We start from the raw sequence: 111,946 nt of genomic DNA, 5'->3' as shown, positions 1-111,946 counted from the left end.
GCCAATTGGAAGACCGCCTTGAACGGCGCAACGGCATGGGCAGCCTTCAAAAAGACCACATGACCATGCCCCTGGTGTAAGAAACACCGGCATCCAGCGACCAAAGGCCAGTCGCGGCCCCGCACCCATTCGGATGCGGCGTCCGCGCCCAACGCCTCTGGAGACGCCATGCCAACTCGTTCATACCCCGCCATCGCGGGGATTGTTTTCGCCACCCTTCTCTGTCTGAGCAACGCGTTCGCAGCCCAAAACGCCTGCACAGCAACGTCGGGACCGGCCGTTACGCCGGTCATCGAGCTCTACACCTCCGAAGGCTGCAGTTCGTGCCCGCCGGCCGACAGGTGGGTATCGACGCTCAAGGGCTCCGGCATGGTGGTGCAGGCCTTTCATGTCGGCTATTGGGACTACATCGGCTGGGTCGACCGCTTCGCCGCGCCGGCCTATACCCGGCGCCAGCATGAGGTGGCCGCGCGCAACAGCCTGCGCAGCGTCTACACCCCGCAGGCCGTGCTCAACGGCAAGGACTTGCCCGCCTGGGGCCCCCGGCCGCCCGGCGGCAAGGAGCCGGCGCGCGCGGCCATCGTGCTGACACAACTGGGCACCGACCAGTTTGAGGCTTTGGTAACACCGGTGGCCGAGCGGCAGCTGTCGCCTTCGTGGGCGGCCTACTGGACCGTCACCGAACACGGCCACAACTCCAAGGTGCAGGCCGGCGAAAACGCCGGCGCCTTCCTCAAGCACGATTTTGTGGTGCGCCAGTACACCCAGGCGGGTGAATACCCAAACCAGGGCACCGCGCCGCAAAAGCTGGCTTTTCGCAGCATCGCCGCTACTCCCGGCCATGAGCGCCAGGTCAACCTCGTGGTGTTCGACCCCAAAACCGGCAAGACCCTGCAGGCCGTGAGCCTGCAATGCCCGGTTTAGGAAAATTGGGGCTTGCCGCACAATGGCGGAATGGATCCCCGGCCCGCGCCCTCGCCCTATTCACTGCCACCCGGCCTGCGCGCGCCTGAGGCCGCCGATTACCTGGCACTGGGCGGCTGGGTCCGGGACGCCGACACCTGCCTGCGCTGGGCCGGACCCAAGCTGAAGTATCCGTTCAGGCCGGCACGGCTCTCGAAGTTGCTGGCCGAACCCGGCGCCAACAGCTTTGTGATGAGCCGCGGCCCGGCGGCACCGGCCCTGGGTTTCGGGCAGTTCTGGGTGCGCGATCCCGGCGTGGCCCACCTGGCCCGCATCGTCCTCGCGCCCACGGCACGTGGCCAGGGCCTGGGCACCACGCTGTGCGAACTGCTGATGGCCGAGGCCGCGCGCGCCGTCGGCGCCAACGCCTTCACGCTGCGCGTCTACCGCGACAACGACCCGGCACTGGCCATTTACGAGCGCCTGGGTTTTGCCGTGGTGGCGGACCTGTCGGACGCACGGGTTTTTGCCATGCGCAAGCAGGCCTGAAGCCCGGCCCCAGGCCTTCGCTAAACTCTGCCGCATGCTTTCCAGCCGCCGCGCGCGCCTTTCTTTCGCATGATCTCCCTGTTCCTCAAATGCCTGCTGGGCGCGGTGGCCGTGCTGCTGATCGCCCTGCTGTCCCGCTCACGCAACTTTGTCATCGCCGGCCTGGTGCCGCTGTTTCCCACCTTCGCGCTGATCGCGCACTACATGGTGGGCAGCGAACGCAGCGCCGCCGACTTGCGCGCCACCGCGCTGTTCGGCCTGTGGTCGTTGATTCCTTATGCGACTTACCTGCTTGCGGTGTACTGGCTCAGCATCCGCGCCTCGCTCACGGTGACGCTCGCCGCCGCTACCCTGGCCTGGGCCGTGGCGGCGGGCGCCCTGCTGCTGGGCTGGAGCCGCGCTTACCCCACGTCTTTCTGAACTGAGGCCCGCGTGAACAAACTCAAAAAAATCCTGCGAAGCCTGCTGCTGGCCCCCGTGGCCCTGTTCCTGCTGTTCGAGGAATGGGGCTGGGAGCCGCTGGCCGCCGCCTTCGCAGCGCTGGGTCGGCTGCCCTGGTGGGGCCGGCTTGAGCGTTTCATCACCGGCCTGCCGCCCTGGGCCGCGCTGCTGGCCTTCGGCGTGCCCGTGCTTGCGCTGATCCCCATCAAGCTGCTGGCGCTGTACCTCTTCAGCCAGGGCCATCTCACCATGGGGTTGGGCTTGATTCTTGCTGCGAAGATCGCGGGAACGGCGATGGCGGCGCGCCTGTTCCAGCTGACGCACCCGGCGCTGATGCGCATGGCCTGGTTCGCGCGGCTCTACACGCCCTGGAAGGCCTGGAAAGACAAGCTCATCGCGCAGGCAAGGGCCTCCTGGGCCTGGCGTGTGGCACGCCGCCTGAAGACGCGGGTCAAGCTGGCGGGCGCCAGGTTGCTGGCGGCCCTCAAAGCCGCCCTGTCGTGATGAAGCTTCAATGCCACTGAACTTTTCGCACCATGTTCGACATCCTCAAACCGCCTCTCTACATACGCCTCTCGCCTTTTCGCTTGACGGTGCGCAACGTCAAGACGGGTGAGTTCATCTCCGAAGTGCCCGAAGTCGCCATCTCGCGCGGACCCAAGGAAAAAATCCTGGGCGTAGGCGACGAAGCAGCCCTGCACAAGTCAAGCAAATCAGCGCATGTCGTCAACCCGTTTGCCCACCCGCGCTCCATGATGTCCGACTTCACTGCGGGCCAGGCGGTCGTCAAAGCCTTGATACGCAAGCTGCACAAGAGTGGGCTGTTTGCGCCGGCGCCTCGTATGGTGTTCCACCCCCAGGGAGACCCGGCCGGCGGTTTCACTCAGGTGGAAATCCGGGCGTTCCGCGAAATGGCACTTGGTGCCGGCGCCTCGGAAGTCATCGTCTGGCAAGGACAGGACTTGACGGATGAACAGGTGCTGTCGCGTCGCTATCCACCTACTGGCCAGATACTCGATGAAACCTGAGCAGGGAGGCCTGCGCGCGCTGACCCGGGAGTTCCCGCATGCGGGCCGGCTGGAGCGGATTTTCCTCAGGCCCGCCCGGCGCGTTCCGGTGCTGGCCGTGCAGAGCACCCTGGCGATCGCGGGCCGAGGCCTTGAAGGCGACCGCAGCGCACTGGGCGCGCAGGACGGCAAACGCCAGGTCACCCTGGTGCAGGCCGAACACCTGCCCGTGCTGGCTTCCCTGGCCCGGCGGGAGACGGTGGACGCCGCGGACCTTCGCCGCAACCTCGTGGTGGGCGGCCTGAATCTGCTGGCGGCCAGATCGCTGTTCAAGGACCAGCGCATGGTGCTGCGCATAGGCTCAGTGGTGCTGGAGATCACCGGTCCCTGCGAACCCTGCTCGCGCATGGACGAAGTGCTGGGCGCCGGCGGCTACAACGCGATGCGCGGCCATGGCGGGCTGACGGCGCGCGTGCTGCAGGGCGGCCCGCTGCGGGTGGGCGATGCGGTGATTTGCGAGCCGGCCTGAACGCGCCACCCTAACCTGACCGGTCCAAACCGTGGGCCGGTATGGGTATTGGGCATGCGTCATACTGGCCTGCCAATTACTTCATACTCGCCCGCCTCCATGACTAAAACCTCGGTCGACAAGCAAAAAATCAAATTCCTGCTGCTGGAGGGCATACACCCCTCCGCCGTGGAAGTTCTCAAGGCCGCGGGTTATTCCAATATTGAAAGCCTGTCCGGCGCCCTGCCCGACGATGAACTCAAGGCCAAAATTGCCGACGTGCATTTTGTCGGCATACGCTCGCGCACCCAGCTCACGGCCGAGGTATTCGCCCAGGCCGGCAAGCTCGCGGCTGTCGGCTGCTTTTGCATAGGCACCAACCAGGTTGACCTGGTCGCGGCCCGCGAGCGCGGCATCGCGGTGTTTAACGCGCCTTACTCCAATACCCGCTCGGTGGCCGAGCTGGTGCTGGCCGAGGCGATTTTGCTGCTGCGCGGCGTGCCCGAAAAAAGCGCGGTGGCGCATCGCGGCGGCTGGCTCAAGTCGGCCGAGAACGCTTATGAAATTCGCGGCAAGACTTTGGGCATCGTCGGCTACGGCTCCATAGGCACGCAGCTCTCGGTTCTGGCCGAGGCGCTGGGCATGCACGTCGTGTTCTTCGACGTGGTCACCAAGCTGCCGCTGGGCAATGCGCGGCAGGTGCCGCAGCTCAAGGATTTGCTGGCCCAGTCCGACGTGGTGAGCCTGCACGTGCCCGAAACCCAGGCCACGCAATGGATGATGGGCGCGGTCGAAATCGCCGCCATCAAGCCCGGCGGCGTGCTGATCAATGCCTCGCGCGGCACGGTGGTCGAGATTGAGCCACTGGCCCAGGCACTCAAGAGCAAAAAACTGCTGGGCGCTGCGATCGACGTCTTCCCGGTGGAGCCGCGCAGCAACAAGGATGTTTTCGAGTCACCCTTGCGCGGCCTCGACAACGTGATCCTGACACCGCACGTGGGCGGCTCGACCATGGAAGCCCAAGAGAACATCGGCATCGAAGTCGCCGAAAAACTTGTGAAGTACAGCGACAACGGCACTTCGACCTCTTCGGTCAACTTTCCCGAAGTCGCGCTGCCGGCCCACCCCGGCAAACACCGCCTGCTGCACATCCACCGCAATGTGCCGGGCGTGCTGTCCGAAATCAACAAGGTGTTTGCCGCCAACGGCATCAACATTGCGTCGCAATACCTGCAGACCAACGAAGCAGTCGGCTATGTGGTGATCGACATTGATGCAGCACATTCTGACGTCGCGTTGGCCAAGCTGGCCGAGGTGCCGGGCACGATTCGCAGCCGCGTTTTGTTCTAAGACTTATTGCGCAGGCGGTTGCAATCCCAGCAGGTTCGCCAGCGCGGCCGTCGGCAAGGCACCTTCCTGCGACACCACCGCGCCGGTCTGGGCATGGGTGCCGACGATGCTGGGGATGCCGCTGAAACCCATGCGGGTCATGAGGGCGGTGTTTTTGGCGACGGCGTCTTTTTGCGGGTCTATGCTGCTGGCCGCGCTGATACCGCCGCGCCCTGCTTTCATCGAGGCCTCATGCTCATCCATGGCGGCCACCGGGTCGCCCGACGCCAGCAGGGTCGCGCCCTGGGAGGTGCTGGCGGCGTTCAGGATGCCGACGGGGATCCAGACAAACTTGGCCTGCGATTTCAGCGGTTTGGCGGCTTCCCACAGCACGGCGCAATGCGGGCACTGCGCATCAAAAAACACATAGACGGTGCGCTTGCTCATCTGCGAACCGGCGATAAAACCCTTGGCTTCGGCCGCGATGGCGTCCACCGAAAGGGCTGGAGCCGCCGCGGGTTTGGATGCGGATGCCTCGGGGGCGTCGTTGCAGCCGGCCAGCAGCAGGCTGGCAGCCATCAGCGCGGTGGCGAAAAGTGAGGTCAGGGGTTTGGGCATGGTGGCGTCCATCGGTGAACAAGAAGGCAAGAATAGCCGAGCGCACCTATTTCGACAGCGTTTCCACCAATTCCCCCGCGAGCATCAAGAATTCCGGCGAGCGCAGCACCGACACATGGGTAGCGTTCATCGCGTAGGTCACGCGGGTCTTGAGGCCGCGGGCCTGCAGGGCCCTGGCGTAGCTTTCGCTGAATAGCGGCAAGGTGTTTTCGTCCTTGTTGCCAACCACCAGGCTGATCAAGGTGCCGGGCGGCATCTTCTCCGCCTCGGCCAGCGGCGACAGGCTGGTCCAGGCTCCCTTCTTGCCGGCCGCGCTGTTTCGCCATTGGCGCCATGCCGGCACATCGCAGGGGCAAGCGGCCAGCAGATAGGCGTCGGCGCTGCCGGGAAAACGGCCTGCGAGCAAGGCCACCATGGCGGCACCGCCCGAATGTCCGACCAGCAGGACTTTTTTGCCTGGATTCAGCTTTCGCAGGTTGTTGAGCGCCGCGGCGAGGATCTCGATGTTCTGCGGGGTGTAGTCGTCGTCGCCCGGGCCGGACCGGCCGTCTGAGGTCCCCAGCTCGCTGCTATAGCCTGGCCTTTGCAGCGCCACCGTGACCGTCTGGAGTTTTTCCGCGAGCATGGCGGCCGCGCCGCTGTCGGCTTTCAGTTCGGTGCGCCCGCCGTTGTCGCCATGCAGGAAGACGACCAGCACCTTGGGCGTGATGCGGGCCGAAGCTTGCGCCGGCGACAGCGTGCGGATGACCAGGCAATGCCGGCTGTCCCCTGCCCGCTCCATACCGTCAGCCTTTTTGCCGTCGGGGCATGTGGCCTGCTGGGCCAGAGCGGCCCAAGGCAAACCGGCCAGCAGCAGGCCGGCAACAGCCAGGCGAAGGCGGCGCATCAGGCGCCGCGCAAGGCGGCTTTCAACTGCTGCCCGATCTCGGGCTTGTCGGCGAAGGGGTCGGTCGGGTTGCGCGCCTGCAGCACGTCTTCCAGCCGGGTCTGCACCGAGTTGATGGCTTTGGGATGGCTGTAGATATAGAACTGGTTCTTCGCGATGGCGTCAAACACCAGCTGCGCCACGTCGGCCGCGGTGACCTTGCCGGAACCCACGGCCTTGCCGGTCATGGCCTGCTGGATCATCTGGCTTTTGGTGGGCTTGCCGGCGGCGAGATCGGCCGGGCGGTTGCGGTGGCTCATGCCTATGCCGGTGGCCACAAAGAAGGGGCACAGCACCGAGGCGCCGACCTGGTCGGTCACCAGGCCCAGGTCCTGGTACAGGGTTTCACTGAGCGCCACGACCGCATGCTTGCTGACGTTGTAGACGCCCATGTTCGGCGGGTTCAGCAGGCCGGCCATGCTGGCGGTATTGACGATGTGGCCTTGCCAGGACGGGTCTTTGGCGGCGGCCTCCAGCATCATGGGCGTGAAGATGCGCACGCCGTGCACCACGCCCATGACGTTGACGCCCATCACCCATTCCCAGTCCTTGAGGCTGTTTTCCCAGATCAGGCCGCCCGCGCCCACGCCGGCGTTGTTGAAGACAAAGTGCGGCGCGCCGAAGCGCTCGAACACAGCCTGGCCCATGGCTTCCATCTGCTCGGCGCTGGAAACGTCGAGCTTGAAGGACAGCACCTGGGCGCCAGCGGCTTTCACCTCTTCACTGGCCTTGTCCAGCGCATCCTGCTGCACATCGGCCAGCACCAGGTTCATGCCCAGTTTGGCGCCCAGGCGCGCGCATTCCAGGCCGAAGCCCGAGCCTGCGCCGGTCAGCACTGCTGTCTTGCCTTTGAAGTCCGTGATCATGGTTGTTTCCTTGAAGGTGAATATGCGGGTGTCTTGGAGAATTCTGAAAATTGTCCCTGAGGCCTTCGCCGGCGCATGTCACGCAGGCAACTCTGGCAACTGGGCAACTTCGGCGATTCAGGAACTTCAGGCAGGCCGCAGCATTTCAATGTGCGGTATGCCGTCTTCGATATAAGGCTCGCCGTCCTGCACAAAGCCATGCTGGTTGTAGAACTTTTCAAGCCGCGCCTGGGCGCCTATGCGTATGGCTTGCGGGCCCCAATGCCGCTGGAGCTGCTCCACCGCCTCTTTCATCAGCACATGGCCGATTCCGCCGCCGCGCGCCGAGGAATGGGTAACGACACGGCCTATGCTGGCCTCGGCGAATTTCACGCCGGCGGCAAAGCAGCGCGCATAGGCGGCCAGGCGGCCGTCCCGCACACCCAGCAAATGCATGGCCTCGGCGTCGGCGCCATCCATGTCCTGGAAAACGCAGGCCTGTTCCACGACAAAAACCTCGCTGCGCAATTGCAGCAGTTCATAAAGTTCCAGCGTGCTTAACGCGCTGAACGGCACAAAACGCCAGGTGAGGAGGTCATGGCCGCTCATGCCGGGGTGGCGGCTTTCAGCGAATAGCCTATGCGCGGGAAATGCACGTGCACGGTGCCCGCGCGCGGATCAGTGCGCCGCAGTGTGTAGTGCATGCGGGTGGCGGCGATGAGCTCGCCTTCGGTAGGCTCAGGGCCAAAACTCTCACCGCTCACCAACACCTGGCTGCCCAGCGGGATGCCGTGCTCATCCTGGAAAAGATCGTCATGCAGCGGCGCGGGCGTGGATGCGGCGGCCACGGCGATGGCGTCGGCGGAACTGAGCTTTTCAGAACTGCCATGACCTATGGCGGCCATGCGGTCCATCCATTCGAGCACAGCCGGCGTGAGCTTGAGGATGCCTGCAAGCACCGAGGTCTGCACGCGCGTGAACCACAGCGGGTGGTACATCGCGAAGTCGGCGATGCAAGGCACCTCCCCGAGCAAAAAGGGCCTGTCGTCCAGCATGTCGGAGATGCGCCGCAGGTAAGACTTGTAGGCCGCCGCGGCATCGCTGGCGCGCAGGCGCGGCATGCCGCCGCTCATGGCTTTTCGGTCTTCGCCGAAAGCGCGTGCGGCTTCGGGCGGCGCTTTCTCAAAAATCTGCGCCACGCCCTTGGGCTGGGTGTTGTAGGCCATGGAGGTCCAGAACAGCGTGTTGTCGGCCCAGTGCGCGAGTGTGCGCGCCAGTCCCTTGCTGGGCTCGGGGTACACCGAGGGCGTGGGCTGCAAGTGCTCGAGCACGTCGCTGATCAGCGCGGTGTCGCAATAGATGTCGGCGCCTATCTGCAGGATGGGCGTCTTGCGGTAGCCGCCCGTGAGCGCCACCACGTCGGGCTTGGGCATGATCATCGGGATGATGACGGACTTCCAGGGCAGGTTTTTGTAGCCCAGCATCAGCCGCGTTTTTTCGGCAAAGGGCGATGTGGGGTAGTGATGAAGGATGAGTTCGCTCATGGATGTCTCCGTATTCTTGGGTAATTCAATTCAGCGGGGCATGGCCCGGGCGATGATGGCATCGAAATCGACGCCGGCGCCCAGCGTGCCGAAGGACTGGCCCCAGTTGCCGGCCAGGCGTGAATCACAAAACGCGCTAAAGACGGCAGCGGGTGCCGTCTGCAGCAGCAGCGCAGCCTGCACCGCAAGCGCCACATCCTGCGCCAGCCGGCGCGCTTCGACTTCGGTTGCCATCTCTTCGATGCGCGTGGGCAAGGCGGTGGCCAGCTTGTCCAGCGCCGGGTGCGCGCCCTTGGCCGCGGAAAGTTCCTGCGCCAACGCGGCCACGGCGTCGGCCTTGCGCAGGGCGCGCAGCAAATCCAGCGCCATGATGTTGCCCGCGCCCTCCCAGATCGAGTTGAGCGGCATTTCGCGGTAGACGCGGGCCATGATGCCTTCGCCGCCCTCCTCCACATAGCCGTTGCCGCCCAGGCATTCCATGGCCTCCTGCGCGAAGTGGCTGCCGCGCTTGCAGATCCAGAACTTGGCGACCGGCGTCAGCAGGCGCGCCATGGCGGCCTCGTGGGCATCGCCCGGACGGTCGAAGGCCCGTGCCAGGCGCAGGGCCAACGCCGTGGCGGCTTCGGATTCGAGCGCCAGGTCGGCCAGCACGTTGCGCATCAGCGGTTGGTCCACCAGCAGCTTGCCGAAGGCCTTACGTTGAGAGGTGTGGTTCAGCGCCAAGGACAGCGCCTGCCGCATCAGGCCGCTGGTGCCCAGTGCGCAGTCCAGCCGCGTCATGCTGCCCATCTCGAGGATTTGAGGAATGCCGCGACCCTCCTCGCCGACCAGCCAGGCCTGGGCGCCTTCAAATTCCACTTCGGAGCTGGCATTGGCCTTGTTGCCGAGTTTGTCCTTCAGGCGCTGGATGCGGATGGGGTTGAGGCCGCCATCGGGCAACACCCGCGGCAGGAAGAAGCAGCTCAAGCCGCTCTTCGTCTGGGCCAGCACCAGGAAGGCGTCGCACATGGGTGCCGAGAAAAACCATTTGTGGCCGGTGATGGCATACCGCTCGCCCCAGCCGTCGCGGCCCGAGGGCTCGGCCCGCGTGGTGTTGGCCCGCACATCGGAGCCGCCCTGCTTTTCGGTCATGCCCATGCCCATGGTGAGGCCGGCCTTGGCCTGCCAGGGCTTGAGTTCGGGGTCGTAGGCGCGGCTGGCCAGCTTGGGGCCCCAGTCTGCATACACCGCCGTGTTGCCGCGCAGCGCGGGCGTGGCCGCATAAGTCATGGAGATGGGGCAGAGGATGGAGGGCTCCAGCTCGGTGAACAGCATGAAGCCCGCGGCGCGCCGCACATGCGGGGATGCTTCGTCATCGGACCACGGCGTGCCATGCAGGCCCGCACCGGTCGCGAGCTTCATGAGTTCGTGGTAGCTCGGATGGAACTCCACCTGGTCCACCCGCCGCCCGAAGCGGTCATGGCTGTGCAGCACCGGCCCATGCACATTGGCCAGGCGCGCATGGGTCTGCATGGCGCTGCTGCCCAGCGCGGCGCCCAGCTGGCCCAGTTCCGCGGTGTCCAACGCAGGCGCATTGAATTTCAGCGCATCCCGCAACGGCCGGTTGGTGGCCAGCAGGTTGTAGTCCGCCAGCGGCGCGGGCTGGTTGAAGACTTCATGGGTGGGGTTCATGGCAAACCTCCTGCGGGGTTTGGCTTAAATGAGCTTGACCAGCTGTTTGCCGAAATTTTTTCCCTTGAGCAATCCGAGGAAGGCTTCGGGTGCCGACTCAATGCCTTGCGCCACGCTTTCACGCGGGCGGAGCTTGCCGGTACCGACCAGGGTGCCGAGTTCCTTGAGCGCTTCGGGCCAGACTTCCATGTGCTCGGCCACGATAAAACCTTCGAGCTTGAGGCGGCTGGTCAAAATCAGCGCCGGGTGGGCCAGCGGCAAGGGCCGGCCGTCGTAACCGGCGATCACGCCGCACAGCGCGATGCGGCCGAAGGCGTTCATGCGCGGCAGCACGGCGTCCAGCACCATGCCGCCCACGTTTTCGAAATAACCGTCTATGCCGTCGGGACAGGCATCGCGCAAGGCCTTGGACAGCGAAGCCGCGTCGGCATGCAGCTTGTAGTCGATGCAGGCGTCAAAGCCGAGTTCATCGACCGCGTATTTGCATTTGTCGGGCCCACCCGCGATACCGACCGTGCGGCAGCCGCGCGCCTTGGACAAGGCCGCAAAGGCGCTGCCGACAGCCCCCGTCGCAGCGCTGACCACCATGGTCTGGCCGGCCTTGGGTTCGATGATTTTGACCAGGCCGTACCAGGCGGTGACGCCGGGCATGCCGACCGCGCCCAAGTAGTGCGACAGCGGCACATGGGTGGTGTCCACCTTGCGCAGCGCGCCGGGCTGGTCGGCGCTGACCACGCTGTATTCCTGCCAGCCGCCCATGCCGACGACCTTGTCGCCGGGCTGGAATTTGGGCGAGCGGCTTTCAACCACTTCGCCGGCCGTGCCGCCAATCATGACCTGGCCCAGCGGCTGGGGCGCTGCATAACTTTTGGAGTCGTTCATGCGGCCGCGCATGTAAGGGTCCAGGCTCAGGTAGTGGTGGCGCACCAGCACCTGGCCGTCCTGCAGGGGCGGTGTGTCGCTGGAGACCAGCAGGAAGTTGCTCGCGCTGGCTTCGCCGGTGGGCCGGTTGTCGAGAAGGATTTGCTGGTTGACGGGCATGGTGGGCTCCTGTGAATGTTGTGCCGCGGTTGAGGTCGCGGCGGGGAGGTCAATCTGTCGAAATCGCGCCTGAGACGTCCGGTTTGCCTCCGGCGGGCTTGCGTTTGACGTATTTGAAAGTACCGGTCGAATGTGCGCAGGCCTGGCCCAGTACATCGTAAAGCGTGGCTTCGGTAAACGCCATGGTGGCAGTGCGGTGCATAAGCCTTCCCTTGGCCGTGAGCCGGCCGCCGTCGCCGGGCGCCGGCCGCATAAAGCTGGTTTTCATTTCGATGGTGACCACGCCCATGTCTTTTTGCACGCTGCGCGCGGCCGTGGCCATGGTCACGTCCAGCAGCGTCATGATGGCGCCGCCGTGCGTCACGGCAAAAGAGTTGAGGTGCTCGGGTTTAGGCGTATAGCCTATGGCCGAGGCGCCGCCCGTGAACAGCTCCAGCTCAAAGCCCAGATGCCTGACGAAGGGGATGTCGGCACCGAAGTCCATGACCTCTTCCCAGCCCTTCACTTGATTAGCCGCCTGTTACCACTGATACACCACCGTCGACAGCCAGCCACTGGCCGGTGATGTGCTTGCCGGCATCCGAGGCGTAAAGCACGCACAGGCCTTTGAGGTCCTCGTCATCACCCAGGCGGCCCAGGGGTGCGTGCGAAGCGAGCTTTTCTTCGCCCAGTGCTTTCAGTGTGCCCACGGTCATCTTGCTCGGGAAAAAGCCCGGGCAGATGGCGTTGACGGTGATGTTGTACTTGCCCCATTCGCAGCCCAGCGCGCGCGTGAAATTGACGACGGCGCCCTTGGAGGTGTTGTAGGCCACGGTGGTCATCTCGCGCGGGTTGCCGCCCAGGCCGGCGATGGAAGCCACGTTGATGATGCGGCCGGATTTGCGCGCGATCATGCTGTGCTTGGCGATGTGCTGGCTCAGGATGAAGTAGCCGCGAATGTTGAGGTTCATGACCTTGTCCCAGGCCTCGACCGGGTGGTCTTCGGCCGGCGCGCCCCAGGCGGCGCCGGCGTTGTTGACCAGGATGTCGACATGGCCCAGGCGCTYGATGGCCTCGTCGGCCAGCGCGCGTATGTCTTCTTCTTTCGAGCAGTCGGCGGCAATCCAGTCGACGTCGATGCCGGCGGCCTTGAGTTCGGCGGCGGACTCGATGAGGTCTTCGGCCTTGCGCGAGCTCAGGATGACCTTGGCGCCGGCCTCGCCCAACGCCTGCGCCAGTTGCAGGCCCAGGCCGCGCGAGCCGCCGGTCACGAGGGCGGTCTTGCCTTTGAGGTCAAACAGTTGCTGGATGGTACGGTTCATGGAAGTCTCCTTGAGTTTTGTTTATGGCTCTCCGTGGGGCCGCGCGAACGGATTCACGGGGATGATGGATGAGAAATGAGCTTGATGGATGGGTGCTTGCCCGGCAGCCGCGGCCGCGGTGTTTCACTTGCGTTGAACCTCGCCATGTTGGCACAACCTCGGGCGTGTTGCAGTGCCCTGCTGTCGTGGTGGCGACTTCGATCCCGGGCCGTTCACGACCCCACATTGATGCGGGAGCGCACATAGATCAGCGCAAAGCCCACCGCCGCGACGACACCGCCCACAACCACCAGGGACCAGCCTATGGCGTCGTCCGTACGCTGGACCGACAGGCCCAGCACCAGGGTCAGCAGCCCGCCGTAAATCAGTATCCAGATCAGGGCCTGAAGGCGCGCCACGTTCTTGTTGGAAACAGGGTCGGCGGACGGTTTGAAAAATGCCATTAAAAAGCCTCCTCGGGCAGCTCGGCGCAGGTCAGGTCGCGGCTTTCAACCACTTTGAGCCAGGCGTCGATCTTGGGTAACTCGTAATGATAAAAGTAGCGCATGGCCCCCATTCGTCCCGCATGCGGCGCATCCGGGGTTAATGAAAGGCTGGCAAGCGCCACATCCAGCCAGAGCCACGCCAATACGGTGTGGCCGAAGGCCTGCATATAGGGTACCGCATTGGCCAAAGCCTCGCCCGGCTCGCCCGTGGCCCAGGCCGCCTTGGTGGCGCTGCCCACATGCTGCAGCGCCTTGCCCAGCGCGTTGGCGTGCACCGCCAGTTCGGGCCGTTGTATGGCTTTTTCAATCGTGGCGTTGATGCGGGCGGCCAGCAACTGCAGTCCCCTGCCCCCTTCCATCAGCACCTTGCGGCCCAGCAGGTCCATGGCCTGGATGCCGTGCGTGCCTTCGTGGATCATGTTCAGGCGGTTGTCGCGCCAGTACTGTTCCACCGGGAAGTCGCGGGTGTAACCGTAGCCGCCGTGCACCTGGATGGCCAGGGAATTGGCCTCCAGGCACCATTCGCTGGGCCAGCTCTTGGCAATCGGTGTCAGTACCTCGAGCAGCAGGCGCGCGTCGTCGGCGGCCTGCGCCTCGGCGGTGTGGTTCTCATCGACCAGGCGCGCGCAATACAGCTCCAGCGCCAGCGCGCCTTCGCAGTACGCTTTTTGCGCCAACAGCATGCGCTTGACGTCGGCGTGCTCGATGATGCGGATCTGCGGCTGGGAGGCGTCTTTACCGCCCACGCCCACCGGCCGGCCCTGCGGCCGGTTCTTGGCGTAGTCGAGGCTGGCGTAATAACCCGCCATGCCCAGCATGGTGGCGGCCGTGCCCACGCCTATGCGCGCCTCGTTCATCATGTGGAACATGCAGCGCAGGCCCTCATGCGGCTTGCCGACCAGGTAGCCGATGGCGCCCGAAGCCGGCTGTCCTGAGCCTGTCGAAGGGACGGGGTACTTTCCTTCACCAAAGTTGAGCAAGGTGTTGGTGGTGCCGCGCCAGCCCAGCTTGTGGTTGAGGCCCGCCAGCGCCACGTCGTTGCGCACGCCGGTGAGCTCGCCCTTGGTATTGACCATCTTCTTGGGCACGATGAACAGCGAGATGCCGCGCGTGCCGGGGATCAGCTTGCCGTCAGGCCCCGGTATCTTGGCCAGCACCAGGTGGATGATGTTGTCGGTCAGCTCATGCTCGCCGGCCGAGATCCACATCTTGTTGCCCTTGAGGCGATAACGAGCGCCCAGCGGGTCTGCCTCAAAGCCTTCGCCGTCGGGCACGGCGCGCGTGATCACGTCGCTCAGCGAGGAGCCGGCCTGCGGCTCGGACAAGCACATGGTGCCCGAGAAGCGGCCAGAAAACTCGTTCTTCGCGAAGACTTCTTTTTGCAGCTCGGTGCCGTGCACCATCAGCAGGTTGGCATTGCCGGTGGTCAAAAGGCCCGAGCCTATGCTGACCGAGGCCATGGCAAAAAAGGCGTTGGCCGCGGCCTCGACGGTATAGGGCAGCTGCATGCCGCCGACTTCATAGTCCTGCGCGGCGCTGAGCATGCCGGAGGCCGCATAGGCTTTCTGCGCCTCGTGCGTGGCCTGCGGAAGAATCACTTTTTCGCCGTCGAAATGCGGCTCCTGGGTGTCCACCGTGCGGTTGAACGGCGCGTATTTCTCGCGCGCAATGCGCTCGCAGGTGTCGAAGACCGCGTCAAAGGTTTCGCGCGAATGGTCGGCGAAACGGTCTCGCTGATTCAGCGATTCGGCGTCAAGCCAGTGGTACAGCAGGAAGTCGAGGGTGGGCCTGAGGCTCATTGTGGAAGCTCCCGAAACGTTGGTAGCGCCAGGCGATAGGCGTGGCCTTTATGGACAGCCAGCCTCCGGCATCTGTTTAACTAAGCGGCGCGCGCCTTGCATCAACTGATCAGTTTCCATGAGTTCAGCCAACTTGGCGCGGTAGTCCAAAAGCGCCGGATACAAGGGACTGTCCGCGCCACAGTTGCGAAACTCCATCTTGGTGCAAAAGTCCTGTGGCGTGATAGTGCCGCGGCGCGGCGGCATCATTGGGATGGGGGCCTTTATCAACGCGAACTCCATGAGGGACGAGGCGATTCTCGGCCAACGGGCGTAGACCTCATTGGCCTGCAAGTGACGATAGGCGGCCAAATCCTCTGGCGAAAGGCGGCTAAAAAAAGCTTGGTTCAACGCTTCGGTGGAAGCGGAAAGCCGGTCCAGCACCTGATCGTCACCCTGGGTCACGCCGGGCACCTCGCTGGCGCTGGCAAACGCATTCCTTCCGCCGGGAATCACATCGTCCAGCGCCTGGTCTAGTGGCGAGCGCAACTTCAGCTCATCGGCCAGACGTCGCACCTTTGCCAGGGGCCAATTCCATGTCCTGCCGCTGTTGACGTCGGTGAGGGAGACGGCCATTAGATCCAGGCCGTTGGCGACAGCGACCACCGCCAAGCCGCGCTGGCCTTGCGCAGAGCTTTGAAGCGCATTCCATGTCTGGATCTGGGCCGGGCTGAAAGCGCCCTGTACGGCCAGACGGCTGACCCGCACCGTCACCGCTTCGGTGGTGTCACCCTGAACGCCGTGGCGATCCAGACCACTCAGCCAATCGCGGGCGGCGTCCGCCACCGCGACCATGCCGGGCGCAGGCCGGGCCGGAAAGCCTTGGCGGTCCAGCGCCGAACAGCGCAGCAGCAACATATTTCGGCGGGTCAGTTCGTGGCCCTGCTGCCAGAGCTTCAAGCCGACCACGATGTGCTCACGGTAAGCTGGCGTGGCCAGAAGCCCGGACATTATCGGAACGGTCTCGTCGGCAGATGCGGCATGGCAGGCACCGCCAGCCAGATACAGCAGCAACCATACCGCACCCTGACGCCATCGCGGAAGCGACCTGGATCGGTACGACGCCATGGCGCTTTACAGGACTTCGTAAATGCCGGCCGCGCCCATGCCGCCGCCGATGCACATGGTCACGCAGACACGCTTGGCGCCGCGGCGCTTGCCTTCGATCAGCGCATGGCCCGTGAGGCGCTGGCCGGTCACGCCGTAGGGGTGGCCGACGGCGATCGCGCCGCCGTTGACGTTGAGCTTGTCCATGGGAATGCCCAGCTTGTCGGCGCAGTACAGCACCTGTACGGCGAAGGCTTCGTTGAGTTCCCAGAGGTCGATGTCGTCTATCTTCAGGCCCAGCTTGGCCAGCACCTTGGGGATCGCGAAGACCGGGCCAATGCCCATCTCGTCAGGCTCACAGCCGGCGACCGCGAAGCCGAGGAAGCGGCCCAGGGGCTTGAGGCCCTTCTTTTGCGCCACGGTTTCGCTCATGACCACCACGGCGCCGCCGCCGTCGGAGAACTGGCTGGCATTGCCGGCCGCGATCACGCCGCCGGGAATCGCCGGCTTGATGCCGCTGATGCCTTCCTTGGTCGTGCCTTCGCGTATGCCTTCGTCCTTGCTGACGGTGACCTGTTTGGTCGTCAGGCCCATGACCTTGTCGGCCACGCCGGCTGTCACGGTGATGGGGGCAATTTCGGCTTCAAACAGGCCGGCGGCCTGTGCGGCCGTGGCCTTTTGCTGGCTCAGCGCGCCGTATTCGTCCATGCGGTCGCGCGAGATGTTGTAGCGCTTGGCGACCTGCTCGGCGGTCTGCAGCATGTTCCAGTAAATTTCGGGCTTGTTCTTGGCCAGCCAGGCTTCCTGCAGCATGTGGGTGTTCATTTCCTGCTGCACGCAGGAGATGCTTTCGACGCCGCCAGCCACATAGATGTCGGCTTCGCCGGCGATCACGCGCTGGGCCGCCAGGGCAATGGTCTGCAAACCCGACGAGCAGAAGCGGTTGACCGTCATGCCCGACACGGTGACGGGGCAGCCGGCGCGCAGCGCGATCTGGCGCGCGATGTTGGCGCCGGTCGCGCCTTCGGGCGTGGCGCAGCCCATGATCACGTCATCGACTTCGCCGGCCTCGATGCCGGCGCGCTTGAGCGCGTGCTCGACGGCGTGGCCGCCCAGGGTGGCGCCGTGTGTCATGTTGAAAGAGCCCTTCCAGCTTTTGGCCAGGGGGGTGCGTGCGGTGGAAACGATGACTGCTGAGCTCATGAAATTCTCCGGAATCTGGGTGCGTTGATCTGTGCGGTGCGCTGGGTTCAGACGGTCGGGTTGAAGGTCTTGCCTTCAGCCGCCAGCTTGGCCAGCAGGGGCGCGGGCTTCCAGAATTTGGCGTCGTCCAGCGGGTTCTGCGCGAAGCGGTTCATGCTTTGCACCACGTTGAACAGGCCCAGCTGGTCAGCGTAGAGCATCGGGCCGCCGCGGTAGACCGGGAAGCCGTAGCCCATGATGTAGACCATGTCGATGTCGCTGGCCTTGGAGGCAATGCCCTCCTCCAGGATGTGCGCGGCCTCGTTGACCAGCGAGAACACCAGGCGCTGCACGATTTCCTCGTCGGAAATCTTGCGCGGTGTGATGCCCAGGCTCTTGCGGTGGTCTTCAATCATCTTGACAACTTCGGCGTTCGGGATCGCGTCGCGCTTGCCGGGCACGTAGTCGTACCAGCCTGCGCCCGTCTTCTGGCCGAAGCGGCCTTTTTCGCAGAGCAGGTCGGCGGTCTTGCTGTACTTCATGTCGGGCTTTTCGGTATAGCGGCGCTTGCGGATGGCCCAGCCGATGTCGTTGCCGGCCAGGTCGCCCATGCGGAAGGGCCCCATGGCAAAACCGAATTTCTCGATGGCCTTGTCGACCTGCTCGGGCGTGCAGCCTTCGTCGAGCAGGAAACCGCCCTGGCGGCCGTACTGCTCGATCATGCGGTTGCCGATAAAGCCGTCGCACACGCCGGAGACCACGGCCGTCTTGCGGATTTTTTTGCCGACCGCCATCACGGTGGCCAGGACGTCCTTGCCGGTCTTGGCGCCGCGCACCACTTCGAGCAGCTTCATGACGTTGGCGGGGCTGAAGAAATGCAGGCCGACCACGTCTTGCGGGCGCTTGGTGAACTCAGCGATCTTGTTGACGTCCAGCGTGGAGGTGTTGGAGGCCAGGATGGCGCCGGGTTTCATCACACGGTCCAGTTCTTTAAAAACCTTTTCCTTGACGCCCATCTCTTCGAATACGGCTTCGATCACCAGGTCGGCGTCTTTGAGGTCGTCGTAGCTCAGCGTGGTGCTCAGCAGGCTCATGCGCTGCTCGTACTTGTCCTGCTTGAGCTTGCCCTTTTTGACCTGGGCTTCGTAGTTCTTGCGGATGATGCCCAGGCCCTTATCCAGAGCCTCCTGCTTCATCTCGAGGATTTTGACCGGAACGCCGGCGTTCAGGAAGTTCATGGCGATGCCGCCGCCCATGGTGCCGGCGCCTATGACGGCCACCGCGTTGATCTCGCGCTTGGGCGTGTCTTCCGGCACGTCGGGAATTTTGGAGGCGGCGCGCTCGGCCATGAAGATGTGGCGCAGCGCGCGGCTTTCAGGCGTCCACATCAGGTTGATGAAGAACTCGCGCTCAAGCGCCATGCCTTCTTCGAATTTCTTCTTGGTGGCGGCTTCCACGGCGTCCACGCACTTGAGCGGCGCGGGGAAGTTCTTGGACATGCCCTTGACCATGTTGCGGGCGAACTGGAAGTAGGCGTCGCCGTTGGGGTGCTTGGCGCGCAGCTCACGCACCAGCGGCAGCGGCCGGGTGTCGGAAATCGACTGGGCAAAGGCCAGCGCTTCCTGGGCCAGCGATTCGGGCGAGGCAGCGAGCTTGTCGAACAGCTTCTGGCCGGGGATTTGCGCGAGCAGTTCGCTCTTGACGGGCTCACCGCTCACGATCATGTTCAAGGCCGGCTCCACGCCGAGCACGCGCGGCAGGCGCTGCGTGCCGCCGGCGCCGGGCAGCAGGCCCAGCTTGACTTCAGGCAAGGCGATGTTGGTGCCGGGCGCGGCGATGCGGTAGTGGCAGCCCAGGGCCAGTTCCAGCCCGCCGCCCATGCAGACGCTGTGGATCGCGGCCACAACGGGCTTGGCGGAATTCTCAACGGCGCGGATCACGCTGAGCAGGTTGGGTTCGGTCAGCGCCTTGGGCGTGCCGAATTCCTTGATGTCGGCGCCGCCCGAGAAGGCCTTGCCGGCGCCGGTGATCACGATGGCCTTGACAGCCGCGTCGGCATTGGCTTTTTGCAGGTTGTCGGTCAGGCTCAGGCGTGTCGCATGGCCCAGGCCGTTGACGGGAGGGTTGCTCAGGGTGATGACGGCCACGCTGCCGTGAACTTCGTAAAGGGTGGTCATTGCTGCTTCTTTCCTTGATGGGAGTTTCAATTGTTCAGTTGTCTCGGCTGGCGTTGAGCCCTGCAAGCCCTGGTGTTGCGACACCAACGGCCGCCTAAAAAAGTACGACCGTTCTTTTTCCATTGTAGGGGGCGTTTGTGACGGCACAAGTCCCCGGATGGACTGTTCAGTCTATTTTTGTCCCAGCGGTGACATGCCTGATGGCATTCACACGGTTTGTAGAACCTGTTTACAGCCTAAACGGGGCCGCGTTTAGGCTGTAAACAGGTTCTCACACCTCAAGCCACTCTTTGCGGATGTAGGCGTCGGCCCGCAGGCTGTCGGGCGTGCCGTCAAACACGATGCTGCCGTGGCCCATGACCAGCGCGCGGTCGGAAATCGCCATGGCAATCGTCAGCTTCTGCTCGATCAGCAGCACTGAAATACCTTTGGCCTTGAGGGTCTGCAAATACTGGCCGACGAGTTCGACGATCTTGGGCGCCAGGCCCTCGGTGGGCTCGTCGATGATGATCAGGTCGGGGTCGCCCATCAGCGTGCGGCACAGCGTCAGCATCTGCTGCTCGCCGCCCGAGAGCACACCGGCCTCGGTGTGCTGGCGTTCGCGCAGCCGGGGAAACATCTGGTACATGTCTTCAAAGGACCAGCGCGAACCCTTGCCGGATCCTTTCTGGCCCAGCAGCAGGTTCTGGTGCACCGTGAGCTTGGGGAAGATGTCGCGGTTTTCGGGCACATAGCCAATCCCCAGGTGGGCGATCTGGTAGGCCTTCTTGCCGACGATCTCCTGCTTTTTCCAGAGGATGGAGCCCTGGCAGTCGACCRGGCCCATGATGGCCTTGGCCGTGGTGGAGCGGCCCGACCCGTTGCGACCCAGCAAGGCGACGATCTGGCCGGGCTGCACGTCGAAATGCACGCCGTGCAGCACATGGCTTTTGCCGTAGAAGGCGTGGAGGTTCTGGATATGCAGCATCACAGGACTCCGACGGGCCGCCCCGAGGAGGCCGACGCCCCCTCGGGGGGCAGAGAGGACACGAAGTGCCGAACGTGGGGGCTCATGCTTTTCCTCCTGCTTGTGCGTCAGCCACCGATGAGCCTAGATACGCTTCTTGCACCCGCTGGTCGGCGCGCACGGCTTCGGGCGTGTCGTAAGCAATGATTTCGCCATACACCACCACCGCGATCTTGTCGGCCAGGCCGAACACCACGCCCATGTCGTGCTCCACGGTCAGCAGGGTCTTGCCCACGGTGACTTCCTTGATCAGGCTGATAAAGCGGCTGGTTTCCGAGCGGCTCATGCCAGCCGTGGGTTCGTCCAGCAGGATGACGCTGGCGCCGCCGGCAATCGTGATGCCGATCTCCAGCGCGCGCTGCTCGGCGTAAGTCAGGTTGGTGGCCAGCACGTCGCGTTTTTTGTCGAGCTTGATCATGGCCATCAACTCCTCGGCGCGCTGGTTGGCGTCGTCCAGGTCGGCCAGGAAGCGCAAGAAGGTGTATTTGTAGCCCAGGCTCCAGAGCACGCCGCAGCGCAGGTTCTCGAACACGCTGAGCTTGGGAAAGATGTTGGTGATCTGGAAGCTGCGAGACAGGCCCAGCCGGTTGATCTCAAACGGCTTTTTGCCGTCTATGCGCTGGCCGTTGAGCAGCACCTCTCCGCTGGTGGGCTCAAAACGCCCGCTGATGAGGTTGAACAGCGTGGACTTGCCGGCGCCGTTGGGGCCGATGATGGCGACGCGCTCGCCGGCTTTCACCTGCAGGTTGGCGCCGCGGATGATCTCGGTCTTGCCGAAGTTTTTCCGCAAATCCTTCAGTTCAAGCGAACAGGTGATGGCACTCACAACAGTTCCCTCCGCTTGATTTCTTTTTCGATGTCATCTTGTATCCGGCCCCATTGCGTGAGGAATTGCCGGCGCGTGAGTTCAAACAGCCCAAGGCCGGTGGCCAGCACAAAGCCCGCGCCCAGCCAGCTGTTGAGGTTGGTCGCGTTGAGCCGCACGCCCATGAAGCCAAGCTCCGGGCCCAGGGCCGCATTGAGCTGCAGGTGGTAAATCATTTCCACCATGGCGGCCGCGCCGGCCAGCGCGGTGAAGGCCGTCAGGGCCAGGCCCAGGTAACCGACCCACAACTCCCTGAGCTTGCCGAAGGCGGCCACGCGCAAATTCATCATGATCAGGCTGGCGATGCCGCCTGGCGCATACATCACCATAAAAAGAAAGATCAGGCCCACATAGAGCAGCCAGGCCATGGAGAGCTCGGACAGCAATATCAGCGCCACCACCAGCAGGCCGGCGCCGATGATGGGGCCGAAGAAAAAGGTCGCTCCGCCCAGGAAGGTGAACAGCAGCAGGCTGCCCGAGCGCACGCCGCTCACGACTTCAGCCGTGACGATTTCCGAATTGATGGCTGCCAGCCCGCCGCCTATGCCGGCGAAGAAGCCGGCGATGATGAAGGCGTAGTAGCGCACGCGCTGCGTGTTGTAGCCGATGAACTCCACGCGCTCGGGGTTGTCGCGCACGGCGTTCAGGATGCGGCCCAGCGGCGTACGCGTGAAGGCGAACATCGCGGCGGTGCAGATAAAGCAATACACCGCGATCAGGTAATAAACCTGGATCTGCGGGCCGAAGCTGATGCCGAACACAGCCTTGCCATAGGCCCGGTTGGTGGTGATGCCGCCCTCCCCGCCGAAGAACTCGGGGAACATCAGCGACATGGCGAACACCAGTTCACCCACGCCCAGCGTGATCATGGCAAAAGTGGTGCCGGCCTTCTTGGTGGTGACGTAGCCGAACAGCATGGCAAAGAACAGGCCCGACAGGCCGCCCACCAGCGGTATCAGCGGCAGCGGGATGTAGAACGTGCCCTTGGCGGCCAGGTTCATCGCATGCACGGCCAGGAAGGAACCCAGCCCGGCATAGACCGCATGGCCGAAGCTGAGCATGCCGCCCTGCCCCAGCAGGATGTTGTAGCTCAGGCAGATGATGACCAGGTAGCCGGCCTGCGACAGCATGGTGAGCGCCAGGCTGCTTTTGAACATCAGCGGCGCAACGATCAGCAGCAGCGCATACAGCGTCCAGAGCAGCCAGCGGCCGACGTTATAGGGTTTGAATTGGTAGTACGGAGTGGTTGCCATATGTCTGCGTTCAACCTTCCCGCGTACCCAGCAGGCCCTTGGGCCTGAAGATCAGGATCAGCACCAGGAACAGGAAGGGCAGTATGGGCGCCACCTGCGAAATCGTGAGCTTGAGCAGCGGATAGCCAAAGGTCTCGGGCGTCACCACGTACTTGAAGTGCCCCAAAAGCGTGATCAGCGACTGGTCGAGCGCAATGGCGAAGGTCTGGATCAGGCCTATCAGCAGCGACGCCAGGAAGGCGCCGCTCAGCGAGCCCATGCCGCCCACCACCACGACCACAAAAATGATGGCGCCCACCGAGCCGGCCATGGCGGGTTCGGTGACAAAGGTGTTGCCGCCTATGACGCCGGCCAGGCCCGCAAGCGCCGCCCCGCCGCCGAAGACGAGCATGAAGACACGCGGCACGTTGTGGCCCAGGGCTTCCACGGTTTCAGGATGGGTCAGCGCGGCCTGGATCACCAGCCCTATGCGCGTGCGCGTGAGCAGCAGCCAGATGCCGGCCAGCATGGCCAGCGAGATGAACATGATGAAGGCGCGCGATTTCGGAAAGTTGGTGCCGAACACCGTGAACAATGGTCCCTGCAGGCCTTCGGGCAGCACGTAGTTGACGGCCGAGCGGCCCCAGACGAGTTGCACCAGTTCCAGCAGCAGGTAAGACAGCCCGAAGGTGACCAGCAGCTCGGGCACATGGCCGAACTTGTGCACCTTGCGCAGGCAAAAGCGCTCAAAGGCCGCGCCCATCACAAACACCAGCAGCGGCGCCACCAGCAGCGACCACCAAAAGCCTATGACCTGCGAAGTGCTGTAGGCGATATAGGCGCCGACCATGTAGAAGGACGCGTGCGCGAAATTGAGCACGCCCATCATGCTGAAGATCAGCGTCAGGCCCGAGCTGAGCATGAACAACAGCAAGCCGTAGCTCAGGCCGTTGAGCATCGCGATGGTGAAGGATTCCAGATTCATCGATAAGCGCCTGTTGCAATAAAAACCGGATGAAAAAAAGGCCCGAACTCGGATCGGGCCTGTGTCCGTCAGCGGGACGCCGGTGTCAGCCCGGGCGCTTCATCTGGCACGAGGTGGGCGTGCTGGCCACATAGGGCTCATAGTATTTGACCGGCACAAAGGTGTAGCCGGTGTTCTCTGCATCGTAGGGGTATTTGCCGCCGGCTTTCTCCCATTTGTCGATGTACAGGCCCTGCTGCAGCTGGTGGTCGGTCTTGCGCATCTCGACGTCGCCGTTAAAGCTCTTGAAGCGCAGGCCTTCCATGGCCTTGGCCACCACGGCCGGCTCGGTCGACTTGGTCTGCGCCATGGCTTCGGTGAGGATGGTGAAGGCGTGAAAGATCGCGCCGGTGTAGAAGTCGTCGTTGAACTTCTTCTTGTACTCGGCCTGGATCTGTTGGATCTCGCCGCCCATGTTGAGGTGGTTGTAGGCCACCATGTAGACGCGCCCGGCCGAGCCCGCACCCAGCGCGGTCGGCGTGCCGGTGACACCGGCGTAGTAGGTGTAGAACTTGACGTTGTTCAGGCCCGCCTCGTTGGCCGCCTTCACCAGCAGCGACAGGTCGGAGCCCCAGTTGCCGGTGATCACGGTGTCGGCGCCCGACTGTTTGATCTTGGCGATGTAGGGCGCGAAGTCGCGCACCTGGGCCAGCGGGTGCAGGTCTTCGCCGACGATCTGGATGTCGGGACGCTTGCTGCCCAGGTTGGCCTTGGCGAACTTGGCGACCTGCTGGCCGTGCGAGTAGTTCTGGTTGATCAGGTAGACCTTCTTGATGTCCGGCTGCTCCTTCATGAAGGCCGTCAGGGCCTCCATCTTCATGGAGGTGTCGGCATCCAGGCGGAAGTGCCAGTAGTCGCACTTGCTGTTGGTCAGGTCCGGGTCCACAGCGGCGTAGTTGAGGTAGACGACTTCTTTGCCGGGGTTGCGCTCGTTGTACTTGGACAGCGCGTCCATGATGGCCAGCGCCGGGCCGGAGCCGTTGCCCTGCACGATGTAGCGCGCGCCCTGATCAATCGCGGACTTCAGCGCGTTGGTGGTTTCCTGCGGGCTGAGCTTGTTGTCGATGCCGATGATCTCGAACTTCACGCCGGCCTTGTTCTTTTTGCTGAATTGTTCGGCCAGGAACTGGAAGCCCTTGAGCTGGTTGGTACCGACCGCCGCCATCAGGCCGGACAGCGGGTCCAGCCAGGCGATCTTGACTGTCTGGTTCAGGTTCACGGCGCCGCCGGCGGCGGGCGCGGCAACAGAGGCTTTGGCCGGAGCGGCCGCCTTGGCAGGCGCCTGGGCCAGCGTCATGCCGCTGTAAAGCATGGCGGACACCGCCAGAGCGACGCCTGCATGCCGCGCGAAAAATCGGGTTTGGGTTGTCATCCCTTGTCTCCTGAAAATTTATGAATTTGCGAACGAAAACCTGACGGGGAACTGGCAAAGGTTAGGTCAAATGATGTTGCACTGCGTCAGGGAATGCCCTAGCGGTATGTCACAGATGTGACCGGAGCTAAGGCCCCCACGTTCATTCACTGCGTGTAACTCTCTGCCCCCCGAGGGGGCCGCTGCGCCTGCGGCCCGGCAAAGCCGGTTCCGCGGCCCCTGCTTGGTTTAAATCCGGGCTCCTCGAACTTTGGTTCTAGCTCTGCGGTAACTTGTAGTCCTTGAGCATTTCGCGCAGTTTTGTCTTGAGCATCTTGCCGGTAGCGCCCAGGGGAATGGCATCGACAAACACCACGTCATCGGGAATTTGCCATTTCGCGGTCTTGCCTTCATAGAAGCGCAGCAACTCGTCGCGCGTGACATCCATGCCGGGCTTTTTGACGACCGCGATGATGGGACGCTCGTCCCACTTGGGATGGGCTACGCCTATGCAGGCGGCCATGGCCACGGCCGGGTGGGCCACGGCGATGTTTTCGATGTCGATGGAGCTGATCCACTCGCCGCCCGACTTGATGACGTCCTTGCTGCGGTCGGTGATCTGCAAATAGCCGTCGGGGTCTATGGTGCCGACGTCGCCCGTGGGGAACCAGCCGTCGACCAATGGATCGCCGCCTTCGCCCTTGAAGTACTCACGCACGACCCAGGGTCCCTTGACATAGAGGTCGCCAAAGACCTTGCCGTCCCAGGGCAGTTCCCGGCCGTTCGCATCGACGATCTTCATGTCGACGCCGTAGATGGCGCGCCCCTGCTTGAGGCGTATCTTCATTTTTTCCTCAGCCGGCAGCGCGTCGTGCTTGTTCTTGAGCGTGCACAGCGTGCCCAGCGGGCTCATCTCAGTCATACCCCAGGCGTGCAGCACCTCCACCCCGTAGTCTTCACGGAAGGAATGGATCATGGCCGGCGGGCAGGCGGAGCCGCCTATGACCGTGCGTTTCAGGGTGGAGAACTTCAGGCCCGCGGGCTTCATGTGGGTCAGCAGCATCTGCCACACCGTGGGCACGCCGGCAGCGTAAGTGACTTTCTCGGCCTCCATCAGTTCGTAAACCGACTTGCCGTCCAGCGCCGGGCCGGGAAACACCAGCTTGGCGCCGGTGAGCGCGGCCGAGTACGGAATGCCCCAGGCGTTGACGTGGAACATGGGTACCACCGGCAGGATGGCGTCGCGTGCGGAAACGCACATGACGTCGGGTAGCGCGGCAGCATAGGCGTGCAGCGTACTGGAGCGGTGGCTGTAGAGCGCGGCCTTGGGGTTGCCCGTGGTGCCGCTGGTGTAGCACATGCTCGAAGCCGTGTTCTCGTCAAAGCTGGGCCAGGCGTAGTCGGCGCTTTGCGCGCCTATCCAGCTTTCATAGCTTTGCAGGTTCGGCACACCGGAGTCGGCCGGCAGCTTGTCGGCCTCGCACAGCGCGATGTAGTGCTTGATGGTCGGGCAGCGCGCATGCACAGCCTGCACCAACGGCAGGAAGCTCAGGTCGAAGCACAACACCTGGTCTTCGGCATGGTTGGCAATCCAGGCGATCTGGTCGGGGTGCAGCCGCGGGTTGATGGTGTGCAGCACCCGGCCCGAGCCGCTCACGCCGTAATACAGCTCCAGGTGGCGGTAGCCGTTCCAGGCCAGCGTGGCGACCCGGTCGCTGAAGGCCAGCTTGAGGCTGTCCAGTGCTTTGGCGACGCGGCGCGCGCGCTGGCCCATGTCCTTGTAGCTGTAGCGATGCAGGTCGCCCTCCACACGGCGCGAGACGATTTCAGCGTCGCCATGATGGCGCTCCGCAAATTCGATCAAACCGGAAATCAGCAGTGGCTGGCTTTGCATTAACCCGAGCATCAAAAAGTCTCCATGGTTGAAATAGTGGCGCGCGGTGGTGCGCGAGCAAACCATCATGCCGCAGCGCAGCAGCATGGTCATGCGGGATTGCCCGTGAATCCGCAGGCCCATGTCAGGTAGGGGACAATTTGCCCATGACCACTCCCAAGCCTTCAGAGCCCGATGCCGCAGGCACGGCCGGTGACGCCCTGACCTGGCGCAACAGCTTCGCCCAACTGGGCGAAAGCTTCTTCACGCGGCTGCAGGCGCAAGCCCTGCCGGGCCCCTATTGGGTGGGCCGCAACCGGGCCATGGCGCGCGAACTGGGCCTGCAGGCCGAATGGTCTGAGTCGCAGCTCGCGCTGGAAGCCTTTACCGGCAACCGGCTTTTGCCCGGCTCCGACCCGCTGGCCAGCGTCTACAGYGGCCACCAGTTCGGCGTCTGGGCCGGGCAGCTCGGCGACGGGCGCGCGCTGCTGCTGGGCGAAATTGATACGCCGGGCGGGCCGCAGGAGATCCAGCTCAAAGGGGCCGGCAAAACGCCCTATTCCCGTATGGGCGACGGCCGGGCCGTGCTGCGCAGCTCGATTCGCGAGTTTTTGTGCTCCGAAGCCATGCACGGGCTGGGTATCCCGACCACGCGCGCGCTGTGCGTGACCGGGTCCGACGCACCGGTGCGGCGCGAAGAGATAGAAACCGCCGCCGTGGTGACCCGCACCGCGCCCAGCTTTATCCGATTCGGCCATTTTGAGCACTTCAGCTATACCGGCCAGCACGCCGAGCTCAAGACGCTTGCCGACTACGTCATAGACCGCTTCTACCCTGCCTGCCGCGAAGCGCCGCAGCCGTATGCCGCCCTGCTGGAAGCCGTCAGCGCGCGTACCGCCCGGCTGATGGCGGACTGGCAGGCCGTGGGCTTTTGCCACGGCGTGATGAACACCGACAACATGAGCATCCTGGGCCTGACCATAGACTACGGTCCCTTCCAGTTCCTGGACGCCTTCGACCCCAACCATATCTGCAACCACTCGGACACCCAGGGCCGCTATGCCTACAACCGCCAGCCCAATATGGCCTACTGGAACCTGTTCTGCCTGGGGCAGGCCCTGCTGCCGCTGATGGAAGACCAGGAACAGGCGCTGGCGGCGCTGGAGCCCTATAAAACCCTCTTTCCCGAAGCCCTGTACGCCCGCATGCGGGTCAAGCTGGGCCTGCCGGACGAGCAGCCCGACGACAAGGCCCTGGTGGACAGCATCTTCAAACTGCTGGCTGCCAACAAGGTCGACTACAGCATTTTCTGGCGGCGCCTGAACGACTTCACGCCGCAAAGCGGCCATGAGCCGGTACGCGACCTGTTCTTCGACCGCGAATCCTTCAACGCCTGGGCGCAAGACTATTCAAGGCGGCTTGCCGGCGTGGACCCGGCGTCGCGCACCGGTTTGATGCACAAGAGCAACCCGAAATTCGTGCTGCGCAACCACCTGGGCGAAGAAGCCATACGCGCGGCGAAACTAAAAGACTTTTCGGGTGTCGATACCTTGCTTGCCTTGCTGCAGTCCCCATTTGATGAACATCCCGGCCATGACAGCTTTGCCGGGTTCCCGCCCGATTGGGCTTCGTCGATTGAGATCAGTTGCAGTTCGTAACATCGAAATCACAAAATCAAACCACACCACACCAGGACCCAGATCATGAGCGCCAAGATCCAGAAAACCGACGCCGAATGGAAAGCCCTGCTGGCCGAAAAAGGCGCCGAGCCGGCCGCCTTTGAAGTCACCCGCCACGCGGCCACCGAGCGCCCCTTCACCGGCAAGTACGAAGCCGTCTGGGCCGACGGCAGCTACCACTGCATCTGCTGCGGCGCCAAGCTGTTTGAATCCGAAACCAAATTCGACGCCGGCTGCGGCTGGCCCAGCTTTTCCGAGGAAGCGGTGCCCGGGGCGATCGAAGAGATCGTGGACCGCAAGCACGGCATGATCCGCACCGAAACGGTGTGCGCCAGCTGTGGCGCGCACTTGGGCCATGTGTTTCCTGATGGGCCGTCCCCGACGGGCCTGCGCTACTGTATGAACTCGGCTTCCCTGGACTTCAAGCAAAAATAAAACACTTCTTTCGTTCGCCCAGAACCAAAGCACTTCACACCGTTGGCCCTGAGCCTGTCGAAGGGCCGTTCGCACCCACCAGGCTTCGACAAGCTCAGCCCGAACGGCAGGGAAACACCCATCAAGCGACTCGCGATAATCAGCACATGAAACTTCTTTTCGACTTTTTACCCATCGTCCTGTTTTTCGGCATGTTCAAGTACGCCGAAGGCCACAAGGACTGGGCAGCCAGCACGGCCACCGACTGGCTGGGTTTTATGGTCTCGGGCGGCGTGGTCGGCCCATCGGAAGCACCCGTGCTGCTGGCCACCGTGGTGGTGATCATCGCCACGCTGGCGCAAATTCTCTGGCTCAAGGTGCGCGGCAAAAAAGTGGATACCATGCTGTGGGTCAGCCTGGCGCTGGTCACGGTGCTGGGCGGCGCCACGATTTATTTCCACAGTGAAAACTTCATTAAATGGAAGCCCACGGTGCTCTACTGGGTCATGGGCAGCGCCCTGCTGGTCGGCCAGCTGGTCTTCAAGAAAAACGGCATCAAGTCGCTGATGGGCGCCCAGATGGAGCTGCCGGACGCCATCTGGCGTGCCGTCAATTTCAGCTGGGTCGGCTTTTTCGCCGTCATGGGTGTGCTCAACCTGTGGGTGGCCTTTACCTTCCCCACCGCCACCTGGGTCAACTTCAAGCTGTTTGGCGGCCTGGGCCTGATGGTGGTGTTTGTGCTGGCGCAGGCGGTGTACCTGAACAAGCACATCAAGCCCGGCACCACGCCATGACGGCCGGCGTTTCCAGCGCCCTGCCCGTGCGCACGCAAGACATAGAGAAGCAGCTGCAGGCGCGGCTGCAGCCCACGCGGCTGGAGGTGCTCGATGAAAGCGCCTCCCACGCGGGGCATTCGGGCGCCAACGCCGAAGGCTATGGCAGCCACTTCCGCATCCGCATCGCCAGCCCGCTCTTTACCGGTAAAAGCCGGGTTGCGCGTCATCGGCTTGTGTATGATGCACTGCAAAATTTCATTGATCAGGGCCTGCATGCCCTGGCCATCGAGATCATCGAGTCACCCTGAAGCCCGCGGCGCCCTCGTAACTTCGGCCGCGAAGGCCGGGCGCCATACAGAACCAGACCCTAACAAGCATTCATCAAAGGACTGCAAGACATCATGAAGAAACAATTTGTACTGGCTACCGTCGTTGCGGGCCTGCTGGCCGTGGGCGCCCAGGGCGCCCTGGCGCAAAACCTCGCCATCGTCAACGGCAAGGCCGTTCCCAAGACCCGCCTGGATTCGCTGGCCCAGCAAGTGGCCAAGTCGGGTCGCCCCGTGACGCCGGACATGGAATCCCAGTTGCGCGAGGAAGTGATCGCGCGCGAAGTCTTCATGCAGGAAGCCGAAAAACGCGGCCTGTCCACCAGCGAAGACGTCAAGGTTCAAATGGAACTGGCGCGCCAGACCATCCTGATCCGCGAGCTGTTCGCCGACTACCAGAAGAACAACCCGGTCACTGAAGCCGAAATGAAGGCCGAGTACGACAAGTTCGCCCAAGCCAACGGCGGCAAGGAATACAAGGCGCGCCACATCTTGGTGGAAAAAGAAAGCGAAGCCAAGGAAATCATCGCCAGCCTGAAAAAGGGCGCCAAGTTCGACGACATCGCCAAGAAGAAATCCAAAGACCCCGGATCCGGCGCCAAGGGCGGCGACCTCGACTGGGCCAACCCCTCCAGCTATGTGCCTGAGTTCACCGAAGCGCTGGTCAAGCTTAACAAGGGCCAAACCACCGAGACGCCTGTGAAGACCGAGTTCGGCTACCACGTGATTCGTGTCGACGACATCCGCGCGGCGCAGCTGCCTTCCTACGATGAAGTCAAACCGCAGATCGCCCAGCAGATGCAGCAGCAAAAACTGGCGGCCTTCCAGACCGACCTGCGCAAAAAGGCCAAAGTCGAGTAAGCGCCACAGCGTTGCGGGTGCCCTGCCCGCCTTGCTTCCTGAAAAGCGGCCTTTGGGCTGCTTTTTTTTGCCGTTTTTTCGGTGCGCTTGACGGGATGAATTGCCGATTGACGTAGGTGACGCGGCCCGTTCCAATGGCACACCCTCTTTCTGGAGCTTCCATGCCTGATCCCGCCCCCAGCCTTCCCCAGCCTGTGCAAGATGCCCTGCAACGCGGCAACCTGGTCGAGGCCATCAAACTGATGCGCGCGGACACCGGGCTGGGCCTGAAGGAAACCAAGGACGCGCTGGAAGCCTATATGCGCGGCGAACCGCCGTCCGGCGGCTTTGCACCCAAGGCATTGCCCGACGGCGCTCCCCTGCCCGCGCAGGTTCAGCAAGCGCTGGACCAGGGCAACAAAATCGAGGCGGTGCGGCGCTTGCGGGGCCTGACCGGCATGGGGCTCAAGGAAGCCAAGGATGCGGTGGAGGCCGGGGGTATCGGACTCGAAGCGGGACCGGGCACGGGCACGAGCGAGGGACTGTCCCCGGGCCAGGTGCGTGGCTCGAACGGCTTGTGGTGGTGGCTTGTCGCGCTGGCCGTGCTGGCGGCGGCTGCGTTTGTGCTGCTGGGCTGCGCCTCGGCACCTCAGGCGTCCGCCGCCGAGTTGGCTCCTTCCGGCAAGCTCAAGGCCGCCATCAATTTCGGCAACCCCATCCTGGCGGTAAAAGATGCGGCCACAGGCGAGCCACGCGGCGTGTCGGTGGATCTCGCACGCGAGCTGGGCAGGCGGCTGGGTGTGCCGGTGGAGCTGGTGACCTTCACATCGGCCGGCAAGGTGGTTGAGGCGGTCGGGGACGCGCAGGTCGACATCGCCTTTGTCGCGATTGACCCTGTGCGCGGCGCCGACATGCTGCAGACGCCGCCCTACGTCATCATCGAGGGGGCTTACCTGGTGCGCAACGATTCACCGATACGCCGCAATGAAGAGGTGGACGAGGCGGCCAACCGCGTCGTGGTCGGCAACGCGAGCGCCTACGACCTGTACCTGAGCCGTGAACTCAAGGCCGCCAGGCTGGTGAAGGCCCCGACCTCACCGGCGGTAACCGACGTCATGGTCGCGCAGAACCTGGAAGTGGCGGCCGGCGTCAAGCAGCAGCTGGAAGCCGACGCCAAACGCCTGCCCGGCCTGCGCCTGCTGCCGGGGCGCTTTATGGTGATCAACCAGGCCATGGGTCTGCCCAAGGGGCGTGAGGCAGGCGCGCGCTATCTCTCGTCCTTCATTGAGGAAATGAAAGCCTCGGGTTTTGTGGCGCAGGCCCTGGCGCGGCACGGGATTGAGGGCGCGGCGGTCGCGCCGCCCGGCCGCTAGCGCCTGGGAATCACTCCCGCCGCAGGGATTGCAGCATCTGCAGCGCGGGCACATTGACCGCCGCCGGGTCACCATTGCTGAGAATGGTGAAACCCACCTGCAATTCACCGATGGCGACCATGCCTTGGGTCATGTTGCGGTATTCGCCGGGCTTGGGCGCCCGATCAGTGGCGAAAAAGTACGCGCCGAACAGGCCCTGGCCCGACAACTCACGCACCGGGATATCCGTCTCGACAGCCTGCGGCTTGGCCTTCTCGGCAGCGGCCGCCACCATAGCCCGCAGAAAATCCGGCGTGATCGGCTTGGAGTCTGCGCGCATCGGCCAGATGGGGGTGACCAGAATCTGGAAATTTTTCTCGGTAATGGACGACAGCATCACGGTGGGTGGCAGCTCCGGCGTGGCGCGCCGCACCTGGCCCCGCCAGCCCACGGGAAGTGGAATGATCAGCGCCGGCCGCTCGGGCAGCGCCACGCGCATATCGGCGGCGATGGCGCCGCAGGCGAGCAATCCGGACAGGATGGCGATGAATACGTGTTTAAACAATCGGTTCATGGACATCCCTCGTCTGTGTTATTGATGATCAGCCTACCCACTTGCGCGCGTTGTGCCACAGGCTCATCCACGGGCTGCGCTCGCTGGCATTACCTGAAGTCCAGCTCTTCTGGATGTTGCGGAACACGCGCTCGGGGTGCGGCATCATAGCCGTGAAGCGGCCGTCCGCGGTAGTCACGGCCGTCAGGCCGCCGGCGCTGCCGTTGGGGTTGGCCGGGTAGGCTTCCGTCGGCTGGCCGTGGTTGTCGACATAACGCATGGCGGCAATAGCCTTGGACGCATCACCCCGGAAGGCGAAATTGGCATAACCCTCGCCGTGCGCGACCGCGATCGGCATCCGGCTGCCGGCCATGCCCTTCAGAAAGATGCTGGGGGACTCCAGCACTTCGACCATGCTCAGGCGCGCCTCGAAGCGTTCGCTGCGGTTGGTGGTGAAGCGCGGCCAGGCCTCGGCGCCCGGGATGATGTCGGCCAGCTCGGCGAACATCTGGCAGCCGTTGCACACGCCCAGGCCGAAGGTGTCCTGGCGCGCGAAAAAGGCCTTGAACTCGTCGGACAGCACCGGATTGAAGGTGACGGAGCGCGCCCAGCCCACGCCGGCGCCCAGGGTGTCGCCGTAGCTGAAACCGCCGCAGGCGACGATGCCCTTGAAGTCGGCGAGCTTGGCGCGGCCGCTCTGCAGGTCGGTCATGTGCACGTCGCAGGCTTCAAAACCGGCTTCGGTGAAGACGTAGGCCATTTCCATGTGCGAGTTGACGCCCTGCTCACGCAGCACCGCCACGCGAGGCCGTGCCGACAGGTTCAGCGCGGGGGCCGCCGGCAGCTTCGCCGGGTCAAACGTCAGTTGCACATGCAGGCCCGGGTCGTCGGGCTTGCCGGCGGACGCATGTTCGGCATGGGCGCAGTCGGGGTTGTCGCGCTGCTGGCAGATCTTCCAGCTGACCGAATCCCAGACCTGGTGCAGATCCTGCAGTTTGGCCGAGAACACGGCCTTGGTATCGCGCCAGACCTGGATTTCACCCTTGCCAACTTCCAGCGAAGCGTGCTGCGGGCGGGTCTTGCCGATGAAATGGCTGAATTTGGCGAGGCCGTGCTCGCGCAGGGTCTGCATGACCTCGTTGCGGGCTGCGGTCGCGACCTGGATGACCGCGCCCAGCTCTTCGTTAAACAGCGCCTTGAGCGTGAGCTCTTCGCGGCGTGCACCGACCTGGCTTGCCCAGTTCTTGCTGTCGCCGGTGTCCATGCGGCTGTCGGAAATACCGTCGCCTTCGACCAGCAGCATGTCGATGTTGAGTGACACGCCCACATTGCCGGCAAAACCCATTTCGCAGACCGCGGCGAACAGGCCGCCGTCACTGCGGTCGTGGTAGGCCATCAGCTTGCCTTGCTTGCGCAGCGCATTGATGGCGTTGACCAGGTTGACCAGGTCTTTGGGGTCGTCGAGGTCGGGCACTTCGCCCTCTTCCTTGTCCAGCGTCTGCGCGAGGATGGAGCCGCCCATGCGGTTCTGGCCCTTGCCCAGGTCGACCAGGATCAGCGTGCTGTCGGCCTCCGCCGCGTCCAGCTGCGGCGTCAGTGTGCCGCGCACGTCGGGCAGCGTGGCGAAGGCGCTCACGATCAGCGAGACCGGCGAGGTGACTTTTTTGCCGGTATCGCCCTCGTTCCACACGGTGCGCATGGACAAGGAGTCCTTGCCGACGGGAATCGACACGCCCAGCGCTGGGCACAGCTCCATGCCTACAGCTTTGACGGTTTCATAGAGCGCGGCATCCTGGCCGGGCTCCCCGCAGGCGGCCATCCAGTTGGCCGAGAGCTTGACGCGTGGCAGTTCAATCGGCGCGGCCAGCAGGTTGGTGATGGCCTCGGCAACCGCCATGCGGCCCGATGCCGCGGCGTTGACGGTGGCCAGCGGCGTGCGCTCGCCCATGCTCATGGCCTCGCCGGCAAAACCGCTGTAGTCGGCCAGCGTGACGGCGCAATCGGCCACCGGCACCTGCCAGGGACCGACCATCTGGTCGCGGTGCGTAAGGCCGCTCACGGTGCGGTCGCCTATGGTGATCAAAAAGCGCTTGGAAGCGACCGTGGGGTGGCTCAGCACGGCAATCGCGCTTTTTTGCAGGTCCACGCCGGTCAGGTCTATCGGTTTGACCGTGTGCTTGACGGACTTCACGTCGCGATGCATTTTGGGTGGCTTGCCCAGCAGCACATTCATGGGCATGTCGACTGGCGCCGCTGCGTCCTTGTCGGACAGCACCAGTTGCTTTTCTTCGGTGGCGACACCAATTACGGCAAACGGGCAGCGCTCGCGTTCGCAAAAAGCCTGGAACTGCGGCAGCGACTCGGGCGCGACCGCCATCACGTAGCGCTCCTGGCTTTCGTTGCTCCAGATTTCCTTGGGCGACAGGCCGCTTTCTTCGAGCGGCACGGCGCGTAGGTCGAACTTCGCGCCACGGCCGGCGTCGTTGACGAGCTCGGGGAAGGCATTGGACAAACCGCCAGCGCCCACATCGTGGATCGCCAGGATGGGGTTGGCCGCGCCCAGYTGGGCGCACTGATTGATGACTTCCTGGGCCCGGCGTTCGATTTCGGGGTTGCCGCGTTGCACCGAGTCGAAGTCAAGCTGTGCCGCATTGGCGCCCGAAGCCATGGAGCTGGCCGCACTGCCGCCCATGCCGATGCGCATGCCAGGGCCGCCCAACTGGATCAGCAAGGTGCCGGCTGGGAACAGTATTTTTTTGGTCAGCGCCGCGTCTATGGTGCCGACGCCGCCCGCGATCATGATGGGCTTGTGGTAACCCCAGCGCTGGCCGGCCACGGTCTGCTCGTATTCGCGGAAATAGCCGGCCAGGTTGGGCCGGCCGAACTCGTTGTTAAAAGCCGCGCCGCCCAGCGGGCCCTCGGTCATGATTTGCAGCGGGCTGGCGATGTGCTCGGGCTTGCCATAAGACGTGGCAGCGTCGTCAAACAGCCTGGAGACCGTGAAGCCTGTCAAACCCGCCTTGGGCTTGGAGCCGCGGCCGGTCGCGCCTTCGTCGCGGATCTCGCCGCCCGCGCCGGTGGAGGCGCCCGGGAATGGCGAAATCGCCGTGGGGTGGTTGTGCGTCTCGACCTTCATCAGCACGTGCATTTGCACGCCCTCGGTGGCGCTGTAGCTCTGGCGGCCTGTGGCGTCCGGCTTGGCGTAAAAACGCTGGCTTTTGTAGCCTTCCATGACGGAGGCATTGTCCGAATAGGCCACCACCGTGTGCTGGGGGTGCAGCTTTTCGGTGTTGCGGATCATGCCGAACAGGCTCTTTTCCTGCGGCACGCCGTCAATCGTGAAATCGGCGTTGAAGATTTTGTGCCGGCAATGCTCGCTGTTGGCCTGGGCGAACATCATGAGCTCGACGTCGGTCGGGTTGCGCTTCAATTGCGTGAAGGCATTGACCAGGTAGTCGATTTCGTCGACGGCCAGCGCCAGGCCGAACTCGGCATTGGCTTTTTCGAGCGCGGCCTTGCCGCCTGCCAGCACGTCAATGGTCTGCAGCGGCGCGCCCTGCAGTTCGGTGAAGAGGCCGGCAGCCTCCGCGCGGTCGAACATCACGCTTTCCGTCATGCGGTCGTGCAGCAGGCCGGCGACTTGCTCGCGCTGGGTGGCGCTCAGGGCCGTCTTGCCTGTCCTGAGCACGGTCGAAGGGCTGAAAAACCCGCTTTTCAGCGTGACACGGTATTCGGTGATGCGCTCCACGCGCTTGACGGCCAGGCCGCAGTTGTGGGCGATGTCCGTGGCCTTGGAGGCCCAGGGCGAGACGGTGCCGAACCGCGGGGAGACGATAAAGACCAGGGCCTCGCCATCCTTGCCGGCGGCCGGCGGGCAGGGCTCGCCGTAGGTGAGCAGCGCCGCGAGCTGGGCCTTGGCGGCGTCGGAAGGAGGCGATTCGGTCGCCACCAGGTGCACAAAACGGGCACTGATGCCGACGATCTTGTCGTGGATGGCTTGCAGGCGGGGAAGGAGTTGCTGGACACGGAAGTCGCTGAGGGCGCTGATCCCGTGGGGTTCGCCCTCAAAAGTCGTCAGGTGCAGGGTCACGGTAGCGGTGGCCTTGTAGTGGGGAGTGGGCAGCTCATGGCTGGGGATTTAACACCGCCTGCAAGCGCCTGTTGCCCTGTTGGTGACCGGCCTTTGCGGGGTTCGCGTTAACCCGTAATTTTATCAGCGACTGGGCCTTTGCCGGGCCCAGCGAACGCCGGGCATGGGCACTTTTGCGATTCATTCAGGCCAAAAAAGCAAAAGCCCTTGGGCCCATGCTGAAAATGCATGTCCCCGGGAGCGGTGGGATAATCGGACCCATGAGCATTACTTACAAAGACGAGGCCGGGATTGAAGGCATGCGCCTGGCCGGCCGGCTGGCTTCCGAGGTACTGGACTACCTGGCCCCTTTCGTGAAACCGGGCGTGACGACCAATGAAATCGACCGGCTGGCCCATGACTACATGACCCAGGTCCAGGGCACCATTCCCGCCACCCTGGGCTACGGCCCCCCGGGCTATGTGCCCTACCCCAAATCGCTGTGCACCTCGGTCAACCACCAGGTCTGCCACGGCATCCCCAACGACAAACCGCTCAAAAAAGGCGATATCGTCAATATCGACGTGACGGTCATCACCAAGGACGGCTGGCACGGCGACAACAGCCGCATGTACCTGGTCGGCGAAGCCTCGATCGCCGCCAAGCGGCTGTGCAACATCACCTATGAAGCCATGTGGCAGGGCATCATGCGCGTCAAACCCGGCGTCCGGCTCGGCGACATCGGCTTTGCCATCCAGACTTTCGCCGAAAAACAGGGCTTTTCCGTGGTGCGCGAGTTCTGCGGCCACGGCATCGGCAAAAACTTCCATGAAGAACCCCAGGTGCTGCACTACGGCCGCCCCGGCACGCTGGAAGAGCTGGTGCCCGGCATGACCTTCACCATAGAGCCCATGATCAACGCCGGCAAGCGCGACATCAAGGACGGCCCCGAAAAAGACGGCTGGAGCATCGTGACCCGCGACCATTCGCTGTCCGCCCAGTGGGAGCACACCATCCTCGTGACCGACACCGGCTACGAGGTGCTGACCCTGTCCGCCGGCAGCCCGCCGATTCCGGCCTTTGTGCCGCAGCAAAGCCCGGTCCAGGCCACGGTCAGCGCCTGAGCGGCGCCCCTATGGCCCCCATGCCCGTGCCGCGCGCGTCCCCTGACACGGCCCCTACGGCAATGACAAGCCTGCCGCAGTTGCGCGAGCAGTACAAGGCCGGCAAGGCCGCGCTGCTGGCCTCGCTGGCCGCCAGCGGCGCGTCCTCGCGCGGCATCCACAGCCTGCTGCAAAAATTCGCCCGCCATGCCGACGCCACGCTGCAGGCGCTCTGGGAAGGCGCGGGTTTTCCGGCCGCGGCCTGCCTGGTCGCCGCAGGCGGCTTCGGCCGCGGCGAGCTGTTTCCCCATTCCGATGTGGACGTGCTGCTGCTGCTGCCGGACAACGCCGACGTCGATGCCGACCCGGCTCTCAAGGCCAAGGTCGAACGCTTTATAGGCGCCTGCTGGGACGTCGGCCTGGAAATCGGCTCCAGCGTGCGCACGGCTTCCGGTTGCGTGGAGGAAGCCTCCAAGGACGTCACGGTCCAGACCTCGCTGCTGGAGGCACGCTTAGTCGCGGGCGCCAAAAAGAACTTCCAGCAGCTGCAAAAACGCCTGGCCGCCGTGCTGGACCCGCAAGCCTTCTATGTGGCCAAGACGCTGGAGATGCGCCAGCGCCACAACAAGTTCGAAAACACGCCCTACTCGCTGGAGCCCAACTGCAAGGAGTCGCCGGGCGGCCTGCGCGACCTGCAGGTGATCCTCTGGGTGGCGCGCGCCGCCGGCCTGGGCAAGTCCTGGGACGACCTGGCGCGCAGGGGCCTGGCCACGGCCTTCGAGGTGCGCCAGATCAAGGCCAATGAAGCCCTGCTGAGCCTGATACGCGCGCGCCTGCACCTGATTGCCGGGCGCCGCGAAGACCGTCTGGTGTTCGACCTGCAAACCGCCGTGGCCGAATCCTTCGGCTATTCGGCCGAGGCCGACGATGGCAGCAAACTGCCGCGCCGCGCCAGCGAGGCGCTCATGAAGCGCTACTACTGGGCCGCCAAGGCTGTGACCCAGCTCAACCAGATCCTGCTGCTGAACATCGAGGAGCGGCTGAACCCCAACACCTACCCGCTGCGGCCCATCAACGAACGCTTTAGCGACAAAGCCGGCATGCTGGAGGTGGCCAGCGACGACCTGTATGCGCGCGAGCCGCACGCCATCCTGGAAACCTTTTTGCTGTACGAGACCACCGTCGGCATCAAGGGCCTGTCGGCGCGCACCCTGCGCGCGCTCTACAACGCCCGAGGCCTGATGAACGGCAAGTTCCGCAGCGACCCGGTGAACCGCGCGACCTTTCTTCGCATCCTGCAGCAGCCCGAGGGCATCACCCACGCGATGCGGCTGATGAACCAGACCTCAGTGCTGGGCCGCTACCTCTGGATCTTCCGCAAGATCGTCGGGCAGATGCAGCACGACCTGTTCCACGTCTACACGGTGGACCAGCACATCCTGATGGTGCTGCGCAATGTGCGGCGCTTTTTCATGGCCGAGCACTCGCACGAATACCCCATGTGCTCGCAACTCGCGGCCGGCTGGGACAAGCCCTGGATTTTGTACATCGCCGCGCTGTTCCACGACATCGCCAAGGGCCGCGGCGGCGACCATTCCGAGTTGGGCTGCAAGGACGTCCGTGTGTTCTGCCGCCAGCATGGCATCGCGGCCGAGGACGCCAGGCTGATCGAATTCCTGGTCGGCGAGCACCTGAGCATGAGCCGCATCGCCCAGAAAGAAGACCTCAGCGACCCGGAAGTCATCGCGGCCTTTGCCAGGCGCGTGGGCAACGAGCGCTACCTCACGGCGCTCTACCTGCTCACGGTGGCCGACATACGCGGCACCAGCCCCAAGGTGTGGAACGCGTGGAAAGGCAAGCTGCTCGAGGACCTCTACCGCTACACCCTGCGGGTGCTGGGCGGCCGCGCGCCCGATGCGGACGCAGAGGTCGAGGCCCGAAAGCGCGAAGCCCTGACAACCCTCGCCCTGCACGCCGAGCCTTTCGAGGCGCACAAGGCGCTGTGGGACACGCTGGACGTCAGCTACTTCATGCGCCACGAGGCGTCCGACATCGCCTGGCACGCACGCCAGCTCTCGCGCCACGTCGGCACGGCCAAGGCGGTGGTGCGCGCGCGCCGCTCATCGGCCGGCGAAGGCATGCAGGTGCTGGTCTACACGCCGGACGCGCCCGACCTGTTCGCGCGCATCTGCGGCTATTTTGACGAGGCCGGCTTCAGCATCCTGGACGCCAAGATCCACACCGCCCAGAACGGCTATGCGCTGGACACCTTCCAGGTCGTGAGCCCGACGCTGGCCGACCACTACCGAGAGCTCGCGGCCATGGTGGAGGCCGACCTGGACCGCACCATCGAGGAGCCCGGCCCCCTGCCACCGCCCGGCAAAGGCCGCGTGTCGCGCCGCGTCAAAAGCTTCCCGATCGCGCCGCGCGTCGACCTGCGGCCCGACGAAAAAGCCCAGCGCTGGCTGCTCAGCGTTTCGGCCAGCGACCGTGTCGGGCTGCTGTACCGCATCGCGCGGGTGCTGGCACGCCACCGTATCAACCTGCAACTGGCCAAAGTCAGCACGCTGGGCGAGCGCGTGGAAGATACTTTCTTGATCGACGGCCCCGAACTGCAGCACAACAAGGCGCAGATCGCGATTGAGACTGAGCTGCTCGAAGCGCTCAATACCTGAGCCGGCGCTGAGTTCAGGCGGCTGATTTGCGCAGGTATTGCAAAAGCCGGCCCTTGTAAACGCCGCCGTTCCCCGGGAGTTCCGACACTCGCGTCTCAGTGCGTGAATAGCCCAATACATCCATTTTTCGATTAAAACTCGCCCGGTTTCCGCGGTCCGGATCGACAATCAGCACTTCGGCATCCGCGTAGGTGTGCAGCTCGATGAACTGCGACAAGGCCTCGGGCTGGCCGCGGTCGTAAAGCACGTCGCTGCCTATGATCAGGTCAAAGCGCTCCAGCAAGGGGTTGGCGCGCGACCAGTTGCCGGCCTGGTATTTCATCGCCGGCAACTGGTTGAGTTTGAGGTTCTCCAGCAGGAACTCCGCCGCCAGCGGATGGCAGTCGCTGGCGGTGATGTTGCCGCCGCGCCTGTGCACCACCAGGCTGGCCAGCGCCAGGCCGCAGCCCAGTTCCAGGATGCGTTTGCCTTCCAGTTCGAAGCTCAGCATGGCATGGGCCAGCACCCGGCCCGAGGGCCAGAGCAGGCCGAACAGCGGCCAGGCCGAGGAAGAAATGCCTTCGCGCTCGGCTTCGCCCAGGGGGTCGTGGAATTGCTGCCGGTCCAGCAGCGAGCGCAGTTGCAGGTCGCCGCCGCTGCCGCTCACGGTTTCATGCTTGAGGAGGTAGGGCGGTGCTGAAGCAGCTCCGGGAATGGGAACTGCTCCCGAAGCGGGAGCGAGCAACATCCGGAACTTTCCTTGCGTACAACACGCTCAAGCGGGGCGAAATAGCCCTCAACAGCCGCCAGTGTACGTCCTGGAGCGCGAACCCTCAGTCGTCTTCGGACGCGTCGAGCCCGGGAAACAGCACATCGGTAAACCCAAAGCGGGTGAAGTCGCGAATGCGCATGGGATACAGGGTGCCGATCAGGTGGTCGCACTCATGCTGCACCACACGCGCATGGAAGCCCTCTACCGTGCGCTCAATCGGGTCGCCATACTGGTCAAAACCGGCATAGTGGATGCGCGAATAGCGCGGCACCACGCCGCGCAACCCGGGCACCGACAGGCAACCTTCCCAGCCCTCTTCTTCCTCGGGGCCCAGGGGTTTGATCACCGGATTGAGCAACACCGTACGCGGCACCAGCGGCGCGTCGGGATAACGCGGGTTCACCGCGTCGGTGCCGAAAATCACCAGTTGCAGGTCAACGCCGATCTGCGGCGCCGCCAAGCCCGCGCCGTTGACGGCGCGCATGGTATCGAACATGTCCGACACCAGCTGGTGCAGCTCGTCGGTGTCGAAGGCGGTGACGGGCTGGGCGACCCGCAGCAACCGGGGGTCGCCCATTTTGAGAATGTCTCGGATGGTCATGCGCCGATTATGGCGGCGCCAAGGCTTTTTGGCGTGACCTGGAGCCGTTCACAAAACCCAGCGAAGCGGTCCTGGCTAGGCGCACCGCCGCAGACAGTGCTTGGGGCCTGTTAGCCCTGTGTTTGCAAGATGCGTTGCGAGTCAAAAAGGCTTTGAGCAAGGCGCAAAACGCAGGCGGGGTAGACCCCGCCAAGGCTTTGCAACGCCGCGCAAGGCCTTTTTGATCGCAACCCGGAGGGAATGGGGTGAAAACGGCGCCACTCCGCGTTGCGCTCCTAGCCCAGACACCCGGTCTGGGCGTCGTCGCGCGCCTTGATTGGCACCGTTTTCACCCTATTCGCATTTGCAAACACAGGGTTAACAGGCCCTGGCACGGCAAGGCGGTGCAACGACGCCAGGAGGGTTTTTGAACGGCTCTAACGCCAGTGCCTGTAGCCCCAGCCGCGATAGTAGCCCGGAGCCACCACGACCGGAGCAGGTTCGACGTAGACGGGCTGGGCCGGATAAACCGCCACGGGGCGGGGGGCGATGGGCGCCACCACACAGCCGGACAGCAGGGCGGCCAGGCCGGCGGCGGCCAGCAAGGCGGGCAAACGTTTGTTATTCATGAAAAGCTCCTGTGGGTACAGGCCTTTTCAACGCCCGGCGATAGCAGCCGGCCTGACATCCGGCGTGCAAACCCCGGTAACGTCATGTAAGCCGAGGCCGGCGACAGCTACCTCGTGGTGCTGGCCCTGCGGCAGCGCCGGCTCGGCATCGGAAGATCGTCAGGAAACGTCACTCGGACGGCCCGGCCAGCATGGCCAGCAAGGCCGCTTCGTCAATCACCGGCACACCCAGCGTCAGCGCCTTGGCCAGCTTGCTGCCGGCTTCCTCGCCCGCCACCACAAAATCGGTCTTCTTGCTGACCGACCCGGCGACCTTGCCGCCGGCGGCTTCCACCTTGTCCTTGGCTTCGTCGCGGCTCAGGGTGGGCAGGGTGCCGGTGATGACAAAGGTCTTGCCCGACAGCGGCTGCGGCGCGCGGGCGGCGGGCTCGCCCTCCTCCCAGGTCACGCCGCAAGCGCGCAGTTGCTCGACCACTTCGCGGTTGTGCGGCTGTTCAAAGAAGGTGCGTATGCTTTGGGCGACGATGGGGCCCACGTCGCTGACTTCCAGCAACTGCTCCTCGGTCGCGTCCATGATGGTGTCGAGCTTGCCGAAGTGGCGCGCCAGCTCCTTGGCCGTGGCTTCGCCGACATGGCGTATGCCCAGGCCGAACAGGAAACGCGGCAAGGTGGTCTGCTTGGATTTTTCCAGCGCTTCCAGCAGGTTGTTGGCCGATTTTTCGGCCATGCGGTCCAGGCCGGCCAGGGCCGTGAGGCCCAGTTTGTAAAGGTCGGGCAAGGTCCGGATGATGTTGGCGTCCACCAGTTGCTCGACCAGCTTGTCGCCCAGTCCTTCGACCTCGACGGCGCGCCGGTGCGCGTAATGCAGGATGGCTTCCTTGCGCTGGGCACCGCAGAACAGGCCGCCCGTGCAGCGGTAATCTGCTTCACCTTCTTCGCGCACGGCGTCCGAGCCGCAGACCGGGCATTTGCGCGGCATGCTGAACTGCGGCGCATCCTGCACGCGCTTGTCCAGCAGCACGCTGACGACTTCGGGGATCACATCGCCCGCGCGGCGCACGATGACTGTGTCGCCCACGCGCACATCCTTGCGGCGCGCCTCGTCCTCGTTGTGCAGCGTGGCGTTGGTCACGGTCACGCCGCCGACAAACACCGGCGCCAGCTTGGCCACCGGCGTGAGCTTGCCGGTGCGCCCGACCTGCACCTCGATGGCCTGCACGGTGGTGAGCTGTTCCTGGGCCGGGTATTTGTGCGCCACGGCCCAGCGCGGCTCGCGCGTGACAAACCCCATCTTCTTTTGCAGCGCCAGGCTGTTGACCTTGTAGACAACGCCGTCGATGTCGTAGGGCAGGCTGTCGCGCTGCCGGCCCATGGCTTCGTGAAAGGCGATCAGCTCGGGCGCGCCCTGAGCGAGCTGCGTCTGCGACGCCACCGGAAAACCCCAGGATTTGAGCGTCAGCAGCATCTGGAAATGGGTTTCGAAAGCCGGGCCGCCCTCCTCCGCCGGCGTGACCTCGCCCAGGCCGTAGGCAAAAAAGCTCAGGCGCCGCTGCGCGGCCATGGCCGGGTCCAGCTGGCGCACGCCACCGGCCGCCGCATTGCGCGGGTTGACGAAGGTTTTTTCGCCTTTTGCGCCTTGCGCGATCTTCTCGCGCTGCTTTTCGTTGAGTGCCTCGAAGTCGGCGCGCCGCATGTAAACCTCGCCGCGCACTTCCATCACAGGTGGCGCATCGGCCGGCAAGCGCAAAGGAATCTGGTTGATGGTGCGGATGTTCTGCGTGACGTCCTCACCCACCTCGCCGTCGCCACGCGTGGCGGCCTGCACAAGGATGCCATTTTCATAACGCAGGCTCATGGCCAGGCCGTCGAACTTGAGCTCGGCCACGTATTCGACCGGAGGCTCGGACTCGGCCAGGCCCAGTTCCTTGCGCACGCGGGTGTCGAAGTTCTGCGCGCCCGTGGCCTCGGTGTCGGTCTCGGTGCGTATGCTGAGCATGGGCACCTTGTGGCGCACGCTGGCGAACTGGTCCAGCGGCTTGCCGCCCACGCGCTGGGTCGGCGAGTCCGGCGTCAGCAGTTCGGGATGGGCTGCCTCGAGTTCCTGCAGTTCCCTGAACAGCCTGTCGTATTCGGCGTCGGGAACGCTGGGGTCGTCCAGCACGTAGTAGCGATGGGCATGCTGGTGCAAAACCCTGTGCAGTTCATCGCGTTGTTGTGCGGCTGTCTTGGCGTTCCCCGGCATCTCAGAGCGGTCCTATTTATGGAGTTCAATTGAAAAACAGACGCCAGTTTAGGGGAGCTGCCGCCGGTTGCACGCTGATCCACCGGTGGAATTCAAGATTTACCGTTTTTGGGCTCCGCATCCGGCCAGAAGCTGCCGCTTCCACTCGATAGCGCGAGCCTACTGCGGTTCCAACCGGGGAAGCTGCGGCCAAGGCTGCCATCCCTTGCCAAATCGCTTTTCGCATTCAGCAGTCAACAAGCTCGTCAAGTCATCTTCGTAACTCTCGCTGAGCGTGGGGAACGAAACAAATGGCGGCTCAAGCAAGGTGTGTGTGGATCCGGGTGAAAAATATGCTCCGGTTATCTGCTCGCGGACGAGGCAAAGCGCCAGGATGTCCAGTGGAAAGAGGCCCCAAGGGTCATACTCGTAGATCGAATGCTCGCCATCGGCATTGAGCTTGCCGTCCAGTCGAGCAGATTCGACGCCTTCGCATATTGCGGCTGCCGCATTGCTCATCGAGATCGAATCGGCGCTAGTGAACAAGCCCCGATAAATGCCGATATCCGCAGGGAGTTCGTCTTCGGACGGCCATTCCCTCTTGTCAACCGCGCGAACCAACATCCAAGTGAAACTATTGAATGTCGCATCCCCAGGTGCGCCGTCAATGATGCCGCGTATGAACAAGTTGTAGATATACCGGCCCAACCAATCCGAAAGTGAATTGATTCCGCAGACCTTGGCAAGACAATACAGCCAGACGATACTTTTCTCGTGGCCCGTTGGCCCGAACGCCGGAATTCCTTCCCTTTCGAAATGGGCGTGCAATGCGCCCCACCCCAACCCGCCGTAAGCAACGATCTTCCTGAGAAGCGTCAAATTCGGCATCGCACCCGTAGCGGCCACCTGATAGCCAAGCAATCGCGCCCCCGAAGTGACGCAATCAAGCGCAGCGCCGATCCCTCGCTGAAATTCACCGGACTTGAGAGATTGAATAAGTTCTCGTTGAACCGTGTCAAATTCCGAAACGGCCCGACCCAGGGGCGGCTCATGATATTCACGCCAACGATTCAAGAAGAGATCTCGCTTGGGATTAGGCGTCATTGCTGCGCGTCACGGGCGACGACCAGTAAATGCTGAGGCCTTCCATGGTACTACCTGAACGTTTGTACTCGCAGGCACATTGATGTGGCTTTGCTGGAACAAGAATCCAGCCAGACATGCAGCATCTCAAGGTCGCACAAGGTGACGTGGATCTGGGTGTGCACCATCTCCATATCGAATCCCGTTTTCTTGGGGTCGATACCGGCAATACCCGAAATCCTTGCCTTGCGCATGAAAAGAACGTGAAGCCGGCGTGAAGTGGCGCCGGCGCCGCTACCGGCGAATCAGCTGAACAGCCGGCGCCCCAGCACCGAGCCGGCCGACAGATCGCGGCTGTCCAGCGTGTCATAGAGTTGCTCGAGGTCGGCGTGTATGACTTCCATGGCCTCGGGCCGTATCAGGTTGCCGTTGTCGTCGATGATCACGCCGTCCATATTGGCGGCCAGGGCCAGTGCGGCTTCGCACATGCGGGCAAAGGGCTGTTCGGAGCGCAGCACCTGCGGCACATCCAGCGACAGCGTGAGTTCGCGCAATGCCGTCTGCTCGGGGTCTTCGGCCATGGCGGCCTGGGTGTCGAAGGCCAGGCCCAGGATGGGCGCGTGGCCGGGCTGGCTGGCCGGCAGTACCATGCGGCCGGGAATGGAACCGGCGACAAAACCAAGCCGGGCCGCGCTTTGCTGCACATAGCCGGGACTCCAGGCGGTGTTGACGGCGCGCAGGGTGAAACTGAGCTGCGCATCGTGGGCGCTGGCGAACTGGTCGAGCTCGCGGGCGCGGGCCACCTCGTCCAGCATCTCGGGAAACTCGGGCTCGCCGCCCACGGCGTCGGCGAAGGCCTGGGCCTTCATGACAAATTCGGAGTATTCGATCTGGTTGAGCGCGCCGGTGCGGTTGGCCAGTTGCACGCCGCACTGGAAAGCGCTGTAGCGGTGGCCGGCCGTGGGGAACTCCCATTCGCCGGTGACCACGCTGAGCCCTTCGACGCCGAAAGGCTTGCTGCCGGCACGGCGCGTGCTGGGCATGGCGGCCAGCGCGGCCTCGCCCGAAACCACGTTGTCCAGGGCAACGGCCGCCATGGCGTCTATCAGGATGTCCAGGCCAGGCTTGCGCTCGGGTGTGGTGAGCCGGGTCAGCGCGTTCAGCGAGGCGAGGCCCGAGTCGGCGTCAAAGCTGGGCTCCAGCCGCTCGGCCTCGCCTTCGCCAGCTGTTGGCGGCTGGTGATCCGCCGGGACGGGAGTTTCCGGCACAGGCGCGGCCTCGGGCGTGGCGCGCTTGGGCAGGTTGCGGCGCGAGGACCAGGCGCTGTGGGCCACGACGCCCGCCAGCACCAGGCCACCCACCACCGCCAGACTGATCTGCAGACTGCTCATACGGGGATCAGGCCGCCTCGGCGAAGCCGATGGCGGCTTCCATGTCCACGGCCACGATGCGCGAGACACCCTGCTCCTGCATGGTCACGCCTATCAGCTGCTCGGCCATTTCCATCGCGATCTTGTTGTGGCTGATGAACAGGAACTGGGTTTCCTTGCTCATGGAGCGCACCAGCTTGGCATAACGCTCGGTGTTGGCGTCGTCCAGCGGCGCGTCGACCTCGTCCAGCAGGCAGAAAGGCGCGGGGTTGAGCTGGAAAATGGCGAACACCAGCGCGATGGCGGTCAGCGCTTTTTCACCGCCGGACAGCAGGTGGATGGTCTGGTTCTTCTTGCCGGGCGGCTGGGCGATCACCTGTACGCCGGCGTCCAGGATTTCCTCGCCCGTCATCATGAGCTTGGCGTTGCCGCCACCGAAGAGCTCGGGGAACATGCGGCCGAAATGGCCGTTGACGGTGTCGAAAGTGCTGGAGAGCAAATCACGCGTTTCGATGTCGATCTTCTTGATCGCGTCTTCCAGCGTGGTCATGGCCTCATTGAGGTCCTTGGACTGCGAATCGAGGAACTGCTTGCGTTCGCGTGCGGCACTCAGCTCGTCGAGCGCGGCCAGGTTGACCGCGCCCAGCGACTGGATTTCGCGGTTGATGCGGTCGATCTCGCTCTGCAGGCCGGTCAGGCGCACATTGCCGGACTGGATGGACTGTTCGACGGCGGCCAGGTCGGCCTGGGCATCGGCCAGCAACTGGGCGTATTGCTCGAAGCCCAGGCGCGCGGCCTGCTCCTTGAGCTGGAACTCGGTGATGCGCTGGCGCAGCGGGTCGAGCTCGCGCTCGAGCTGCAGGCGGCGCTCGTCGCTGGCGCGCAGCTTGCCGGTCAGGTCGTCGTACTGGCTGCGCTTGGCGCCCAGGTCGGCCTCGCGCTCGAGCTTCACGCTCAGGGCGCTTTGCAGGCCGGCCTGCGCGGCGGCGTCGGTCAGGCGCGTGAGCTCTTCGCGGGCTTGCGCCTCCTCGCTGGCGATGGAGGCGGCCTGCTGGGCGGCCATGTCGATGGAGCGCGTCAGCTCTTCGCGGCGCGAGGCCAGGCTGCGCAGCGCGAAAGCGGCTTCCTGCGCCTGGCGCTCCAGCGTGCGCTGCTGCTCGCGCGACTCGCCGAGCTTGCGTTCGGTTTCGATCACACGGTCGTCGAGTTGGGCGTGGCGCTCCTGACTGTCGGCCAGTTGCATGTCGAGCTCTTCAAAACGACCCTCGGCCGTGACCTTGCGTTCCTGCAATTCGCCGAGCTGGGCTTCGATTTCGGCCATGTCGGCCTGGATCTGCTCGCTGCGCGCGCGGGTCTGTTCGGCCAGCTGCGTAAGGCGCAGCACTTCAACCTGGAGCTCATGGGTGCGGCTCTGGCCTTCGGCGGTTTCGCGGCGGGCCGTGGCCAGGCGCTGGGCTGCGTCGGCATAGGCGGCCTCGGCGCGCACCAGGGCGGAGCGGGCTTCTTCGCTGATCAGGGCTTGGGCCTTGAGCTGTTTGTCGAGGTTTTCGATTTCCTGGGCGCGGGCCAGCAGGCCGGCCTGTTCGGAATCCTGGGCGTAAAAGCTCACGCTGTGGTGCGTCACGGCATGGCCGCTCTGCACATAAATGACTTCGCCGGCCTGCAACTTGTCGCGCGCGGCCAGCGCGTCGTCCAGGCCGGCGGCGGTATAGCAGCCGTTGAGCCAGTCGCCCAGCAGCGCCGACTGGCCGGCGTCGTTCAGGCGCAGCAGCTCGGTCAAAGGCTTGAGGCTGATCGCGGCATTGACGCGTGCCGGTGCGGCGGCGCTGGGTGGCGAATAAAACGCGAGCTTGGCCGGCGGTGTGCCCTGCCCGTCGCTGCCGGCAAAGCCGCGCACCATGTCGAGCCGGCTGACTTCAAGCGCACCCAGGCGTTCGCGCAAGGCGGCCTCAAGCGCGTTTTCCCAGCCCTGCTCGATGTGGATGCGGCTCCACAGGCCTTGCAGGCCGTCCAGGCCGTGCTTGGCCAGCCAGGGCTTGAGCTTGCCGTCGGTCTTGACCTTTTCCTGCAAGGCCTTGAGCGCTTCCATGCGCGCCGACAGGTCGGCCCGCTTGGCCGATTCGGTGTTGACGGTCTGCTGCAGTGTGCGGCGCTCTTCGTCGAGCTGCGGCACGCTCTCGGTCAGCTCGTGCAGGCGGGCCTCGGCTTCGGCCTGGGCTTCCTGCGCCGCGGCGAACTGCGTGTTGAGGTTGGCCAGGCGGGCTTCGTCGGGTGCGTTAAGCGCATTGCGGTCGGCCGTGAGTTTTTCCAGGCGCAGGTTCAGCGTGCGAGACTGTTCTTCGATGTTCCGCTGGTCAGCGGCCAGCACCTGGATCTGCTGCTGCACCTGGCTCACGCTGGTGCGCTGTTCGTTGGCTTTGGCCTGGGCCTGGCGCAGCGCGTCTTCAAGGGCGGGCAGCTGCGTCAAGTGCTCTTCGGTCTGCGCGGCCAGCAGTTCGGCCTTTTCCTCGGCTTCGATGGCCTGGGCGGCCAGGTTTTCGGTTTCGACGGCGGCGTCTTCCTTGCGCGTCGCCCACTGTGCGGTCTGCTCTTTGAGCTGGTTCAGCCGCTGCTCGACACGCTGGCGGCCGTCGACCACGAAGCGGATTTCGGCCTCCAACCGACCAACTTCGGCGCTGGCCTCATACAGCTTGCCTTGGGCCTGGTTGACCTGATCGCCGGCCGCGTAGTGCGCCTGGCGTATGGTTTCGAGGTCGGCCTCGATGTGGCGCAGATCGGCCACACGGCTTTCCAGGTCGTTCACGGCCTTTTCGGAATCGGCCTTGACTTTGGCCTGGTCGGCCTCGCTCTCGGCGCGTTTCAGGAACCACAGCTGGTGCTGCTTGAGGCTGGCGTCGGCATGCAGGGTGTTGTAGCGCAGGGCCACTTCGGCCTGCTTTTCCAGCCGGTCCAGGTTGGCGTTGAGCTCGCGCAGGATGTCTTCGACGCGGGTCAGGTTTTCGCGGGTGTCGGACAGGCGGTTGGCCGTCTCGCGACGGCGCTCCTTGTACTTGGAGACGCCGGCGGCTTCCTCGAGGAACAGGCGCAGCTCTTCAGGCTTGGATTCGATGATGCGGCTGATGGTGCCCTGGCCGATGATGGCGTAGGCGCGCGGACCCAGGCCGGTGCCCAGGAACACGTCCTGGACGTCGCGGCGCCGCACCGGCTGGTTGTTGATGTAGTAGCTGGAAGTGCCGTCGCGCGTCAGCACGCGCTTGACGGCGATTTCGACAAACTGCCCCCACTGGCCGCCGGCGCGGTGGTCAGCATTGTCGAAGACCAGCTCCACGCTGGAGCGGCTGGCCGGTTTGCGCGTGGTGGTGCCGTTAAAGATCACGTCCTGCATGGACTCGCCGCGCAGTTCGGAGGCCTTGCTCTCGCCCAGCACCCAGCGCACCGCGTCCATGATGTTGGACTTGCCACAGCCGTTGGGGCCTACCACACCCACCAGTTGGCCCGGTAACACGAAATTGGTGGGCTCCGCGAATGACTTGAAACCTGATAGCTTGATCGAATTGAGACGCACGGCTGTCCCTGTTTTTATGAGCCTGAAGCAGGGCTTGTTAAAACAGGCCCTAACTCGTTGATTTTTATAGCGTTTTTACGGTAACGCTGACATATCGGGCACCGCTTTCGGCAAGCGGCACGGTCCGTCATGTTACCCGAGCGGGACGGGGATTTTGCCGGGAAAAAGGCCCTTGACGGGGCCGTCGTGAAACACTTTGCTTCGTGCCGCCCACCCAGGCTTTGAGCGGCCCTTGCGACATGCGCCAAAAGGGCGTGCAGGCTGGCATTCAAGCTATCAATTTGGCAGCAGCGCGAGCCCTTGCCGAACGCGGCTGGCGTGACCGGCGGTTTTGAGGGCTGCGCGAGGCTGGATAATCCGGGTATGAATCCCCTGCTTTCACGCCTTCAGCCCTATCCTTTCGAACGGCTGCGCCAGTTGCACGCCGATGTCACCCCCAATCCCGCCTACAAAGCCATCAGCCTGGGCATAGGCGAGCCCCGCCATGCCACGCCGCAGTTGATCAAAGATGCACTGACGGCCAGCCTGAGCGGCCTGGCCAGCTATCCCGGCACCTTGGGCGAGCCCAAATTGCGCCAGGCCATGGCCGACTGGATGGCACGCCGCTACGGCCTGAAGCTGGACCCTGCCACACAAATCCTGCCCGTCAACGGTTCGCGCGAGGCGCTGTTTTCGCTGGCGCAGACCGTGCTCGATGCCGGCAAGCCGGGAGCCACCGTGGTGTGCCCCAACCCGTTTTACCAAATCTATGAGGGCGCGGCCCTGCTGGCGGGCGCACAGACCTGGTTTGCCCCCAGCGACCCGGCGCGCAATTTCGCCGTCGACTGGGCCGGCGTGCCCGAGGCCGTCTGGGCCAAAACACAGCTGGTGTTTGTCTGCTCGCCGGGCAACCCCACGGGCGCCGTGATGTCGCTGGACGAATGGAAGCTGCTGTTCGAGCTCAGCGACCGTTACGGCTTCGTGATCGCCTCCGACGAGTGCTACAGCGAAATCTACTTCCGCGACGAGGCGCCGTTGGGCGGCCTGCAGGCGGCGGCCAGCCTGGGCAGGCACGACTTCAAGAACCTGGTGTCCCTCACCAGCCTCTCCAAACGCAGCAATGTGCCCGGCCTGCGCAGCGGCTTTGTGGCCGGCGATGCCGCCCTGATCAAGCCTTTTTTGCTCTACCGCACCTACCACGGCAGCGCCATGAGCCCGGTCGTGCAGGCCGCCAGCATCGCGGCCTGGAACGACGAAACGCACGTGGTGGACAACCGCGCCATGTACCGCGAAAAATTCGCCAAAGTCACGCCCATGCTCTCGGCCGTGATGGACGTCGCCCTGCCCGACGCGGGCTTTTACCTGTGGGCCGGAATCCCAGAGACTTTCAAGGGCTCGGACACCGCGTTTTCGCGCGAGCTGCTCGCTCTCTACAATGTCGTGGTGTTGCCGGGCAGCTACCTGGCGCGCGACGCGCAGGGGCACAATCCCGGCGCCGGCAGAATCCGCATGGCACTGGTGGCTGAAACCGCCGAATGCGTGGAAGCGGCGCAGCGCATCGTTCAATTCATCCAATCCAGAAACCCTTGACTTCACTGACAACAAGACTGAAACCAACATGACACAAGACAACCTGCAAAGCACCATTGACGCGGCCTGGGAAAATCGCGCGAACCTGTCGGTGCAATCGGCGCCCAAGGACGTGCTGGACGCCGTCGAACACACCATCGCCCAGCTCAACAGCGGCAAGCTGCGCGTGGCGACCCGCGAAGGCGTGGGCCAGTGGACCACCCACCAGTGGATCAAAAAGGCCGTGCTGCTGAGCTTTCGCCTGAAGGACAACGAACTGATGCGCGCCGGCGACCTGGGCTTTTTCGACAAGGTGCCTACCAAGTTCGCCCACCTGAGCGAAAGTGAAATGCGCGCCACCGGCGTGCGCGTGGTGCCGCCCGCCGTGGCGCGCCGCGGCAGCTACATCGCCAAGGGCGCGATCCTGATGCCCAGCTACGTCAACATCGGCGCCTGGGTCGGTGAAGGCACCATGGTCGACACCTGGGCCACCGTGGGCAGCTGCGCACAGGTCGGCAACAATGTCCACCTCTCCGGCGGCGTGGGCCTGGGCGGCGTGCTCGAGCCCCTGCAGGCCAACCCCACCATCATTGAGGACAACTGCTTCATAGGCGCGCGCTCCGAAGTCGTCGAAGGCGTGATCGTGGAAGAAAACTCGGTCATCTCCATGGGCGTCTACATCGGCCAGAGCACGCCGATTTACGACCGCGAAGCCGACACCGTCACCTACGGCCGCGTTCCCGCGGGTTCCGTCGTGGTTTCGGGCAACCTGCCCAAGGCCGGCGGCAAGTACAGCATGTATTGCGCGGTGATCGTCAAGCGTGTGGACGCGAAAACCCGCTCCACCACCAGCCTGAACGACCTGCTCCGGGATTGAGCACTTTCCTTGCGGTTTGATTGATAGATTGAAATGATTGGGAGCGGACTATGAGCACGATGGAAAGAATCCTTCGTTTGATGGCGGACAAAAAAGCGTCGGACGTTTACCTGTCGGCCCATTCGCCCGCCCTGATCAAGATCAACGGCCAGGCCATTCCCATCAATGCGCAAATCCTGCCGCCGGACGCGCCGCGCAACCTGTTGGCTGAAGTCGTTCCGCCCGAGCGCATCGAGGAGCTGGAGGAAATCGGTGAACTCAACATGGCCTTGCCGATTGCCGGCCTGGGCAACTTCCGGATCAGCGCCTTCAGGCAGCGCAGCACTTATGCCGCTGTGATCCGCTTCATTCCCACGGAAATTCCGCCGCTGGACACCCTGAACGTGCCGCCCATCCTGGCCGACCTGATCATGGAAAAACGCGGCCTGCTGCTGATGGTGGGCTCCACCGGCGCCGGCAAGAGCACCACGCTGGCCGCGATGATGGACCGCCGCAACGAGATATCCCTGGGTCACATCCTCACGATCGAAGACCCGGTCGAGTTCCTGTTCACCAACAAGAAGTCGGTCGTCAACCAGCGCGAAGTCGGCAGCGACACGCAATCCCTGCAGGTGGCGCTCAAGAATGCGCTGCGCCAGGCGCCTGACGTCATCCTGATCGGTGAAATCCGCGACCGCGAAACCATGTCGGCCGCCATTGCCTATGCGCAGTCGGGCCATTTGTGCCTGGCCACCATGCACGCCAACAACAGCTACCAGGCGCTCAACCGTATCCTGAGTTTTTACCCGGTCGAGGTGCGCAGCACCATGCTGGGCGATTTGGCCGCGGCACTCAAGGCCATCGTGTCGCAGCGCCTGCTGCGCACGCAGGACGGTGGCCGCACGCCGGCGGTGGAGGTCATGCTCAACACCAAGCTGATCGCCGAACTGATTGAAAAAGGCGACTTCTCGGGCGTCAAGGAAGCCATGGAAAAGTCCATGGCCGAGGGCTCGCAGACTTTCGAGCAGGACATCGCCAAGCTGATTGTGGACGGCACTGTCACGCGCAAGGAAGGCATTCTGTACGCCGACTCGCCGACCAACCTGATGTGGCGTCTGGAAAACGACTTCGCCGTCAAGGCCAAGGCCCTGGAGCCCGAGGAAGACCCGGATGACGAACCGTCCTTCACCGAAATCACGCTGGACGTGAAACATTAAAAACCCGATGGCGCTCGTCTCTTCGGGCCGACTCGAACCCAGGGCCTGCTAACACTATGTTTGCAAGATGCGTTGCGAGTCAAAAAGGCCTTGAGCAAGGCGCAAAACGCAGGCGGGGTGAACCCCGTCAAGGCTTTGCAACGCCGCGCAGGGCCTTTTTGATCGCAACCCGGAGGGAATGGGGTGAAAACAGCGCCACTCCGCGTTGCGCTCCTCACCCAGACTCCCGGTCTGGGATTCGTCGCACGCCTTGATTGGCGCTGTTTTCACCCCATTCGCATTTGTAAACATAGTGTTAACAGGCCCTAAACGACCATGTCCCGAACCCTGCAGCTCACCGAGCAACTGATTGCCCGGCCTTCCGTCACGCCCGACGACGCCGGCTGTCAGGCCCTGTTGATTGAGCGCCTGGCGCCGCTGGGCTTCCAGTGCGAAACCATTACCAGCGGCCCTGAAAACTTCCGCGTGACCAACCTCTGGGCCAAGCGCGCGGGCAAGCCGGCGTCCGCCAAAACCCAGGCCAAGACGCTTGTATTTGCCGGCCACACCGACGTGGTACCCACCGGCCCGCTGGACCAGTGGCTGAGCCACCCGTTCACGCCCAGCCACCGTGACGGCATGCTTTTCGGTCGCGGCGCCGCCGACATGAAAACCTCCATCGCGGCCATGGTGGTGGCGGTCGAGGAGTTCCTGGCCGCCCAACCCGACCCAGCCCTGTCTATCGCCTTCCTGGTCACCAGCGACGAGGAAGGCCCGGCGGTTGACGGCACGGTCATGGTCTGCGAGCAGCTCAAGGCGCGCGGTGAGGTACTGGACTATTGCATCGTGGGCGAGCCCACCTCGGTCGCCAACCTCGGCGACATGATCAAGAACGGGCGCCGCGGCACGCTCAGCGGCAAGCTCACCGTCAAGGGTGTGCAGGGCCATATTGCCTATCCGCACCTGGCCAAAAACCCGATCCACCTGTTCGCGCCCGCACTGGCTGAGCTGGTCGCCACCGAATGGGACAAGGGCAATGCCTTCTTCCCGGCCACGAGTTGGCAGGTGTCCAACATCCATGGCGGCACCGGCGCCTCCAACGTCATTCCGGGCGACCTGGTGGTGGACTTCAACTTCCGTTTCTGCACCGAATCCACGCCCGAAAGCCTGCAGCAACGCCTGGTGGCGCTGCTGAGCCGGCACCAGCTCGACTACGACCTCAAGTGGACGCTGGGCGGCCTGCCCTTTTTGACCACGCCCGGCACGCTGGTCGATGCGGTGCGCGGCGCCATCGAGGCCGAAACCGGCTTGCAGACCGAGCTCTCCACTACGGGCGGCACCAGCGACGGGCGTTTCATTGCCAAGATATGCCCCCAGGTCATCGAATTCGGCCCGCTGAACGCCACCATCCACAAGATCAACGAACATGTGCCGGTGAGCTCACTCGATCCGCTCAAGAACATCTACAAGGGCGTGCTGGAACGGCTGGCCGCGGCATGACGAAGTCCGCAACACCCCTGACGGTACTGGCGCTGGTCGAGCAGATGGCGGCCAGGCTGGACGCCGCGGGCCTGAACTTTGCCGACGGCTTCGGTCAGGGCACGACGAACGCCTTCGACGAAGCCGCCTGGCTGGTGCTCTGGAAGCTGGGCCTGCCCCTGGACGACCTTGATTCGGCCGAGACCCGGCCGGTGAGCGCAGACGAAGAGGCGCAGGTTGCCGCGCTGCTGGACGCGCGCATCAGCACTCGCAAGCCCGCCGCCTACCTCACCAACGAAGCCTGGCTGATGGGCCTGTCCTTTTACGTGGACGAGCGCGTGATCATTCCCCGCTCCCTGATCGCCGAACTGCTGGCCGACGCCAGCATAGACCCCTGGCTGAGCGAACATACCCACCGCGTGCTCGACCTGTGCACCGGCAACGGAAGCCTGGCCGTGCTGGCGGCCATCACCTACCCTGACGTCGTTGTGGAGGCCGCCGACATCAGCCTGGACGCCCTGGCCGTGGCCCGCATCAACGTGGACCGCCACCACCTGGACAGCCGCATCACCTTGATTGAGTCCGACGGCCTGGCCGCCTGCGCGGGCCAGTACGACCTCATCCTGTGCAATCCGCCCTATGTGAATGCGGCCAGCATGGCCGCCCTGCCCCCCGAATTCCGCGCGGAACCGGACCTGGCGCTGGCCGGCGGCAGTGACGGCATGGACTTCATTCGGGGCCTGATTCAAAACGCGGCCCGCCATATGAGCGAAAATGCGGTGCTGGTGCTGGAAATCGGCAATGAGCGCGAGAATTTCGAGCGCGCCTTCCCGACACTTCAACCGCTGTGGTTCGAAACCAGCTCGGGCGCCGACCAGGTCCTGCTGCTGACGCGCGAACAACTGGCTTGAAGCGGTTCCCGCCTCGCCTTATGGGCTGGCGTAGCGCTTGCATGGCATGCCAGGCGCATGTGCCCTCGCCGCCCGATTAATTTTCCTGAAGTTTCCAATTCAATGATTACCCTCAAAAACGTCGTGCTGCGCCGCGGCGCCAAAGTGATTCTGGACAGCGCGTCCGTCACCCTCAACCCCGGCGAAAAAATCGGGCTGGTGGGCCGCAACGGCGCGGGCAAGTCCTCGCTGTTCGCCATGCTCAACGGCTCGCTGCACGAAGACGGCGGCGATTTCTCGATTCCCGCGCAGTGGAGCATGGCGCAGGTGGCGCAGGACATGCCGGAGACCGACCAGAGCGCGACCGCCTTTGTGGTCGAGGGCGACGTGGTGCTGCTGGCCGCGCAGGCCGAGGTGGACGCCTCGGAGGCCAGCGGCGACGGCGACCGCATGGCCCATGCCTACATGGCGCTCTACGACGCCGGCGCGCACGACGCGCAGGCCCGGGCCCAGGCCCTGATCCTCGGGCTGGGCTTCAAGGTCAGCGAGCTCGACAACCCCGTCAACAGCTTTTCCGGCGGCTGGCGCATGCGCCTGCAACTGGCACGCGCGCTGATGTGCCCGTCCGACCTGCTGCTGCTCGACGAACCCACCAACCACCTGGACCTGGACGCGTTGGTCTGGCTGGAAGCGTGGTTGAAAAAATACCAGGGCACCATGCTGGTCATCAGCCACGACCGCGAATTTCTCGACGCCGTGACCGATGTCACGGTGCACATCGAAAACGCGAAGCTGACCCGCTACGGCGGCAACTACAGCAAGTTCGAAGACCTGCGTTCCGAGCAGATGGCGCTGCAGCAAACCGCCTTTGCCAAGCAGCAGGACAAGATCGCCCACCTGCAAAAGTTCATTGCGCGCTTCAAGGCCAAGGCCAGCAAGGCCAAACAGGCGCAAAGCCGGGTCAAGGCGCTGGACCGCATGGAAAAAATCGCGCCGCTGCTGGCCGAAGCCGATTTCACCTTCGAGTTCAAGGAGCCGGCCAACCTGCCCAATCCCATGCTGTCGATGCAGAACGCCTTCTTCGGCTATCCGCCGCCCGAAGGCGCACCTGAAGGCACGCCGCCCACGGTCATCGTGCAGAACGTCAGCAAATCGGTGCTGGCCGGCCAGCGCATAGGCATCCTGGGCGCCAACGGCCAGGGCAAGTCCACCCTGGTCAAGACTGTGGCGCGCGCACTGGCGCCCATCAGCGGTGAAATGACCGAAGGCAAAGGCCTGAACATCGGCTATTTCGCCCAGCAGGAACTCGACGTGCTGCGCCCGGCCGACACACCGCTGGAGCACATGATCCAGCTCGTCAAGGAAACCACGGCCGCCGGCCGCATCAGCGGCCAGCAGACGCGCGAGCAGGACTTGCGCGCCTTCCTGGGCATGTTCAATTTCAGCGGCGACATGGTCAAACAGGCCGTGGGCAGCATGAGCGGCGGCGAAAAGGCCCGGCTGGTGCTGTGCATGATCGTCTGGCAGCGCCCCAACCTGCTGCTGCTCGATGAGCCGACCAACCACCTGGACCTGGCCACGCGCGAGGCGCTGTCGATGGCGCTCAACGAGTTTGAAGGCACGGTGATGCTGGTCAGCCACGACCGCGCCCTGCTGCGCGCCGTCTGCGACGAATTCTGGATGGTCTCGCGCGGCGGCGTGGCGCCCTTTGACGGCGACCTGGACGACTACCAGCGCTACTTGCTCGACGAAGCCAAGCGCCAGCGCGAGGAAGCCAAGAAGGCCGGCAACGCGGCCCCGGCCGCGGCCACGAAAGCAGCCGCGCCGGCTGCGGCCGTTGAAGAGAAAAAGCCCGTACCGCGCGAAACGCCGGAGCAGCGCAAGCTCGACGCGCAACGCCGCCAGCAGCAAGCCGAAGCCACCAAGCCACTGCGCAAGGAAGTGGAAAAAATCGACCAACGCATGAAGGCACTCAACACGGAACGCGACAGCCTGCAAGCCCTGCTGGCCACCACCACCGCGCCGGCCGAGCTTGCACAGGCCGGCAAGCGCCTCAAAGCCATCGAAGGCGAAATAGGCATGCTGGAAGAGCGGTGGCTGGAGCTGACCGAGCAAATCGAAACCGCAGCGGTGTAAAGTGGCCGCAAGGCCCTCTTCCGCGGGGCCCTGTATTTGAAAGGGTTTGATCCATGCCTTCCGCTTTGGACATGGCTGCGGACAACGCGGCCCTCTCGGCCGCCGTCAAACGCAGCCGCAAGCTGCTCAACAAGCGCGCCGTGGTCGCGGCCGCTGCCAGCGCGGTGCCGGTGCCTGGGCTCGACTGGATGGTGGATGCGGCCCTGCTGTCCCAACTCATTCCCGAGATCAACAAGGAATTCGGCCTCACGCCGCAGCAGCTCGACCAGCTCGAGCCGAAGAAGCGCGACCAGGTGCAGAAGGCCGTGACCCTGGTGGGCTCCGTGCTGATCGGCAAATTCATCAGCCGCGACCTGGTCATCAAGGCCGCCACCAAGATAGGCGTGCGCCTGACGGCCAAACAGGCTGCCAAATATGTTCCTCTGGCCGGCCAGGTCGTCGCGGCGGCTGTCGGCTATGCCGCCATCCGCTACTTCGGTGAAGAGCACATGAAGGACTGCATACGGGTGGCGAAGCAGGCGCAGCTGGATGTGCCGGCGCTGGGCTATTCGGGCTGAGCCAAGCTGAGTCGGCCTGAGGCCAGGATCCGCGATTTCGGCGCACCAAAAACAAAAGGACTTGACCTTTCGGCCAAGTCCTTTTGAAGGATGGTGGGTTCTGACAGATTCGAACTGTCGACCTACGGATTAAGAGTCCGCTGCTCTACCAACTGAGCTAAGAACCCGAAAATTCTGGTGGGACCAGCGGGGGTCGAACCCACGACAAACGGATTAAAAGTCCGCTGCTCTACCAACTGAGCTATGGTCCCGATTTATATCACACGGTTTCCCTTGCGATACATTTCGGTGTTTGCCACTTCAAGAGCAGCAAAGCCTTGAATTATAGCGTGGTTTTTTAGCGCCCCGCAAAAACTCAAGCGGCAATTTTGTCGAGTGCCCAGCCGGCCGCGCACAGTCCGAAAGTCGAGGTCACGCTCACCACCGACCCATACCCGTGGCAGTTCAGGCTGCCGTCGCTTTGGGCCGCCGCTGCAGGCTGCAGCACAGCCTCGCGGCTGAATACGCAGGCCACGCCTATTTTTCCTTTGCGCGCCGCGCCGTGCTCCTTGCGCAGCCGATAGCGCAGCTGCGCCAGCAGAGGGTCATGCGTGACCAGCGCCAGGTCGTCGATGTCCACGCGGTGCGCCAGCCGCTTGCCGCCCGCCGCGCCCACACTGACCAGGTTCACCTTGTTGGCGATCGCCCAGGCGGCCATGGCCGTCTTGGCTTTGACCTGGTCGCAGGCGTCGATGACGGCCAGCTGCTTGCGGTCAAAGCCGTTTTCCAGGCCCAGAATGCCGGGCCAGTTGGCCGCGTCGACGAACTCTTCGATGCCGTCGACGCGGCAGCCCGGGTGGATTTGCGCGATGCGCTCGCGCATGGCCTGCACCTTGGCCTGCCCCAGGGTGCTGTCCAGCGCATGAACCTGCCGATTGATGTTGGATTCGGCGATGTGGTCCAGGTCAATGAGGGTCAACCGGGCCACACCACTGCGGGCGGCGGCTTCGGCCGCCCAGGAGCCCACGCCGCCCAGGCCCACGACCACGATGTGCGCCTGGCGTATGCGCTGCGCGCCCGCCGCGCCGTAAAGGCGTGCAAGGCCGCCGAAGCGGCGCTCCAGGTCGGCAGGGAGTTCTTCGATCAGGGAGCTCATGGCCGTGAATCGGTGCGCGCCTCAGGCCTGGCGCTCAAGCCGCCAGACCTGGTACTTCAGGCCCGCCACGCAGCCCGCGAGTATGGCCGCCAGCGCCACAAAGCTCGTGAAGCTCAGGGTCGAGATGCCCGACAGGCCCTGCCCCACGGTACAACCCATGGCGCAGACACCGCCCACCCCCATCAGCGTGGCGCCCACCAGGTGGTTGGCCGTGTCTTCCGCGTCGCGAAAGCCTTCCCAGCGGAAGCTGCGCGACAACAGCGCATAGACGGCCGAGCCGACTACGACGCCAAACACGGAAACAAGGCCCAGCGTGAGCACCTTGCTCTTGTCGCTGAAGAACATCAGCCAGTCCACGGTGTAGGCCACGGGCGAGACAAAGCTCAAGGCCTCAGCCCGGCCCGAGTTGGTGGCCAGAAAGGCTTCCTGCAGCGTCTCGGGGTGCTCGGCCACATAGCCCAGGCGACCGCTGACCCACCACATGGCCGCAATGACGCCGCCTATGCCGAGGCCCGCAAGCAGGTTGTCGAAGCGGCGGAACTCTTCGTTGAACAGCGCCCAGACGATCAGGCCCATGCCGATCAGGATGGCCAGGCCTATGCCGGCAGCGGCCGGCGTGATGCCGACCACGCCGGCAACCCAGTTCGGCAAGGTCGCGTTGGCGGTGAAATCAATCGCGACCTTGTCGACGGTGGCCACACGGACTACGGCGGTGATGCCCTTGAGCGTGGCGAAAGCCGCGATGCCCATCACCGCAAACACGACCACAGATTTCAGGCTGCCGCCGCCTATACGCACCAGCGTTTTGCTGCCGCAGCCCGAAGCCAGCACCATGCCGAAGCCGAACATCGCGCCGCCCACCAGGGCGGAAAGCCAGATAAAGCGGTTGGAGGCATAAAGCGTCTTGGCGGGATCGATGACGCCGGCCGCGGCCATGGTGAAGAAGCCGATCATGGCTACGCCAATGGCCATGCCCCACATGCGCATGCGCGTCCAGTCGCCCATGTTGACGATGTCGCTGACGGCGCCCATGGTGCAGAAGTGCGTGCGCTGCGCGATCGCACCGAAAACCATGGCCAGAATGAAACCGGCCCAGAGAACCTGGGCCGTGAGACTGTTGAGTGCGGAGATGTCCATCGCCCAATTTTAGTTGGGAATGAACATATGCTCCTTTGAAGCGCCCCGCTACTTCAACTTTGCAAGGCGATCCTTGGCGACGGAAGCCGCTTCGGCCTGGGGATAGGCCTTGATCAGGTCCTCCAGCGTCTTGCGGGCCGACTTGGCGTCTTTGAGCTCTATCTGGCAATTGGCCATGGAAAGCATGGCCTCCGGCGCGCGCATATGGTCGGGCTCGGCCGTCACCAGGGACCGGAAATTGGTCACCGCGTCACGGTAGTTGCGCAAGGCGTACTGCGCATTGCMCAGCCAGAACAAGGCTGAAGCCCGGTAGCCGGTTTGCGGATAGCGCTTCATGAAGGCCAGGAAGCTGGTCTGCGCGGCCGCAAAGTCGCCCTTGCGAAGCGTGGCCAGCGCGGCCTCGAACTCCTGCCGTTCGGCCGGCTCGGCGACAAACTCCTTGCCGTCGACGTTGACTTTGCCGGGCTCGAATTTGCGCAGGCGTTCGTCCACGCCGGTGGTCAGGTCCTTCTGGGTGCGCTGCATCTCGGCCACGCTGCGGGTGAGGTTCTCGTTCTGCCCGCGCATGGTGGCGAGTTCGTTGCGCAGGGCCTCGATCTGGTTGGACAAATCCAGCAGGCTGCGGCGCAACTGGGCGTTGTCCTCAGTGGTCCTGCGCAGCTCTTCGGCCGTGCGCGTTTGCGCCGCATCGACTTTCTGGCGCAAGTCGAGGATCGCACGGCGAGCCTCGTCGTCTTCAAACAGCCCCGCATGCGCATTAAACGCCAGCAGGCCGGCCGCAAGGGTCGCGGCGATCCGGAAGGTCTTCACTGTCGGAGTCCGGCTTAGCGGTAGTTGAGTTCAGCGCGGCGGTTCTTTGCCATGGCTTCCTCGTCGGAGCCTTGCACCGCAGGTTTTTCTTTGCCGAAGCTCACAGCCTCCACCTGCGCATCCGACACGCCCAGCAGGCCCAGCGCGCGGCGAACGGCTTCGGCGCGCTTCTGGCCCAGGGCCAGGTTGTACTCACGGCCGCCGCGCTCGTCGGTGTGGCCTTCGATGGCCATCTTGCGGGTTTTGTTGGCGGTCAGGTACTTGGCGTGGGCTTCGATGGCGCCCTGGAATTCGGGCTTGACCACATAGCTGTCGAAATCAAAGTAGATGACCTTGGCCACATTCGCCGGTCCGGCGAGCGAGGCGTCGGCACCCTCGACCTTCACGGGTGCGACACCCGTGCCGGTGGCGCCCGACGGATCGCCCTGCTGGGCAGTACCGGTGCGGTCTTCGACGGGAACGTCGTTGAGCTTGACACCGGAACCGCAAGCCGTCAGCGTGGCCGCCAGGATGAGAGAGGAAATGATGGAAAAAATGCTGCGTTTCATGAAGTACCTCTGGAAAATAAAAACGAACCTGTTGGAAAAGGACTGCTTGACCGTGATTGCTTGCCGCTGCTGATCAGCGCTGGAAAGGGCCCCAATCCGGCTCCCGGATGTCGCCGCTGGCGCCAGACAGTTTTGCCTTGATCTTGCCGTCCAGCGTGGTGGTCATCAGCGCTTCCCTGCCCTGCTGGTGGGTGGCGTAGACGATCAGGCGACTGTTGGGCGCGAAGCTCGGGCTTTCGTCAGCCGTGGTTTCGGTGATTGGAGTGACGGTCCCGGTGGCAAGTTCCATGACGTGCAGCTTGAAGGCGCCGCCCACCCGGGAGATATAGGCCAGCCAGCGTCCGTCCGGGCTGATCGCCGGGGAGATGTTGTAGGTCCCGGTGAAGGTCACGCGTTCGGCATTGCCGCCGTTCGGACTCATGCGGTATATCTGCGGCGCGCCACCGCGATCGCTGACGAAATAGATGTAGCGCCCGTCGGGCGAAAAGGCGGGCTCCGTATCAATGCTCGAAGACTGGGTCAAGCGCTTGGGCTCGCCGCCGTTGAGGCCTATGGCATAGAGTTGCGAGCCGCCGTCGCGGCTCAGCGTCGCCACCAGTTGCTTGCCGTCCGGCGACCAGGCCGGCGCGCTGTTGGAGCCGCGGAAGTTCGCCAGCAAGCGCCGCTTGCCGCTGGCCACCTCGTGTGCGTAGATCACCGGCTTGCGCGACTCAAAAGACACATAGGCCAGTTGCGCGCCGTTGGGTGACCAGGCAGGCGAAATGATGGGCTCCGGACTGGTCAGGGCCGACTGCGCGCCCTCCCCGTCGGAGTCCGCCACCCAGAGGTTGTACTTCTGGGCCGCCTTGGTGACGTAGGCGATGCGCGTCGAGAAGATGCCCTTATCGCCGGTCAGTTTTTCATAGACAAAATCGGAGATGCGGTGTGCTGAAAGCCGCAGGTCGGCCGGGCCCACGGTGTAGCTCTGGCCGCCCAGGTCCTGCCCGCGCACGATGTCCCAGAGGCGCAGGCGCACGTCGTAGCGGCCGTCGGCCAGCAGCGTCACGCTGCCTGTGACCATGGAATCCGCGCCCTTTTGCCGCCAGGCGGCCAGGTCCGGGCGGGTGTTCTCGTCCGCAGCGACGCCTGTCGTGTCGACGGGGCGGAACATGCCGCTGCGTTCGAGGTCGGCCCGCACGATGCTGCCGATTTTTTGGGGGGCTTGGGTGTCTCCGCGGAACGCGGCAACGGCAATGGGCAGCTGGGTCAAGCCCACGCCGGAGACCTCGACGCGAAATTGCGCGAAGGCCGGCAAAGCAGGAACGGCGCCGGCAGCCAGCAGGCTGACAAGGGTACGACGGCGTAACAAGGGTGCGGTGAAAGGTGCAATGCTCATAGGGGAGAGTTGGATCCGTTCAGGGAGGTTATTTTGACGTTGGAATTGATGGCGACGGAAGGATCAAGTTCCCGAAGCCCTTGTTCGGCCAGGATCACATCGGTTTTCATGCGCTCAAGCACCCTTTTTTTGTTGATGGACTCCTGCTCGCGCGGGTTCTCGCGGTGCCAGAGATGGAAGACTTCAGTGCCCAGGAAACCGTTTTTGCGGTGGATGCCCAGGTGGTGAAGCCGAAGCACCAGATCGGCATCTTCATGCCCCCAGCCCTGGAAAGTTTCGTCAAATCCGTTGACATCGCCAAAGTCAGTGCGCCAGACGCCCAGGTTGCAACTGCGTATGCCATGCCAGAGAAAGTCCTGTTTTACCCTGAATAAACGCCGCGGCCAGGGGAGCAGGTGCAATAATTTGTTGCTGTCCCCCGAGAGCCGCGCGCCCAGCCAGAACCATACAGGACGGCCGGGCAGCTCGATAGCGCCATTGACTACAGCCTCTGTCAGACGTTCACTGATAAGCACCCTGCTGCCGTTCACAAAGCAGCCTTTTTCGGCCAGGCGCGTATGAGCCGCCACAAAGTCCTTGTTGGGCACGCAGTCGCCGTCCAGAAAGACCAGGTAGTCACCGCTTGCCTGGCTGGCCCCCAGATTGCGCGCCCGCGCCGCGGTAAAGCCCACATCGGGATGCCAGATATGACGGACCGGGCATTTGAACTCAGGGCACTGCTCAAACAGCATGCGCACCTGCTCGGGCCGCGAGCCGTCGTCGGCCACCAGCACTTCATGGCCCTCGCCGCATTGCGCAGCCAACGATCGCAGCACCGCCAGCAGCGCGTCGCTGCGGTTGTAGGTCAGGACGATGAAGCTGATTTTCATCGCGGGGCCGGCGCTCCCTTGCCGTCCCGGCGCAGCAGCCAGAGCTTCAGGTAGCGGTAATACGTGCCCTCGGCGTTCGAAATGGCCAGTACCAGACCCATCCTGCCGTCAAGAAAACCCAGGCGCAGAAAGTAGGTGCGTATGAATGCCCACAGGCCGTGCCCTATCGCCTTGCCCACCGAGGCCGTCTTGCCTTTGTCCAGCAGGCTTTGGGCGCCCGCCGTGGAATAGCGGTTGGCCTTGTCCAGAACCGCCTCGAAGTTGCGAAAACTTTCGTGCAGCAATTGCGAGCGCAACTGGCCGGCCGGTGCATCAGTCAGGATTTTTTCGTGCACCAGGTCATCGCTGAAGCGGGCCGAAGTGCGGCGAAACAGGCGGGTGACCCGGTCGGGGTACCAGCCCGAATGGCGCATGTACTGCCCGCAATAACTCGAGAGCCGGGGAAAGGAATACACATCAAAGGCCGGCGCCTGCAGGCAGGCCAGGATTTCCAGCTGCAGCTCGGGCGTGACCCGCTCGTCCGCGTCGAGTGACAGCACCCAGTCTGAAGTGGCCAGGGCCAGGGCCCGGTTCTTTTGAATGCCGAAGCCCTGCCAGTCGGGGCTGATGCTGACCTCGGCGCCCAGGGAGCGGGCAATCTGCACGGTGTCGTCGGTGCTGCCGGAGTCCAGCACCACCACCTGGTCCGCGAAGCTCACGGAGCGCAGGCAGGCCTCCATGTTGTGGGCCTCGTTGTGGGTGATGACTGTGACGGACAAACTTGCCAACGAATGCCTTTGTAGTGGTGTGAAGGAAAACCGCCCCGGATTTTGCCAGTGAAACGGCCCCTTCCACGGCCCCTCCCGGCGCGCTGACAGCATAGCAGAGGCCCCCGGTCTCCGAGGCCTTGGCCGGAAACGGAATCGCCGATAATGCGGGCAACCCGTACGGCAACCCAGACCATTTTGCGAACAAAAACAATCAACTTCCGGCTCGCCATCATCTGCCTGGCGGCGGCCTCCGTGGGATTGTCGATCGCCATCATCAGCATCGCCAAACTGTTGCTGCTGCTCGGCGTCGTGGGGGCTCTGCTCCAGCGTAAAGGCCTCTCACAGGACGGTGTGCCCCTAGCTAAAACCTTCACGCTGCCGGCTGTGCTGGCCGTGCTGCTGGCCTTTGCGCTGAGCCTGTTCTGGACGGTTGCGCCACTGCAGGAGGCCGCAGGCTCCCTCGCCAAGTATGGCAAGCTCCTGATCATCCTGGCGATGATGGCCCTGATCCGTGACCGCCGCGAGGCCCTCTTGGCCCTCGCGGCATTCGCGATCACGCAGTTGCTGGTCGTGGTCAGCTCATGGATGCTCTTTGCCGACATGCCGGTCGCCTGGGCCAGCTCCCGGACAACCGTCACGCACTACACGGTGTTTTCGGGCTATCTTGACCAGGGCATCATGAGCGCGGCGTTTGCCGCGGTGTGCTGGCATTTGAGGGGTCTGGTGCCCGGCCGCTTCGGTTCGCGAATCGCCATCGGGGTGGCGCTCATCTCCCTGGCGAACGTATTTTTTGTGATGGTCGGCCGCAGCGGCCAGCTGGTCGGCGTCGCATTGCTGTCCCTGGCCATCATGTGGCAGCTCCCCAAAAAATACCGTGTGCTCGTCGCCGTGCTGCCGTTTTTGCTGGTGGCAATCCTGTTTGCCGGCTCGCCTGCCGTGCGGGAGCGGCTGACCCTCGTCAAGACGGAGGTGCAGGCCTACTCGGCCAAAAACGATGCCACCAGCTCATCCGGTGTGCGGCTCGCGTTCTGGCGCCGGGCCGCCCAGGTGATTGCCCAACGGCCGCTGGCCGGCGCAGGCRTCGGAAGCTGGAGCACCGAGTACGACCGGCTGGAGCGGCAGGACAACCCCCAGCACAAGGCCATCAACCGCGGCAGCAACCCGCACCAGGAATACCTGCTATGGGGCTTGCAGCTTGGCATTCCCGGTTTGCTGCTCATCGCGGCCTTCATGCTCTCCGTGCTGCGTGACACATTGAGGATGGAAGCGCCCTATGCCCGGGCCGCGCAGTCTGCCTTGCTGGCACTGGCTGTGGCCTGCCTGTTCAATTCAACCCTCTACGACGGGCTGATCGGGGATTTCTTCTGCGTCCTGATCGGCTTGCTGCTGGCATTGGGTCTCAGCAAACCCGCCGCCCCGCCCACAGCCGAACCCGCAACGTGAGCTCATCCCCCGACACCTCCCCCGCCGCTGTCGCGGCAACCACGGCAAGGCCGAGCCTGTGGCGCCGCCTCGCGCGGGTCTGGCCTTATTTCAGCGGTTCGCGCACGGGTTGGGCGCTCGCTGTGGGCGCGACCATCGTCGCCTCGGCCACCGAGCCCTTTGTGCCGGCGCTACTCAAGCCCCTGCTGGACCGCGGCTTCCAGAAAGGCGCGCTGGACCTCTGGCTCGTGCCGGTGACCCTGATCCTGCTGTTCGCCGTGCGCGGCATCTCGGGCTTTGTGGCGCAATACGCCCTGGCCAAGGTCACCAACGAGGGCCTCCAATCCCTGCGCCGGGCCATGTTCGGCAAGCTGCTGAGTTCGCGCCTGTCGCTGTTCGCCGACCAGTCTTCCAGCGCCATTGCCAACACCGTGGTCTACGAGGTGTTCAACGGCTCGTCGATGATGATCAACGCGGTCATGAAACTGGCGCGGGACGTGCTCACCCTGGCGGCCCTGGTGGTCTACCTACTCTATCTCAACTGGAAGCTGATGCTGATCGTCTCCTTGCTGTTTCCGGCCGTCGCGCTGGTGATCCAGCTGCTGACGCGGCGCCTTTACCGCCTGACCCGTGAAAGCCAGGTCGCCACCGACAACCTGGCCTATGTCGTGGAAGAAAACGTGCTGGCCCACCGTGACGTGCGCCTGCACGGCGCGCAGGCCGGCCAGGCTTCGCGCTTTGAGGGACTGAGCAACACGCTGCGCCGGCTGTCCATCAAATCCACCGTCGCCTATGCCGGTATGAGCGCCATCACCCAGGTACTGGCCGCCATGGCCCTGTCGGCTGTGATCTCCATTGCGCTGCTGCAGGGCTCGGAAAACACCACCACGGTGGGCGGCTTTGTGGCCTTTGTGACGGCCATGCTGCTGCTGATCGCCCCCATCAAAAGCCTCTCCGACGGCGCCACGCCGATCACGCGCGGGCTGGCGGCGCTTGAGCGCGGCCTGGACCTGGTCGACCTGGTTGAGGATGAAAGCAGCGGCAGCTTCAGCACCGCCCGGGCGGCTGGGGACATCGAACTCACCGATGTCAGCGTGGCCTACAAACCCGACGCGCCGCCGGCGCTCGACAAGATCAGCCTCTCGATACGCGCCGGCGAAACCGTGGCGCTGGTTGGCTCTTCCGGCTCCGGCAAAACCACCCTGGCCAGCCTGCTGCCGCGCTTTGTGGACTACAGCACCGGCAGCATACGGCTGGACGGCACGGAACTGCGGGACTGGGACCTGGCATCCCTGCGCTCGCAGTTCGCCTTTGTGAGCCAGCACGTCGTGATGTTCAACAACAGCATGGCCTTTAACGTCGCGCTAGGCCAGATCTTTGACCGCGACAAGGTGGTGCGCTGCCTGGCCGCCGCCAACCTGGGCCAGCTGCTTGAGGAACTCCCGCAAGGCATAGACACCGTGCTCGGCCACAACGCCATGCAGCTGTCCGGCGGCCAGCGCCAGCGCCTGGCGATTGCCCGGGCGCTGTACAAGGATGCGCCGGTGCTCATCCTCGACGAAGCCACCTCGGCCCTGGACACGGAGTCGGAAAAAGCCGTGCAGGAGGCCATACAGCGGCTGGCCTCGGGCCGCACCTCGCTGATCATCGCCCACCGGCTGTCCACCATCCAGCACGCCGATCGCATCATCATGATGAACGCCGGCCGCATCGTCGAGCAAGGCAGCCATGCAGAGTTGCTTCAAAATAACGGCGCCTACGCCCACCTTTACCGCCTGGGCTTCCAGGGCGCAGCCTAGAAAGTCATTCCCCGATGCCAGTCTCCATCAGCGGCTTTACCTTTATTCGCAACGGCGTGGGCCTGGGCTTTCCGTTTGAGGCCTCGATACGCTCGCTGCTGCCCCTGGTCGATGAATTCGTCGTGGCCGTAGGCAAGGGCGAGGACGACACGCTGGAGCGCGTGAAAGCCATCAACGACCCGAAAATCCGCATCATCGAAACCCTGTGGAACGAGCGCATGGCCGACCGCGGCTTTGTCTATGCCCAGCAAAAAATGATCGCGCAGTATTCGTGCACCGGCGACTGGGCTTTTTACCTCGAAGGCGATGAACTCGTGCACGAGGCAGAGCTAGCGGCCATACGCGCCAGCGTCGAGCGCCACCACAACAACCCGGCCGTCGAGGCGCTGGTCTTTGACTACCTGCACTTTTACGGCTCGCCCGACTGGATCTCCATCAGCCCCGGCTGGTACCGCCGCGAATGCCGGCTGATCCGCAACACCATACGCAGCTATGCGCCCGACGGCCAGTACTGGCTGGTCACCACCCGGCACAAGCGCGGGCGCAACCCGCAGGCCGCGCTGGCCAATGCGCATATCTACCACTATGGCTGGATACGCCGCAATGAAGAAATGCAGAAGAAGCTGGACCAGGTCAGCAAGTACTGGGGTGAAGCCCGGGCCGCGCGGATCACCTACAGCCAGTTCGACCGCCGCGCCCTCGCCCCCTTCACCGGCACCCACCCCGAGGCGGTGAAGCAATGGCTGGCGACGGAAGCCGAGCCGGTGCTCAATATTGACCCGGCCTACAAACCCACGCCCAAGGAAAACAAGTACCACTTCATGCGCCAGGTAGAGACGCTGACGGGGCTGGATTTCAGCCGCAAGCACTTCAAGCTCGTGGCCTGAAGGGACGCAATTCAGGCTGGCGCGCTCTTTGCCGCAAGGGCTGAGAAGTACAACGCCTCCTGCTGCAAAGCGATTTCACGCCACTGGTAGCCTTGGGCAAACGCCGCGGCGCCGCGCGACAGCGTTTCCCGCAGCGTGGCCTGGCCGAGCAACTCCCCCAGCACCCGCGCCAGTTCACCCGCATCCCGGGGGGCATCCAACAGCAGCGCATTGGAACCCTGCGCCAGCAGCCCGGCGATACCACAGTACCGGGGCCCGCTGACCACCACCGGCAGGCCGTGGGCCATGGCCTCCAGGACCACCATCGCAAACGTATCTTCAAAGGTGGGGTGCACCAGCACATCGGCCGCCTCGTAGGCCGGGCCCACGTCCTTGAGCGCGCCCAGGAAAACCACGCGCGCGCCCAGCTGCAGCGTATCGGCAATCGCGCGGAATTCGGCGATATGCGCCGGGTTGCCCACCACCGCCAGCGCCACCTCGGCGGGCAGCTGGGCCAGGGCCCGCAGCAAGCCCTCCAGGCCTTTCTTGCGGTAATCGTTGCCGACAAACAGCAGGCAGATACCGTCTGCCGGCAAACCCAGCTCAGCCCTCGCCTCGCTTTTGCGGCTTGCACTGATGGGCAGCCGCGGCATCGTGATGCCCGGCGTGACCACCGACAGCGCGGGACGGCTGGCCGGGTAGGCGGCCTCCATGATGGGACGCAGGCTTTCGGAGGTCACCACCACCTGCCGGCCAGGGCGGGGCGCATAACGCGCGCGCTCCAGCCCCAGGTAAGCCAGCAGGCGCGGGCTGGTCACGACCTTGATCCAGCGCAGCACGCGGCGCACACCATGGCGCCCCTGGAACAGGCTGTGCTTGACCGGCAGCACGTGCACCGTCTGCACCTCGCCATGCCAGGTGTTTTCGTGGGAGTGCACGATGTCAAAGCCGCTTCGCGTCGCCCACCAGCTGGCCGTGGCAAACCACAGCTGGTTGACCCAGCGCGGCTTGCGCAGCGGGGCCGATACCTTGTGGTACGTCACGCCCGGCCACTGGTGGTCGATTTCCTGCGCAAAAACATGCACCTCATGCCGCGCTGAAAGCTGCTCGACCAGGGCGATGGAATAACGCTCCGCGCCGCCGCCGGTCGGCGAGAAAGTCCGGTTGAAGACGGCGATGCGGAGTCTTTGCGGCGCTGCGGCCGAAGGCGCGGGCTGGCTCATTTTTTCCGGCGGTCTTCGTAGGCCGTGGCGATCTTGAGCCAGAACACCGGCAAGGTGGTCGAGCGCAGCACCGGCACCCGCGGCAGTTGCAGCAGGTCCATGCCCTCGTGGCAGCGGCTGCGCTGGGTCGTGGTGGCGCTGGCAAAGCCCAGCGTCCGCGCCATTTCCACGTGGCTTGCCTCGAAATGGCCGTAGGGGTAGCAGAAATGTTCGACCGGCTGGCCCGTGACAGACTCCAGCCCGGTTTTGCCCAGCGTCATGTCTTCCACGCAGCCCGGCTCGTCGGTTTCAAGCAGGTTGATATGCCGGTGTGTGTGCGAGCCTATCTCCTGCCCGCCCGCTACCCATTGGCGGATCTCGCCCTCATCCATCAACGGCGTCTGCGGTATGCCGATGTGCTCGTCCCAGATGTTGGTTTTGCCCAGCAGACCGCTGACCGCATAACAGGTGGACGAAAAGCCTTGCTTCACCAGCGCCGGCAGGGCATGCGTGAGGTTGTTGCGGTAGCCGTCGTCAAAGGTGATGCCCACCACCTTGCCGCTGCGCTCGCCGCGCAAATAAGGCATCAGGCCGCCCATGGACAGGCCCGTGTAGCCCAGGCGCTTGAGCCAGGCCATTTGCCGCGCAAAAGCCGCAGGCGCCACATACAGCCCGCGAAACGGGCTGCTGCCCTTGGGCGGGGCCTCGGCGATCTGGTGGTAGACCAGGATGGGAATGGGTTGGCGGTTCAGGGTCGGCATGAAGGAAGAAACAATTCAGAGCAGGACGATGTCGTATTGCTCCTGCGCCATCGCGGCCTCGGCCTGCAGGGAAATCGGCTTGCGGATGAAATCGCTGAGGCTGGCCAGGTGCTGGCTTTCCTCGTCGAGAAAGAGTTCTATCACCTTGGGCGAGGCCACCACGCGGAATTCGCGCGGGTTGAACTGGCGTGCCTCGCGCAGGATCTCGCGCAGGATGTCGTAAGTCACGCTGCGCGCGGTCTTCACCACGCCCTTGCCCATGCAGGCGCTGCAAGGCTCGCAGAGCTGGTGGGCCAGCGATTCGCGGGTGCGCTTGCGCGTCATCTCCAGCAGGCCCAGCGCCGAGAAACCGTTGACCGTGGTCTTGATGCGGTCGCGCGCCAGCTGCTTCTGGAATTCGGCCAGCACCGCCTCGCGATGGTTTTCCTTGATCATGTCGATGAAGTCGACGATCACGATGCCGCCCAGGTTGCGCAGCCGCAATTGGCGCGCGATGGCTTGCGAGGCCTCCAGGTTGGTCTTGAAGATGGTGTCGTCGAAATTGCGCGCGCCGACAAAACCGCCGGTGTTCACGTCCACCGTGGTCAGCGCCTCGGTCTGGTCGATGATCAGGTAGCCGCCCGACTTGAGGTCCACGCGCCGGCCCAGGGCCTTGGCGATTTCCTCATCGATGTTGAAGAGGTCGAAGATGGGCCGTTCGCCGCCGTAGTGCTGCAGCTTTTGCACGGTGGCCGGCATGAACTCCGCGGCGAAGGTCTTGAGCTTTTCGAACTGCTCGCGCGAGTCGATACGAATCGTCTGCGTGCCCTCCACCACCAGGTCGCGCAGCACGCGCTGCAGCAGGTTGAGGTCCTGGTGCAGCACCGAGGCCGGCGGCAGGCGCAGTGACGCATCTTTGATGCGCGCCCAGGTCTTGCGCAAATAGGTAATGTCCTCGGCCAGTTCGTCATCGGTCGCGTCCTCGCCATTGGTGCGAAGGATGAAACCGCCGCCCATGTCCCCGGCGAGGGCCTGTACGCGCTGGCGCAGTTCCTCGCGCTGGCGGGGCGGGATTTTCTGTGAAACGCCGACGTGGTTGTCTTGCGGCAGGAACACCAGCAGGCGGCCGGCGATGCTGATCTGCGCCGTCAGGCGCGCGCCCTTGGTGCCTATCGGGTCCTTGAGCACCTGCACCATCACCGCCTGACCCTCAAAAAGCTGCTTTTCGATGGGTTGCGGCGAGGCCATGCCCGGCGTTGCCTGGGCATCCCCGTCGCCATGGCGGCTGCTGATGCTGCTCATGAGATCGGCCACGTGCAGAAATGCCGCGCGGTCCAGGCCGATGTCGATAAAGGCCGACTGCATGCCGGGCAGCACGCGCGCCACTTTCCCCAGGTACACATTGCCGACCAGGCCGCGCTCGAGCGTGCGTTCGACGTGGAGTTCCTGCACCGCGCCGTGCTCGACCACGGCCACCCGGGTTTCCTGGGGCGACCAGTTGATCAGGATGTCTTGCTGCATGTTTGTCCCGGAAAATGTGATGTGGAGGCTAAAGCCGGATGCCGGCGGCCTTCAGCAAAAGCGCCGTTTCCCTCAGCGGAAGCCCCATGATGCCACTGTAGCTGCCGTTGATGCGGCTGATATGCATCGCCACCCTGCCCTGCACCGCATACGCGCCGGCCTTGCCCATGGGCTCGCCGCTGGCGACGTAGTTGCGGATCTCGGCGGGCGTCAATTCGTCGAAACTGACCTTCGAGCTGCTCAGCGCCTCGAAACGGCGGCGCCCGGCCTGCACGGCCACGGCCGTCAGCACGCGGTGGGTGCCGCCCGACAGTTCACCCAGCATGCGGGCCGCATCCTCGGCGTCCTCGGGCTTGCCGTAAATCACGCGCCCCATGGCCACCGTGGTGTCCGAGCACAGAATGGGCGCCGGCGGCAGCTTGCGCCGCTTCATGCGGGCGACCGCCGCGTCCAGCTTGAGGCCGGTAACGCGCTGGACATAAGCCGTGGGCGCTTCGTTCTTCAGCACCGCTTCCAGCGATTCCGCGTCTTCATCGGCGTCCGGCAGCAGCAGTTCGTGGCGTACGCCGAGCTGCTCCAGCAATTGCCGCCGCCTCGGGCTTTGGGAGGCCAGGTAGATAAATGCAGACATAAACCAGGATTTATTCAGGTAACAAGGTATTCAAACCAGCAGGGGCCGCGGGACTGGCTTTGCCAGACCGCAGGCGCAGCGCCCCCTCGGGGGGGCAGCGCATTACACGAAGTCGAAGACGCAGTGAAAAGCGTGGGGGCTTATTACTCTCTGTGGTAGGGATGGTTGATCGTGATGCTCCAGGCCCGGTAAAGCTGCTCAATCAGCAGCACGCGCACCATGGCGTGGGGCAAGGTCAGGTCAGAAAGGCGCAGCCGCTCGTGCGCGGCCTGCTTGAAGCCGGCGTCCAGTCCGTCGGGCCCGCCTATCACGATGGCGACGTCGTCGCCGGACAGTTGCCAGGCCTTGAGCCTTTCGGCCAGGGCCACGGTGGTAACAGCCGTGCCGCGTTCATCGAGCGCCACGACACGCGTGCCGCGCGCGATGCTGGCCTCTATGCGGCCGCGCTCAGCGGTCAGCAGGTTGTCCAGGGTCTTGGAGGCGCGCGGCTCGGTCTTGACGGCCTTGAGCTCGACCTTGATTTCAGGCGGAAAGCGTTTGGCGTAGTCCTCGTAAGCCGTCTGGGCCCAGTCGGGCACTTTCTGGCCGACGGCTACGATCGTCAGCCTCATTTGCTCCGGGAAGCGGTTTTCCTGGCGGCGGGTTTCTTGGCCGCGGTCTTGGCGGCTGTTTTAACCGCCGTTTTGCGGGCCGCGACCTTTTTGGGTGCGGGCACCTTGATGATGGGGGTCTTCACCGCAGGCTTGGTTGCCGACTTGCCAGTCGCGGTCTTGGCACCGGCGCGCGCCGGCTTGGCGGCAGGCTCAGCCGCCGTCGCGGTTGCATTGCGCTTGGCGGTCCAGTCATGAGTCTTGCCGACACGGCCTGCATAGCTGGAGTCAGCGGTTTTGGCGGGTGCCTTGGCGGGTGCTTTTGCCGCAGACTTGGCAGCGGTCTTGGCGCCCGGCTTGGCTGCAGTTTTTGCACCGGCGCGGGAGGCCTTGGGTTTGGCCTCAGGCTCAACATCAGCCCTGGATGCTTTCACCAGCGGCGCGGGCGCACCCAGCTTGAGCTTGATGGGCTTGTCACCCCAGATTTCTTCGAGGTGGTAGTACTGGCGTATGGCCGGCTGCATGATGTGCGCCACGGCCGCGCCGCAGTCGACGATGATCCACTCGCCGTTGTCCTCGCCCTCGATGCGCGGCTTGGCAAAGCCGGCGTCGCGCACCGCATCGCGCACGCTGGCAGCCAGCGCCTTCGTCTGGCGGTTGGAGCTGCCCGACGCCACGATCACGCGCTCAAACAGCGAGGTGATGTGCTCGGTGTCAAACACCTGGATATCCTGCGCCTTGACGTCCTCCAGGCCATCGATGATGGCGCGCTGCAATTTCTGCACATCCTTTTTGTCGGCGGCGGCGGAGGTTTTGGCGGTGGTGGAAGTCATGCAGTGTGGTGCTTCGATAAGGTGAGAAATTAATGGGACCGGTACAGCTGGTGCTGTGAAATATAACGCGCAACGGCTTCAGGGACCAACCGGGTGATTTCGCCTGCCGTCGCCGCGCCCGAGGCCGTCAGCTGGCGGATCTGGGTGGCGCTCACGGGCATCAAGGGAAGGTCGAGCACGGTAAACCGGTCGCTGCGCTCTTCATATGCCTCAAATTGAGGTTCGGCCGGCATGGATTGTGCACGGCCAGCTATACAAATTATAGCAATACCCAGAATGTCCTGCCAGCGGTGCCATTGCCGGAAGGCGGTGAACTGGTCGGCGCCTATAAACAGGTAGATCCGGGCCCCTGGGTTCTCGGCCTGCAGCGCCAGCAATGTGTCTATGGTGAAGCTAGGCCCGGGGCGCTGCACCTCGCGCTCATCCACCCGCACGTGGGGGATGGATTCAAACGCCAATCTGGCCATGGCCAGGCGGTGCGCCGGTGCGCTCAGGGCCTGCGACTTGTGCCAGGCATGGCCGGTGGGCACCACATACAGCGTATCCAGGCCGAACTGCGCGATCGCCGCGCCGGCCAGGGCCACGTGGGCGTTGTGCGGCGGATCAAAAGCGCCGCCGAACACGCCTATGCGCCGGACCGGCGGAATCGGCGATGTACTCAAACCCAGTCCCGCCGAGGCAAAAATTCGGTGTAAAGCCGCTCTTCGGCGCTGCCCGGCTCTACGCCACGCTGATAGGACCAGCTCGCCAGCGGCGGCATGGACATCAAAATGGACTCGGTGCGCCCGCCCGACTGCAGGCCGAAATGCGTCCCGCGGTCCCAGACCAGGTTGAACTCCACATAGCGGCCGCGCCGGTAAAGCTGGAATTCACGCTCACGCTCGCCGTAGGCCGTGTCCTTGCGCCGCTCCACGATGGGAAGGTAGGCCTTCAAAAAGGCATCAGCCACACCCTGCATCAGGGCAAAGCTGCGGTCGGGGCCCAGTTCCTGGAAGTCATCAAAAAACACGCCGCCTATGCCGCGCTGCTCCTGCCGGTGCTTGAGGTAGAAGTATTCGTCGCACCACTGCTTGAAGCGCGGGTATTTGTCCTCGCCGAAAGGCGCCAGCGCATCCTTGCAGGTCTGGTGGAAATGCACCGCGTCCTCTTCAAAACCGTAATACGGCGTCAGGTCCATGCCGCCGCCAAACCAGCATACCGGCGCATCAGGGCTGGAAGGCGGCGTCGCGGCCAGCATGCGCACGTTCATGTGCACCGTCGGCACATAAGGATTGCGCGGGTGGAACACCAGCGAAACGCCCAGGGCCTCAAAGGGCGCGCCGGCCAGCTCGGGCCTGTGCTGCGTCGCCGAGGGCGGCAATTTTGGCCCGCGCACATGCGAAAACCCACAGCCGGCACGCTCGAACACCCGGCCCTGTTCCAGGATCATGGTCAGGCCGCTGCCCTGCAGCGTCTCGCCCGGCTCCTTCTGCCAGCGGTCGGCCACAAAGGCCTGGCCGTCGATGGCAGAAATCGCCCCAGTGATGCGTTGCTGCAGCCCCAGCAGAAAGTCTCGAACGCTTGAAATATCGGTCATGCTGATGTTTTATCCGGATTCACAATGGTATCGGCTCGCGGCCCGCCCGCAGGGAGAAGTTGTACCGGCGCGGCGCCGCCGGGCACCATACCTTTGCAGCCTTCAAACGCGGCCGCAATACGCGCCATGTCCTGCGCCTCCTGCCCGCTCAGACGGACAAACTCCCGCAGCACCAGGCGCTTGTGCGCGTAATCGAGCGCCGCCAGTCCCACGGGCACGTCCGCCTCCAGCGCCACACGGTAAAAGCCGCTGCGCCAGCCCGGCGTGTAGCGGCGCGTGCCTTCGGGCGAGAGTGCCAACCAAAAGTACTCCCCGCGCGCTTTTTTTTCACGGATCAGGGACACCATCTGGGCAACGGCGCCATTGGGCGCCTTGCGATTGACCGGCACCCCGCCCAGCCAACGCAGCCAGGCGCCGAAAACAGGGACGCGAAACAGCGAATCCTTGCCCCAGAACTGCACGGGAACGCCGAGCGCCCATTTGAGCAATACGCCCACCACAAAATCCCAATTGGAGGTGTGCGGGTAGACCAGCAACACGCCCTGCAGCGCGGGCATGCCTTCAAAGTCCGCGCGCCAGCCGGCGCAGCGCAACACGGCCTGCGCCACCCGGCTTCCCCGGAACTGCACCGGGTGCGGAAGCTGGAAACCGGCGCTCATGCCTCGGTCAGGATTTCAGCGCGCGCCAGCCAATGTCCTTGCGGTACTGCGCGCCGTCAAAGCGCAGGCCCTGCGCGACTTCATACGCGCGCTGCTGCGCGGCCTTTACCGTGCTGCCAAGGGCCGTCACGCAGAGCACGCGGCCGCCCGCGGTCAGCGTCTTGTCGCCGTCCTTGCGCGTGCCGGCGTGGAACACCATGGCATCCTCGGGCGCGTCGCCCGGTTTGACCAGGCCTTCGATCGCGTCGCCCTTACGCGGGTTCAGCGGATAGCCATGCGCAGCCATCACCACGCCCAGCGCCGGGCGCCGGTCCCAGTCGAGCTCGATCTGGTCCAGCGCGCCTGAGGTCGCCGCCATCATCACGTCGAAGAGGTCGGTCTTGAGCCGCATCATGATGGGCTGCGTTTCCGGGTCGCCCATGCGGCAGTTGAATTCCAGGGTCTTGGGCTTGCCTTCGGCGTCGATCATCAGGCCGGCATACAGAAAGCCGGTGAAAGGAATGCCGTCTTTTTCCATGCCCTTGATGGTCGGCAGGATGATCTCGCGCATGGCGCGGGCGTGCACCTCGGGCGTGACCACCGGCGCCGGCGAGTACGCACCCATGCCGCCGGTATTGGGGCCTTCGTCGCCGTCCAGCAGGCGCTTGTGGTCCTGGCTGGTGGCCATGGCCGCCACGTTCTTGCCGTCGCACATCACGATGAAGCTGGCTTCCTCGCCCTGCAGGAATTCCTCGATGACGACGCGCGCGCCGCCTTCGTTGTGCGTGACGCCCAGTGGGTTGAAGTCCGGGTTCGGCGCCAGCATGAACTCGATGGCTTCATGCGCCTCGTGCAGCGTCATCGCCACCACCACGCCCTTGCCGGCCGCCAGGCCGTCGGCCTTGACGACGATGGGCGCGCCTTTTTCATCCACATAGGCGTGCGCCGCGGCCGCATCGGTAAAGGTTTCATATTCGGCCGTGGGAATGCCGTGGCGCTTCATGAAGGCCTTGGAAAAGGCTTTCGAGCTTTCGAGCTGCGCGGCGGCCTTGGTCGGACCGAAGACCCGCAGGCCGTGCGCGCGGAATTCATCCACCACGCCGGCCGCCAGCGGTTGCTCGGGGCCGACCACGGTCAGCGCGATTTTTTCGGCCGCGGCCCATTCGCGCAGCGCCTTCACGTCGGTGATTGCGATGTTTTCCAGCCGCGAATCGAGCGCGGTGCCGCCATTGCCGGGCGCGACATACACCGCCTGGACTTTCGGGGACTGCGCCAGTTTCCAGGCCAGCGCGTGCTCACGGCCGCCGCCGCCAATAACAAGAACTTTCACGGGGGGTTCAATCTAAAAAACAGCAAATAGCTGAGGTACACAACAAGAATAAATACGATGCCGAAAATGACCTTGGCGGCCACCCTGGCGCGCCGCTGGATGTCCAGCGCCTGGTCGTTGACTTTGCCGGCTTTCACGATGTTGGCGCGGGTTTCGTCGACCAGCGACTGCTGCATGGCCAGCGACTCCTTCTGCAGCGCGATCGCCTCGCTGCGCAGGCGGTTGCCTTCTTGCAGCAGGGTTTCGATGCGGGCCAGCCGTTCGGAATCGTCCATCATCGCACTCCTGGCAATCAGTTTTCGAGGGCCGCGTTGTGGAACACGTCCTGGGTGTCGTCCAGGTCTTCCAACACGTCCAGCAGTTTTTGCATCTTGCGGGCATCCTCGCCGGCAAGCTCTATGGTGTTGTCGGCGCGCATGGTGACTTCGGCCACTTCGGGCTTGAGGCCGGCGGCCTCCAGCGCGTTGCGAACGGCCTCAAAACCGGTATAGGGCGTCAGCACCTCGATGGCGCCGTCCTCATGCGTGATCACGTCGTCGGCGCCGGTTTCCAGCGCCACTTCCATGATCTTGTCCTCACTGGCACCGGGCGCAAAAATCAGCTGGCCGCAGTGCTTGAACTGGAAGGCCACCGAGCCCTCGGTGCCCATGTTGCCGCCGTGCTTGGAGAATGCGTGGCGCACTTCGGCCACGGTGCGCACCTTGTTGTCGGTCATGCAGTCGACGATGATGGCCGCGCCGCCTATGCCGTAGCCTTCGTAACGCACCTCTTCATACTGCACGCCTTCCAGGCTGCCGGTGGCCTTGGCGATGCCGTATTTGACGTTTTCATTGGGCATGTTGGCCGCTTTGGCCTTGTCCACCGCCAGGCGCAGCCGCGGGTTGGTGCCCAGGTCGCCGCCTCCCATGCGGGCCGCCACCATGATTTCGCGCATCACGCGCGTCCAGATGCGTTGGCGCTTTTCGTCCTGCCGGCCCTTGCGGTGTTGAATATTCGCCCATTTACTATGACCAGCCACGACAGAAACCCTTTATTCAGCGATTAATTGATTTAATCTACAAACCGCATTTTACTTTTTCACCCACCGTACACCCCCATGGCCGAAACCACCGCCCTCCCCCTGCTCATCGCCCGCAATGCCGACACCCAGTGCGAGCTGCTGCCCGGCCTGGCGAATCGCCACGGCCTGATCACCGGCGCCACCGGCACCGGCAAGACCGTCACGCTGCAGACCCTGGCCGAGAATTTCTCCAAAATCGGCGTGCCGGTCTTCATGGCCGACGTCAAGGGCGACCTGACCGGCATCAGCCAGGCCGGCAGCATAGGCGCCAAGATGGCCGGCATCCTCAAGGAGCGGGGCATAGACATCCCCGAATCCCTGGCCTGCCCGGCCACGCTGTGGGACGTTTTCGGCGAACAGGGCCACCCGGTGCGCGCCACCGTCTCCGACATGGGCCCCCTGTTGCTGGGCCGCATGCTCAACCTCAACGAAACCCAGGCCGGAGTGCTCAACCTGGTGTTCAAGATCGCCGACGACAACGGCATGCTGCTGCTGGACCTCAAGGACCTGCGCGCCATGCTGCAATACGTGGGCGACAACGCCAGCGAGTTCACCACCCAATACGGCAACGTCAGCGCCGCCAGCGTGGGCGCCATCCAGCGCGGCCTGCTGCAGGTCGAAAGCCAGGGCGGTGACAAGTTCTTCGGCGAGCCCATGCTCAACATCAGCGACTTCATGCAGACAGTGGACGGCAAGGGTGTCATCAACATCCTGGCCGCCGACAAGCTCATGAACTCGCCGCGCCTCTACGCCACCTTCCTGCTGTGGATGCTCTCCGAGCTGTTCGAGCAGTTGCCCGAAATCGGCGACCCCGAAAAACCCAAACTCGTTTTCTTCTTCGACGAGGCGCATTTGCTGTTCAACGAAGCGCCCAAGGTGCTGGTCGAGCGCATTGAGCTTGTGGTGCGCCTGGTGCGCTCCAAGGGTGTCGGCGTCTATTTTGTGACGCAAAACCCGCTCGACATCCCCGACTCGGTGCTGGCCCAGCTGGGCAACCGCGTGCAACATGCGCTGCGCGCCTTCACGCCGCGCGACCAGAAGGCCGTCAAGGCCACCGCGCAGACCATGCGGCAAAAGCCCGGCCTGGACATCGAGACCGCCATCACCGAGCTGGCCGTCGGCGAAGCGCTGGTCAGCCTGCTCGACGCCAAGGGCCGGCCCGGCGTCACTGAACGCGCTTATGTGCTGCCGCCCGGCAGCCAGATCGGCCCCATCACGCCGCAGCAGCGCCAGGCCCTACTGCAGGGCTCGCTGGTCGCGGGTGTCTATGAAAAAGCCGTTGACCGCGAATCGGCCTACGAAAAAATCAAGGGACGCGCCGAAGTGGCCGCCGCCGAAGCGGGCAAGGCGCCCCAGGGCGGTGCGGCCGGCACCAGCGACTCGGGCGGCATCATGGGCGGGCTCAACGACGTGCTCTTCGGCACCACCGGCCCGCGCGGCGGCAAACATGACGGCCTGGCACAAAGCATGGCCAAGTCCGCCGTGCGCACCATGGGCTCGGCCGTGGGCCGCGAGATCATCCGCGGCGTGCTGGGCAGTATCTTCGGCGGCAAGAAACGCTGAGGCGAACTCTCTTTCCTCCTCCCTCTTTCTCCCTTTCCCTTTCCCTTTCTTGCTCCCTCTCCCTTTGGGAGAGGGCGGGGGTGAGGGCCAACGGCCTGTAAACACGCCGCGAGGTTCGGCAGGCCCCATGCCCTCATCCCAACCTTCTCCCAAAGGGAGAAGGAGCAATACAGCTGTCGCAAATTGGCGACCCGGCGCAAGCCGGGCTTGTCAAGCCTGACACGCATCGCTACATTGGTTTTTTTGAAGGATACGCAATGCCTGCTGAAGTTGCCGCCCCATCGTCCGGCTCGCCTTCCGGTTCTCCGCCCACCGCTTCCAGCCCCACCCCGGCTTCCCACATCCGGCTGACCTCCCACGCAGGCGGCTTCGGCGCGCTGCCCATCCACTGGGGCGCGGCCACACCGGCCGAGCGCGGACCGGTGGTCGGCACCACCACCAAGCGCAGCCACCGCAACGTCATCGGCACGCACAGCGGCTCCTACAGCGTTTACCGCGCGCTCGCCGTCGCCTCGGGCGCGCTGTCGGCCAAACACAAGGCCGACCTCACCAACACCTCACCCACCGACATCATCGGGCCCTACCCGCAGTGGAGCGAACCCGGCCGCATCGCCGCCATGGACCCCTGGGGCGCCACGGTGGCCGACGTCTTTTCAGCCGAGCTGGCCGCGGGCTACGACATACGCCCCACCATCGCGGTGACGCAAGCCCACGTGATCCTGCCAGAGGTGATAGAAGCCCTGCAGTCCGGCCGCCTGAAGGCCGACGGCAAATACCTCACGGCCGGCGGCGCGGCCGTGGTCACCAAGGTCGCGGTCGAGCCGGTCTGGTACCTGCCCGAAGTCGCCCGACGCTTCGGCTGCAGCGAAACCGATCTGCGCCGCGTGCTGTTCGAGGAAACCGGCGGCATGTACCCCGAACTCGTCACGCGCAGCGACCTGGAGGTGTTCCTGCCTCCCATTGGCGGCCTCACCGCCTATATCTTCGGCAAGCCGCGCGACCTGGCCAACCCCGAGATCGAACTCACCGCCCGCGTGCACGACGAGTGCAACGGCTCGGACGTTTTCGGCTCCGACATCTGCACCTGCCGCCCCTACCTCACGCATGCCATCGAGGAATGCATACAGGGTGCGCAGCGCGGCGGCGTGGGCCTGGTGTCCTATTTCCGCAAGGAAGGCCGGGCGCTGGGCGAAGTCACCAAGTTCCTGGTCTACAACGCCCGCAAGCGCCAGGTCGGCGGCGACACCGCCGACCAGTACTTCGCCCGCACCGAATGTGTGGCCGGCGTGCAGGACATGCGCTTTCAGGAGTTGATGCCCGACGTGCTGAGCTGGCTGGGCATACGCAAAATCCACCGGCTGGTCTCCATGAGCAACATGAAATACGACGCCATCACGCGCGCCGGCATCGAAGTCGTGGAGCGCGTCAACATCCCGGACCACATGATCCCCGCCGACGCCCAGGTCGAGATGGACGCCAAGATGGCCGCCGGCTATTTCACGCCCGGCGCCGTGCCCGATGCCGAGGAACTCAAAAAAGCCAAGGGCCGGGGGCTGGATGCCTGAAAGCACTATCCCTCCCGTCAATCCGGCCTTCACCATTGCCGGCAACCTGCGCGGCATAGGCGCGGCCGCCGAACTGCGCTCCACCGCGACCATACGCACGCGCGCACGCGCCCTGCTCGAACGCGCGCGCCGCGGCGAATCGGCCTGGTTCAGCGTCAACGATGGAGCCATGGCTACCGCCGCCGCCCTGGTGGCCGAAATCACGCGTGCCCGCTACCCAACCCTGGAGATTCCCTACCACTCGCGCTGGCGGCATTTCGAGGCCGGCGGCATCGACCGCCCGGCCTTGCTCAATGAAGCCTTGGCGTCGGCCACTGCCGCCGGGCGCGCCCGCGCGCAGATCGACCTGGCCCTGGTCAGCGTACTGCTGGATGCCGGCGCCGGCTCGCAGTGGCGCTACCTCGAAGCCCCCCAGGGCGACCGGCCCGGTTGCGAGTACAGCCGCTCCGAAGGCCTGGGTGTTGCCAGCTTTCATGCCTTCATGTCCGGCATGTTTTCCAGCGATCCGCAGTACCCGCTGCAGGCCGATGCCGCGGGCCTCAAGGCGGTTACCGCCGAACAGCTCGCCACCGCCTTCCAGGTCAATGATGGAAACCCGCTGGTAGGCCTGGAAGGCCGCGCCGCGCTGCTGCGCCGCCTGGGCCAGGCCCTGCAGGACCAGCCCGCGCTTTTCGGCCCACGCGGCCGGCCGGGTCACTTGTTTGAAGTGCTGGTGCTGCCGGGCAAAAACACCGTCGAGGCGCATGAGCTGCTGTCCATCCTGCTGACCGGCCTGTCCTCCATCTGGCCTGCGCAGAATCTGCTCGGGAGCATTGCGCTGGGCGACTGCTGGCGGCACCCCGCGGCTGGCGAAGGCGAACCCGGGCCCAGCCAGGGCTGGATGCCTTTCCACAAGCTCTCGCAGTGGCTCACCTATTCGCTGCTCGAGCCTTTTGAATGGGCCGGCGTGCAGGTCAACGGCCTGGACGCGCTGACCGGCCTGCCCGAGTACCGCAACGGTGGCCTGTTCCTGGACGCCGGGGTGCTGCTGTTCAAGGACCCGGCACAGGCCCAGCGCCTGCACCAGGCTGGTGACGAACTCATCGTGGAATGGCGCGCGCTGACCGTGGCCCTGCTCGACGAGCTCGCACCGCTGGTGCGCGAGCAGTTAGGATTGACCGCCGAACAGATGCCACTGGCCCGCGTGCTGGAGGGCGGCACCTGGGCCGCAGGGCGCGCACTGGCACAGCAATTGCATCAAGGATTGCCGCCCCTGAACATCGAAAGCGACGGCACGGTTTTCTGATTTTTTTCGAGAACCTGCCGGGACCCGCGAGACAAGATCAACAAAGACGAGATCAAAGAGGCACACACGCACATGACCAATCGCAGCGACAAAGTCCACCTGGTGGACCACCCCCTGGTGCAGCACAAGCTCACCCTGATGCGCCGCAAGGACGCCTCCACCAATACCTTCCGCACCCTGCTCAACGAGCTCAGCATGCTGATGGCCTATGAGGTCACACGCGACATGCCCATGCAGGAGATCGAGATCGAGACCCCGCTCGAAAAAACTACCTCCCGGGTCATAGACGGCAAGAAGCTGGTGTTTGTCTCCATCCTGCGCGCCGGCAACGGCATCCTCGAAGGCATGCTCAGCGTGGTGCCCGGCGCGCGCGTGGGCCACGTCGGCCTGTACCGCGACCCCAAGACGCTGACAGCCGTCGAGTACTACTTCAAGATGCCGCATGACATGGAGGAGCGCGACATCGTCGTCGTCGACCCCATGCTGGCCACCGGCAACTCGGCCATTGCGGCCGTCGAACGGCTCAAGGAACTCAATCCCAAATCCATCAAGTTTGTCTGCCTGCTGACCTGCCCCGAGGGCATCAAGGCGCTGCAGACCGCGCACCCCGACGTGCCCATCTATACCGCCGCCATTGACCGCGAGCTCAACAGCCATGGCTACATCCTTCCCGGTTTGGGCGACGCAGGCGACAGAATCTTTGGTACCAAGTAAATGAACACCCCTGTCGGACGCTCACTGCGTGTAGCGCCTTCTCCCCTTGCAGGGGACGGCGCCTGCGGCCCCTGCTTGAAAAAGCAGGAACCGACGATCTTTTGATTTCTTGCCGCTGTTTTTTCTGAACCCACCAACCCGGAGAGTCCCATGTTTCAAGCTGCCCGTTTCAAGCGCCGCCAACTCGTCCTGCTCGCCACCGCGGCCGCCATCGCCCTGCCCGGCCTGGCATTCGCCCAGGCCAAGACCAAGGTTGCCGCGCTCTACACCGTGCCGTTTGAACAGCAATGGGTCAGCCGCCTGCACAAGGCGCTCAAAGCCGCCGAGGCGCGCGGCGAGATTGAATACAAGGCCACCGAGAACGTCTCCAACGCCGACTACGAGCGCGTGATGCGCGAATACGCCACGGCCGGCAACACGCTGATCGTCGGCGAGGCCTTTGCCGTCGAGGCCGCCGCGCGCAAGGTTGCCAAGGACTTCCCCAAGGTCTCTTTCCTGATGGGCTCGTCGGGCAAGCCGCAGGCGCCCAACTTCTCGGTGTTCGACAACTACATCCAGGAGCCGGCCTACCTGACGGGCATGATTGCCGGCGGCGTGACCAAGACCAACAAGATAGGCATGGTGGGCGGCTTCCCGATTCCCGAGGTCAACCGCCTGATGAACGCCTTTATGGCCGGCGCGAAGGAAACCAATCCCAAGGTCGAGTTCAGCGTGAGTTTTATCAACAGCTGGTTTGACCCGCCCAAGGCCAAGGAAGCCGCCTTCGCCATGATCGACAAGGGCGCCGACGTGATGTACGCCGAGCGCTTTGGTGTCAGCGACGCGGCCAAGGAAAAAGGCAAGCTGGCCATCGGCAATGTCATCAACACCCAGGACAAATACCCCGACACCGTGGTCGCCTCGGCGCTGTGGAACATGGAGCCCAGCATTGACCGCGCCATCAAGCTCGTCAAGGAAGGCAAGTTCACGGCCGAGGACTACGGCCCTTACTCCATGATGAAGCACAAGGGCTCTGAACTCGCGCCGCTGGGCACTTTCGAGAAGAAGGTCCCCGCCGACATCGTTGCCAAGGTCAAGGCCAAGGAAAAAGACATCCTCGGCGGCAAATACACCGTCAAGGTCGACGACAGCCAGCCCAAGTCCACCGCCAAATAAACCCTGAGCCCGGAGCCGCCGTATGCATTTCCTTTCTGGCTTGCGGCGCGTGCTCTCCTCCCGGCTGGCGGCTTTTGCCGCCGCCGGGCTGCTGGCGCTCAGCCTGGCCGGCTGCGCCACCGCGCCGGCCACCGGCACGCCGGTGCGGCTCGATGAGACCCCGCGCATCGCGGTGATCTCGGCCTTCGAGCCTGAACTCACCTTGCTGCTGCGGCAGCTGCAAACCCCGGCGCGGCACCGCATCAACGGCGTTGAATTCAGCACCGGCACGCTGCAGGGCAAGCCGGTCGTGCTGTTTCTCTCGGGCATCAGCATGGTCAACGCGTCCATGAACACCCAACTGGTGCTGGACCGTTTCAATATCCAGAGCATCATCTTCAGCGGCATCGCCGGCGGCGTAGACCCCAGCCTGCACATAGGCGATGTCAGCGTGCCGACCCAGTGGGGCCAGTACCTCGAAGTGCTGATGGCCCGCGAAACAGCGCCCGGCCGCTACACCATCCCGCCGCGCATGGAGGCCCAGACCCTGGCGCCCTTCGGCATGCTGCACCCCCGCCCCGTCGAAACCCGCACGGCCGCCAGCCCGGCGCCGGTGCGCAAGTTCTGGTTTGAGGTCGATGCCAGGATGCTGGAAACGGCGCGCAGCCTGGGGCCCATCGCGCTGGAATCCTGCAATGCCGGCGTCTGCCTCACGCACAAGCCACAGCTGCTGGTCGGCGGCAATGGTGTCTCCGGCCAAGCCTTTGTCGACAACGCCGCCTTCCGCGAATACGCTTTCAAGACCTTTGGGGCCAATGTGCTGGACATGGAAACCGCCGCCGTCGGCATGGTGGCCTACAGCAACAACGTGCCCTATATCGCCTTCCGCTCCCTCAGCGACCTGGCCGGCGGCGGCGAGGGCGCGAATGAGATGGTGACCTTTATGAATATCGCGGCGGACAATTCCGCCAAGGTTTTGCTGGCATTTCTCGCGGCTTGGAAATAGCATGCCCGAACTCGCCGGGATAGACCACATCTACATTGCCGTGAGCGACATGGCAGCGTCGGAAGCGTTCTACGACAAACTCATGCTGACGGTGCTCAGCTGCCGCAAAAACACTTTCACGATTGGCGGGGACCCGCACATCCAGTATTTCAACCGCTACTTCGGTTATGTCCTGCGGCCGGCCCGCTCCCAAGCCGCGCACGACCCCTACTCGCCCGGCCTTCACCACTTTTGCCTGCGCGTGGGCACCATCGAAGATGTGGTCGAATGTGCGCGGCTGTTACAGGCCTCAGGCATCAACGCCAGCGAGCCGCACCAGCACGACGAATACGCACCGGACTACTGGGCGACCTTCTTCAGCGACCCCGATGGCCTTCGTCTGGAAATCACCAACTACCGCCAGGAGCGGCGTGACCGGCATGATCACTGGACATCCCTCGGCTGAGAACACACAGCCGCCGGTGCTGCGCCTTGCCAACATCACCAAACGCTTCGGCCCGCTACTCGCCAATGACGCAATTTCGCTGGACTTGCAAGCCGGTGAAATCCTCGCGCTGCTGGGCGAGAACGGCGCGGGCAAGTCCACGCTGGTGTCCATCCTGTTCGGCCACTACACGGCCGACGAAGGCAGCATAGAAATCTTCGGCAAACCGCTGCCGCCCGGCAACCCACGCGCGGCGCTCGAGGCCGGCATCGGCATGGTGCACCAGCACTTCACGCTGGCCGACAACCTCAGCGTGCTCGACAACGTGATGATGGGCAGCGAGCCGCTGTGGCAGCTGTTCTCGCGCCGCGGCGCCGCGCGCGCCAGGTTGCTGGCGGTGGCGCAGCGCTTCGGCCTGCCGGTCGCGCCCGAGGCCAAGGTCGGCAGTCTCTCGGTCGGCGAACGCCAGCGCGTGGAAATCCTCAAGGCGCTGTACCGCGGCGCGCGCATCCTGATCCTTGACGAGCCCACGGCCGTGCTGACGCCGCAGGAAAGCGAGGCGCTGTTCGACACCCTGAGCCAGATGGTGGCCCAGGGCCTATCCATCATTTTTATCAGCCACAAGCTGGCCGAGGTGCTGCGCGTCTCGCAGCGCGTAGCCGTGCTGCGCGCCGGCAAGCTGGTCGCGCAAGCGCCGGCCGCCGGCACCAGCCAGGCGCAGCTTGCGCAATGGATGGTGGGCCATGCCGTCGCGGCCGCCCAGCGCCGGCCCGCGCCGGCCACGGGCGCGGCGGTCTGCACGCTGGACGCGGTCAGCACGGCCGACGCCGGACGCGACCGGCTGGACGGCGTTTCGCTGCAACTCAAGGCCGGCGAAATCGTCGCGATTGCCGGTGTCTCGGGCAACGGCCAGCTCGCGCTGGCCGAACTGCTGTGCGGCATGCGCCAGGCCAGCCAGGGCACGGTCAGCCTGCAGGGCCAGCCCATGAAGGCTTCACCCGCCTGGCTGGTTTCGCAAGGCGTGGCGCGCATCCCCGAAGACCGGCATGGCGTGGGTGTGGTCGGCGACCTCTGCGTCTGGGAAAACGCCGTGTCCGAGCGCCTGCGCAGCCCGGCGTTTTCCAAGGCGCTGTGGGTCAAACGCCAGGCCGCGCAAGCGCATGCGGCGCGCATTGTGCGCGAGTTTGACGTGCGCGGCGGCGGGCCGCAGACGGCAGCCAGGTCGCTGTCGGGCGGCAATATGCAAAAGCTGATCCTGGGCCGGGCCCTGGTCGCCCCTTCCAGCGAAGGCGCAGCGCAGCCACCCCAACTCATCATTGCCCACCAGCCGACCTGGGGCCTGGACATAGGCGCGGTCGCTTATGTGCAGCAGCAGTTGATCGCCGCGCGCGATGCCGGCGCGGCCGTGCTCGTGATTTCCGACGACCTGGACGAGGTCATCGCGCTGGGCGACCGTGTGGCGGTCATGCATGCGGGCCGGCTCACCGAGGCCTTGCCGGGTGAGGCCTGGACGCGTGAGGCGATTGGGCTGGCGATGGCGGGCGCCGCTTCGGCTCAAGCCGGCCCTTCGACAGGCTCAGGGCGAACGGTGGGAGGAAATTCGCCATGAGGCTGGAAAAACGCACCGAGACCTCCAAGCTCGCCCTGCTGCTGGCCCCCATCGCCGCGATCGCCTTTACCCTGCTGGTCAGCGCGCTGCTGGTGCTGTGGGCCGGCGCGCCGCTGGGGCAGACCTACAGCCTGCTGTTCAAGGGCGGCTTTGGGTCGGTCTTTGCGCTCAGCGAAACCCTGACCCGGGCCATCCCTCTGATCCTGACCGGCCTGGCCGCCACCGTGGCCTTCAAGGCGCGGCTCTTCAACATAGGCGCCGAGGGCCAGCTTTATGCCGGCGCGCTGGCCGCCGTGGCCGTGGGCGGCCTGCATGGCGGGACCGGCTTTGAGCTGCCGGTGTGGCTGCTGTTCGGCCTCATGATGCTGGCCGCCGCGCTGGCCGGTGCCTTGCTGCTGCTGGGGCCCGCGCTGCTCAAGGCGCGGCTGGGCGTTGACGAGGTGGTCACCACCCTGCTGCTCAATTTTGTGATGCTGCTGTTTGTCTCGGCCATGCTGGACGGCCCCATGAAGGACCCGACGGCCATGGGCTGGCCGCAAAGCGTGGCGCTGATGGGCGAGCTGGAGCTGTCCAAGCTGATTGAGCAGACGCGCATACACACCGGCCTCTTCTGGGCCTGCGGCCTGGCCGTGGCGCTGTGGGCCCTGCTCAAATACACCGTTCTGGGTTTTGACATACGCGCCATGGGCGCCAACACCCGGGCCGCCGCCTTTGCCGGCGTGCCCGTCACGCGCACCGTGGTGCTGGTGGCCCTGCTGTCGGGCGCGCTCGCGGGCCTGGCCGGCGCCATCGAGGTGGCAGGCCGCACCAGCTATGTCACCCTGGACATGTCGCCCGGCTATGGCTACACCGGCATCGTCATCGCCATGCTGGCCGCGCTCAACCCCCTGGGCGTTGTCGCCGCCGCCGTGTTTGTGGCCGGCGTGCTGGTAGGCGCCGACACCATGAGCCGCGCGGTCGGCGTGCCCACCTATATCGCGGACGTGATCGTTGCGGCTTCGCTGATTTCGGTGCTGGTGGCGACCTTGATGACGCAGTACAGGGTGCGGATCAAATGAAGAAGTTGCCCCCGTATTTGCTCCTTCCCCCGCTGGGGGAAGGCAGGGATGGGGGCGGCCCACACCAACACGGCCGTCGGCCCCCACCCCTACCCTCCCCCAGAGGGGGAGGGAGTTCATTTGCGGGGAGCGGCCATGTCTGATCTCCTGGATATTCTGGCGGCCGCGCCTTTCTGGATAGCCGTACTCCGCATCGCCACGCCGCTCATCCTGGGCACCCTGGGCGTGCTGCTCTGCGAGCGCGCCGGTGTGCTCAACCTCGGCATCGAGGGCATCATGGTCGCGGGCGCTTTCAGCGGCTGGCTGGCTGTCTATGGCGGCGCGCCGYTGTGGCTGGGCGTGGTGGTGGCGGCGCTGACCGGCGCGGTATTCGGCCTGCTGCACGCCTTCCTTACCGTCGGCCTGGCGCTGTCGCAGCACGTCGCCGGCCTGGGCATCACCCTGCTGGCGACCTCGCTCAGTTATTACGGCTACCGCGTGAGTTTCCCCAAGGTCGACACACCGCCCACCGTCACGCCGTTTGCGCCCATGCACTGGCTGGACGGCACGGGTTTAAGCGTGCTGGCCGCGCAAACCCCGCTCACCCTGCTGGCCCTGGCCCTGGTGCCGCTGGTTGCCTGGCTGCTGTACCGCACGCCGGCCGGCCTGGCGATACGCATGGTCGGCGAGAACCCGCAGGCCGCCGAAGGCCAGGGTGTCTCGGTCGCGGCCGCGCGCACGGCCGCCATCGTCACCGGCTCGGCCCTGATGGGCGTAGCCGGCGCCTTCCTCACGCTCTCGGCCTTTAACGCCTTTTTCTTTAACATGGTCAACGGCCGCGGCTGGGTGTGTGTGGCGCTGGTGGTGTTTGCCTCCTGGCGGCCCGGCAAGGCCTTGCTGGGCGCGCTGCTGTTCGCTTTTTTTGACGCGCTGCAGCTGCGCCTGCAAACTTCCGGCCTGATCAACGTGCCTTACCAAATCTATTTGATGCTGCCCTACCTGCTCTCCATACTCGCGCTGGTGCTGGTGGCGCGCAAGGCGGCGTATCCTCAGGCGTTGATGAAACCTTATCGCAAGGGAGAGCGCTGATGCGCAGCCGCCAAACAGAAAGCACAGACCCGGCTTTCCTCAATGAAAAAACCGCCCGCAAACAGGCCGAACGCCAGCTCCTGCTCGATGCCCTGGCCGGCGGCCTGGACGCCGAGCCCATCGCCTGGGCGCCCGGCAATGCCACCGTCATCGCACCGGCCTTGCTGGCCAGCCCGCGCCTGCGGCTGCGCCCCTGGACGGACGCCGACCGCGCCCCCTTTGCCGCCATGACGGCCGATACCGAGGTCATGCGCTACTTCCCGGCGCCGCTCAGCCGCGCGCAGAGCGACGCCTGGATAGACCGCATGAGCCGCAAGATCAGCGAGCGCGGCTGGGGGCTTTGGGCCCTGGACTACCTGGCCGAAGGTGCGCCGGCGCCGCAATTCGCCGGCTTCACCGGCCTCAACATTCCCGACCCGCAATTTCCTCTCGGCCCTTGCGTGGAAGTGGGCTGGCGGCTCGCGCGGCGTTTCTGGGGCCTGGGCCTGGCCAGCGAGGCAGGCCGTATGGCCTTGCGCGCCGGCTTCGAATCCCTGGGCCTGGAAGAGATCGTCGCGATGACGACGCTGCGCAACACCCGCTCGCGCGCCGTCATGCAGCGCCTGGGCATGCAGGAAAGCCCTGCGGACGAATTCGACCACTGGGCCTACCCCGCCGGCAGCCCGGAACGCCGCTGCTGTGTGTACCGTCTGCCTCGTGCACACTGGGCCGCGAACCCGCAAAATCGCAGCTGAAAGGCCCACGCCATGCCAGACCGCCTCGTCACCCACGCCCGGATGAAACCGTATCGAAAAGGTGAGCGCTGATGGCAAAAACCACCGCCCCACCAGGTGCGCTGCTGGCGGCCTTGTTGGCGCTGGCCTGCGCCCATGTGCAAGCACTCGGCAGCAACTACAGCTACGACACCTTCAAGACACCCGACGCGGTCAGCTGGGTGCGGATGTGCGGGGCGTGGGGCAAAGACAAGCAGGGAACCTATCGCGTTCTGCACGCCGACCAGTACGCACAATCCTTTCTGTATGTTCAGTGGATGACACGCGACGCCAACGGCAGCCTGCATGCCGAGCACACGGTGGGGATCACGGAGATGAACAACGACCACTCGGAGATCGCGCTCAGCGGCCTCACTTGCCGCGCAACGCCGAGCGGCATCGTGCTCACGGCGCGCGCCGCCTCGGGGCATGACGACAAGCTGCGCCGCATCACCATCGAAGTCGGCCCGGCCAACGGCCAGTACCGCTACCGCGCACAGCGCGCCCGCTGACACCCCACACAAGGCCCACGCCATGCTCGACCTCCTCATCACCCACGCCAGCCTGCCCGACGGCCGCAGCAACATGTCCATCGCCGTGCAAAACGGCAAGATCACCGCCGTCGAAGCCGGCCTGCAGGCAACGGCCAAGGAAACGGTAGACGCCAGCGGCTACCTGCTCAGCCCGCCCTTCGTCGACCCCCACTTCCACATGGACGCCACGCTGAGCTACGGCCTGCCGCGCGTCAATGAAAGCGGCACGCTGCTCGAAGGCATCGCGCTGTGGGGTGAACTCAAACCGCTGCTCAAGGCCGAGGCCATCATCGAACGCGCCCTCACCTACTGCGACTGGGCCGTCGCCAAGGGCCTGCTGGCCATCCGCAGCCACGTCGACACCAGCGATGCCAGCCTGCTGGCGGTCGATGCGCTGCTGGAGGTCAAAAAACAGGTCGCACCCTACATCGACCTGCAGCTCGTCGCCTTCCCGCAAGACGGCGTGCTGCGCAGCCAGGGCGGCGTGGAGAACCTCAAACGCGCGCTAGCCAAAGGCGTAGACGTGGTCGGCGGTATCCCGCACTTTGAACGCACCATGGCCGACGGCGCCGCCAGCGTCAGGCTGCTCTGCGAGATCGCCGCCGAACGCGGCCTGCTGGTCGACATGCACTGCGACGAGTCCGACGACCCGCTGTCGCGCCACATCGAAACCCTGGCGTATGAAACCCAGCGCCTGGGCCTGCAGGGCCGCGCCAACGGCAGCCACTGCACGTCGATGCACAGCATGGACAACTACTACGTCTCCAAGCTGCTGCCCCTGATCGCCGAAAGCGGCGTCAGCATCATCGCCAATCCCCTGATCAACATCACCCTGCAAGGCCGCCACGACACGTATCCCAAACGCCGCGGTATGACCCGCGTTCCCGAACTGATGGCCGCCGGCGTCAACGTCGCCTTCGGCCACGACTGCGTGATGGACCCCTGGTACGGCATGGGCAGCGCCGACATGCTCGAAGTCGCCCACATGGGCCTGCACGTGGCGCAGATGACCAGCCAGCAAGGCATACGCCAGTGCTTTGACGCGGTGACGGTCAATTCCGCCAAGGTCATGCACCTGCAGGGCTATGGGCTGGACGTGGGCTGCGATGCGAGTTTTGTGCTGCTGCAGGCGCGGGATCCGGTGGAGGCGATCCGCTTGCGGGCGAATCGCTTGAAGGTGTGGAAGAGCGGGAAACTCCTGGCGAGCACACCGGAAACCATGGCCACACTTGCACTGCCCGCCAGGCCCGCCCAGGTGGCTTTTTCCCTTCAGAAAAGCGCCTGAGCCCCGGGCTTTATTTGTCGCATTCCGTGGCAGCCCAAAGACAGCCCTTTCCGACCTGGTAAAAAGTGCTGTGCCCCCTCGGTCCGGGCGGAATGCGGGCGTTCTCGGCGATCACCCAGTTGACCGCATGCCCGCCGCTCAGGCCGTCGGGCAGGCGCATCTCGCCGATGACAAGATACGCATCCTTGGGGACGCCAATCCAGGGCTTCGCGGGCATGCGAGCGCGATTCCAGAGATCGAGGTCCGCCTGCCCCAGCTGCCGCAGGGCGCCCTTTTCCAGCCAGTACTTGATGCCGTCCGCACCTTTGGGCACCGGCTCCCCCATGGGTGGCGCCGCCACGGCCTTCCAGGCACTGGCGCGAAATGATGCCAGGCCCTCCAGCTCCACCCGCGGCGCGGTCTGCGAACCAAACACCAGGGGAATCAGTGCGGTGGCCAGGTCACTGCGGCCCATGATGGGCGTGCAGCTCCTGGACCGCAGTTTGCGCAGTCCGAAAACCGCGAGCAATGTCTCACCGGTATCCCGCCTCACAAACGTGTGGCTCGCAATCGTTTGCCCCGTCTCGCGGTCCACGATGGAGGCATCGCGTCCCTGCTCACTGGCAAGCGCCTGGCCGCGCATCTCATAACGGCTCTGGATGCCCTGCGAGGTTTCAAAGGCAATACAGGTATCGGGCGGCAGCAAATTCCGCGGGTAGTACTGGGGCGACAGGCATTCGCCGAATCCGCCGCTCGCAGGCGCCAGAAAAAACCGCTGGTTCAAGCGATTCGATTCGCTGGCGCCCGATCGAACCGGCTCAAAAGGAATCTCGATCGAACTCAAGCGGCCTTCGGCCAGCGCCCGCACCATCTCCGTCATCGCCTGGCCGCCCAGAGGGCCCCGGGAAGGGAGTACGCCGAGCGAGTAGGCATGGGGATCCGGTGAGAAGCTCTGCCAATAGACCGACGTCGCCGGGCCTTCCACCCTGCCGTTGAGCACCAGGCCCGCCGAGCGGCACTGGAACTCCTCCGTCAAAGCGCTTAGCCACAGCGGAAGGCTCAGGACCATCACCACGGCGATGGGCGCCAGAACGCGGGTCCAGAGCGGACGGCCGGATCCAGGGGCGAAGACGCGCTTAAGCAGCCAGGCCAGCGCGGCAAGCAGCAGGCCCAACCAGACACATGCCGCCGCAATCAAGGGGATGAGCAGCAAACCCATATCAGGGCTTCCATTGCGCCGGTGAACGCGGCGATGAAGATGGCGTGCCTTCCGCGGAGGGCGCAGGCGGCGCCTCCGTCAAAAATTCCTTGAACCGTGTCATTCGCATCCCCTTGTTGCAGCCGATCAATCGCCGGTCCCTTACTTGAGCTCGTACCGAACCCCCGAGCCGCTGGGCTCGGTGACCAGCCTGGGCACTTCAGGCGTCGCAAACGGGTTGGGTTTGTCGGGGACAAACTTGTAGCTCGGAATGTCCATGTCCGTGTTGCGGCGGAAAGGCTCCATGGGCGGCGATCCCTGCAAGGGCCGGCTCACCAGCACATGGATCTCCGCCTTGAGCCGGGCCTGCTCGCGCCGGTAGGAAGGCTCGAAGGCATCGGTATGCATCACCGCCAGCTTTTTGACCAGGCAGTCCATGACGAAGGCATCAAACTTCTGGCCGAGCTTGCCCTGCCTGTGCGTCTCGGGGTTCATGCGCGCCAGGTCCGAGGCATCCAGGCACAACTCGGCATTCGGGCGTTTTTTGGCGAAGAAGGCGGCGTCGATGCGCGCCTGGGCCGGGTCGGCGTCCGCCTTGATACCCTGGGGCAAAGGCGCCGTCGCGGACTGCTTGTCCAACGGCCCCCTGGCCGGCACGGATTGCGGCAGGGTACCGCCCAGGCGTGGCGGGTTGAAGTTTTGGGAGCTCGTCCTGGCCGGCGCAGGGGGCGGGGGATTCGAAATCCCGGTCACCACGCCCATGACTATCAGCAGTAAAAAAATGACCGCGAACCCGAGGCTGACCCGGGTGGCCCTTTTTTGCTCCGGGCCGGCCGGCGGCTTGAGCTTGCGGGAGCCGGTGAGTGATACCAGCTTTCGCCGCCAGGCGGGTGTTTCCTGGTGCCATTGCCGCCACTGCGCCAGCGCGGCAGGACTCGCAATGATGTGCAACCAGTTCGGGAAATGGCCAAAGACCATTTCCGCGCCCGGCAGGTAGGCGAGGAGATGCCTCGTTGACAGCGGCTCCGGGCTGCGCGTGCGCCGGATGACCTCTTTCTGCTGCCCGCGAGCCTGCCACTCCTGGGTGTCGAACAGCGCCATCTCCTCGATGGCCGCGTCCACGATATGCCCGGCCCGGCCGAACTGGAGCAGGCGGCTGCGGTCGGCATCCCAGCCAAAGACCTCCGTGGCCGGCGCGAACAGGAGTTCATGGCCCGGCCGCCAGCCGTCGGCCAGTATCTGCGCCACGCCCCACTCAAAATAGCGGCGCGCGTCCACATTGATAAGGCGTTCATCGTCCAGCAAGCGCACCAGCGCGTCTTCGGCGTCGTCGCCGGTTTTCCAGGCCTGTGCCTGCAGTTGCCCGATCAGCAGCCCCAGCACTTCGCGGCCCAGCATTTCAGGGCTCTCAGGGCTGGCCGGCTGCGCGGTGGCGGCCGGCCCGGGAGGCGGTGCTTCTTCCGGCATGGCGGCCGCTGGCGCATCGGCGGGCGCCGGGCCGGCCGTGGCCTGTTCCGCCTGCCGGCCTTCCTCCTCCAATTGCTTTTCCGCCTTCTGCCGCTGCAGCCACCACAGCAGCTGGTCGTAGGTCTCGCGCAATACCTGGAAGGCGCCGGGCTGGGTTTCAGGGTCGATCTGCTTCAGTTCGCGCGCGTAGGCGCGGCGCACGTCACGCTCGTCCGCGTCGGGGCGCAGCTGCAGCCGCGCGAACAGGGCCGGCGCGTCCATCAGTCCGAGTCCTGCGCCGCATCCTGCGCGCTCACGTCAAAAAGCCTGTCGTCGCTTTCGATGTCGTCCAGCGCCTTCTGCAGGGCCTTGTGCACCGGCGCGATGGCGCGCTTGTCCTGGGTGGCCAGCGCCGCCTCGAAGCCGACGATGCGGCCGGCCAGCCACTCGCGCGCCTCGCCGCGCAACTGCTGGTAGATGCGCTCGGCACGCGCCAGCAGCGTGCGGTTGTCCATCTGGTCGCGCGGGTGGATCTTCAGCCCGGCCAGGGCCTTGAGCCGGTCGGCAATCTCCTGCTCGGTCAGGAGGCCGGGGTTGCCCTCGATCACCACGCTGAACTTGTCCTGGGTCTTGAGGATGGTCGCCTCCACCTGCAGCAGGCCGTTGACGTCGTAGGTGAAGCGCACCTCCACCGCGCAATCCTCCTGGGGAAGCGGCGGCAGCCGGATCTCCAGGTTCCCCAGGTGAACGTTGTCCGCGGCCATGCGCGACTCGCCCTGGAAGATGTGCAGCGACACGGTCGACTGGTTTTCGTTGGTGGGCACGTAGCTCTTGACCCGGCTGATCGGCACCGGGCTGTTGCGCTCGATGATCGGGTCGAAGTGCCCATGCGTCGACGCCGTGGCCGAGATGCGCTTGCTGATCGCGACGCCCAGCGAATACGGCGACACGTCGGTCATGACGACCTCGTCCAGCGCGGCGTCCCTGGCCTTGAGCCCGGCCTGCACCGCCGCGCCCAGCGCAACGACTTCATCCGGGTTGTGGTCTATCGCCGGGAAGCGGCCGAACAGGCTGGTCACCAGCTTGCGAATGATGGGCATGCGCGTGGCGCCGCCCGCCAGCACGATGGCCTCCAGGTCGCCGCTGCGCAGGTTGGCGTCGCGCAAGGCCCGCTCCACCGGTGCGCGCAAGCGCCTGAGCAAGGGCGCGCAGGCCTCGGCCAGCAAGGCTTCGTCCACGTCCATGTGGTACTCGCGCTCACCGTCCAGCGCCATGAAGGTGGCGGACATAGTGGCCGTGGGCCGCAGGCTGAGCGCGCGCTTGGCCGCCTCCGCCTGGGCCTGCAGCCGCGACATGAAGCCGGCGTCGCGCCTGAGGCCGGCCGGCAGATCCTTGTGCTTGAAGAAATGGTCCACCAGCGCGCTGACGAAGTCCTCGCCGCCCAGGAAGTTGTCGCCTGCCGAGGCGCGCACCTCCATCACGCCCTCGAACATCTCCAGGATGGACACGTCGAAAGTCCCGCCACCCAGGTCGAACACCAGGAAGCGCGTTTCCGCGCCCAGCTGGTGGATGCCATAGGCCAGCGCCGCGGCCGTGGGTTCGTTGACCAGGCGGTCCACCTTGAGGCCGGCCATCTGGCCCGCGGCGCGCGTGGCCTTGCGCTGCGCGTCCGAGAAATAGGCCGGCACGGTGATGATGGCCTCGGTCACCTCTTCGCCGAGCGCGGCTTCCGCGTCGGCCTTGAGCGACTTCAGCACCAGCGCCGACAGCTCCTCGGCGCGGAAAGCCCGCGGGCCCAGGTTCACGACCTTGTCGCTGCCCATGTAGCGCTTGAAGGTCCGCGCCGTCCGCTCCGGATGGGTCTGCGCGCGCTCCAGCGCCGCCTTGCCCACCAGCACCGAGCCGTCCTCATCGAGGCTGACGCACGAGGGCGTGAGCACCTCGCCCAGGGCGTTGGGGATCAGCTCAGGCCGACCATTGCGCCACACCGCCACCAGGCTGTTCGTTGTCCCCAAATCGATGCCGACGATCATCTGCCCGCCCTCCTCCGGTTTTATAGGAAAGCATGGTAACCGAGTGTGTTGATGAGAGTAAGACAGCTCACCGTCGCGGACGGCGCTGCTTCCGTGAGCAGCCCGGAGCATGAATTTCAAGGTAAAAATGCAAAACGCCACTTTGACCTTGAAGAAAACCAGGCCGCGATCCGCATGACTCCCCAACAAGCCGCGCAACAACTGGTCGCCACCCGAACCGGCGGCCCCGCCGTGCGCTGGCGCAACATCGTCCCCACCGACCGCGCCGGCGCCTACGCCATCCAGGATGCCACGCTTGCAGCCATTGGCCCCATCGCCGGCTGGAAGGTAGGCGCCAAAGGCCCGCAGGCCGAGCCGCATTGCGCACCGCTGCCCGCCTCGGGCCTCCACGCCTCGGGCGTCACGCTCCGAGGCCCCGCCTGGCGATGGCGCTGTGTCGAGGTGGAAGTCGCCTTCCGGCTGGGCCGTGACCTGGACCCCAAGGGAAAATTGCTGGCACCCGCCGAACTGGCCCAAGCCTTTGACGCGGTGCTGCCGGTGATGGAGGTCGTCGAAAGCCGGCTGGCCGATGGGCACATCGCCGACCCGCTGGCCCAACTGGCCGACCTGCAATGCCACGGCGCGCTGGTGCTGGGCAGCCCGTCGGCGTTAAGGCCTGCGCATGTTGACTTGCGCACGCTGGAGGCGCACCTGAGTTTTGGTGCGGCATCGGCGGCCCACACCCATGGCGGAAATCCGGCGCAAGAGGTCTGGCGCCTGCTGTCGTGGCTGGCGCTGCACTGTGCCGAACGCGGCCAGCCGCTTAGTGCAGGCCAGATCGTGACCACCGGGTCCTGTACCGGCCTGCTGAACGCACCCATGGACGTGCCCGTGCGCGGTGACATAGCGGGAGCCGGCGCGGTAGAGTTGCGTTTTGAAGCTTAGGTGCAGCCAGCCTGCTGAGCCAATAAAGGGATATTCCGTGAATTCATCCATTGCCCACGCCGAGCTGATCGCCACTTACAAGAAGGCGGAGGCAGAGGCCGCCTACAAATTCGGCTTGATCAAAACCGTTGCAGCCAAAGGCCCCAAGGCGATCCAGATGGCCGTCGAGACCGCGGAGAAAGCCGCCAAACGCCGGGACGCTTATGCCAAAAAGCTCGCGGCGCTCAAGGTGGATCTCAAGGATTAGCCGCACCCTTTGCGGATAATCAGGATTTGGAAAGAAAGAAACCCGATGAACCCAGAACCAGAAGAAGCCGAAGAAGCCGAAGAACCGGAACCGATCGAGGAATACGTCCCCGGCGTCGCGAACGGCAGGCACTACATGGCCAGGCTGTGCCATCTCCCCGACGGTCCCTGGTACATCGATGTGGTGCATATTGAGTCGCTGCCGCCCCTGCACGACAACGACGAGAGGACCTGGCCCACACGCGACGAGGCTGTCCAGGCGGCCAACAAGCTGGTGGCCGATCTGGCGCACTGACTTCCTCTCACTCCTTCCCCCGCTGGGGGAAGGCAGGGATGGGGGCTACCGGCCTCCAATCCAAAGCTGCGGTGTCATCAAACGCCGCGGGCCTCCATCCCAACCTTCCCCCAAAGGGGTAAGGAGCAAGAAAGAACAAGTCGCACGCCGCCGCGAATGTAACGCCCTGTCAGGGCCCTTGCAGCCCAGGCCAGCAGCACCATCTGGATGCCAGCGGCCCGCCGGGCTTGCACCTTCAGCCAAGGAGTTTTCATGTTCAAACGCCTGACTTTGCTCTGGGTACTGATACGCGGCGATGCACGGCGGCTGTGGACGGCCCTGCGCCACCCCCAAGCACCCGCCTGGCTGAAATGGGGTACCGCGGCGATTGCGCTCTACCTGTTCTCACCGATTGATCTCATCCCCGACGTCCTGCCCGTCATCGGCATTGTCGATGACCTGGTACTGGTCCCCCTGGCGATCCGCTGGCTGTTGAACCGCCTGCCGCCCGGGATCGCCGACCCTGCGGTAAAACCCCAGGAATGAATGCCACCCCGCACGCTCCCCCTTGATGTCGACACGCCCCACTTCACTGACGATTGCCCTCCCCTCCGGCGCAACCATTTCCGGTCTGCTGCAGACGCCGGCTAGCGCTGAGGCTTGTTATGTGTTTGCCCACGGCGCCGGCGCGAGCATGGACCACGCCTTCATGGCGGCCATCGCCCAGGGCCTCGCGGAACGCGGCATCGCCAGCTTGCGCTTCAACTTTCCGTTCATGGAACAAGGCTCAAAACGCCCGGACGCCCCCGCCGTGGCGCATGCGGCGATCCGGGCGGCGGTCGCTGAAACGGCGCGGCACATGCCTGTTGGTGTGCCGCTGTTTGCCGGCGGAAAATCCTACGGCGGGCGCATGAGCACGCAGGCGCAAGCGGCCGAGCCCTTGCCCGGCGTGAAGGGCATTGTGCTGGTGGGCTTTCCACTGCACCCGGCCGGCAAACCTTCCACCGAACGCGCTGCGCACCTGAACGAGGTCCAACTGCCCATGCTCTTCCTGCAAGGCACGCGCGATGCCCTCGCCGACCAGGACCTGGTCACGCAGACCACGGCGGGCCTCGGCAAAAAGGCCAGCCTGCATATCGTGGATGGCGCCGACCACGCCTTCCATGTGTTGGTGCGTTCAGGCCGTACCGACGCGCAGGTGCGCGAGGAACTGCTGGACACCATGGCTGCGTGGATGGCGAAGCGCTAGCGGCGCAGCAGGGTTATCAGTTCCCTGATGTCCAGTAGAGCCGCCCTGGGTCCCTAAGTTTTGGCGCGATATCTGCCGCCCGCAACCGTGGCTTTGGTGCGCCGCCAAGCTGTAGAACTACAGCTTCAATTGCCAACCCCAGATTCTTCCAGCAAACGTCTGAAAAGCTTGGTCTCACCGCCGGTTCCAGGCTCAAAATTATCCACGGTGAACTCGTCATCTCTCAATGAAATTTTTCTTAGTAGTTCGTAGAAAGCCTCTTGTGACGGCACTTGACCAGGCGATACCAGGGAACGATAAGCGGGTCGCAAAAATCTCATAAACGCTCTGAATCCGTTGGTGCGATTCAGCATCCAACCGCGCGTCGAAGAAACCCACGCTTCGGGCCAACGCTCGCTGATTGCAGAGAAATAGTAAAGAACGATATCGGCAATATCCAAGTCTTTTTCATCGAGAAATAGATTGCGAAAAGGGGTGACATCCAGTTCGGCAGCCGAAGCGCGGTTTAGCTTTTTTCCGCGTAAGAATGCATCACGATCTTTAACTGCACTCGTCGTGATATACCCCAACAAATTTTCCACGACAGTAGCCTGAGTGAGTGTTTCTCCAAACCGTCCCTCTGTTGCAACGCCAAGTCGCTTGATCTTGCCCCTAAAAGGACTCGTTTTCAAACTATCCAATGCCACGGCTACGTTGTGACATGTTTTTTGTGGGCTTCTTGATCGGGCATATTCATACAGGTCATACACCAAACTCTTGCTAACCTTGGTCTGCGCCAAATTAACAGTCGAAAAAACATACGCTTGATTCTCGATATCCATGTCTACAAAAATAGATACATTGATATCAAATGACGCATCTGGTGGCAACGCCCCAAGCCCCTCAATTCGATGTTGGCCATCAAGAACTTTGGCGATCTGCAACCTTGACCTATTCAAATCCGGCGTCGATTGGTCGTAGTAATTAGTCAAGATAATTTTTCTTGCGGCTTCGTCATATCTTACGCAGTGGGCATCGACAGCGAGAATCACGGACGTAGGGAAACATGCGTCGGCCGTGTTTACGTACTCGCCAATTTCTGCCACTCGCTTAGTATTGAGAGGCCTCTGAATGCCTAGGTAAGTTTCGACGTCGCGAGCCTCTTTTTCCAATCGGCGAACATCGGCAAAAGTTATTTCGCGAAGTCTTTTCCACGGGACCGAGGCAATATAAAAATCACCAATGGGCTGGGACACCCTAATGCAATCCAAAGGAAGCTCATACGGCTGATCTATCGTCGCCAATTGCTTCATTGTGGATTCTCCAAGTTGGCTGCCCCGTCTGCGTTGTGGCGTTGCGCGAACGCGCCAACAAAATTTTTCTCCGAATCTTTAACTTCCTCTGGCCGCATTCGATACTTGTTGTAAAGGATTGCGAGGTACCGAAAGAATGCAGCAACCAAAGCGCACCAGATAGCAGCATTCGCCAAGAACTTTTGGTTCAAAGGAATCGGAGCGTTTGTGACCATCGCACCGGCTCCTCGGATGAAGGCATAGCTTCCAGAACAGACGATCCCTAAAAGTACCAATGCAAGGATGATCCAAGTCCGCGCTGGAAATGGTCTTGCATTCGGTGGGTCCTCTGTCGCAAACACCAAAATTGGCCCTAGCAATGCCGTAGCAAATATAAAAAGTTGACCTTCCTTAATAGTCAACTCAAAAACCTGCGGATAGGTCAGAGCACTGTGAGAGTCGAGGATCACCAGAAACAAAGCCGAGAGCCAAAATGTTGCAGTAGCAAATGCAACAATAATGATGAACTCTCTTGTTGCAGAGAAGTAGTCTTCTTTTCGACAAGCGAAAAGTGGACCAATCAATGGGGCAGAACTGAACCAGCGCCTCACCTTTCCGATAGGTCTGTGTCCCATAGCTCGTTAGCCTGTGATCAACAGTTCGGAGTAATTACCCCTCACTGCGTTCGTGCCGCCGATTGAGCTATACCGCTCAAACTCTCGAATATCAAAATCACTTTGATAGAGTTCACGAATTGATTCGTGGTTGGCGTTGGTGATGAATACTCGGGCACCTCGATCTCTCGCGATCCGAAGGGCATCCCGTAATCTCACCTGATCTGACCAGGAAAAAAGCTCTTCGTTGTACTTCACAAATCCATTGTGATTGTGCCGAACGGTATAAGGCGGATCGCAAAAAACCACATCTCCTAGACCAGCTTCAGCGACCACATCAGCGAAGTCAGAATGCGTGATAGTCGCGGCCTGCAATGCATTTGACACTGCCTGAAAATCGTCGGTATCCATCAAGACTGTGTTCTTTGTACCAATAGGAACATTGAAGCGTCCATCGAGATTCACTCGATACAACCCATTCCAACAAGTACGATTGAGATAGATTACTCGAGCGGCTCTCTTTGCAAATGTGGTCGGTATTGTGTCTCTAACGCGATAGTAGTGATCCTTGTCATGAAGTGCCTGGTGCTCAGATAAATATCGTTCAACTGCGCAGCGTTGCGTTTGCAATGCTCGATAAGTACTGATGAGTTCACGATTGCGATCAGCGAGAACTGCGACCGCAGGTTGGACCGCAAAGAACACCGCCCCACTACCAAGAAACGGCTCGATATATGTGCCCTTAACTTCCCCGATTAGCTCGCGAAGACGGCGAGCAATCCAACGTTTCCCACCCGCCCACTTAAGAAATGGAACAATGATTGGTGCACTGTCATCCTCTTCTGCTGTCAATCGAGTAGCATTTATTACGCTATCGTCTTTGGATCTAGATGGACGTTGTAGCTTAGACATGCGAGTGGTCTCCGCACACCATACACAGCTCTAGGCTAAAAGCAGTTGGCATTCCTCATCCCTCATCATTTGTGTTGTTTTGCACACGGCAACTCCTGCCATATGGGGCTTTCAACCCAGGCGGGGCTAACAAATCCCCTCTATGGCCACCACTCATCGTTCGTATGATATCCCCGGTCTAGTCAACTGAAGAAATCCACCGAGCAAATTCCTCCAGGGAACCGTTACGGATTCGCTCCAGGTCATGGAGTCACGTCATCAAGACAGCCGTGTCCCCACACGCTGCTGACCGCCATAAGTCCTTTTCTTTGCGTTCTTTGCCCGCTAAGCTAAACCCCTCTTCAAAATTACGCAACTAGGCAAACCATGACAAGCTACTGGCTCATGAAATCCGAACCCGAAGAGTGCTCCGTCGACGACGCACTCGCGGCCAAGAACTCAACAGTCCCCTGGGTCGGCGTGCGCAACTACCAGGCGCGCAACTTCATGCGTGACGGGATGAAGGTCGGGGATGGCGTGCTGTTCTACCACTCGAGTTGTGCCGAGCCCGGTATTGTCGGCATCGCGCGTGTGGCGTCCACGGCTTATCCTGACCCTACGCAGTTCGACCCCAAGTCGCCCTACTACGACGCCAAGTCCAAGCGCGAGGAGCCGCGCTGGCTGCTGGTCGATGTGCAGGTGACGAAGAAGATTCCCAACATCACCTTGCCCGAGTTGCGTGCGCGGCCTGAGCTTGAAGACCTGGTCATCCTGCGCAAGGGCAACCGGCTGTCGATCACGCCGGTGGAGCCCAGGCACTGGAAGGCAATTGTCGGGCGATAGATAGCAGGCGCTAAGCCTTTGGTTCTCTGCGCCCGGGCACGGCGCATACCAATGGTTGAGGGTGCAAAAAACCAATGCCGCCCAATCCCCTGAGCCGCGTGACAAACACACAACAGCGCGGCCGCCGCCCAATTCGTCACTGTCATTCCTGACACCGGCAACCGGTGCCGTCAGCGCCGGCATTTCGTCTGCATGCGTAGCGTCTCCTGGCGCCCGCGCATGCCCACTCCCCGCCTTCTGTGTCCCCCAACCCTGTCAGCCCTGACAGGTTGACCGTTGCACGGGCCGCTCAACACAATGATTTGGACAAACAGGGGCGGGACAACAAGAGGGGGAGCGGTGAACTGCCCGCAGCACTGGCTGCGGGCATGGCCAGGYGGCATGCCGGGGATCGRCATGCCGCCTCACTTGTCCTGAGTCCCATGGCGGTTTTTTCTTCACTCCAACAGAGGGCTTCTCATGACACGACTTCTTTCACGGCGCGCACTGGTGGTGCAGGCGGCTTTGCTGGCGGCGGCATCGCCGGCGGCCTTTGGCCAGGCCAACCCCCCCTCCTCTCAAGGCAACGCGGCCAGCGGCAAGCTCGCGGTCGCCAAGCCGGCGGCCGCGCGCCCTGCCGTCGCGGCGGCACCTGTGGCCATCGAGTGGCCGACCAAGCCGATACGCCTGCTGATCGGTTTCCCGCCGGGCTCGGTGCAGGACTTGTCGGCGCGCTCCATCAGCGAGCAGCTGTCCAAGACGCTGGGTCAGCCGGTGATTGTGGAGAACAAGCCCGGCGCTTCGGGCACGATCGCCGCCGACCAGGTGGCCAAGGCGACCGACCTGCACACCTTCGGCGTGATGAACAACAGCCAGCTGACGATTGCCAAGCTGCTGAACCCGATGGCGCCTTACGACCCGGCTGTTGATTTGGCACCGATCGCGCTGATAGGCACGACACCCATGGTGATGGTGGTGAGCAACTTCGCCCAGGGCGCCACGCCGCAGGAGTGGCTGACCTGGCTGCGCAACCAGGGCGACAAGGCCAACTACGGCTCGCCGGGCGCGGGCACGCCGGGCCACCTGGGCATGGAACTGATCAAGAGCCGCAGCGGCGGCCTGGGCGTGATGCACGTGCCCTACCCCGGCAACCCGCAGATCATCACGGCCATGCTGGGCGGCCAGCTGCAGGCGGCGCTGCTGCCGCCGGGCCTGGCGATGCAGCAGGTGAAGGCCGGCAAGATGAAAGTCATAGGCGTGACCTCGGAGGCGCGCAGCATGCTGGTGCCGGAGCTGCCGACCATGCGCGAAGTCGGCATCATGGGCGCGGACATGGAACTCTTCACCGCGCTGGCCGGTCCGGCCTCGCTGCCGGCCGCGATTCGCGAGAAGCTGGGCGCGGCGGTGATCGACGTGCTCAGGGCCAGCGAGACGCGCCAGCGGCTGATCACGGTGGGCTGGCAGCCCGCGCCCTCCACGGCCGAGGGCCTGCGCACGCGCATGCGCGCCGATACGCGCAACCTGGGCGGCATCATCATGCTGCGGGGCATACGCGCCGACAGCTGAGCGGCCCTGCCTAGGGCCTGTTAACACTGTGTTTGCAAATGCGAATGGGGTGAAAACGGCGCCAATCAAGGCGCGCGACGACGCCCAGGCCGGGTGTCTGGGCTAGGAGTGCAACGCMGAGTGGCGCCGTTTTYACCCCATTCCCTTCGGGTTGCGATCAAAAAGGCCTTGCGCGGCGTTGCAAAGCCTTGACGGGGTYYACCCCGCCTGCGTTTTGCGCCTTGCTCAAGGCCTTTTTGACTCGCAACGCATCTTGCCAACACAGTGTTAACAGGCCCTAGCCGCGCTGTTGCTTCAGCGCCGCATGCAGCTGGGCCATGGCCGTGACGCACTCCAGCACGCAGACCTGCACACGGCCGGCCGCGTCGTCCGGTGCCGGCGCGGGCGCCGCGTCGAGGCGGTCGCCGACCGCCTTCACAAGCCGCACCTGGATGGCGCGGAACATGATGTCCCAATCTTCCGTCAGGGCCTGCCGTTGGTCGGGTGGGTTCTGCGGAAGGGCCCGAGGCGAAGGCTGCAGCTTGTGAACTTCAGCCATGGGTGTGGCAGCTGCGGGGCCACGGGATTCAAACAGGAGGTTCAGGTTGACGAAGCCAAAGGCTTTGCCCACCTTGGTGCCGGGCAAGGGTGTTGGTCGCTTCATGCGCTCACCTCCACAAATCTAAGCCGCAGGGCGCTGCGGCGACGGTCAAACGCACACGCGGCCGAGGCTCGGTCGCTATGGCCTTGGTCCGTTTATAGAAGCTGGGCAAGCCACCGTCGGTCCGCTGGCGGACTTAGCCGCATAAAAGCCACACCACCGTAGGACGGGGCGCCACATCAACGTCCCGAAACCCCCTGGATGGCCTGGATAGCGGCCTTTTACGCCGCCATCTGCATGGGCAGCAGGCGGTCGTATTCGTCCTTGACGACCTGGTAGCACTCGCAGGAGCGCTTTTCCAGGCCGAGGCGGTCCAGCACCTTGATACGGCCGCGCGTGTAGCTGATCAACCCGGCGTCTTGCACCTTGAGCGCCGCTTCGGTGACGCCGACGCGGCGCACGCCCAGCATGTTGGCGATCAGTTCCTGGGTCATCACGAGCTCATTGCCGGGCAGCCGGTCCAGGCTCAGCAGCAGCCAGCGGCACAGCTGTTCGTCCAGCGAATGGTGCCGGTTGCAGACCGCCGTTTGCGACATCTGCGTGATCAGCGCCTGGGTGTAGCGCAGCAGCAGATGCGTGACGGGGCCCGACTTGTCGAACTCGTCCTTCATGAACTGCGCCTTCATGCGAAACCCCGTGCCCGCGCTTTGCACCATGGCGCGACTGGGCGTGGCATTGCCGCCCAGGAACAGCGAGATACCGACCAGGCCTTCGTTGCCGACCACGGCGATCTCGGCCGAGTCGCCGTTTTTCATGACGTAGAGCAGCGACACGATGGCCGAGGACGGAAAGTACACGTAGTGCTCGGTCGTGCCGGACTCGTAGAGCACCCGGCCCAGCGGCAGGTCGAAGCGTTCCAGGTGCGGCAGCCAGCGTTTGAGTTCTTCGTCGGGCAACGCGGCGAGCAGGCGGTTGAGCTTGATTTCACTCGAGCTGGGGACCACGGCCTTCGGGTGCGCGGAGGAGGCGGTGGGCTTTTTGGTTTTAGGCAGAGAAATGGGCAATGGGGAACCAGGTGACGGGCCTGTCTTTAGCGGCTGACGGTATGCCGCTGAATAAGCCCTGGTTCCAGCATACGAAGCGCTCACCGGGGTGTATGTGCGGCAGCGCACAGGGGCGGGAACGGTTTCATCGCCTCCCGGTGTAGGCGCAGGTGCTGGGGCCGTTGACACGCCTGGACGCATGCGGCGCCGGCACCGGGTTCTTGAACGGCACGGCGCGCAAAGCGAAGCCGTCCGCCTCCAGGCGGCTGTGGTTTACTCTGCCTTTACCGAAGCACTACCTGCCGGACGCGCAAGCGTCTTGAAATAGGCGGGGCGCGCAAGCCGCGCGTGAACCACAGGAAGAGGACATGCATATTTCATCGGCACACTGGCGAGCGGGCGCTGCAGCCCTGCTGCTGGCGGGCCTGGCTTGCGCCAGCCATGCCCAATACAGCACCGGGGGCCCGTACAACACCGGGGGGGCGCGCGCCCATCGCCCCGGCGAGGCCCAGGCGGAAGGCCCACAGGCGCCGCGCGTGCAGTCGCGCTGGGAGCAGGTCAGCCGCCGGCTGTTTGACCTGCGGGTGGCGCTGCAGATCACCCGCGAGCAAGGCCCGGCCTGGGAGAACTTCCGCGGGCGCTTCCTGGACATGGCGACCAGCGGCCCGGCCGGCCAGCGCATCGTGGATGAGCAAAATGCGAAGGATGCCTTCCAGTACCTGCTGGCCGACGCGCAAAGGCGCTCCAACATGCTGGCGACGCTGGACGCGACCGCCCAGGTCTTGCTGGCCCAGTTCAGCCCCGAGCAGATGCAGATCGCCGACCGGGCATTGCCCGGACTGCTGGCGGACTACGGCGGCAGCCGTTAAGACCCAGGCTAACCGGTCGTCGATTTCAGGGCCAGCATCACCACAATGACCACGGCCAATACAAGCGACAGCCCTTTCCAGAACGCCAACGGGTTTCGTTCCAGCAGCGGCTGGCGCGTCTTGTGCATAAAGGCCTGGCTGGGGTGGCGCAGGTCATAGACAAACTCAGACAGCTCGCCATAACGTTTGGCCGGGTCGGGGTGCACGGCCTTGCGCAGCACATCGTCTATCCAGGCCGGGATCTCGCGGTCGTCGCGCAGCGCGGAGTCGTAGCGCAGCTTGTTTTGCGCGGCACGCGTGCGGCTTTTGGCGACTTCGGCGCCGTAGGGCAGCCGCCCGGTCAGCATCTGGTAGGTGATGACGCCCAGCGAGAAGATGTCGGAGCGCGTAGTGCCGCCCTCGCCCAGAAAATACTCGGGCGCTGAATACTGGGCCGTGCCCAGGATGTCATCCCGCCCGCCGGGACCGTCAAGCTCCGCAAGGCTGGCCACGCGGGTGGCGCCGAAGTCGATGATCTTGGCGGTGCCGGTGTTGTCGATCATGATGTTCTCGGGCCGCAGGTCCTGGTGCAACATCTCGTGCCGGTGGAAGGCGCGCAGGCCCTTGGCGATCTGCTCGACCAGGCCGCGCACCACCTCCAGGCTGGGCCGGGGGTTGTCTATCATCCACTGGCTCAGCGTCTGCCCGTCGATGTATTCGGTGGCCACGTAGACATAGTGGCGCTTTCGGGTCGGCACATAAGGCTTGAGCACGTGCGCGCTGTTGATGCGCCTGGCGATCCACTCTTCCGTCAAGAAGCGCTCAAGGTAGGCCGGGTCGCCGCCCAGGTCTATGGAGGGCGTCTTGAGGATGACCAGCGCGCCGGTGTCGTTGTCGGTGGCCAGGTAGATGTGGCTGCGGCTGCTGCCCTGCACTTCACGGACGATGGTGTAGCCGTCAAACACCGCCCTGGCCTCGAGGATGGGCGGAAGCGGCAGGCCCGAGAGCTGCTGCAGCATCTCGCCGGCCTCGCGCCGGGGCAGCGCATCGACGCGCACGAGCTGGACCGTGAGGTTGTCTTCGCTGCCGCGCTGGAAGGCTTTGTCGACGATGGCCCTGGCGGCAAGCTCAAGCCCTTCGGGCGCATCGGCGCCGCCGCGGATGATGGCGGCCATGTCGTGCTCGCTGACGTGTTCATACACGCCGTCGGTGGCCAGCAAAAAGATGTCGCCCTGCTCCACCGGCTGGGTCTGGTAGTCGATTTCCAGCTGGGGCTTGAAGCCCAGCGCGCGGCCCAGGTAGCTCTGGCCCTGGGCAATCCACACGCGGTGGTCGTTGGTCAACTGCTCCAGCGCCTTGCCGCGCAGGCGGTAAATGCGTGAATCACCGACATGGAAGATATGCGCCGTGGTCGACTTGATGACCATGGCGCTCAGGGTGCACACATAGCCCTTGTCTTTGTCGTAGCGGTAGGGGCTTTTTTGGGTCTGCGCATGCAGCCAGGAGTTGGTGGCGCTCAGGATGCGCTCGGCCGATGTCTTGACCGACCAGGCTTCCGAGGTGCAGTAATAGTCTTCGAGGAAACCGGTGACGGCGTACTGGCTGGCCACGTCGCTGACGGCGCTGCTGCTGATGCCGTCGGCCAGCGCGATGGCGATGCCCTTGGCGCTGAGCTGCGGCTCCTGCGGCACGTAGATGCCGTGGAAATCCTGGTTGGTTTCCTTGCGGCCCTTGTCCGAATACTGGCCTGCCGAGATCTTCAGTTCAGAGGACATAGGGGGTGGCGACAAAGCCCTCGCGCAACTTGCATGCGCGAGGGCTTTTGTTTTGGAAGCGGATTATTTGAAGTTACGAGCCGGTCCGGTTTTAACGTGCGTGGCATACAGCGTCAAGCCGGTAAAGGCCAGGCCGCCCACCAGGTTGCCCAGCACCGTGGGGATTTCGTTCCAGAGCAGGTAGTCCATGATGGTGAAGTGCGCGCCCAGCAGCAGGCCAGAGGGGAACAAAAACATGTTCACGATGGAATGCTCGAACACCATGTAGAAAAACAGCATGATGGGCATCCACATCGCGATCACCTTGCCGCTGACCTGGGTGGAGATCATCGCGCCGACCACACCGGCCGACACCATCCAGTTGCACAGCATGCCGCGCACGAAGAGCGTGAGCATGCCGTTGGCACCGTACTTCTGGTAGCCCAGGGTGCGGTTCTCGCCCACCACGCCTATGGCCTTGCCGACCGCGCTGGGCTCTGTGGAAAAGCCATTGGTGACGTAAATCGCCATCATCACGGCCACCGTGAACGCCCCCAAAAAGTTGCCGGTAAAGACCAGGCCCCAGTTGCGCAGCACGCCCTTGAGGGTGACGCCCGGGCGCTTGTCGATCAGCGCCAGCGGGCACAGCACAAACACGCCGGTCAGCAGGTCAAAGCCGAACAGGTAGAGCATGACAAAACCCACCGGGAACAGCACGGCGCCCAGCAGGGGCTGGCCGGTCTGCACATTGATGGTGACGGCGAACCAGGCCGCCAAAGCCAGGATGGCGCCGGCCATATAGGCGCGGATAACGGTGTCCCGCGTCGACATGAAGATTTTGGACTCCCCCGCGTCCACCATCTTGGTCACAAATTCCGAAGGCACTAGATAAGCCATACGTTCCTCGAGTTTTTGGGTTATCGGCCTTAAAAAAGAAAAGGCCAAAAAAAATCCACCCCCAGGCGCCCCCA

General features: G+C 64.1%; 106 protein-coding genes, 2 tRNA genes and 1 pseudogene (1 of these 109 cut by a window edge). 49 read left to right on the top strand and 60 right to left on the bottom strand.

Annotation, left to right across the window (positions count from 1 at the left end; all coding sequences use genetic code 11):
* The 8 genes from AC1DXS_RS08760 to serA all read left to right on the top strand — a co-directional run.
* Positions 1 to 80, top strand: the final stretch of a protein-coding gene (locus AC1DXS_RS08760; RefSeq protein ID WP_477737124.1) for a hypothetical protein. The gene continues 439 nt to the left of window position 1, outside the view; only the last 80 of its 519 coding nucleotides appear in the window; its start codon lies beyond the left edge, outside the window; it ends in the stop codon at positions 78 to 80.
* An 88-nt stretch (positions 81 to 168) separates the two neighbouring features.
* A complete protein-coding gene (locus tag AC1DXS_RS08755) occupies positions 169 to 924 on the top strand; it encodes a DUF1223 domain-containing protein (RefSeq protein ID WP_477737123.1) in 756 nt (251 codons plus the stop codon).
* Positions 925 to 954: 30 nt separating this feature from the next.
* Positions 955 to 1,452, top strand: coding sequence for a GNAT family N-acetyltransferase (locus tag AC1DXS_RS08750; RefSeq protein ID WP_477737122.1), 498 nt, complete (start codon positions 955 to 957; stop codon positions 1,450 to 1,452).
* Positions 1,453 to 1,521: 69 nt separating this feature from the next.
* Positions 1,522 to 1,872: a GlpM family protein gene (locus AC1DXS_RS08745; protein WP_477737121.1), complete on the top strand. Its 351-nt coding sequence runs from the start codon at positions 1,522 to 1,524 to the stop codon at positions 1,870 to 1,872.
* Between the two features lie 12 nt (positions 1,873 to 1,884).
* Positions 1,885 to 2,397 (top strand): hypothetical protein, encoded by a 513-nt coding sequence (locus tag AC1DXS_RS08740; protein ID WP_477737120.1) that lies wholly within the window; start codon positions 1,885 to 1,887, stop codon positions 2,395 to 2,397.
* Positions 2,398 to 2,429: 32 nt separating this feature from the next.
* Complete coding sequence (locus tag AC1DXS_RS08735) at positions 2,430 to 2,921, top strand: rod shape-determining protein (protein ID WP_477737119.1); 492 nt, start codon at positions 2,430 to 2,432, stop codon at positions 2,919 to 2,921.
* Entirely contained in the window at positions 2,911 to 3,429 is a 519-nt protein-coding gene (locus tag AC1DXS_RS08730) for an MOSC domain-containing protein (RefSeq protein ID WP_477737118.1), read from the top strand. The genes AC1DXS_RS08735 and AC1DXS_RS08730 overlap by 11 nt, the downstream gene beginning before the upstream one ends.
* A 99-nt stretch (positions 3,430 to 3,528) precedes the next feature.
* Positions 3,529 to 4,758, top strand: coding sequence for a phosphoglycerate dehydrogenase (gene serA / locus AC1DXS_RS08725; protein ID WP_477737117.1), 1,230 nt, complete (start codon positions 3,529 to 3,531; stop codon positions 4,756 to 4,758).
* A 3-nt stretch (positions 4,759 to 4,761) separates the two neighbouring features.
* Here serA and AC1DXS_RS08720 read toward each other — a convergent pair whose 3' ends face one another.
* The 20 genes from AC1DXS_RS08720 to AC1DXS_RS08625 all read right to left on the bottom strand — a co-directional run bounded on the left by AC1DXS_RS08720 (position 4,762) and on the right by AC1DXS_RS08625 (position 26,795).
* A complete protein-coding gene (locus AC1DXS_RS08720; RefSeq protein ID WP_477737116.1) occupies positions 4,762 to 5,355 on the bottom strand; it encodes a thioredoxin fold domain-containing protein in 594 nt (197 codons plus the stop codon).
* A 46-nt stretch (positions 5,356 to 5,401) separates the two neighbouring features.
* Positions 5,402 to 6,241 (bottom strand): alpha/beta hydrolase family protein, encoded by an 840-nt coding sequence (locus AC1DXS_RS08715; RefSeq protein WP_477737115.1) that lies wholly within the window; start codon positions 6,239 to 6,241, stop codon positions 5,402 to 5,404.
* The gene (locus AC1DXS_RS08710) at positions 6,241 to 7,146 is read right to left on the bottom strand and encodes an SDR family oxidoreductase (RefSeq protein WP_477737114.1); all 906 of its coding nucleotides are present in this window, start codon (positions 7,144 to 7,146) and stop codon (positions 6,241 to 6,243) included. The genes AC1DXS_RS08715 and AC1DXS_RS08710 overlap by 1 nt, the downstream gene beginning before the upstream one ends.
* A 126-nt stretch (positions 7,147 to 7,272) precedes the next feature.
* Positions 7,273 to 7,734 (bottom strand): GNAT family N-acetyltransferase, encoded by a 462-nt coding sequence (locus tag AC1DXS_RS08705; RefSeq protein ID WP_477737113.1) that lies wholly within the window; start codon positions 7,732 to 7,734, stop codon positions 7,273 to 7,275.
* Entirely contained in the window at positions 7,731 to 8,669 is a 939-nt protein-coding gene (locus tag AC1DXS_RS08700) for a glutathione S-transferase family protein (protein ID WP_477737112.1), read from the bottom strand. The genes AC1DXS_RS08705 and AC1DXS_RS08700 overlap by 4 nt, the downstream gene beginning before the upstream one ends.
* 30 nt (positions 8,670 to 8,699) lie before the next feature.
* Positions 8,700 to 10,340: an isovaleryl-CoA dehydrogenase gene (locus AC1DXS_RS08695; protein WP_477737111.1), complete on the bottom strand. Its 1,641-nt coding sequence runs from the start codon at positions 10,338 to 10,340 to the stop codon at positions 8,700 to 8,702.
* A gap of 24 nt (positions 10,341 to 10,364) precedes the next feature.
* Complete coding sequence (locus AC1DXS_RS08690; RefSeq protein WP_477737110.1) at positions 10,365 to 11,381, bottom strand: NADP-dependent oxidoreductase; 1,017 nt, start codon at positions 11,379 to 11,381, stop codon at positions 10,365 to 10,367.
* A gap of 49 nt (positions 11,382 to 11,430) precedes the next feature.
* A complete protein-coding gene (locus AC1DXS_RS08685; RefSeq protein ID WP_477737145.1) occupies positions 11,431 to 11,865 on the bottom strand; it encodes a PaaI family thioesterase in 435 nt (144 codons plus the stop codon).
* A gap of 25 nt (positions 11,866 to 11,890) precedes the next feature.
* Entirely contained in the window at positions 11,891 to 12,682 is a 792-nt protein-coding gene (locus tag AC1DXS_RS08680; protein ID WP_477737109.1) for an SDR family oxidoreductase, read from the bottom strand.
* A gap of 212 nt (positions 12,683 to 12,894) precedes the next feature.
* The gene (locus AC1DXS_RS08675) at positions 12,895 to 13,125 is read right to left on the bottom strand and encodes a hypothetical protein (protein WP_477737108.1); all 231 of its coding nucleotides are present in this window, start codon (positions 13,123 to 13,125) and stop codon (positions 12,895 to 12,897) included.
* Positions 13,125 to 14,966, bottom strand: a complete 1,842-nt coding sequence (locus tag AC1DXS_RS08670) for an acyl-CoA dehydrogenase (RefSeq protein WP_477737107.1) — start codon at positions 14,964 to 14,966, stop codon at positions 13,125 to 13,127. Before AC1DXS_RS08670 ends, AC1DXS_RS08675 begins: the two co-directional genes overlap by 1 nt.
* A 48-nt stretch (positions 14,967 to 15,014) precedes the next feature.
* A complete protein-coding gene (locus AC1DXS_RS08665; RefSeq protein ID WP_477737106.1) occupies positions 15,015 to 16,019 on the bottom strand; it encodes a hypothetical protein in 1,005 nt (334 codons plus the stop codon).
* 60 nt (positions 16,020 to 16,079) lie between these two features.
* Entirely contained in the window at positions 16,080 to 17,255 is a 1,176-nt protein-coding gene (locus AC1DXS_RS08660; RefSeq protein WP_413328070.1) for an acetyl-CoA C-acyltransferase, read from the bottom strand.
* A 47-nt stretch (positions 17,256 to 17,302) separates the two neighbouring features.
* Positions 17,303 to 19,411, bottom strand: a complete 2,109-nt coding sequence (locus AC1DXS_RS08655) for a 3-hydroxyacyl-CoA dehydrogenase NAD-binding domain-containing protein (protein WP_477737105.1) — start codon at positions 19,409 to 19,411, stop codon at positions 17,303 to 17,305.
* Between the two features lie 271 nt (positions 19,412 to 19,682).
* Complete coding sequence (locus AC1DXS_RS08650) at positions 19,683 to 20,378, bottom strand: ABC transporter ATP-binding protein (protein ID WP_477737104.1); 696 nt, start codon at positions 20,376 to 20,378, stop codon at positions 19,683 to 19,685.
* An 82-nt stretch (positions 20,379 to 20,460) separates the two neighbouring features.
* Positions 20,461 to 21,243, bottom strand: coding sequence for an ABC transporter ATP-binding protein (locus AC1DXS_RS08645; RefSeq protein WP_477737103.1), 783 nt, complete (start codon positions 21,241 to 21,243; stop codon positions 20,461 to 20,463).
* Complete coding sequence (locus AC1DXS_RS08640; RefSeq protein WP_477737102.1) at positions 21,240 to 22,535, bottom strand: branched-chain amino acid ABC transporter permease; 1,296 nt, start codon at positions 22,533 to 22,535, stop codon at positions 21,240 to 21,242. Before AC1DXS_RS08640 ends, AC1DXS_RS08645 begins: the two co-directional genes overlap by 4 nt.
* 10 nt (positions 22,536 to 22,545) lie before the next feature.
* On the bottom strand, positions 22,546 to 23,499 hold the full coding sequence (locus AC1DXS_RS08635; RefSeq protein WP_477737101.1) for a branched-chain amino acid ABC transporter permease: 954 nt from the start codon (positions 23,497 to 23,499) through the stop codon (positions 22,546 to 22,548).
* Between the two features lie 85 nt (positions 23,500 to 23,584).
* The gene (locus AC1DXS_RS08630; RefSeq protein WP_477737144.1) at positions 23,585 to 24,850 is read right to left on the bottom strand and encodes a branched-chain amino acid ABC transporter substrate-binding protein; all 1,266 of its coding nucleotides are present in this window, start codon (positions 24,848 to 24,850) and stop codon (positions 23,585 to 23,587) included.
* Positions 24,851 to 25,166: 316 nt separating this feature from the next.
* The gene (locus tag AC1DXS_RS08625; protein WP_477737143.1) at positions 25,167 to 26,795 is read right to left on the bottom strand and encodes a 3-(methylthio)propionyl-CoA ligase; all 1,629 of its coding nucleotides are present in this window, start codon (positions 26,793 to 26,795) and stop codon (positions 25,167 to 25,169) included.
* A gap of 134 nt (positions 26,796 to 26,929) precedes the next feature.
* Between AC1DXS_RS08625 and AC1DXS_RS08620 the strand changes: the two genes are divergently transcribed.
* From AC1DXS_RS08620 to AC1DXS_RS08590, 7 genes and pseudogenes are all read left to right on the top strand, one after another.
* On the top strand, positions 26,930 to 28,420 hold the full coding sequence (locus tag AC1DXS_RS08620) for a protein adenylyltransferase SelO (RefSeq protein WP_477737100.1): 1,491 nt from the start codon (positions 26,930 to 26,932) through the stop codon (positions 28,418 to 28,420).
* Between the two features lie 45 nt (positions 28,421 to 28,465).
* Positions 28,466 to 28,876 (top strand): peptide-methionine (R)-S-oxide reductase MsrB, encoded by a 411-nt coding sequence (gene msrB, locus AC1DXS_RS08615; protein ID WP_477737099.1) that lies wholly within the window; start codon positions 28,466 to 28,468, stop codon positions 28,874 to 28,876.
* Between the two features lie 146 nt (positions 28,877 to 29,022).
* Entirely contained in the window at positions 29,023 to 29,649 is a 627-nt protein-coding gene (locus AC1DXS_RS08610; protein WP_477737098.1) for a septation protein A, read from the top strand.
* Positions 29,646 to 29,939 (top strand): BolA family protein, encoded by a 294-nt coding sequence (locus AC1DXS_RS08605; RefSeq protein ID WP_477737097.1) that lies wholly within the window; start codon positions 29,646 to 29,648, stop codon positions 29,937 to 29,939. The genes AC1DXS_RS08610 and AC1DXS_RS08605 overlap by 4 nt, the downstream gene beginning before the upstream one ends.
* 93 nt (positions 29,940 to 30,032) lie before the next feature.
* Positions 30,033 to 30,818, top strand: a complete 786-nt coding sequence (locus tag AC1DXS_RS08600; protein WP_477737096.1) for a peptidylprolyl isomerase — start codon at positions 30,033 to 30,035, stop codon at positions 30,816 to 30,818.
* A gap of 134 nt (positions 30,819 to 30,952) precedes the next feature.
* Positions 30,953 to 31,282 (top strand): annotated as a pseudogene (locus AC1DXS_RS08595) (hypothetical protein); the annotation flags it as partial.
* 141 nt (positions 31,283 to 31,423) lie between these two features.
* A complete protein-coding gene (locus AC1DXS_RS08590; RefSeq protein WP_477737142.1) occupies positions 31,424 to 32,170 on the top strand; it encodes an ABC transporter substrate-binding protein in 747 nt (248 codons plus the stop codon).
* A 10-nt stretch (positions 32,171 to 32,180) separates the two neighbouring features.
* Here the strand turns inward: AC1DXS_RS08590 and AC1DXS_RS08585 are convergent, their stop codons facing one another.
* Positions 32,181 to 32,729, bottom strand: coding sequence for a hypothetical protein (locus AC1DXS_RS08585; RefSeq protein WP_477737095.1), 549 nt, complete (start codon positions 32,727 to 32,729; stop codon positions 32,181 to 32,183).
* Between the two features lie 22 nt (positions 32,730 to 32,751).
* Positions 32,752 to 36,792: a phosphoribosylformylglycinamidine synthase gene (purL, locus tag AC1DXS_RS08580; RefSeq protein WP_477737094.1), complete on the bottom strand. Its 4,041-nt coding sequence runs from the start codon at positions 36,790 to 36,792 to the stop codon at positions 32,752 to 32,754.
* 260 nt (positions 36,793 to 37,052) lie between these two features.
* Here purL and map point away from each other — a divergent pair, with 260 nt between their 5' ends.
* Both map and AC1DXS_RS08570 read left to right on the top strand, forming a co-directional pair.
* Positions 37,053 to 37,895 (top strand): type I methionyl aminopeptidase, encoded by an 843-nt coding sequence (gene map, locus AC1DXS_RS08575; protein ID WP_477737093.1) that lies wholly within the window; start codon positions 37,053 to 37,055, stop codon positions 37,893 to 37,895.
* Positions 37,896 to 37,957: 62 nt separating this feature from the next.
* Positions 37,958 to 40,549, top strand: a complete 2,592-nt coding sequence (locus AC1DXS_RS08570) for a [protein-PII] uridylyltransferase (RefSeq protein ID WP_477737092.1) — start codon at positions 37,958 to 37,960, stop codon at positions 40,547 to 40,549.
* Between the two features lie 13 nt (positions 40,550 to 40,562).
* Here the strand turns inward: AC1DXS_RS08570 and AC1DXS_RS08565 are convergent, their stop codons facing one another.
* The 5 genes from AC1DXS_RS08565 to AC1DXS_RS08545 all read right to left on the bottom strand — a co-directional run bounded on the left by AC1DXS_RS08565 (position 40,563) and on the right by AC1DXS_RS08545 (position 45,834).
* The gene (locus AC1DXS_RS08565) at positions 40,563 to 41,276 is read right to left on the bottom strand and encodes a class I SAM-dependent methyltransferase (RefSeq protein ID WP_477737091.1); all 714 of its coding nucleotides are present in this window, start codon (positions 41,274 to 41,276) and stop codon (positions 40,563 to 40,565) included.
* Between the two features lie 85 nt (positions 41,277 to 41,361).
* Positions 41,362 to 41,901, bottom strand: a complete 540-nt coding sequence (gene def, locus AC1DXS_RS08560) for a peptide deformylase (protein ID WP_477737090.1) — start codon at positions 41,899 to 41,901, stop codon at positions 41,362 to 41,364.
* Positions 41,902 to 42,317: 416 nt separating this feature from the next.
* Positions 42,318 to 42,509 carry a hypothetical protein gene (locus AC1DXS_RS08555; RefSeq protein ID WP_477737089.1) on the bottom strand — a complete coding sequence of 64 codons (192 nt, stop codon included), beginning with the start codon at positions 42,507 to 42,509 and terminating at the stop codon, positions 42,318 to 42,320.
* Positions 42,510 to 42,678: 169 nt separating this feature from the next.
* The gene (gene ligA / locus AC1DXS_RS08550; RefSeq protein ID WP_477737088.1) at positions 42,679 to 44,751 is read right to left on the bottom strand and encodes an NAD-dependent DNA ligase LigA; all 2,073 of its coding nucleotides are present in this window, start codon (positions 44,749 to 44,751) and stop codon (positions 42,679 to 42,681) included.
* A gap of 159 nt (positions 44,752 to 44,910) precedes the next feature.
* Positions 44,911 to 45,834, bottom strand: coding sequence for a hypothetical protein (locus tag AC1DXS_RS08545; protein ID WP_477737087.1), 924 nt, complete (start codon positions 45,832 to 45,834; stop codon positions 44,911 to 44,913).
* 116 nt (positions 45,835 to 45,950) lie between these two features.
* Here AC1DXS_RS08545 and AC1DXS_RS08540 point away from each other — a divergent pair, with 116 nt between their 5' ends.
* Positions 45,951 to 46,091, top strand: a complete 141-nt coding sequence (locus AC1DXS_RS08540) for a hypothetical protein (protein ID WP_477737086.1) — start codon at positions 45,951 to 45,953, stop codon at positions 46,089 to 46,091.
* A gap of 27 nt (positions 46,092 to 46,118) precedes the next feature.
* Here AC1DXS_RS08540 and AC1DXS_RS08535 read toward each other — a convergent pair whose 3' ends face one another.
* Positions 46,119 to 47,204, bottom strand: coding sequence for a cell division protein ZipA C-terminal FtsZ-binding domain-containing protein (locus AC1DXS_RS08535; protein ID WP_477737085.1), 1,086 nt, complete (start codon positions 47,202 to 47,204; stop codon positions 46,119 to 46,121).
* Positions 47,205 to 47,211: 7 nt separating this feature from the next.
* Complete coding sequence (gene smc, locus AC1DXS_RS08530) at positions 47,212 to 50,748, bottom strand: chromosome segregation protein SMC (RefSeq protein ID WP_477737084.1); 3,537 nt, start codon at positions 50,746 to 50,748, stop codon at positions 47,212 to 47,214.
* Between the two features lie 363 nt (positions 50,749 to 51,111).
* On the opposite strand from smc, the gene dapC reads away from it, so the two are divergent.
* From dapC to AC1DXS_RS08495, 7 genes are all read left to right on the top strand, one after another.
* Positions 51,112 to 52,317: a succinyldiaminopimelate transaminase gene (gene dapC / locus AC1DXS_RS08525; RefSeq protein WP_477737083.1), complete on the top strand. Its 1,206-nt coding sequence runs from the start codon at positions 51,112 to 51,114 to the stop codon at positions 52,315 to 52,317.
* A gap of 28 nt (positions 52,318 to 52,345) precedes the next feature.
* On the top strand, positions 52,346 to 53,173 hold the full coding sequence (gene dapD, locus AC1DXS_RS08520) for a 2,3,4,5-tetrahydropyridine-2,6-dicarboxylate N-succinyltransferase (protein WP_477737082.1): 828 nt from the start codon (positions 52,346 to 52,348) through the stop codon (positions 53,171 to 53,173).
* A 50-nt stretch (positions 53,174 to 53,223) separates the two neighbouring features.
* On the top strand, positions 53,224 to 54,369 hold the full coding sequence (locus tag AC1DXS_RS08515; RefSeq protein WP_477737081.1) for a PilT/PilU family type 4a pilus ATPase: 1,146 nt from the start codon (positions 53,224 to 53,226) through the stop codon (positions 54,367 to 54,369).
* 315 nt (positions 54,370 to 54,684) lie between these two features.
* Positions 54,685 to 55,848, top strand: a complete 1,164-nt coding sequence (dapE, locus tag AC1DXS_RS08510) for a succinyl-diaminopimelate desuccinylase (protein WP_477737080.1) — start codon at positions 54,685 to 54,687, stop codon at positions 55,846 to 55,848.
* Positions 55,845 to 56,738 carry a 50S ribosomal protein L3 N(5)-glutamine methyltransferase gene (prmB, locus tag AC1DXS_RS08505; protein WP_477737079.1) on the top strand — a complete coding sequence of 298 codons (894 nt, stop codon included), beginning with the start codon at positions 55,845 to 55,847 and terminating at the stop codon, positions 56,736 to 56,738. Before dapE ends, prmB begins: the two co-directional genes overlap by 4 nt.
* A gap of 102 nt (positions 56,739 to 56,840) precedes the next feature.
* Complete coding sequence (locus AC1DXS_RS08500) at positions 56,841 to 58,853, top strand: ABC-F family ATP-binding cassette domain-containing protein (RefSeq protein ID WP_477737078.1); 2,013 nt, start codon at positions 56,841 to 56,843, stop codon at positions 58,851 to 58,853.
* Positions 58,854 to 58,906: 53 nt separating this feature from the next.
* Positions 58,907 to 59,410 carry a hypothetical protein gene (locus AC1DXS_RS08495; RefSeq protein WP_477737077.1) on the top strand — a complete coding sequence of 168 codons (504 nt, stop codon included), beginning with the start codon at positions 58,907 to 58,909 and terminating at the stop codon, positions 59,408 to 59,410.
* 91 nt (positions 59,411 to 59,501) lie between these two features.
* Here AC1DXS_RS08495 and AC1DXS_RS08490 read toward each other — a convergent pair.
* The 9 genes from AC1DXS_RS08490 to AC1DXS_RS08450 form a co-directional block, all read right to left on the bottom strand.
* Positions 59,502 to 59,577, bottom strand: a tRNA-Lys gene (locus AC1DXS_RS08490).
* A gap of 8 nt (positions 59,578 to 59,585) precedes the next feature.
* Positions 59,586 to 59,661 (bottom strand) — tRNA-Lys (locus AC1DXS_RS08485).
* Between the two features lie 104 nt (positions 59,662 to 59,765).
* Positions 59,766 to 60,545: a tRNA threonylcarbamoyladenosine dehydratase gene (locus AC1DXS_RS08480; RefSeq protein WP_477737076.1), complete on the bottom strand. Its 780-nt coding sequence runs from the start codon at positions 60,543 to 60,545 to the stop codon at positions 59,766 to 59,768.
* Between the two features lie 21 nt (positions 60,546 to 60,566).
* Positions 60,567 to 61,682 carry a YeeE/YedE family protein gene (locus AC1DXS_RS08475; protein ID WP_477737075.1) on the bottom strand — a complete coding sequence of 372 codons (1,116 nt, stop codon included), beginning with the start codon at positions 61,680 to 61,682 and terminating at the stop codon, positions 60,567 to 60,569.
* A 48-nt stretch (positions 61,683 to 61,730) separates the two neighbouring features.
* Complete coding sequence (gene ybgF, locus AC1DXS_RS08470) at positions 61,731 to 62,492, bottom strand: tol-pal system protein YbgF (protein WP_477737074.1); 762 nt, start codon at positions 62,490 to 62,492, stop codon at positions 61,731 to 61,733.
* A gap of 14 nt (positions 62,493 to 62,506) precedes the next feature.
* On the bottom strand, positions 62,507 to 63,040 hold the full coding sequence (pal, locus tag AC1DXS_RS08465) for a peptidoglycan-associated lipoprotein Pal (protein ID WP_477737073.1): 534 nt from the start codon (positions 63,038 to 63,040) through the stop codon (positions 62,507 to 62,509).
* 73 nt (positions 63,041 to 63,113) lie between these two features.
* Positions 63,114 to 64,415, bottom strand: coding sequence for a Tol-Pal system beta propeller repeat protein TolB (gene tolB, locus AC1DXS_RS08460; RefSeq protein ID WP_477737072.1), 1,302 nt, complete (start codon positions 64,413 to 64,415; stop codon positions 63,114 to 63,116).
* A complete protein-coding gene (locus AC1DXS_RS08455) occupies positions 64,412 to 65,284 on the bottom strand; it encodes a glycosyltransferase family 2 protein (protein ID WP_477737071.1) in 873 nt (290 codons plus the stop codon). Before AC1DXS_RS08455 ends, tolB begins: the two co-directional genes overlap by 4 nt.
* Positions 65,281 to 66,051 carry a glycosyltransferase family 2 protein gene (locus tag AC1DXS_RS08450; RefSeq protein WP_477737070.1) on the bottom strand — a complete coding sequence of 257 codons (771 nt, stop codon included), beginning with the start codon at positions 66,049 to 66,051 and terminating at the stop codon, positions 65,281 to 65,283. Before AC1DXS_RS08450 ends, AC1DXS_RS08455 begins: the two co-directional genes overlap by 4 nt.
* Positions 66,052 to 66,228: 177 nt before the next feature.
* Between AC1DXS_RS08450 and AC1DXS_RS08445 the strand changes: the two genes are divergently transcribed.
* The 3 genes from AC1DXS_RS08445 to AC1DXS_RS08435 are packed head-to-tail and all read left to right on the top strand — an operon-like array spanning position 66,229 to position 70,141.
* Positions 66,229 to 67,476, top strand: a complete 1,248-nt coding sequence (locus AC1DXS_RS08445) for an O-antigen ligase family protein (protein ID WP_477737069.1) — start codon at positions 66,229 to 66,231, stop codon at positions 67,474 to 67,476.
* Positions 67,473 to 69,254 carry a lipid A export permease/ATP-binding protein MsbA gene (gene msbA, locus AC1DXS_RS08440; protein ID WP_477737068.1) on the top strand — a complete coding sequence of 594 codons (1,782 nt, stop codon included), beginning with the start codon at positions 67,473 to 67,475 and terminating at the stop codon, positions 69,252 to 69,254. The genes AC1DXS_RS08445 and msbA overlap by 4 nt, the downstream gene beginning before the upstream one ends.
* A 14-nt stretch (positions 69,255 to 69,268) precedes the next feature.
* A complete protein-coding gene (locus tag AC1DXS_RS08435; RefSeq protein ID WP_477737067.1) occupies positions 69,269 to 70,141 on the top strand; it encodes a glycosyltransferase family protein in 873 nt (290 codons plus the stop codon).
* 11 nt (positions 70,142 to 70,152) lie between these two features.
* On the opposite strand, the gene AC1DXS_RS08430 is transcribed toward AC1DXS_RS08435, so the two are convergent.
* The 12 genes from AC1DXS_RS08430 to AC1DXS_RS08375 all read right to left on the bottom strand — a co-directional run bounded on the left by AC1DXS_RS08430 (position 70,153) and on the right by AC1DXS_RS08375 (position 80,199).
* The gene (locus tag AC1DXS_RS08430) at positions 70,153 to 71,343 is read right to left on the bottom strand and encodes a glycosyltransferase family 4 protein (protein ID WP_477737066.1); all 1,191 of its coding nucleotides are present in this window, start codon (positions 71,341 to 71,343) and stop codon (positions 70,153 to 70,155) included.
* Complete coding sequence (locus tag AC1DXS_RS08425) at positions 71,340 to 72,083, bottom strand: polysaccharide deacetylase family protein (protein ID WP_477737065.1); 744 nt, start codon at positions 72,081 to 72,083, stop codon at positions 71,340 to 71,342. Before AC1DXS_RS08425 ends, AC1DXS_RS08430 begins: the two co-directional genes overlap by 4 nt.
* Positions 72,084 to 72,098: 15 nt before the next feature.
* On the bottom strand, positions 72,099 to 73,583 hold the full coding sequence (gene rng / locus AC1DXS_RS08420) for a ribonuclease G (protein WP_477737064.1): 1,485 nt from the start codon (positions 73,581 to 73,583) through the stop codon (positions 72,099 to 72,101).
* Between the two features lie 28 nt (positions 73,584 to 73,611).
* On the bottom strand, positions 73,612 to 74,214 hold the full coding sequence (locus AC1DXS_RS08415) for a Maf family protein (protein ID WP_477737063.1): 603 nt from the start codon (positions 74,212 to 74,214) through the stop codon (positions 73,612 to 73,614).
* A gap of 143 nt (positions 74,215 to 74,357) precedes the next feature.
* A complete protein-coding gene (gene rlmH, locus AC1DXS_RS08410; protein ID WP_477737062.1) occupies positions 74,358 to 74,825 on the bottom strand; it encodes a 23S rRNA (pseudouridine(1915)-N(3))-methyltransferase RlmH in 468 nt (155 codons plus the stop codon).
* A complete protein-coding gene (rsfS, locus tag AC1DXS_RS08405) occupies positions 74,822 to 75,637 on the bottom strand; it encodes a ribosome silencing factor (RefSeq protein ID WP_477737061.1) in 816 nt (271 codons plus the stop codon). The genes rlmH and rsfS overlap by 4 nt, the downstream gene beginning before the upstream one ends.
* Positions 75,638 to 75,666: 29 nt before the next feature.
* Positions 75,667 to 76,299 (bottom strand): nicotinate (nicotinamide) nucleotide adenylyltransferase, encoded by a 633-nt coding sequence (gene nadD, locus AC1DXS_RS08400; RefSeq protein WP_477737060.1) that lies wholly within the window; start codon positions 76,297 to 76,299, stop codon positions 75,667 to 75,669.
* Complete coding sequence (gene hemF, locus AC1DXS_RS08395; protein WP_477737059.1) at positions 76,296 to 77,213, bottom strand: oxygen-dependent coproporphyrinogen oxidase; 918 nt, start codon at positions 77,211 to 77,213, stop codon at positions 76,296 to 76,298. Before hemF ends, nadD begins: the two co-directional genes overlap by 4 nt.
* Positions 77,210 to 77,872 carry a 1-acyl-sn-glycerol-3-phosphate acyltransferase gene (locus tag AC1DXS_RS08390; protein WP_477737058.1) on the bottom strand — a complete coding sequence of 221 codons (663 nt, stop codon included), beginning with the start codon at positions 77,870 to 77,872 and terminating at the stop codon, positions 77,210 to 77,212. The genes hemF and AC1DXS_RS08390 overlap by 4 nt, the downstream gene beginning before the upstream one ends.
* Positions 77,873 to 77,879: 7 nt before the next feature.
* Positions 77,880 to 79,181 (bottom strand): phosphoribosylamine--glycine ligase, encoded by a 1,302-nt coding sequence (gene purD / locus AC1DXS_RS08385; protein WP_477737057.1) that lies wholly within the window; start codon positions 79,179 to 79,181, stop codon positions 77,880 to 77,882.
* Positions 79,178 to 79,456 (bottom strand): hypothetical protein, encoded by a 279-nt coding sequence (locus AC1DXS_RS08380; RefSeq protein ID WP_477737056.1) that lies wholly within the window; start codon positions 79,454 to 79,456, stop codon positions 79,178 to 79,180. The genes purD and AC1DXS_RS08380 overlap by 4 nt, the downstream gene beginning before the upstream one ends.
* Positions 79,457 to 79,473: 17 nt before the next feature.
* Positions 79,474 to 80,199 (bottom strand): YebC/PmpR family DNA-binding transcriptional regulator, encoded by a 726-nt coding sequence (locus AC1DXS_RS08375; protein WP_477737055.1) that lies wholly within the window; start codon positions 80,197 to 80,199, stop codon positions 79,474 to 79,476.
* A 78-nt stretch (positions 80,200 to 80,277) separates the two neighbouring features.
* Here AC1DXS_RS08375 and AC1DXS_RS08370 point away from each other — a divergent pair, with 78 nt between their 5' ends.
* The 13 genes from AC1DXS_RS08370 to AC1DXS_RS08310 all read left to right on the top strand — a co-directional run bounded on the left by AC1DXS_RS08370 (position 80,278) and on the right by AC1DXS_RS08310 (position 94,237).
* Entirely contained in the window at positions 80,278 to 81,804 is a 1,527-nt protein-coding gene (locus AC1DXS_RS08370; protein ID WP_477737054.1) for a helicase HerA-like C-terminal domain-containing protein, read from the top strand.
* A 257-nt stretch (positions 81,805 to 82,061) separates the two neighbouring features.
* Positions 82,062 to 83,369, top strand: a complete 1,308-nt coding sequence (locus AC1DXS_RS08365; RefSeq protein WP_477737053.1) for a GTP cyclohydrolase II — start codon at positions 82,062 to 82,064, stop codon at positions 83,367 to 83,369.
* Positions 83,362 to 84,654: a URC4/urg3 family protein gene (locus tag AC1DXS_RS08360; RefSeq protein WP_477737052.1), complete on the top strand. Its 1,293-nt coding sequence runs from the start codon at positions 83,362 to 83,364 to the stop codon at positions 84,652 to 84,654. The genes AC1DXS_RS08365 and AC1DXS_RS08360 overlap by 8 nt, the downstream gene beginning before the upstream one ends.
* Positions 84,655 to 84,726: 72 nt before the next feature.
* The gene (gene upp, locus AC1DXS_RS08355; protein WP_477737051.1) at positions 84,727 to 85,368 is read left to right on the top strand and encodes a uracil phosphoribosyltransferase; all 642 of its coding nucleotides are present in this window, start codon (positions 84,727 to 84,729) and stop codon (positions 85,366 to 85,368) included.
* Between the two features lie 150 nt (positions 85,369 to 85,518).
* Positions 85,519 to 86,523, top strand: a complete 1,005-nt coding sequence (locus AC1DXS_RS08350; protein ID WP_477737050.1) for a BMP family protein — start codon at positions 85,519 to 85,521, stop codon at positions 86,521 to 86,523.
* A gap of 22 nt (positions 86,524 to 86,545) precedes the next feature.
* Positions 86,546 to 87,508: a 5'-methylthioadenosine/S-adenosylhomocysteine nucleosidase gene (locus AC1DXS_RS08345; RefSeq protein WP_477737049.1), complete on the top strand. Its 963-nt coding sequence runs from the start codon at positions 86,546 to 86,548 to the stop codon at positions 87,506 to 87,508.
* A gap of 1 nt (position 87,509) precedes the next feature.
* Entirely contained in the window at positions 87,510 to 87,953 is a 444-nt protein-coding gene (locus tag AC1DXS_RS08340; protein ID WP_477737048.1) for a VOC family protein, read from the top strand.
* A complete protein-coding gene (locus AC1DXS_RS08335) occupies positions 87,928 to 89,541 on the top strand; it encodes an ABC transporter ATP-binding protein (RefSeq protein ID WP_477737047.1) in 1,614 nt (537 codons plus the stop codon). The genes AC1DXS_RS08340 and AC1DXS_RS08335 overlap by 26 nt, the downstream gene beginning before the upstream one ends.
* Entirely contained in the window at positions 89,538 to 90,599 is a 1,062-nt protein-coding gene (locus AC1DXS_RS08330; protein WP_477737046.1) for an ABC transporter permease, read from the top strand. Before AC1DXS_RS08335 ends, AC1DXS_RS08330 begins: the two co-directional genes overlap by 4 nt.
* Before the next feature lie 135 nt (positions 90,600 to 90,734).
* Positions 90,735 to 91,667 carry an ABC transporter permease gene (locus AC1DXS_RS08325; protein WP_477737045.1) on the top strand — a complete coding sequence of 311 codons (933 nt, stop codon included), beginning with the start codon at positions 90,735 to 90,737 and terminating at the stop codon, positions 91,665 to 91,667.
* Entirely contained in the window at positions 91,667 to 92,401 is a 735-nt protein-coding gene (locus AC1DXS_RS08320) for a GNAT family N-acetyltransferase (protein ID WP_477737044.1), read from the top strand. Before AC1DXS_RS08325 ends, AC1DXS_RS08320 begins: the two co-directional genes overlap by 1 nt.
* A 71-nt stretch (positions 92,402 to 92,472) precedes the next feature.
* Positions 92,473 to 92,931, top strand: a complete 459-nt coding sequence (locus tag AC1DXS_RS08315; protein WP_477737043.1) for a hypothetical protein — start codon at positions 92,473 to 92,475, stop codon at positions 92,929 to 92,931.
* Positions 92,932 to 92,953: 22 nt separating this feature from the next.
* On the top strand, positions 92,954 to 94,237 hold the full coding sequence (locus AC1DXS_RS08310; RefSeq protein ID WP_477737042.1) for an amidohydrolase family protein: 1,284 nt from the start codon (positions 92,954 to 92,956) through the stop codon (positions 94,235 to 94,237).
* A 10-nt stretch (positions 94,238 to 94,247) separates the two neighbouring features.
* Here AC1DXS_RS08310 and AC1DXS_RS08305 read toward each other — a convergent pair whose 3' ends face one another.
* From AC1DXS_RS08305 to AC1DXS_RS08295, 3 genes are all read right to left on the bottom strand, one after another.
* Complete coding sequence (locus AC1DXS_RS08305) at positions 94,248 to 95,435, bottom strand: hypothetical protein (protein WP_477737041.1); 1,188 nt, start codon at positions 95,433 to 95,435, stop codon at positions 94,248 to 94,250.
* A 141-nt stretch (positions 95,436 to 95,576) separates the two neighbouring features.
* Positions 95,577 to 97,142, bottom strand: coding sequence for a hypothetical protein (locus tag AC1DXS_RS08300; protein WP_477737040.1), 1,566 nt, complete (start codon positions 97,140 to 97,142; stop codon positions 95,577 to 95,579).
* A complete protein-coding gene (locus AC1DXS_RS08295; protein ID WP_477737039.1) occupies positions 97,142 to 98,893 on the bottom strand; it encodes a molecular chaperone HscC in 1,752 nt (583 codons plus the stop codon). Before AC1DXS_RS08295 ends, AC1DXS_RS08300 begins: the two co-directional genes overlap by 1 nt.
* Positions 98,894 to 99,067: 174 nt before the next feature.
* Between AC1DXS_RS08295 and AC1DXS_RS08290 the strand changes: the two genes are divergently transcribed.
* The 5 genes from AC1DXS_RS08290 to AC1DXS_RS08270 all read left to right on the top strand — a co-directional run bounded on the left by AC1DXS_RS08290 (position 99,068) and on the right by AC1DXS_RS08270 (position 101,586).
* Positions 99,068 to 99,817 (top strand): 2-keto-4-pentenoate hydratase, encoded by a 750-nt coding sequence (locus AC1DXS_RS08290; protein ID WP_477737038.1) that lies wholly within the window; start codon positions 99,068 to 99,070, stop codon positions 99,815 to 99,817.
* A gap of 37 nt (positions 99,818 to 99,854) precedes the next feature.
* The gene (locus tag AC1DXS_RS08285) at positions 99,855 to 100,064 is read left to right on the top strand and encodes a hypothetical protein (RefSeq protein ID WP_477737037.1); all 210 of its coding nucleotides are present in this window, start codon (positions 99,855 to 99,857) and stop codon (positions 100,062 to 100,064) included.
* Positions 100,065 to 100,109: 45 nt separating this feature from the next.
* Positions 100,110 to 100,358 (top strand): hypothetical protein, encoded by a 249-nt coding sequence (locus AC1DXS_RS08280; protein ID WP_477737036.1) that lies wholly within the window; start codon positions 100,110 to 100,112, stop codon positions 100,356 to 100,358.
* 252 nt (positions 100,359 to 100,610) lie between these two features.
* The gene (locus tag AC1DXS_RS08275; protein WP_477737035.1) at positions 100,611 to 100,883 is read left to right on the top strand and encodes a YkvA family protein; all 273 of its coding nucleotides are present in this window, start codon (positions 100,611 to 100,613) and stop codon (positions 100,881 to 100,883) included.
* 25 nt (positions 100,884 to 100,908) lie between these two features.
* On the top strand, positions 100,909 to 101,586 hold the full coding sequence (locus AC1DXS_RS08270; RefSeq protein WP_477737034.1) for an alpha/beta family hydrolase: 678 nt from the start codon (positions 100,909 to 100,911) through the stop codon (positions 101,584 to 101,586).
* Positions 101,587 to 101,711: 125 nt separating this feature from the next.
* Here AC1DXS_RS08270 and AC1DXS_RS08265 read toward each other — a convergent pair whose 3' ends face one another.
* The 3 genes from AC1DXS_RS08265 to AC1DXS_RS08255 are packed head-to-tail and all read right to left on the bottom strand — an operon-like array spanning position 101,712 to position 104,383.
* Positions 101,712 to 102,878 (bottom strand): DGQHR domain-containing protein, encoded by a 1,167-nt coding sequence (locus tag AC1DXS_RS08265; protein ID WP_477737033.1) that lies wholly within the window; start codon positions 102,876 to 102,878, stop codon positions 101,712 to 101,714.
* Positions 102,875 to 103,468 carry a hypothetical protein gene (locus AC1DXS_RS08260; protein WP_477737032.1) on the bottom strand — a complete coding sequence of 198 codons (594 nt, stop codon included), beginning with the start codon at positions 103,466 to 103,468 and terminating at the stop codon, positions 102,875 to 102,877. Before AC1DXS_RS08260 ends, AC1DXS_RS08265 begins: the two co-directional genes overlap by 4 nt.
* Before the next feature lie 30 nt (positions 103,469 to 103,498).
* Entirely contained in the window at positions 103,499 to 104,383 is an 885-nt protein-coding gene (locus tag AC1DXS_RS08255) for a DNA adenine methylase (RefSeq protein WP_477737031.1), read from the bottom strand.
* Positions 104,384 to 104,749: 366 nt separating this feature from the next.
* On the opposite strand from AC1DXS_RS08255, the gene AC1DXS_RS08250 reads away from it, so the two are divergent.
* The gene (locus AC1DXS_RS08250) at positions 104,750 to 105,205 is read left to right on the top strand and encodes an EVE domain-containing protein (RefSeq protein WP_477737030.1); all 456 of its coding nucleotides are present in this window, start codon (positions 104,750 to 104,752) and stop codon (positions 105,203 to 105,205) included.
* A gap of 459 nt (positions 105,206 to 105,664) precedes the next feature.
* A complete protein-coding gene (locus tag AC1DXS_RS08245) occupies positions 105,665 to 106,750 on the top strand; it encodes a Bug family tripartite tricarboxylate transporter substrate binding protein (RefSeq protein ID WP_477737029.1) in 1,086 nt (361 codons plus the stop codon).
* 277 nt (positions 106,751 to 107,027) lie between these two features.
* Here the strand turns inward: AC1DXS_RS08245 and AC1DXS_RS08240 are convergent, their stop codons facing one another.
* The gene (locus AC1DXS_RS08240) at positions 107,028 to 107,393 is read right to left on the bottom strand and encodes a hypothetical protein (RefSeq protein WP_477737028.1); all 366 of its coding nucleotides are present in this window, start codon (positions 107,391 to 107,393) and stop codon (positions 107,028 to 107,030) included.
* 218 nt (positions 107,394 to 107,611) lie between these two features.
* Positions 107,612 to 108,286: a Crp/Fnr family transcriptional regulator gene (locus AC1DXS_RS08235; RefSeq protein WP_477737141.1), complete on the bottom strand. Its 675-nt coding sequence runs from the start codon at positions 108,284 to 108,286 to the stop codon at positions 107,612 to 107,614.
* Between the two features lie 455 nt (positions 108,287 to 108,741).
* On the opposite strand from AC1DXS_RS08235, the gene AC1DXS_RS08230 reads away from it, so the two are divergent.
* Positions 108,742 to 109,242, top strand: coding sequence for a hypothetical protein (locus tag AC1DXS_RS08230; protein WP_477737027.1), 501 nt, complete (start codon positions 108,742 to 108,744; stop codon positions 109,240 to 109,242).
* Positions 109,243 to 109,250: 8 nt separating this feature from the next.
* On the opposite strand, the gene AC1DXS_RS08225 is transcribed toward AC1DXS_RS08230, so the two are convergent.
* Both AC1DXS_RS08225 and AC1DXS_RS08220 read right to left on the bottom strand, forming a co-directional pair.
* A complete protein-coding gene (locus tag AC1DXS_RS08225) occupies positions 109,251 to 110,996 on the bottom strand; it encodes a bifunctional protein-serine/threonine kinase/phosphatase (RefSeq protein WP_477737026.1) in 1,746 nt (581 codons plus the stop codon).
* A gap of 63 nt (positions 110,997 to 111,059) precedes the next feature.
* On the bottom strand, positions 111,060 to 111,872 hold the full coding sequence (locus AC1DXS_RS08220; protein WP_477714549.1) for a formate/nitrite transporter family protein: 813 nt from the start codon (positions 111,870 to 111,872) through the stop codon (positions 111,060 to 111,062).
* Between the last annotated feature and the right edge of the window lie 74 nt (positions 111,873 to 111,946).

This window comes from Polaromonas sp. P3_B1 (genome assembly GCF_056402935.1).
Note: the sequence above shows the minus strand (reverse complement) of the source record. Positions and strands in the feature narration are given on the sequence as shown.

Excerpts from the sequence above, each read along its gene's own strand:
- AC1DXS_RS08435 (WP_477737067.1), top strand. The coding sequence starts at position 69,269 with ATGCCAGTCTCCATCAGCGGCTTTACCTTTATTCGCAACGGCGTGGGC.
- AC1DXS_RS08345 (WP_477737049.1), top strand. The coding sequence starts at position 86,546 with ATGCATTTCCTTTCTGGCTTGCGGCGCGTGCTCTCCTCCCGGCTGGCG.
- AC1DXS_RS08275 (WP_477737035.1), top strand. The coding sequence starts at position 100,611 with ATGTTCAAACGCCTGACTTTGCTCTGGGTACTGATACGCGGCGATGCA.
- AC1DXS_RS08730 (WP_477737118.1), top strand. The coding sequence starts at position 2,911 with ATGAAACCTGAGCAGGGAGGCCTGCGCGCGCTGACCCGGGAGTTCCCG.
- AC1DXS_RS08675 (WP_477737108.1), bottom strand. The coding sequence starts at position 13,125 with ATGGCATTTTTCAAACCGTCCGCCGACCCTGTTTCCAACAAGAACGTG.
- AC1DXS_RS08600 (WP_477737096.1), top strand. The coding sequence starts at position 30,033 with ATGAAGAAACAATTTGTACTGGCTACCGTCGTTGCGGGCCTGCTGGCC.
- AC1DXS_RS08555 (WP_477737089.1), bottom strand. The coding sequence starts at position 42,509 with ATGAATAACAAACGTTTGCCCGCCTTGCTGGCCGCCGCCGGCCTGGCC.
- AC1DXS_RS08635 (WP_477737101.1), bottom strand. The coding sequence starts at position 23,499 with ATGAATCTGGAATCCTTCACCATCGCGATGCTCAACGGCCTGAGCTAC.
- AC1DXS_RS08755 (WP_477737123.1), top strand. The coding sequence starts at position 169 with ATGCCAACTCGTTCATACCCCGCCATCGCGGGGATTGTTTTCGCCACC.
- AC1DXS_RS08390 (WP_477737058.1), bottom strand. The coding sequence starts at position 77,872 with ATGAGCGCCGGTTTCCAGCTTCCGCACCCGGTGCAGTTCCGGGGAAGC.
- AC1DXS_RS08545 (WP_477737087.1), bottom strand. The coding sequence starts at position 45,834 with ATGACGCCTAATCCCAAGCGAGATCTCTTCTTGAATCGTTGGCGTGAA.
- AC1DXS_RS08335 (WP_477737047.1), top strand. The coding sequence starts at position 87,928 with ATGATCACTGGACATCCCTCGGCTGAGAACACACAGCCGCCGGTGCTG.
- tolB (WP_477737072.1), bottom strand. The coding sequence starts at position 64,415 with ATGAGCATTGCACCTTTCACCGCACCCTTGTTACGCCGTCGTACCCTT.
- AC1DXS_RS08720 (WP_477737116.1), bottom strand. The coding sequence starts at position 5,355 with ATGCCCAAACCCCTGACCTCACTTTTCGCCACCGCGCTGATGGCTGCC.
- AC1DXS_RS08570 (WP_477737092.1), top strand. The coding sequence starts at position 37,958 with ATGACAAGCCTGCCGCAGTTGCGCGAGCAGTACAAGGCCGGCAAGGCC.
- AC1DXS_RS08710 (WP_477737114.1), bottom strand. The coding sequence starts at position 7,146 with ATGATCACGGACTTCAAAGGCAAGACAGCAGTGCTGACCGGCGCAGGC.
- AC1DXS_RS08565 (WP_477737091.1), bottom strand. The coding sequence starts at position 41,276 with ATGTTGCTCGCTCCCGCTTCGGGAGCAGTTCCCATTCCCGGAGCTGCT.
- AC1DXS_RS08535 (WP_477737085.1), bottom strand. The coding sequence starts at position 47,204 with ATGAGCAGTCTGCAGATCAGTCTGGCGGTGGTGGGTGGCCTGGTGCTG.
- upp (WP_477737051.1), top strand. The coding sequence starts at position 84,727 with ATGACCAATCGCAGCGACAAAGTCCACCTGGTGGACCACCCCCTGGTG.
- AC1DXS_RS08230 (WP_477737027.1), top strand. The coding sequence starts at position 108,742 with ATGCATATTTCATCGGCACACTGGCGAGCGGGCGCTGCAGCCCTGCTG.
- AC1DXS_RS08430 (WP_477737066.1), bottom strand. The coding sequence starts at position 71,343 with ATGAGCCAGCCCGCGCCTTCGGCCGCAGCGCCGCAAAGACTCCGCATC.
- AC1DXS_RS08705 (WP_477737113.1), bottom strand. The coding sequence starts at position 7,734 with ATGAGCGGCCATGACCTCCTCACCTGGCGTTTTGTGCCGTTCAGCGCG.
- AC1DXS_RS08425 (WP_477737065.1), bottom strand. The coding sequence starts at position 72,083 with ATGCCGACCCTGAACCGCCAACCCATTCCCATCCTGGTCTACCACCAG.
- hemF (WP_477737059.1), bottom strand. The coding sequence starts at position 77,213 with ATGACCGATATTTCAAGCGTTCGAGACTTTCTGCTGGGGCTGCAGCAA.
- AC1DXS_RS08305 (WP_477737041.1), bottom strand. The coding sequence starts at position 95,435 with ATGGGTTTGCTGCTCATCCCCTTGATTGCGGCGGCATGTGTCTGGTTG.
- rng (WP_477737064.1), bottom strand. The coding sequence starts at position 73,583 with ATGCAGCAAGACATCCTGATCAACTGGTCGCCCCAGGAAACCCGGGTG.
- AC1DXS_RS08380 (WP_477737056.1), bottom strand. The coding sequence starts at position 79,456 with ATGGACGATTCCGAACGGCTGGCCCGCATCGAAACCCTGCTGCAAGAA.
- prmB (WP_477737079.1), top strand. The coding sequence starts at position 55,845 with ATGACGAAGTCCGCAACACCCCTGACGGTACTGGCGCTGGTCGAGCAG.
- AC1DXS_RS08480 (WP_477737076.1), bottom strand. The coding sequence starts at position 60,545 with ATGAGCTCCCTGATCGAAGAACTCCCTGCCGACCTGGAGCGCCGCTTC.
- AC1DXS_RS08715 (WP_477737115.1), bottom strand. The coding sequence starts at position 6,241 with ATGCGCCGCCTTCGCCTGGCTGTTGCCGGCCTGCTGCTGGCCGGTTTG.
- AC1DXS_RS08455 (WP_477737071.1), bottom strand. The coding sequence starts at position 65,284 with ATGAAAATCAGCTTCATCGTCCTGACCTACAACCGCAGCGACGCGCTG.
- AC1DXS_RS08415 (WP_477737063.1), bottom strand. The coding sequence starts at position 74,214 with ATGTCTGCATTTATCTACCTGGCCTCCCAAAGCCCGAGGCGGCGGCAA.
- dapE (WP_477737080.1), top strand. The coding sequence starts at position 54,685 with ATGTCCCGAACCCTGCAGCTCACCGAGCAACTGATTGCCCGGCCTTCC.
- dapD (WP_477737082.1), top strand. The coding sequence starts at position 52,346 with ATGACACAAGACAACCTGCAAAGCACCATTGACGCGGCCTGGGAAAAT.
- AC1DXS_RS08735 (WP_477737119.1), top strand. The coding sequence starts at position 2,430 with ATGTTCGACATCCTCAAACCGCCTCTCTACATACGCCTCTCGCCTTTT.
- AC1DXS_RS08310 (WP_477737042.1), top strand. The coding sequence starts at position 92,954 with ATGCTCGACCTCCTCATCACCCACGCCAGCCTGCCCGACGGCCGCAGC.
- AC1DXS_RS08690 (WP_477737110.1), bottom strand. The coding sequence starts at position 11,381 with ATGCCCGTCAACCAGCAAATCCTTCTCGACAACCGGCCCACCGGCGAA.
- AC1DXS_RS08365 (WP_477737053.1), top strand. The coding sequence starts at position 82,062 with ATGCCTGCTGAAGTTGCCGCCCCATCGTCCGGCTCGCCTTCCGGTTCT.
- AC1DXS_RS08270 (WP_477737034.1), top strand. The coding sequence starts at position 100,909 with ATGTCGACACGCCCCACTTCACTGACGATTGCCCTCCCCTCCGGCGCA.
- AC1DXS_RS08340 (WP_477737048.1), top strand. The coding sequence starts at position 87,510 with ATGCCCGAACTCGCCGGGATAGACCACATCTACATTGCCGTGAGCGAC.
- AC1DXS_RS08315 (WP_477737043.1), top strand. The coding sequence starts at position 92,473 with ATGGCAAAAACCACCGCCCCACCAGGTGCGCTGCTGGCGGCCTTGTTG.
- AC1DXS_RS08265 (WP_477737033.1), bottom strand. The coding sequence starts at position 102,878 with ATGAAGCAATTGGCGACGATAGATCAGCCGTATGAGCTTCCTTTGGAT.
- AC1DXS_RS08625 (WP_477737143.1), bottom strand. The coding sequence starts at position 26,795 with ATGCTCGGGTTAATGCAAAGCCAGCCACTGCTGATTTCCGGTTTGATC.
- AC1DXS_RS08670 (WP_477737107.1), bottom strand. The coding sequence starts at position 14,966 with ATGAGCCTCAGGCCCACCCTCGACTTCCTGCTGTACCACTGGCTTGAC.
- AC1DXS_RS08700 (WP_477737112.1), bottom strand. The coding sequence starts at position 8,669 with ATGAGCGAACTCATCCTTCATCACTACCCCACATCGCCCTTTGCCGAA.
- AC1DXS_RS08495 (WP_477737077.1), top strand. The coding sequence starts at position 58,907 with ATGCCTTCCGCTTTGGACATGGCTGCGGACAACGCGGCCCTCTCGGCC.
- AC1DXS_RS08685 (WP_477737145.1), bottom strand. The coding sequence starts at position 11,865 with ATGGACTTCGGTGCCGACATCCCCTTCGTCAGGCATCTGGGCTTTGAG.
- rlmH (WP_477737062.1), bottom strand. The coding sequence starts at position 74,825 with ATGAGGCTGACGATCGTAGCCGTCGGCCAGAAAGTGCCCGACTGGGCC.
- AC1DXS_RS08290 (WP_477737038.1), top strand. The coding sequence starts at position 99,068 with ATGACTCCCCAACAAGCCGCGCAACAACTGGTCGCCACCCGAACCGGC.
- AC1DXS_RS08630 (WP_477737144.1), bottom strand. The coding sequence starts at position 24,850 with ATGCTTTACAGCGGCATGACGCTGGCCCAGGCGCCTGCCAAGGCGGCC.
- AC1DXS_RS08225 (WP_477737026.1), bottom strand. The coding sequence starts at position 110,996 with ATGTCCTCTGAACTGAAGATCTCGGCAGGCCAGTATTCGGACAAGGGC.
- AC1DXS_RS08280 (WP_477737036.1), top strand. The coding sequence starts at position 100,110 with ATGAACCCAGAACCAGAAGAAGCCGAAGAAGCCGAAGAACCGGAACCG.
- AC1DXS_RS08540 (WP_477737086.1), top strand. The coding sequence starts at position 45,951 with ATGCAGCATCTCAAGGTCGCACAAGGTGACGTGGATCTGGGTGTGCAC.
- AC1DXS_RS08350 (WP_477737050.1), top strand. The coding sequence starts at position 85,519 with ATGTTTCAAGCTGCCCGTTTCAAGCGCCGCCAACTCGTCCTGCTCGCC.
- AC1DXS_RS08500 (WP_477737078.1), top strand. The coding sequence starts at position 56,841 with ATGATTACCCTCAAAAACGTCGTGCTGCGCCGCGGCGCCAAAGTGATT.
- AC1DXS_RS08240 (WP_477737028.1), bottom strand. The coding sequence starts at position 107,393 with ATGAAGCGACCAACACCCTTGCCCGGCACCAAGGTGGGCAAAGCCTTT.
- AC1DXS_RS08655 (WP_477737105.1), bottom strand. The coding sequence starts at position 19,411 with ATGACCACCCTTTACGAAGTTCACGGCAGCGTGGCCGTCATCACCCTG.
- ligA (WP_477737088.1), bottom strand. The coding sequence starts at position 44,751 with ATGCCGGGGAACGCCAAGACAGCCGCACAACAACGCGATGAACTGCAC.
- AC1DXS_RS08300 (WP_477737040.1), bottom strand. The coding sequence starts at position 97,142 with ATGGACGCGCCGGCCCTGTTCGCGCGGCTGCAGCTGCGCCCCGACGCG.
- map (WP_477737093.1), top strand. The coding sequence starts at position 37,053 with ATGAGCATTACTTACAAAGACGAGGCCGGGATTGAAGGCATGCGCCTG.
- AC1DXS_RS08475 (WP_477737075.1), bottom strand. The coding sequence starts at position 61,682 with ATGGACATCTCCGCACTCAACAGTCTCACGGCCCAGGTTCTCTGGGCC.
- AC1DXS_RS08695 (WP_477737111.1), bottom strand. The coding sequence starts at position 10,340 with ATGAACCCCACCCATGAAGTCTTCAACCAGCCCGCGCCGCTGGCGGAC.
- pal (WP_477737073.1), bottom strand. The coding sequence starts at position 63,040 with ATGAAACGCAGCATTTTTTCCATCATTTCCTCTCTCATCCTGGCGGCC.
- AC1DXS_RS08220 (WP_477714549.1), bottom strand. The coding sequence starts at position 111,872 with ATGGCTTATCTAGTGCCTTCGGAATTTGTGACCAAGATGGTGGACGCG.
- AC1DXS_RS08330 (WP_477737046.1), top strand. The coding sequence starts at position 89,538 with ATGAGGCTGGAAAAACGCACCGAGACCTCCAAGCTCGCCCTGCTGCTG.
- AC1DXS_RS08640 (WP_477737102.1), bottom strand. The coding sequence starts at position 22,535 with ATGGCAACCACTCCGTACTACCAATTCAAACCCTATAACGTCGGCCGC.
- serA (WP_477737117.1), top strand. The coding sequence starts at position 3,529 with ATGACTAAAACCTCGGTCGACAAGCAAAAAATCAAATTCCTGCTGCTG.
- AC1DXS_RS08320 (WP_477737044.1), top strand. The coding sequence starts at position 91,667 with ATGCGCAGCCGCCAAACAGAAAGCACAGACCCGGCTTTCCTCAATGAA.
- AC1DXS_RS08515 (WP_477737081.1), top strand. The coding sequence starts at position 53,224 with ATGAGCACGATGGAAAGAATCCTTCGTTTGATGGCGGACAAAAAAGCG.
- AC1DXS_RS08585 (WP_477737095.1), bottom strand. The coding sequence starts at position 32,729 with ATGTCCATGAACCGATTGTTTAAACACGTATTCATCGCCATCCTGTCC.
- AC1DXS_RS08750 (WP_477737122.1), top strand. The coding sequence starts at position 955 with ATGGATCCCCGGCCCGCGCCCTCGCCCTATTCACTGCCACCCGGCCTG.
- AC1DXS_RS08610 (WP_477737098.1), top strand. The coding sequence starts at position 29,023 with ATGAAACTTCTTTTCGACTTTTTACCCATCGTCCTGTTTTTCGGCATG.
- AC1DXS_RS08660 (WP_413328070.1), bottom strand. The coding sequence starts at position 17,255 with ATGAGCTCAGCAGTCATCGTTTCCACCGCACGCACCCCCCTGGCCAAA.
- msrB (WP_477737099.1), top strand. The coding sequence starts at position 28,466 with ATGAGCGCCAAGATCCAGAAAACCGACGCCGAATGGAAAGCCCTGCTG.
- AC1DXS_RS08370 (WP_477737054.1), top strand. The coding sequence starts at position 80,278 with ATGGCCGAAACCACCGCCCTCCCCCTGCTCATCGCCCGCAATGCCGAC.
- AC1DXS_RS08250 (WP_477737030.1), top strand. The coding sequence starts at position 104,750 with ATGACAAGCTACTGGCTCATGAAATCCGAACCCGAAGAGTGCTCCGTC.
- AC1DXS_RS08255 (WP_477737031.1), bottom strand. The coding sequence starts at position 104,383 with ATGTCTAAGCTACAACGTCCATCTAGATCCAAAGACGATAGCGTAATA.
- def (WP_477737090.1), bottom strand. The coding sequence starts at position 41,901 with ATGACCATCCGAGACATTCTCAAAATGGGCGACCCCCGGTTGCTGCGG.
- AC1DXS_RS08360 (WP_477737052.1), top strand. The coding sequence starts at position 83,362 with ATGCCTGAAAGCACTATCCCTCCCGTCAATCCGGCCTTCACCATTGCC.
- AC1DXS_RS08245 (WP_477737029.1), top strand. The coding sequence starts at position 105,665 with ATGACACGACTTCTTTCACGGCGCGCACTGGTGGTGCAGGCGGCTTTG.
- AC1DXS_RS08605 (WP_477737097.1), top strand. The coding sequence starts at position 29,646 with ATGACGGCCGGCGTTTCCAGCGCCCTGCCCGTGCGCACGCAAGACATA.
- dapC (WP_477737083.1), top strand. The coding sequence starts at position 51,112 with ATGAATCCCCTGCTTTCACGCCTTCAGCCCTATCCTTTCGAACGGCTG.
- AC1DXS_RS08295 (WP_477737039.1), bottom strand. The coding sequence starts at position 98,893 with ATGATCGTCGGCATCGATTTGGGGACAACGAACAGCCTGGTGGCGGTG.
- AC1DXS_RS08745 (WP_477737121.1), top strand. The coding sequence starts at position 1,522 with ATGATCTCCCTGTTCCTCAAATGCCTGCTGGGCGCGGTGGCCGTGCTG.
- rsfS (WP_477737061.1), bottom strand. The coding sequence starts at position 75,637 with ATGACTTCCACCACCGCCAAAACCTCCGCCGCCGCCGACAAAAAGGAT.